Source organism: Streptomyces sp. NPDC020845 (assembly GCF_044334165.1).
Taxonomy (GTDB): Bacteria; Actinomycetota; Actinomycetes; order Streptomycetales; family Streptomycetaceae; genus Streptomyces.
Genome location: NZ_JBIRSJ010000006.1, coordinates 1 through 115343 on the forward strand (window position 1 = coordinate 1; position 115343 = coordinate 115343).

Below are 115343 nucleotides of genomic sequence, written 5' to 3' on the forward strand. Positions count from 1 at the left end.
ATCGCGGTACCGGACACGCGTGACGGTGGCGCTCAGGCATGTCCCGGCCGACCCAACAACCCATAATCGGTTTCACCAATGTATCACCTCTCGCGGGAGTCGAAACAGGAGAGCATCAATTAATAAGGAATCCGTTTCGTTGACGTATCTGCTACGGAGAGTCAGGGGAACCGCGGGGACGGCGGACCGACATGGTCCGGGCACTGCGTGCCGCGGCCGGCAACCTTGGAAGATGTCCCCGGGCAGCGAAGCGTCTGCGGACCGAAATGCGCACCATGATCAAGCCGAGAGGAGCCCCGGCACCATCAGCCTGACGGGCCGTGCCGAAGCGCGCACCTGCTCGGACTCAGGCGCAGGACTTCGCCTTCGTCTCCCACGGCCCGACAGCGACCCGCCGTCACCAATAGGTCATCTGGACGCTCGCTGTCGCGGCAAACGCGCTGACATCGTGCGTGCACATGACAGCATGCCGCCCTCCGAACGGCCCCCCACCGCGACAAACGACGCGAGCGAGCAAGCCGACTCGGTGGCGCCTGCCGCCCTGCCCCCCGAGCGTGCGGAAGACATCCCGGAACCCGATGAAACCACCGTTCTCGGCGGCCGCTACGAACCCCTCTGAACCCCCGGAGAGACAAGCATGCGCAGACACCCCATCCCATGGCCGGGCGGGCAGTCCCGCCACGGCCGCGGGCGCGTCCTGGCCCTACTGGCGGCACCCCTGTTGTCGGTGCCGCTGCTGGTCGGGACGGCTCCTCCCGCCGTGAGCTCGCCGCTGCGCCGCGAGGAAGTCGCCGTCCTGGCCGGGGTGAGCACCGAGTGGTACACGCGGCTGGAGAAGGGCCACATCAGCGGTGTCTCCGAAGATGTCCTCGACGCGGTCGCCCGCACCCTGCGGCTGAACGAGTATGAACGCCTCTACCTGTTCGACCTGGCCAAGGCCGCCCAGCCCAGCGCCGCGGCCCGGCGCCGCCGAAAGGCCGTCGACATCCCGCCCCACGTGCAGTGGCTGCTCGATTCCATGACGCTGTCCGCGGCCTTCATCAACAATGGCCGCCTGGACCTCGTGGCCACCAACGCACTCGCCCGCGCGCTGTTCGCCCCCATGTTCACCAGTCACACCGTGGACGAGCGCGGTCGGCCCAACTTCGCCCGCTACTACTTCCTCGACGCCGCCTCCCACGACTTCGTCGACGACTGGGACGGCGCCGCGGGCGCCAGCACCGCACTACTGCGCGCCGAAGCCGACCGGTACCCCAACGACAAGGCGCTGCGCGAACTCGTCGGTGAGCTGTCCACGGTCAGTGCCGAGTTCCGCACTCGATGGGCCGCCCATGACGTGCGCATCCACCACGGCGGTGTCAAGCGCTTCCATCACCCCGAGGCCGGCTCTCTCGAACTGATTTACCAGCCTATGGACCTGCCGGTGTCCGCCCGCGAGGCACACTCCCTGATCATCTACACAGCCGAACCAGGCACCCCCGACGAAGACCGGCTCAAACTCCTCGCCAGCTGGGGAGCCACCACCGCAGGAGACCAGAGCCCACCCACCACCGGTGCCGCACGCCACAAGCCGAGCGCCGACACCCGCGCTCCCTCCACATGACAGGCCGCCGGCCGGGGGCTACGGGGTGACGGTGGAGACGACGTACACCTTGGGGTGGCGCCGGTTCTCGAAATCGACGGTGATGTCCAACTCCGGCTGGGGTTCCTCCTGCTTGAGCACCATCCCGGCCCAGTCCTCGTCGCCGCCGATCCGCCAGCCGACCTTCTTCGCGTCGTCGGCGTCGATGGTGACCCTGCCGTTCTCCAGCTCCGCGCGGTCGGTGCCGAGCCGGACCAGGAACCGGTCCAGGCCCTGGACGGAGGTGACGAACTGCACGTACAGCGAGCTGGTCTTCCAGGAGTTGGTCTCGTAGAACGCCACGTCGTCGGAGTAGCCCGGGATCCATACGTCGTAGATGCGCCGCTGGACCTTGCTCGGCCAGCCCGCGGTGAGGCCGGTCGCCGAGGCGTTCTCCTGCTTGTCCTCACCGCTGTTGCGGCTCTGGAGGGCGGAGATGACCATATAGCCCGCTGGGATCGTGATCAGCAGAAAGACCACCACCGCCTTGAGCCAGCGGCGCGGGCGGGGCCCGCCGCCGGGCCGCTCCCCGACGTCCCCGCCGCTCCCCCGGCCCGGCGGCGAGGCGCCGTTGGCGGAGACGGCGGAGGTCCCATGAGCGGCGGAGGTGCCGTTGGTGGGGGCGGTGGGCGCGGCGGGGCGCTGCTCGGCGGCGGTCACTGCCGGCCCCCCTGGCCGCGCGACGCCAGCCACGGGGTGGCCCCGGCGCGCTCGTAGCGCTCCACGCGGCGCCGGTTGGCGCGGCGGAAGCGGCGGGCGACCAGCCGGGCCAGGTCGGCGGCGCCGACCATGCCCGCCTCGGGGCCCAGCTGGGCCTTGACGATACGGGCCTCCGGCCGGTAGCCGCGGCCGGTCAGGGTGCGCCGGAACGCGTCCCGGGCCGGGCCGATCAGCAGGTCGTCGGCCGCGCTGACGCCGCCGCCGATGACGAAGCAGGAGGGGTCCAGGGCCGCGGCGAGGTTGGCGATGCCGACGCCGAGCCACTGGCCGATGTCCTGCAGCAGCTCGACGCACATGGCGTCGCCCTCGCGGGCCAGCTCGGTGATCAGCGGCCCGGTGATCTCGTTGATGTTGCCGCCGACCCGGTCGATGATCCCGTACGCGACCGGGGACTCGGCGGCGGCCAGTTCACGCGCCTCCCTGACCAGCGCGTTACCGGAGCTGTACTGCTCCCAGCAGCCGCGGTTGCCGCAGGGGCAGCGGTGGCCGGCGGGCACCACCTGCATATGGCCGAACTCGCCCGCGACCCCGTACTTGCCGCGCTTGACCTGGCCGTCCTCCAGGATCGCGCCGCCGATACCGGTGCCGAGCGTGATCATGACGAGGTGGTCCTCACCGCGCCCCGCGCCGAACCGCCACTCGGCCCACGCGGCGGCGTTGGCGTCGTTGTCGACCATCACCGGGACCGCCAGCCGCCCGGCGAGGCGGTCGCGCAGCGGCTCGTTGCGCCAGGACAGGTGGGGGGCGAACAGGACGCGGTTGCGGTCGGCGTCGACCCAGCCCGCGGCGCCGATGCCGACGGCGTGTACGTCATGCCGGTCGGAGAGGTCGAGCACCAGCTCGGTGATGGTGTCCTCGACGACCTTGGGGCTCTTGGACTTGTCGGGCGTCTCGGTGCGCAGCTTCTCCAGGATGTTGCCGTCGGCGTCGACGACCCCGGCCATCACCTTGGTGCCGCCGATGTCGATGCCGACGGTGGGGACCCGGGGCGCGGTGAGATGCGACCGGCGCTCGCGGGTGCCGACGGTGCGCAGTACGGTCGCCCGGGCCGACCCACGGTGCACCCTTTCGCGGTAGAGACTCATCGGCTCACCCCTTCACCGAGGCCGGTTGCGGCAGGGTCGTCGGTTCCGACCGGGTCGCTCGCTACGAGGCCAGTGTCGCCGAGGCCGGGGCCGACGGCCGCCGGGGCCCGGCCGGGCGGGCCCGCCGGGGCGGCGGCGCAGGCGTGGGGGGTGCGGTCGCTGCGGGTGCGTGCTCGCAAGAGTTCGTCGTCCCTGCGGGGGTCTCGGGAGGCCGGGGCCTCGGCGTACACGGTCGTGGCGGGTGGGGCCCGCCGTGCGATTGTGCCTCACCCGCGCCGGGCGCCGCATGGCGAGCCCCGCCCCGGGGCGGGTGATCGCGCCATGCGACGCCCGGCGTATCCCCGGGTTCGTTCAGACCTCTCCCGCCGCGTCCTTTTCCGTGGGCTCCGTCGGGCGGGCGAGCTCGTGGCTGAGCTGTTCCAGCTCGCTGCCGCCCGCCATCTGGCGGGTGAGCTCGTCGAGCGCGATCTCCGACTTGAGGTGGCTGCCGGCCATCGTGCCGCGCTTGAGGAGGACGAAGCGGTCGCCGACGAGATGGGCGTGGTGCGGATTGTGGGTGATCAGCACCACACCGAGACCCGCGTCACGGGCGGCCGCGACGTACTTGAGCACCACCCCGGACTGCTTGACGCCGAGCGCCGCCGTCGGCTCGTCCAGGACGAGGACCTTGGCGCCGAAGTGGACGGCGCGGGCGATGGCCACACACTGCCGCTCGCCGCCGGAGAGGGTGCCGATGGGCTGGTCGACATCGCGCAGGTCGATGCCCATGCGCAGCAGCGCCGCCCGGGTCGTGGTGCGCATCGTCTCCACGTCGAGCCGCTTGAAGGGGCCGCGGCCCTTCCGGGGCTCGGAGCCGAGGAAGAAGTTGCGCCACACCGGCATCAGCGGCACCACCGCGAGGTCCTGGTAGACCGTGGCGATGCCGCGGTCCAGGGCCTCGCGCGGCGAGCCGAGCCGGGCCTCTTCGCCCTCGATGGTGAGGCTGCCGGCGTCGTGCTGGTGCAGTCCGGCCACGATCTTGATGAGGGTGGACTTGCCCGCGCCGTTGTCGCCGAGGACACAGGTGATCTCCCCGGCGTGCACTTCGAGGGAGACGCCCTGCAGCGCCTTGACGTTGCCGTAGCTCTTGCTGACCTCGCGCAGCTCGATCAGCGGCGTCCGGGTAGCGGTGCCGGCGGCGGTATCTGTCGTGGTCATTTCGCGGCCTCCGCCCGCTTGCGGACCCACCAGTTGAGCATCGTGGCGAGCAGCAGCATCGCGCCGAGGAAGAACTTGAACCAGTCCGCGCTCCACTGCGCGTACACGATGCCCTTGTTCGCCATGCCGAAGATGAACGCGCCGACGGCGGCACCGATCGCCGAGCCGTAGCCGCCGGTCAGCAGACAGCCGCCGATGACGGCCGCGATGATGTACAGGAACTCGTTGCCCACGCCCTCGCCGGACTGGACGACGTCGTAGTTGAACAGCAGATGCTGCCCGGAGATCCAGGCCGCGAAGGCGACCCCCATGTACAGCCCGATCTTGGTGCGGTTCACGGGCACGCCGACCGCGCGGGCCGCCTCCTTGGCGCCGCCCACCGCGAAGATCCAGTTGCCGGCGCGGGTGCGCAGCAGGATCCAGGTGGCGAGCGCGACCAGGCCGAGCCACCACAGGACGGTGACCTGCAGATCGACGTCCCCGATCGTCAGGTGTGAGGCGAAGACCTTGTGGGCCTCGGGGAAGCCCTCCATATCGGCGATGGTCTTGGTGGAGACCGTCTCGCTGATCAGCTTGGTGAAGCCGAGGTTGCAGCCCTGGAGGATCAGGAAGGTGCCCAGCGTGATGATGAAGCTCGGCAGTCCGGTGCGCACCAGCAGAAAGCCGTTGAAGAACCCGATGGCGAGGGTGGCCAGCAGGGACACTCCGATGCCGGCCCAGACGTTCGCCGTCATCTGGTACGAGAACATCGACGAGATCAGCGCGGAGGAGGTGACCATCACCCCGGTCGACAGATCGAACTCGCCGCCGATCATCAGCAGCGCGACCGGCGTCGCCATGATCCCGATGGTGGAGGCGGCGTACAGCACCGTGCTGAAGCTCGACCACTGCAGAAAGCTGTCGGCGACGACCGAGAAGAAGACGAAGACGGCGATGGCGCCGACGATCGCGCCGAGCTCGGGGCGGCCGGCCAGGCGGCGCGGCAGCGAGCGGCGGATCAGACGGTCGTCCTTGGTCAGGGGCGGCGCGTCCGCGCTCATCGGGTCCCCCGCCTGGTGTACTTGGCCAGCTCGGCGGCGTCGTCCTTGGTGATGATCTGGGGGCCGGTGAGGACCGGCTGCCCGCCGCCGAGGACATCGGCGTTGTAGTGGTAGAGCCACAGCAGGTCCACGGCCTCGTAGCCCTGCATATACGGCTGCTGGTCGACGGCGAAGCCGAGGGTGTCGTTCTGGAGCGACTCGGCGACCTTGCCGTTGAGGTCGAAGGTGTCGATCTCCGCCTTGCTGCCCGACTGGTCCGCCGCCTTGGCCGCGGTGGCCGCGAAGGGTGCGCCGAGCGTCACGACGGCGTCGATGCCCTTGTCGGACTGGAGCTTCGCCTCGATCGTGGACTCGACGTCGGGCATGTTGGTGCCCTCGACGTAGACCCGCTCCAGCTTGCCGTCGAAGGTCTTCTCGGCGCCGTCGCAGCGCTGCTCAAGGCCGACGTTGCCCTGCTCGTGCAGCACGCACAGGGCCTTCTCGCGGCCCCGCTTGTTCAGCTCCTCGCCGACCGCCTCGCCCGCGATGGTCTCGTCCTGGCCGATGTGGCTCAGGGCCCCGAACGCCTTGGACTGCGCGGCCCCGGAGTTGACGGTGATGACCGGTATGCCCGCCTTCTCGGCCTTCTTGACCACGGCCTGCATGGCCTCGGGCTTGGCGAGGGTGACGATCAGCCCGTCGACCTTCTGGTCGATGTAGGACTGGACGAGCTGGGCCTGATCCTTGCCCTCCTCGTGGTGCGCGTAGAGGAACTTCACATTGTCCTTGCGGGCGGCCTGCTCAGCCCCGCTCTGGACGATGTCCCAGAAGGTGTCTCCGTCACCGGAGTGGGTGACCATGGCGAAGGTCATCCTGGGGGTGTTCACCGCCGCCCGCCCCGAAGCGTTCGCCGCCTGCTCGGCCCGCTCCTCGGCGCGCTTGCCGCCCGTACTGCTGCATCCCGCCGAGGCGAACCCCAGCACCGCCGCAAGCACGGCAGCGGTCAACGCACGTGCCCCTGTCCCAACCCTGGCCACGAAGACCCAGCCCTTCTCGAAGACGTCCCGTTTCGGGGGCGTCCGGGCATGACCGATCGGCCCGGGCGCCGCCCAAGTATCCGTCACGGTGCACGGCCGGGGTCCAGGGGGTGGACGCCAGGGGTCCGGGGCTTTTTCCGGGGGCTTTTCAGGGGCGGTTCGTCTTCGGGCGGCCTTTCACGCGGGGGAACGAGCGGATTTCAGGGGCGTACGAGCAGCTGGAACTCGAAGGAGTAGCGCGAGGCCCGGTACGTATGCGAGCCGTATTCGACGGCCCGGCCGGTGTCGTCGAAGGCCGTCCGCGCCATGGTCAGCAGCGGTGCGCCCTCCGGCTCGCCCAGCTGCTCGCCCTCTTCGGCGGTCGCGGCGCGGGCGCCGACCGTCTGCCGGGCGCTGTGCAGGGTGATCCCGGCCGCGCGCATCAGGCGGTAGAGACCGGTCTCCTCCAGCTCGGCGCTGTCCAGCTTGAGCAGACCCGCCGGGAGGTGGTTGCGCAGATGGGCCATGGGCTCGCCGTGGGCCAGCCGCAGCCGCTCGATCAGTACCACCTCGGTGCCCTCGGCGACCCCGAGGGCGGCGGCGACCTCGGCGGTCGCGGGCTCGGTGGTGTTGCGCAGTACGCGGGTGGCGGGGCGCTGGCCCGCGGTCTCCAGGTCGTCGTAGAGGCTGCTCAGCTCGAGCGGGCGCTTGACCTGGCTGTGCACCACCTGGGTGCCGACGCCGCGGCGGCGCACCAGCAGCCCCTTGTCGACCAGCGACTGGATGGCCTGGCGGACGGTGGGACGGGACAGGCCCATCCGCCCTGCCAGCTCTATCTCATTGCCGAGCAGGCTGCCGGGGGCCAGCCGCCCCTGCTCGATCGCCGCTTCGAGCTGCTGGGACAGCTGGAAGTACAGCGGGACGGGGCTGCTGCGGTCCACGCTGAACTGCAGCGCCTCCGCTGAGCCAGAGGAACCTTCTTCCTGCATTGCCACGGGGCGAGCGTAGCCGGACGAGCACATGACGGGAAGTCGTGAAGTTCTGTTGTCCGGACAAACTACGCAGAACTTAGCAGAGCCTATCCGGGATTGCTGATAACGCTGTCAACGCCGCCGGCGTTGGTGCCCTCCCCGTTGTTCTCGCCGGCGTGCAGCCAGCACAGCGCCCGGTGCCCGGGGCCCACCTCGGCCTCGGGCGGCCGGCGCGCACAGGCGTCCATGGCCAGCGGGCAGCGCGGCCGGAACCGGCAGCCGTCGCCGACCACGATCTCCCGCCGCTCCGCGTCCCGCCGCGCCCGCGCCGCCAGCCGGGCGATCCGCGCCGCGCGCGCCTCCTCCCGCGTGGCGCCGGAGCCGGTCGCGGCCGAGGCCAGCAGCTGGGTGTAGGGGTGCTTGGGGGCGAGGATCACCTCGTCGCTGGGGCCGCGCTCGACGATCTCGCCCCGGTACATCACCATCACCTCGGAGGAGAAGTGGCGCGCGGTGGCCAGGTCGTGCGTCACATACAGCAGGGCGAGGCCCCGCTCGTCCTTGAGCCGGTCCAGCAGGCCCAGGATCTCCAGCCGGATCGAGACGTCCAGCATCGACACCGGCTCGTCGGCCAGCAGCACCTGGGGGCCGGGCGCGAGCGCCCGGGCGATGGCCACCCGCTGCCGCTGACCGCCGGAGAGCTCATGCGGGCGCTTACGGGCCACATCGGCCGGCGGCGTCAGGTTGACCGACCGCAGCAGTTCCTCCGCCTTCTGACGTACGTCGGCCCCGCGCCGCGCCTTCCCGTTGACCAGCAGCGGCCGGTGCAGATGGTGGCCGATGGTGTGGGCCGGGTTGAGGGAGGCGAACGGGTCCTGGAAGACCATCTGCACGGCCCGCCGGTAGTCCGCGCCACGGGTGCGCCGCGCCCCGTCGAGCGTGATCGCCCCGGCGGTGGGCGTCACCAGCCGGGACAGGGCGCGTACGACGGTCGACTTGCCGCTGCCGCTCTCCCCCACCAGCGCCAGGGTGCGCCCGGCCCGCAGGGCGAAGGAGACCCCGTCGACCGCCCGGAAGGGCCGTCCGCCGGGCTGCGGGAAGTCGACGGTGAGCCCGGTCACCTCCAGTGCGGTCACGGCTGGCTCCCCTCGTGCAGCGGCCCCGCCACGGCGGCGGCGTGGGCCGGATCGTGCAGATGGCAGGCGGCGTAGCCCCCGCCGGGCAGCGGCACCTGGCGCGGGGCGACCGTGCGGCACGGCGCGAACGCCCGCTCGCAGCGGTCCGCGAACGGGCACCCGGCCAGCTCCTCGCGCAGATCGGGCGGCGAGCCGGGGATGCCGCGCAGCGCGCGCCGCTCACCGGTCAGCTCGGGGAAGGAGCGCAGCAGCCCTTGGGTGTACGGATGGCCCGCGCCCTGCGCGATGCGGTCACACGGCCCGTACTCGACGATGCCGCCCGCGTACATCACGGCCAGCCGGTCGCTGATCTCCAGCAGCAGGGACAGGTCGTGGGTGATGAAGACGACGCTGAAGCCCAGCTCCTCGCGCAGCCGCTCCACTTCGTCGAGGATCTCCCGCTGCACGACCACGTCGAGGGCGGTCGTCGGCTCGTCCATGATGACGACCTCGGGTTCCAGGGCGAGCGCCATGGCGATGACGACGCGCTGGCGCATGCCCCCGGACAGCTCATGCGGGTAGGCGCGGATCCGGGCGGGGTCGATGCCGACCATGTCGAGGAGGGCGCGGGCGCGCTCCTGGCGCTCGGGGCCGGGCATACCGGGGCGGTGCGCGCGGAAGATGTCGTCGAACTGGCGGCCGATACGGGTCACCGGGTTGAGGGCGTTCATCGCGCTCTGGAAGACGATGGACAGCTTGTTCCAGCGGAAGGCGCGCAGCGCCTCGCCCTCCAGCGCCGGCAGATCGCTCTCGCCGCCGTCTCGGCCGTGGAAGGTCACGGAGCCGGCGGTGAGCCGGGCGGGCGGCTGAAGACAGCGGGCGACGGCGTACGCGAGGGTGGACTTGCCGCAGCCGGACTCGCCCGCGATGCCGAGCAGTTCGCCACGGCGCAGCTCGAAGCTGACGTCGCGGACGGCCCGGGTCGGGCGGGCGCCGTCGTACGCCTCGTACGCGACGTCGATGTGCTCGGCACGCAGCACGACGTCGTCTCTCGCGGCGCTCTCGTTCATCGCGCTTCCTTCCGCTGCCGCTGCCGCGGGCGGCGGGTGCGCAGCCGCGGGTCGAGGACCTCGTCGAGGCCGAAGCTGACGAGGGACAGGGCGGTGCCGAGGAGGGCGGTGCACAGCCCCGGCGGGACGAACCACCACCAGGCGCCGCCGGCCAGGGCCTCCGCGCCCTGGGCGAAGTAGAGCATCGTGCCCCAGGTGAGATGGGAGAGGTCGGCGAGGCCGAGGAAGGCCAGGCCGGTCTGGGTGAGCACCGCGAAGATCGCCGCGTGGATGAACTGCGAGACGATGATCGCCAGTTCATTGGGGACGATCTCCACGAGCACGATCCGCCATCGCTTCTCCCCGTAGACCCGCGCGGCCAGCACGTAGTCGCGGGTGCGCAGCGAGAGGGTCTGGGCGCGCAGCACCCGGGCGGAGGCCGCCCAGCTGGTCAGGGCGATGGCGAAGATCGTGGCGGAGAGCCCGCCGCCCTTGACGTACGCCGAGACCACGATGACCAGCGGCAGCCCGGGGATGACCAGGAAGACATTGCTGATCAGGGAGATGGTCTCGTCGGCGACGCCGCCGAGGAAGCCGCCGCCGATGCCGACGACGACGGAGACGGCGGTGGCCAGGGCGGCGACCGCGGCGCCGATCAGCAGGGTGCCGCGGGCGGAGACCACGAGCTGGGCGAAGACGTCCTGGCCGGTCTGGGTGGTGCCGAGCCAGTGCGCCCCGGAGGGGCCCTGGCCCAGGTCGACGCTGACCGCGTCGGGGTCGTCGACCAGCCAGGGGCCGATCAGCGCGGTGAGCGCGAAGATCGCGAGGATGCCGAGGCCGAGGGCCAGCCGGCGGGAGCGCAGCGCCAGGCGCAGCAGCGCCAGCCAGAAGTAGGGGCCGGCGACCGGGCGTTCCGGGGCGGTGGTGGCGGTGGGGAGGGTGGCGGTCATCGGGCCTGCCTGGTCCGGGGGTCGACAAAGCCGTACACCAGGTCCACCAGGAAGTTGGCGGCCAGGACGGCGAAGGTGATGACGAGGAAGACCGCCTGCATCAGGGGGTAGTCGGTGTTCTCGACGGCCTGGAGGAGGGTGAAGCCCATCCCGGGATAGGAGAAGACGATCTCCATGACGAGCGAACCGCTGACGATGAAGCCGAGCGAGATGGCGAAGCCGGCGACGGAGGGCAGTACGGCGTTGCGGGCGGCGTAGCCGACCATGACGGTGCGCGGGCGCAGCCCCTTGGCCTCGGCGGCGGTGACGTAGTCCTCGGCGAGGGTGGAGACCATCATGTTGCGCATGCCGAGCATCCAGCCGCCGACCGAGCTGAGCACGATGGTGGCGGCGGGCAGCACCGCGTGTTCGACGGCGGAGGAGAGGAAGTCGCCGTTGAACCCCATGTCCAGCGTCTCGTCGTAGCCGCCGCCCAGTGGCAGCACGCCCCACACCTGGCCGAAGAGGTAGAGGAGCAGCAGCGCGAGCCAGAAGTAGGGGACGGCGGCGAGGAAGGTGGTGGAGGGGACGAGGGAGTCCAGCCAGCTGCCGCGCCGCCAGCCGGCGAGGGTGCCGAGCGTCAGGCCGAGTACGAAGCTGATGAGGGTGGCGGCGCCGACGAGGACGAGCGTCCAGGGCAGGGCGTCCTTGAGGACGTCGGTGACAGGGCTGGGGAAATAGGTGACCGAGAGCCCGAAGTCCAGGTGGACCACGGAGCCCAGATAGTCCCAGTACTGGACCGCGATATTGCCGTGGCCCAGCCCGAGCATGCTGGCCAGGGCCTCCTCCTGGCCGGACTCCACGGGCCCGGACTGCGCCATCCGGGTGAGCATCAGCTGCACCGGGTCACCGGGGATGAGCCGGGGCAGGAAGAAGTTGACGGTGACGGCCATCCAGGCGGCCACGGCGTAGAAGCCGAGTTTCCGCAGTACGTAGCGCACGCTGCCGCGCCCTTACTTACCGGCTTTGCCGTTGACGGGCTTGATACGGGCCGCCACCCAGCCGCCGTCGGGGTCGAGCCAGATGGAGGGGGCCGCGTAGAGATTGTCCTCGGTGGGATATCCGGTGACGCGGTTGCCGTTGAACTCCTGCTCGTTCTGGCCGTAGAAGAGCGGGATGGCCGGCATGTCCTTGACGAATTCCTGCTGGATCTTGTAGTACCAGGGCTTCTGCTTCGCCGGGTCCTTGGTGGACGCGATCTCGTCCAGAGCCTTGTCCATGACCGGGTTGGAATAGCGGCCGAAATTGCCGACGTTGGTGGATTCACCGATCTTCGGCGGAATGGTGCTGTCCACCAGTTGGGCGTAATAGGCGCGCGGGTCGGGGGTGTAGCCGCTGTTGTCGAGCAGCATCTGGAACTGGCCGCGGGCGCGGTTGTTGGACCACTGCGCGTAGGACTCGGCCTTGACGACGAGTTCGATCCCGGCCTTCTTGAGCTGCTGCTTGGCCAGCTGGGCGACGCTGACGTAGTCGGTCCAGCCGGAGACCAGCTCGACCGTCACGGACAGCTTCTTGCCGTCCTTCTCCCACGAGCCGCCCGACTTGGTGTATCCGGAGGCGGTCAGATACTGGTCGACCTTGCCCTGGCCGGTCTCGATCACGGCGTCCTTCAGGGACGGATCGAGGACGGACTCGTAGTTGGGGAGCAGCAGCGCCATGGGGTTGGCGACGGGCGCCTGGCCGTCGTACACGCTCCGGTTCATGAACTCGCGGTCGAGGGCGGCGCTGATCGCCTTCCGGACATTGACGTCGGCCGTCGGGCCCTGCTTGGCGTTGGGCAGGAAGAACGTGGTCGCCAGGGGGATGTTGACGAGTTCGAAATTCTTGTTCTTGGCGAGGTAGTTCTTCTTGATGTCGGGGATGAAACCGCCGCCCCAGTCGATCTGGCCGGAGGTGACCGCGGCGGTGACGGCGCTGTTTCCGGTGAAGGACCGGTACCGCATGGTCTTGAAGTGCGGAAGGCCCTTGAAGTAATAGTCGTCACGGGCGACCAGATCCATGGTCGTGCCCTTGACGGATTTCACCTTCCACGGGCCGGTGCCCACCGGGTTGGTGTTGAGCGTGGTCGCCCGCTCCTTGACCGGGATCTTCGACCAGATGTGCTTGGGCAGCATCTTCATCTTGCCGAGGATGAAGTATTCCTTGGTGTAAGCGGACTTGGAGAACTTGATCAGCGCCGTGTCCTTGCTCTCGGCGTTCGCCGAGGCGATGGGAAGGGCGTACATGTTCTGCGCCTTGCTCTCCTTCGCCATCTGGAAGGTCCAGGCGACGTCCTCGGCCGTGAAGGGCTTACCGTCGTTCCAGGTGGCGTTGGTACGTACCGTGACGCGGAGCGTCTTGCCGCCGTCCGACCAGGTGTACTTGGTGGCCAGCCACGGCTCGATCTCCCCGGCCTTCGCCGCGTTCAGGTGGAACAGCGGCTCGTAGATCATTCCGTTCGTCGCCTGGAGGGGCTGCGGGGCGAACGGATTGAAGTTCCGGATGAAATTGCCCGTGGATCCCGTGGCAACGGTCAGCACCCCGCCCGACCCGCCGTTGTTGTTCTTGCCCCCGCCGCAGGCGGCGAGCGTGACGGTGAGCGTGAGCGCGGCCCCGGCGGCGAGCGCGCGGCGCGGACCGGCCGTTGTCGTCGAGATCATGGGTTCCCCTCGCTGTGCGGGTCGAAGCGGTGCGGGTTCACAGGGCGAATGCCGGACGGCGGTCCGCGCACCTCCGGGGCCGCGAAATTAAGGGCGCCCGGAAGAGGGTGTCAATAGTGCTGACACGACACCGTCACTGAACCGGACCAGTCGAACCCGTCGAACACCCAGGTCCCGGCCCAAAGCCGCCCCGTACAGCCAAAGTTGGATGATCAAGACCGCCGGGCGGCGATGCGTACGAACCTTGTCCGAAGTGTTGACACTAAACCGGTAAAGCCGTTCACTGCTTGCTGCGCGGCACCGCCCGTCCGCACCGGGCCGCATCCCTGACACCCCCTGCCTGAGGGAGAGTTCGCAGATGCAGCGCACGTCCGCACGGCTCACCGTCGGCGACCAACCCGTCATCTGGCTCGGCGCCAACTACTGGTCGCGCACCGGCGGTCCGCTGATGTGGCGCTCGTACGACCCCGAGGTCGTCGACGCCGAGCTGCGCGTACTTCGGGACCACGGGCTGAACATGACCCGGTCGTTCTTCTACTGGCCGGACTTCATGCCCGCCCCTGACCGCCTCGATACGGAGCTGTGCGCGCGCTTCGCCGACTTCCTCGACCGCCACCAGGCGCTCGGCATGACCACCGTCCCCACCTTCCTCGTCGGCCATATGTCCGGCGAGAACTGGGACCCCGCCTGGCGCGGCGACCGCGACCTGTACAGCGATGTATGGCTGGTGTCCCGCCAGGCGTGGTTCGCCCGCGAGACGGTGCGCCGCTTCGCCGCGCACCCCGCGGTGGCCGGCTGGCTGGTCTCCAACGAGATGCCCATCTACGGCCGCCAGCCCGGCGCACGCTCCGGCCAGGTGCCCGCGGAGCGCGAGGCGGTCGCGGCCTGGGCCCAGATCCTCGTCGACGCCGTACGGGCCGGCGGCGGCACCCAGCCCGTCTCGCTCGGCGACGGCGCCTGGGGCCTGGAGAACTCCGGCCACGACAACGGCTTCCGGCTCCAGGACACCGCCGAGCTGTGCGACTTCCTCGGCCCGCACGTCTACCGCATGGAGAACGACCCCGTCCGGCAGCACTACGCCGCCGCCTGGGTGTGCGAGCTGACCGGCACCTTCCAGCGCCCCGTCGTCCTGGAGGAGTTCGGCGTCAGCTCCGACTTCGCCTCCGGCCCCGGCGCCGCCCGCTACTACCGGCAGACCCTGCACAACAGCCTGCTGGCCGGGGCGACCGGCTGGGTCGCCTGGAACAACACCGACTACGACAACCTGAGCGAGCAGCCCCCGTACCGCCATCACGCCTTCGAGATGCACTTCGGCCTCACCGACACCGCCGGTGTCCCCAAGCCGCAACTGCGCGAGCTGCGCGCCTTCTCCGAGGTGCTGAGCGCGGTGGACTTCCCCCGCTGCCGCCGCGCCGACACCGATACGGCCCTGCTGGTCTCCTCCTACCTCGACACCCTCTACCCGTTCACCCGCGCCGAGGACCGCGGCTACGTCCAGCAGACCGGCCGCCAGGCCTGGCTCGCCGCCCGGCTCGCCGACGCCCCGGCGGCGGTGGTGCGCGAAAGCGACGGCGCTCTGCCCACCGACGTACGGCTGTGGCTGGTCCCCTCCACCAAGCAGCTCCTCTCCCCCACCTGGTACGAGCTGGAGCGCCGGGCCCGGGACGGCGCCACGGTCTACGTCTCGTACTCCCCCGGCGCCCACGACGAGCAGCGCGGCCCCTGGTACGCCCATCTGAACGAGCTCTTCGGCGTCCGCCACCAGCTGGAGTACGGCCTGGTCGACCCGATCGAGGACGACGAGGTGACCTTCACCCTCACCCACGCCTTCGGCACCCTCCCCGAGGGCGCCCGGCTCACCTTCCGCGCCGCGGGCACCGACAACAGCCGCGTCTTCCTCCCCGTCGAACCCGACGGCGCGCAGGTCCTCGCGGTCGACGGCCACGGCCGCCCGGCGCTGCTGCTGCGCGAGACCGGCGAGGGGTGCGTGGTCTTCTGCACCTATCCGATCGAGCACATGGCGGCCGTCACCCCCCGCGTCAACCCCGAGGCGACCAGCACGCTGTACGACGCCCTCGCCGCCCACGCCGGCGTCCGCCGCCCGGTCACCGCCTCCGACCCCCGCATCGCCGTGGACCGCCTGGTCCACGAGGACGGCCGGGTCTTCGTCTGGCTGGTCAGCCAGGCGGGCGAGGAGCTGTCGGTCAAGCCGGCGGTGGCCGACGGCAGGCTCACCACGTTGGACGGCTCCCCGGCGGAGACGGTGGTCCTGGAGCCGTACGGGGTGCGGGTGCTGCGGCTGCACAGCTGAAACCGGCGGGGCCGCCTGGCCGCGCAGCCACGGCGAGGGGCGGCGGCGCGGCCCCGCGATGATCGGGACACGCGGTGCTTCGAGCGGCCCCGTCGGCCGGGGCGTCACCGAGGAACATCCCCCGCCACCGCAAGCTGACTCCGAAAGCCGGTCGGCCGACCGGCGACGGCGCCTGCCGCCCCTCCCCCTCCCCGCTGCCGGCCGCATTGCGCGGGCGTAAGACTCGACCGCACGCAGTGCGGCCGAGCTGCCTGAGCCAGAAGTCCTCCGTCAGGGGGAGCCGTCAATTCATCCAGTCTCGCTCGTACTTGGCGTACGTGCCGTCGTGCGTGGCCAGGTGCACCCACTGGTCGACGTACTCCTTGAACTCGCCGTCGCCGCGCGGCAGCGCATACGCCTTCTCCGAGAAGGAGAACGGCTTGTCGGGGTGGACGGCGCACAGCTCGGGGTGGATCTTCGCCTGGTAGCGGGTCTCGCTGGCGTCCGTCATCATCACATCGGCGCGGCCCGCGATGATCTCGTCGAAGATCGTGGTGTTGTCGGGGTGGACAGTGAGCGTGGCCTGCTTGATGTGGGCGCGGGCGAACTGCTCATTCGTACCGCCCGGGTTGACGATCACCCGCACGCCCGGCTGGTCGATGTCCTCCAGCGTCTGGTACTTCTGCTCATCCTCGCACCGCACCACCGGGGTCTTGCCGTCGGTCAGATACGGGTCGCTGAAGTACGCCTTACGGGCCCGGGCCAGGGTCACCGACACCCCGCCCATGGCGACGTCACAGCGCCCGGCCGCCAGATCGTCCACCAGCTTGGCCCAGGTCGTGGCGACGAACGCGGGCTTGGCGTCGAGGCTCTTGGCCAGGTCGCGGGCCATGTCGATGTCGATACCGGTGTAGTCGTCGGTCTTGGGGTCGCGGTAGGTGAAGGGGCGGTAGTCGCCCGTGGTGCATACGCGCAGCACGCCGCGCTCGGGCACCCGGTCCAGCAGGGTGCCGCGCTGGTGCTTGGCCGTGGCGGCGGGCACGGCGGTGGGGCCGGCGGCCAGGGCCGAACCGGCGGCGGTGGCGGCCAGCACGGCGGCCAGGGCGGACAGCGTGACGGAACGTCGCATGGCGACTCCTTCGCACAGGCCGCGGCGAGCGGCATGGGACGGCACGCGCGGGCCGCACCGGCGGTGTGGGAACTCGCGCGTGATCACAGCGCGCTCAGGGTGGCAGAAGAGCCCGCCCGGCGGAACCCGTTGATCAGCTGCTGAAACGCCGCCCCGGCCGCCCCTACATCAGAGGGGCCGACTGATGGAACGTCAGCAGACCCAGCCGGAAGCGGAGTCGGCGGGTTCGACCACCCCGGAATCAGCAGACGTCGGCCGGGGCGACGTCCTGCAGCCGGGCGAGAAGTTCCGCGGCGCGCTTGGCGACCACGTCCCGGTCGCCCTCCGACAGCGCCGAGCCCATCCCGCAGGCGACCGCTCCGGCGGCGATCCACTCCGGCGCTTCGGCGACGGTCACCCCGCCGGTGGGCAGCAGGGCGGCCTGCGGCAGGGCGGCCCGTACGTCCCTGACCCAGCGGGGGCTGTGGGCGGAGGCCGGGAACAGCTTGAGGGCGTCCGCGCCCAGTTCCAGCGCGCGCACCATCTCGGTGGGCGTGGCGACGCCGGGGAAGACCGGCAGGCCGTAGCGGTGGCCGGTGCGGATCACCTCCGGGTCCAGGCTCGGGGAGACCAGGAACCGGGCGCCCGCGTCGACCGCCATCCGGGCGGAGGCGGCGTCCAGCACCGTGCCCGCGCCGATCACCGCCTCGTCACCGACCTCGCGGACCAGGGTGGTGACGGCCTCCAGGGCGAAGGGGGTGGTCAGCGAGAACTCCACGGTGGTGAGGCCGGCGGAGAGCAGGGTGTCCGCCGTCGCGGTCGCGTGGTCGTAGCTGTCGCTGCGGATGATGGCGAAGATCCGCTGTGCGAGCGCGGCCCGGGTGATCTCCCAGCGGTACACGGCAATTCGCCGCCTTTCCTCTCAGAAGGGTCTCCTGGAGATGCCGCCCCGGGGTGCCTCCGGGATATGCGGCCTTTCGCTTTGCGGTTGTCGATGCGGGGGAAGCACTGCGTGGGGGGCGCTGGCTCAGCGGTGGATGGAGTCGGCGACGCCGGTGAACGCGGCGAGGGCCCGCTCACGCCCCGCCGCGCTGGGCAGCCCGTCCGTATCGGTCGCGGTCTGGACGACCAGCGCGGCGACGCAGGCGCCCTCCGCGAGCGCCTGGGGCTCGGGCAGCCCGCGCAGCCGCCCCGACAGGTACCCCGCCGCGAAGGCGTCTCCCGCGCCCACGGGGTCGGCCACCGGCACCGGATAGGGCGGCTGGTCCCAGCGCCCGTCCGCGGTCACGGCGGTCGCCGAGCGGTCGGCGCGCTTGATGACGACGGTATGCGCCCGGCCGTCCAGCAGCTCCGCCGCGGCCTCGTCGGCGGATCTGCCGGTCAGCAGCTCCAGCTCGTCCTCGCCCGCCAGGACCAGCTCGGCCTCGCGCAGCAGCGGCCCGGCCGTCTGGGCCCACTGCGCCGCGCCGCCCAGCTTGCGCCGCACATTCGGATCGAAGGAGACCTCCGCCCCCGCGGCACGGGCCAGCTCGATGATCCGGTCCGTGGCGGCCGCCGCGGTCGGCGACAGCATCGGGGTGATTCCGGAGATATGCACGAGGCGGGCGCCGCTGACGGCCTCGGCCGACATGTGCTCGGGCGCGAGCCGGGAGCCGGCCGAGCCGGAGCGGTAGTACTGCACATCGATGGCACGGTGCGGATGGCTGTCGCGCAGCAGCAGCCCGGTCGGAGCCTGCTCGTCCACCCCGGCGAACGCCACATCCACGCCGTCGGCGCGCAGCTCGCGCAGCACGGCCTGGCCGGCCGGATCCGCGCCCACCCGGCCCAGCCAGCGGGCGCTGTGGCCGAGCCGGGCCAGGCCGGTGGCCACATTGGACTCCGCTCCGGCGACCGAGCGGCGGAAGTGCACGGCCTGCTCCAGGGGAACCCCGGGCTCGGCGAGCAACAACAGCATCGCCTCACCGCATGTGACCACTTCAGGGCCGCTCGCCACCGATGCCTCCCCTTGCTCCCCGCCCGTCCCCTTCTCCCGGAAACGCTACCTGGCGGCACCGACAGCCGCCCCCGCGGGGTTCAGGCCACTTATCGGCCCGTCAAATCCCGTTGTACGCAATGCCGTTGTGGCCTGCGGAAGCGGGCGTACAACACGGCGAAAGCCGGGTGTACAACGCGGCGGCCGCTGCCTGCGAGCAGGCAGCGGCCGCGGTGCGGGGGGTGGCGGTTTTCGGCGGTCAGCAGCTGTAGTCGACCAGGTCGAACGACGCGTAGTGGTCGGCCGTGTAGTAGTCCTCGTCCGTCTGCTTCCCGGTCACGATGCGGCGGGCACCGCGGGTGTCGGAGCCGGGGGTCTTGACGGTGTACTCGTGGTAGTAGCCGCTGGCCTGGGACGGAAGGATGCCCTCCCGGTTCTGGAAGACGGTCCCGTCCTGCGGGTACGGGAAGGGGCCGCCGGACGCGATCAGGTCGAGCGTGTCATGGGCCTGTGACGGCAGGTCGGAGTAGCAGATATCGCCGACGGCCGTGATCTGGAGGACCGACGAGGCGGCCTGGGGCGCGACCGGGGCGGCCGTGGCGGAGGCGACGGCCGGGCCGCCGATGAGAAGGCTCGACGCGAGGGCGCCGAGCACACCGATGCGGGCGATCCGTGGGGGGATTCTCATGCCTCACAGCATGACGCGCGTAGACCCTGACATGTCAATGCCAAATGAAGGGAGTTCCCCAGGAGTTCACAAGACCCGCGCGAAGCGCCGGGAGAAGTAATGAAGACGTAACGCTCACGCCACCTCGGGCCCGGCGGCGCCGCTTCGATGCCCGTTTGCCTGACAGGCAAATTTTTTGCCCATGAGGCGAATGCTGGCTATACCGGAGACATGACCTCGTCCCCCGAGGGGCCCGCCGACGGGCCCCCCGCCGAGCTGCCCTCCGTCGCCCCGCGCCTGCGCGATCTGCGGCGGCGCAGCGGCCTGACGCTCGAAGCCGCCGCCCGGCTGGCCGGGCTCTCACCCGCGCATCTGTCCCGCCTGGAGACCGCCCGGCGCCAGCCGTCCCTCCCCATGCTGCTGGCCTTGGCCCGTACCTACGGCACCACGGTATCCGACCTCCTCGGCGAGGTGTCGCCGGAGCGGGACCCGATCCTGCGGGCCGACCACACGGCGGCCTGGGAGGCGGGCGGCTGGACGTACTGGCGGACCGGCAGCCCCGGCCGGGCCATGCAGGCGCTGCGGGTGCACGTACCGGCGGGGACCGGCCCGCAGGAGGACCTGGTGCGGGTCCATCCGGGCGAGGAGTGGCTGTACGTCACCCAGGGGCGGCTGCGGCTGACGCTCGGCGAGACGGTCCATGTGCTCGGCGTCGGCGACGCGGCCCACTTCGACTCGCTGACCCCGCACCGCATAGCCGCCGCCTCGCCCGGCGGCACGGATCTGCTGTTCGTCCACACGCTGCTGCAGAGCGGTACGGCCGACCTGTGTCTCGGCGACGCCGTTCGCGGAGGGAGACACCAGGCACCATGACGGACTCCGACAACACCCTGGACCACACGACGACCGGTGGCGCGACGACCAGTGGCGACGGCTCGGCACACGGGGCGGCGCCGCGCGGCGAGCCCGTGCGGGAGGAGGACCGGGCGCCGATGGGGCTCACCATCCGCGTCTTCATCTACCTCGTCGGCGTCCACTTCATCGCCGCGTTCCTCTTCCTGCTGTTCTACCTGGCCGGAGCGAAATAGCCCGGCCGTCCACAGGCCGTCCTGTCACCCCGCGGCAGCTGTCACCCCGCGTGGGTGGAGAACAGCCCGCCCGTCGGACCCTGCTTGTCGCCGCCCTGGGCCTTCTTCAGCGCGTTGGCCAAGCCCTCCATGGTCAGCGACTGCAGGATCACCCGGCCATTGCCCTCCAGCGTGGCCAGGGACAGGCCCTCGCCGCCGAACACGGCATTCATCAGGCCCTGGCGGTTGAGCCCGCCGATGCGCTGGACGCCGTACTGGATACCTTCCTCGAAGGCCACGATGCAGCCCGTGTCGACCTCGATCCGGCCGCCGAAGTCGGCGGGGTTGAGGTCGATGAAATTGCCCGCACCGCAGATGATCACCGTGCCGCGCCCGGTGAACTTCTCCAGGACGAACCCCTCGCCGCCGCTGCGGCCCGTCCTGCCGCCCTGGAAGGCGATGCCGAACTCCACGGTCGACTCGGCCGCCACGAAGGCGTCCTTCTCCGCGAACCAGGCACGGCCGCCGTCCAGCTCCAGCGCGCGCATCTCCCCGGGCAGCACGCCCGCGAAGCCGACGGTGCCCTCGCCGCCGGTCGAGGTGAAGTACTGAAAGGCAAGCGACTCCCCCGCCAGGGCCCGCTGGCCCACCTGCATCGCGGTGCCCATGGCCTGGCGCAGCATGCCGCCCATGCCACCGCCGCCACCGCCCCCGCCGCCGTTGCCCCCGGCGGCCTGGCCGCCGCCGCCCGACCCGGGCCCGGACAGCCGGGTCTCCATCGTCACGTTTGCCGTCTTGAACAGGAACTTTCCGGCCTCGCAGTAGACGGTCTGGCCGGGCTGGAGGCTGCAGACCGCCATCTGCATGGCGTTGCCGACGATCTCTTGGCGCAGGGTCACAGCAGGACTCCTCGGTACGGACATGGCGGAAATATCGCAAAGGGACAGGGGAACGCCTGCTCAACGTTCGACCCGAAGCCCTGGGTTCCACCGGAAAAACGCGATAGCGGTCACAGGCTGACCGCACAATAATCCCGATCATGGACACCGGCACCGGCACCGGCACAGGCACAGGCGCAGGCATGGACTGGGCACGGCTGGGGCCGCCCCTTGACGTACGCCCCCTCTTCCCCCGCGACCGCCGCGCCCTGCTCGACCTGCTGACCGCCCTGGACCCGGCCGACTGGCGGCGCCCCACCGTCTGCCCCGGGTGGGATGTGCACGACGTGGTGGCCCACCTCCTCCACGATCACCTCCGTCGGCTGTCCGGCGGCCGCGACGGGCACCCGGGGCCGCCGTTCGGCCCCGGCGAGACGCTGCCGCGGTTCATCACGCGGACCAACGAGGACTTCGTCCGCGCATCCCGGCAGCTCAGCCCGCGCGTGCTGACCGATCTGCTGGCCACGCTCGGCCCGCGGCTCGACGACTTCTGGGCGGGCCTCGACCCCACCGCGCCCGCCGGCCTCGACGTGTCCTGGGCGGCCCCCGGGGCGCCCGCCCCGAACTGGCTGGACACCACCCGCGAGTACACCGAGTTCTGGGTCCACCAGCAGCAGATCCGCGACGCCGTGGACCGGCCGGGCGCCACCGGCCCCGAGCTGCTGCACCCGGTGCTCGACGCCTTTCTGCGCGCCCTCCCGCACACCCTGCGCGCCCATCCGGCCCACGCCGGCGCGGTGGTACGGGTCCTGGTGCCCGGACCGGCCGGCGGGGCGTGGACGGCGGTACGCGAGGACGACCGCTGGGCGCTCCGTACCCCCGCTACCCCGGACGACCACCCCACCACCCCGGCGACCGTGGAGGTCGAACTCGCCCCGGACACGCTGTGGCGACTGGCCACGCGCGGGATCACGCCGCGGGAGGCGCGGCGCCGGGCCACGGTGCGCGGGGACGAGGAGCTGGCGCGGACCGCACTGACGATCCTCGCGATCGTCCGCGAGCCGGATCCGGAACCGGCACAGGCGCAGGAGCCGGAGCCGGAGCCGGAGAACTGACCCCATCCGGCCCGGACACACGAAACCCGGCGCTACCCGCCGATGGTGGAGCACGGCCTGTGATGACCCGCCCCGACCCCGAAGGGAGCACCACCGTGGAATCCACCCCGGCGGCGACGGCCCGCACGATGTGGACCCTGTTCGAGCCGATCCACGCGGTCACGTACTTCGCGCCGGAGGCGCTGGCCGCGTACGAGGACGCGGGCCTCCGCGGCTTCTGGCGCGGCTACTTCGCGGGCCGCGCCGCGCCCCTCGGCCCGGTCGGGCCTGAGCCCGTCGTGGCCGCCTTCTTCAGCTTCGCCCCGCCCATGGTGGCCCGCGCCCTCCCCGCCATCTGGGCCCTGGTCACCCCCGAGCGCGCCCTGGAGCTGCGCCGCGCCGGCGCCGCGGCCTCGCTGGCCCGGCTGCTCGCCGGGCACGAGCGCGAGGTGGAGCGGGCCGCCGAGGCCCTGGCCCAGCGCGCCGCGGACCTGGACGGCGCCGGGCGCGTACTGGCCGCCGCGAACGGCTCGCTCGACTTCCCCGACGCCCCCCTCGAACGCCTCTGGCACGCCACCACCGTGCTCCGCGAACACCGCGGCGACGGCCATGTCGCGGCCCTCGTCGCCGCCGGCCTCGACGGCTGCGAAACGCTCGCACTCCGCGCCGCCGTGGACCTCCCGCGCGCCGAACTCCAGCCCAAGCGCGGCTGGACCGACCGGCAGTGGCAGGCCGCCGAACACCGCCTGCTCGAACGCGGCCTGCTCGCCCCGGATCGCTCCGCGACGGACGCCGGGCACGAGACGCTGCGTACGGCGGAGGCGGCGACGGACCGGGCGGCCGAGCGCCCCTGGCAGGCGCTCGGCCCCGACGAGACGGCGGACTTGGTCGGACTCCTGGCCCCCCTCGCGACCGCCTGCGGCTCCGCCCTCCGCTTCCCCAACCCGATCGGGGTCCCCGAACCGACGGGGTGACCTCGTACCCGGCTCACAGGCTCACGGGCTCACGGGCTCACTGGGTCCCGACGTCATGGGCGGTGCCGGTGGCGACGGCCCGGAGCTTGTCGGGGTTGGCCACGTTGTGGATGGCGGTGACGCGGCCGTCGGAGTCGAAATCGAAGGTGACGGTGGCGATCACGCGGCCCGGCCCGCTGAACACCACGCCCGGCCCGCCGTTGACCTCGACGAGTTCCACCTTCATATCGGCGGGCTCGATGCCCTGGTAGGTGACCGAGCCGATGGCGGCGAACCAGGCGGCCACCGTGGTGGCGCCCACGACCGGACGCATGGCCTGGCGGACCTTGCCGCCGCCGTCGGTCCACAGGGTGACGTCCGGGGACAGCAACTCCATCAGGGCGTTGACGTCACCCCCGGTCGCCGCCGCGAGGAACCGCTCGGTGACCTCGCGCTGCCGTCCCCGGTCCGCGGTGAAGCGCGGCCGCCTGGCCCGTACATGCTCACGAGCGCGATGCGCGGCCTGCCGCACCGCGGCTTCGGAGCGCTCCACCGCTTCCGCGATCTCGGCATGGCTGAAGTCGAAGACCTCCTTCAGCACGAACACCGCGCGCTCCAGCGGGCTCAGCGTCTCCAGCACCACCAGCATGGCCATCGACACCGACTCGGCGTCCGCGACGGTCTCGGCGGTGTCGCCGATGGTGAGGATCGGCTCCGGAAGCCACGGTCCCACATACGTCTCACGCTTGTGCTGGGTGGAACGCAGCCGCGCCAGCGCGACATTCGACACGATCCGCGTCAGATACGCCTTGGGGTCGGCGACCTGCGAACGGTCGGCGGCCGACCACTTGATCCAGGCGTCCTGGACCGCGTCCTCGGCATCCGCCGCGACGCCGAGGATGCGGTAGCCCACGGAGAACAGCAGCTTGCGATGCTGGTTGAACACCTGCTGGTCGGGGCCCACGAAGGGACCCAGCGACGGTTCCAGGGACGGGTCCGGGGACGGGTCCGGGGAGGTGTCCGGGAAAGGGTGGCTCACCGCGCCCCCCGGATCCGGGTGAAGCGGCCACCGTGCGGCCAGAACGCACCCGAAGCGGGCATCTTCTTCATACGGCCATACGTCGGCCAGGGCGAAGCAGTCACCGTCTCCTTATACCTGGCCGCGAAGCGACCGGTCAGATATATCCGCCGGGGGCTGTCGTCGGGGTGCGTGAACTGCACAACAGCGTCGTTACGGCCCAGGCTCACCGGCGTGTGGTAGTAGCCGAAGCGGAACGGCTTGGGCTGCTTGCCCTTCAGCTCACGGTCGATCGACAGCGCGGCGTGCACACCGGTCGGCATGCCCCCTTGGCAGGTGCCGTGCATCACGCCGTAGCCCTGGCGGATCGCCGCCGCGTCACCCACGGCGTACACCTCCGGATGCGACACCGAACGCAGCGCGGTGTCCGTGACGACTCGGCCGCGCTCGTCGACGGTCAGCCCGGCGGCAGCCGCCAGCGGCGACACCCGCGTACCGCTCGTCCACAGCACCACATCGGCGGCGACGCTCTCCCCGCCCGCCAGCTCCACCGCATGGGGCAGCACCTTCGCCACCTCGACCCCGCTGCGCACCTCGACACCCAGGCGCTGAAGCGCGGCCTGCAGATACGCCTTGGCCTTCGGGTTCATGGCCGCACCGGGTTCGCCCCGGCCCAGCAGCACGACGTTCAACTCCGGATGCCGCTCCGCGATCTCCGCGGCCGACTCGACCCCAGTCAGCCCGCTGCCCCCGACCACCACCGTCCCACCGCCGAGCCGCGCCAGCCGGTCGGCCAACACCTCGGCATCCTGCGCGCTGTTCAGCGTGTACGCGTAGTCCTCGACCCCCGGCACCGCCGAGGTGTCCGCCACACCGCCCAGCCCGTACACCAGCGTGTCGTACTCCAGAACCCGGTCATCATCGACCCGCACCCTCTTCGCGTCGGCGGCGATCGCCGTCACCCAGCCTCGTACAAACCCCGCCCGCGTCCCCTCCAGCAACTCCGGGACGCTCAGCTCGGCGAGCGGCTGCCCGGTCGCCGTCATGTGCAGCCGCAGCCGCTCGGTGAACCGCTCCTGCGCGTTCACCACGGTCACCCGCACATCCTCGCGCCCCTTGACCCGAGCCCCGAGCTGAACCGCCGCGGCCATCCCCGCGTACCCCGCCCCCAGAACCACCACACGGTGTGCGCTCATCGTTCCGTCCTCCCTCATTTGCTGATGACGACCACGGGATGCAAGCAGCCCGGCCGAACGTGACATGAGGTCGATGTGACGCGCGCCACCCCTCCGGGGAATCCTGGTACGTGGGAATCCTGGTACTCGACAATCACCTCGAAGGGGCGGAGTGGCGTGAGCGCTGAGGTCGCGGCGATCAACCTGGGGCGGACGCTGGCGACGCGCGCCGTTCGGATGTGGCTCGACCCGCGTACGCGCGAGCAGGAGAGCCGGATGGACATGTCCGCGCTGATCCGGCGGCGGATACCGGGGCTGCGGGCCCAGCGGGGCGTGGAGCGGCAGTTCGAGCAGATCGCGGACGCGGTCGCGGCGCGGCTCGAGCCGATCTGCGGGCATGAGTTCCGCGGCCTGGACGAGGGCGGACGGCAGGCGGCGCTCGATGCCGTGACGGCGGCCTTCGCCCACGCGGACCTGTCCGACACCGCGATCCTCGGGTCCGACGCCAACCCCGCCGAGCTCGCCCGGCGCGTCCGTACCGCCGCTCCCCCGCCGACCGGTCTCGGCGAGGTCGAGACGCGCTTCTACGAGCTGCTGCTGGCCGAGTGCTGCGACTGCTATGTGCAGACCCTGCGCCGTCTGCCGGTCTTCACCGAACGGGGCGTCACCGAGCTGCTGGGGCGGGTCGGCGAGCTCGGCTCGGAGCTGAGCCGAGTGCTGGAGCGGCTGCCCGTCAGATCGTTGTACGCGCCGCAGGGCGCGGATCAGGACGCCGCCTTCCGTCACGAGTATCTGGAGTTCATCAGCCGCACCATGGACGAGGTGGAGCTGTTCAGCTTCACGGCGGGGCAGGCTCCGCGTACCAAGCTGTCCGTCGCCTATATCAGTCTGCGGGTCAGCACGGACGAGGGGCGGTCGGCCCGGCGGACCGGCCATGGGTCCGCCGACCGGTTACGGACCGGCATCGGCGCATGGGACACGGCCGAGCAGGAGTCGTCGGCGACCGTACGGGTCGAGGCGGCGCTGAAACAGTCGCCGCGTGTGCTGTTGCGCGGGGAAGCGGGCTCCGGCAAGACGACGCTGCTCAACTGGCTGGCCGTCACCGCGGCACGGGGCTCCTTCGGCGGCGATCTCGCCGACTGGAACGGCCTGGTCCCCGTCCTCGTCAAGCTCCGCCACTACGCCACACGCGAGCTGCCCCGCCTCGAACAGCTGCTGGACGTCGCCGCCGGGCCACTGACCGGCCATATGCCCGCCGCGTGGGTGGACCGCCAGTTCCAGGCGGGCCGGATCCTGCTCCTGGTCGACGGTCTTGACGAAATCGTCGCGAGCGAACGGCGCAAGGTCCGCGACTGGCTCCGGCTGCTGCTCAGCGCCTACCCGGACACCCGCGCCGTGGTGACGACCCGGCCTACGGCCGCCGGCGGGGACTGGCTGCGGTCGGAGGGCTTCGCCCCGGTGGGTCTTGAACGGATGACCCCCGCGGACCTGCGCGCCTTCGTCCAGCAGTGGCATCAGGCCGTACAACTCCACTCCGGCGACGCCCCATGCGCACCGGAAGAGCTGCCGCACTACGAACGGGCGCTCGTGGCCAGCCTCCAGGACCGCCCCCATCTGCTCGCGCTCGCCGCGAACCCGCTGCTGGCCGCCCTGCTGTGCGCGCTCCACCTGGGGCGGCGCAGCCGGCTGCCGCGAAACCGCATGGAGCTGTACCGGATCGCCCTGGAGCTGCTGGTGCAGCGCCGCGACGCGGAGCGCGGGGTGCCCAGCGCCCTGGACGTACGGCTGAGCCTCACCGACAAGCTGTGCCTGCTGCGCGATCTGGCCTGGCGGCTGTCGGACAACAACCGCAGCGAGATCGCCCGCGAGAAGGCGCTCGACCACGTGGCGGCCAAGCTGAGGTCCATGCGCCATCTGGACATCGAGGGCGGGCACGCCCTGGAGCATCTGGTGACCCGCTCGGGAGTGCTCCGCGCCCCTGCCGACGACCGCATCGACTTCCTGCACCGCAGCTTCCAGGAGTACCTGGCGGCCGAGGAAGCGGCGGAGGAGGACCGCATCGGCAATCTGATCGAGCGGGCCCATCTGGACACCTGGCGGGAGACCATCATCATGGCCGCCGGGCACGCCAACCGCGGCCAGCGGGAGGAGCTGATCACCGGCATCCTCGACCGCGCGGAGGCGGAGCGCCGTCATGCGCGGGGGCTACGGCTGTTGGCGGCGTCCTGTCTGGAGACGATGGAGTCGGTGCCCGTCGGGCTGGACGAACGGCTGGACGTGAATCTCGGCGTGCTGGTGCCGCCACGGCGACGGCGCGACGCTGAGTCGCTGGCGGCCGTGGGGGATCCGGTGCTCGGCAGGCTGCCGAGCACGCTCGACGGGCTCAGCGAGACCGCGGCCAGGGCGGCGGTGCGCACCGCGGCACTCATCGGCGGAGGGGCCGCGCTGGACTTGCTAAATGGCTACGCCGAGGACGCGCGCATCGACGTACATCGGGAACTCGTCCAGGCCTGGCAGTACTTCGACCCCGATGAGTACGCCCGACGCGTGCTGGCCAAGCTTGCGCTGGATGACATCGCCCTGCATCTCTCCCATCCCAGCCAGTGGGGCGCGGCCACGCGACTGCGGTCAGCGCGGAGGATAGGGATCAACTTTCCGTTCGCTTCCGGGCTTGCCGCATTGAAGGAACTTCCCCGGTTTACCTCGCTGTCGATCCCTCGGCTCGTGGACGAGAACGATCTCAGCCCACTGGCCGACCGTCCAGAGCTGACCTATCTTGTGGTCAATGGAAACGGCCCCTTGAGGAACGCCGAAGCGTTGGGCGGGCTCACCCGCCTTCGGCACCTGCATCTCAACTACTGGTCGGCTCTGCCCCCGCTGACCGAGATCCCACTACCGCAGTCGCTGGGCCACCTCGCGCTGGGAAACCTTCCGGCCGATCCTCATCTGGGATTCCTCGACCGTCTGCCGCAACTCGACTACCTTTCGCTGGACGGCACGGGGAGACTGCGAGGAATGATGGACTCGGCCGTGATCGCCAGCGTCAGGCAATTACGTCTGGCTGGATTCGATCTGACCGAGTGGCTTCGCGCCCTGCCCGCCGCCGGTCTCGGTGTGAAGAAGCTGGGCCTTTACGACTGCGCCCTTCCCGCCGACCTCAGCCCCCTGCATGCGATCTCCTCGCTCACCTCGGTGTTCTTCGGCATGTGCCATGGCCCGCACCCCGGCCCGCTGGACCTGTCCTCGCTGGCAGGCCGCCCGGCCCACCCCCGCCTCACCGTCGACGTGGGCCAGGGGCAGGTCGTCACGGGCACTCACCACCTCGGGCCGGGCATACAGCTCCGCTACCTGTGAGCTCGGATCAGTCGAACACGTCGCGCATCTCGTCCTCCACCGCCGGATTGTCCACCCACCAGAGGTCCGCCTTCCCCCGGTCAGAGGCGTTGTCGGTGAACAGAGAGACTTCGTCGACGGCGTACCTCCAGGGGTAGGGATCGCCGTCGTCGCACACCCCGTCCTGGACCATGGGGACGGGGATGGTGACCTGCTGGTGCTTCACCATCCAGGAGTTGCGGAAGAAGTCGAACCGCAAGTGGTAGCAGTCGTCGGACTCGGTGAAGAAGATCGGCGGGACGAGGAAGTGTGCCGTGTCGACGGTGGCCGCGATATCGATGTAGTTCCCCGGGAGGCCGCCCGCGTTCCAGCAGGCGGCGAAGTTCACCGGGGTCAGTGACTCTTTGCCGAGGACGTGGATGGAGTTGCCCCGGATCACGAACTTGTCGGGGTCGAGGAGCACATCCTCGCCGAGCATCACGATGGGCGCCGGCAGGATGTGCGCCTTCGCGAAGGTCTGAGCTTGCGTGTACAGCTCGATGACGTCTTCGCTGCGCGTGGCGTCGAAAGCCGCCCAGCTGTGGAACGGGCAGCACTCGTTGTTGGCTTCTTCCGGTTCGGGGAAGAGGAGGGACTTGTCGATCGGCGGGACGGCGGAATCGCCGCGCTTGTCCTGAAGGAAGCCGGGGATCCAGGCGGCGGCGTCGGCTTCGTCGGCCTCGATCACCTCCGATTGGCACAGGGCGCGGAAGGAGGTGTCGCCGAGTTTGCAGTTGAAGTAGTCGAGCAGGGTGATCGCGGCGCACTCGGCGAGTGAGAGCTTGTCGCTCTTGGCGAACCAGAAGTCATAGCCGTTCGCCACGAAATGCACGCCGCGGAACTGCTTGTGGACGAAGGGCTCCCGGTCGGCGCCGGGGGTGAGGGCGCTCCAGTGCGCGGCGGCGACCTGGTTGTAGTAGGCGTCGGCGTGGCGGGCGAGTTCGGGGGCGAAGACGCTTTCGCCGGTCCAGTAGCAGGCCTTGCCGAACAGCGCGCCGATCTCGGGATCGTGGGTGACCTCGGACTCGGTGAACGTGAAGATGAGTTCGGTGCGCAGGAAGACCTTGCGGCCGTCGTCGTAGGGCGCGCCCTCGTGTTCGTACCGCTGGTCGAAGATGACGCAGGTGAAGGGCTCGATCTCAGCGAGCGCCACTCCGCCGGTGAGGTCGAGGGCGGGCGTGGCCGAGCCTCCGGTGAGGTAGAGCAGGAGGGTGTAGCGGGAGACGTGGTGGCGCTCGGCGTCGTAGTACGGGGTGTCGCGGTGGCGGTGGAAGTTGGCGTCTCCGGGTTCGAAGCGGTTGCACCGGAAGACCGGGTTCACATGCGAGAAGCCGTCGCGCAGCGGCTGTGGCAGCGCCTTGGCCACCGCCTTGGTGAGGGCTTCGGCGAGCTGCGCGGAGTGGAAGATGAAGCGCTCGCCGCCGCGGGAGCCGGAGTTGAGCGGCGGCACGTAGAGGTTGAGCGCGTCAAGGCGCTCGAGGTGGCCACGGGCGGCGGCGGGAAGCCGCAGCGAGAACGAGTACGCGCCCTCCGCGAGTTCCGCGCGCCGCGTGAGATCGAGGTCGAGCGGGGTGTCCGCGAGCAGACGGTCGAGCGGCACGATGTTCTCGAAGGTGCGGAACGACAGTTCGCGCGGGTCGACGAAGACGGCGGCCAGGTACGGGGCCTCCTGGCTGGGCCGGGCGAACAGCTCGCGCACATCGGCGTCGATGCGCTCGGCGTCGACGAAGCGCACCGCCTTGAAACGCACCGTCGGGTGCCAGGAGATCCCGAGCCCGTCGAGCGTCGCGGCGGGCTCGGTGTCGACCGCGTCGACCTCGGCGAGATAGCGGGCGACCTCGTCCGCGGGAGCCCCGCCGGTCGACAGGGCGAAGAAACGGTCGCGGAGCTCGGCGCTCACACACTCCTCCAAAAGCTGCGCAGCACGGACGGAAGCTCGGGGGCGAGCGCCAGCTTCTGCGCACCCGCGTCGGAGACATCGGCGCGGTACAGCAGGAGCCGTGTGAGCGAGCTGATGAAGGGCGCCGCGAGCAGGGCGTCCGCCCCCTCCGCGCCGATCGGGTTGTAGCGGAGGTCGAGCTCGGTGAGGTGTACGAAGCGCCGCAGCGAGCGCACGCCCTCAGCGGTGAGCCCGTTGCTCTGGAGGTGCAGACGACGTAGTTCGCCGAGGCCCGGGGAGGCCGCGAGGGCGGCGAGCCCGGTGTCGCCGACGCCGCAGTATCGCAGGTCGAGCGCCTGGATCCGCCCCGTCCCGGTCGCCGCCGCGAGCGCCTTGGCGCCGGGGTCGCCGATACGGAGGTACGAGAGGTCGAGCGCGACGAGCCGGCTGAGGTCGAGCGACGCGAGAGCCCCGGCCTCGATGGGCGGCGGCGTCAGCTCGTCTTCCTCCTCGTCGTAGTCCCAGTCGTCGCAGTCGTCCTCGTCCGCCTCGGCGGGCGGTGTGATCCGCAGCGCGGTCACGAAACGCTCCCGCAGGGCCTGCTCGATCAGTCCGGGCGCGTCGTCGGACCATTCGACGGCGACCGTCGTGGCGAAGCCGTACCGGCGCGCCACGACGGTCACCCCCAGTGGCAGCGCCGCGTCCCAGCTCTGCTGATGCTCGTCCACGAGCGCGGCGATCTCGCGCTCCAGGGGCTCGCGATCGGCGGGGCGGGCACGCGCGCGGCGCTGTTCCAGTGGGATCAGCGTGCCCCGGGCGTCGCCCTGCTCGACGAGCCGGTCACCGTAGACACGCCACGCGCCGAGATCGTCGGTGTGATCGCGCAGGGTCTGTTCCAGGGCCACGGCTTCCATGTCAGGCACCTTATAGGGGAGGTATGACAACGCCCCCGGCCCCAAGTGCCCGCCGCATCATCCCATCTGAGCCCTGGTCAGCCCCGGTTCAGCTCCGTATGGCGCGTCGCGAGCCGGCTCGCGCCCGCCTCCGTGAGCGTGCCGTGCAGCCGCAGGCGGGCGACGCCGCCGTCCGGGAAGATGTCGATGCGGACGTGGGTGGCGGGTGGGGCCGCGTCGAGCAGAAAACGGTGGATGGTGTCGGGCTGGAGGCGGGTGCGGGGCAGGAGTTCGGTCCAGCCGGGGGCCGTGTGGTCGGCCGGGTCGGCGCCGGAGGTGGCGTCGAGGACGTACAGCGTGGCCCAGCCGGGCGCGTTGCCCTTGTAGCAGCCGGTGTCGATCTCGACGGCCCGGATCCGGGCCTGTTCGGTGAGCCGGTAGCGGACCCAGTCGTGGCCCTGGTCGCGGCGGCGGCGGGTCTCCCAGCCCTCGTCCATTTTGCGGGAGCGGCCGGGCTGGATGGTGTTGGCGGGCGGGGAGTAGAAGCGGTCGGAGGCGTCCTCGGCCGCGCCGCCGTTCTCCAGGGCGGCCAGGTCGAAGGTGCCGAGGGCGGTGAGCCAGCCGGGGTCGGGGGCGACCTCGCCGTGCACGCGCAGCCGGGCGATCCCGCCGTCGGGGTGCTGCTTGAGCCTGAGGTGGGTGAAGCGGCGCGCCACCGCGACCGCGAAGCCGTTGGCCGCGTGGCCGCCCACCGGGGTGCGGGGGACGAGCTCCGTCCACTCCACCTCGTCGGCGAGCAGTTCCTCGGGGGACGGGGAGCCCTCCACCGATGTCGCCTCGACGCTGACCGACTGCGGGTAGTTGCCGCGGAAGTGGGCGGTGTCGACGACGACGCCGTGGATGACGCCGGGCGCGCCGAGGCGGATCAGGGCCCAGTCGTGGTCGTCGGCGGCGGGGTGCGGCTGCTCGGCCGAGGCGCCGCGCCGCCGGCGGGTCTCCCAGCCGTCCATGACCTTGCCCTTGTGGCCGAAGTCCTCGGGGTCGAAGTGCGGGGCCTCGGGCCGCAGCAGGTTCTCGCGTTCGGCGAAGAACTCGTCGTTGGCCGCGATGACGCTTCCGCCGAGCCGCCGGTCGGCCAGGTCCGCGAGATGGGTGAAGGGGAGGTCCGCGGTGCGGTAGTCGGCGTACGGGTCGCCGCCGCCGTACGGGCTCGCGTCGCCGGTGAAGCGGGGGATCGGCGCGGTCATGTGCGGTGCTGCCTTTCCAGGAGTCGGCCATGGGGTGTGGGGGATTTGGTGGGTCCAGTGGGGTCGGTGAGGTCAGTGGTGGGTTCAGTGAGGCTGGCCGGGGTGCCGTGGTCGGCGATCTTCCGGCCGCGCAGCCAGGTGGACCGTACGACGCCGTGCAGAGTCTTCCCGGCGTAGGCGGTCACCTGATTGCGGTGGTGGAGCGCGGCCGGGTCGACGGTGAAGGTCTCCTCGGGCGCGAGGACCGCGAAGTCGGCGTCGCGGCCGGGCTCGATGGCCCCCTTGTGCGCGAGGCCGACCAGTGCGGCGGGGGCGGTGGACATCCAGCGCGCGAGATCCGGGAGCGTACGGCCGCGCCGCCGCGCCTCGGTCCAGACCGCGGGGAGGCCGAGCTGGAGGGAGGCGATGCCGCCCCATGCCTGCCCGAAGTCGCCGACCTTGAGGTCCGCGGTGCACGGCGAGTGGTCGGAGACGACGCAGTCGATGGTGCCGTCGGCCAGGCCCTGCCACAGCGCGTCCTGGTTGGCGGCCTCGCGGATGGGCGGGCAGCACTTGAACTCGGTTGCGCCGTCGGGGACTTCCTCGGCGGTCAGGGTGAGGAAGTGCGGGCAGGTCTCGACCGTGATCTCGATGCCCTCGCTCCGGGCGGAGGTGATCAGGGGGAGCGCTTCGGCGGACGACAGATGGAGGATGTGCACGCGGGCGGCGTGCTTCCGCGCGAGTTCGATCAGTCCCGCGATGGCCCGGTTCTCGGCCTCGCGCGGGCGTGAGGCGAGGAAGTCGGCGTAGCGCGGGCCGCTGGGGCTGGGGGCCCCGTCGATCAGCTGGGGGTCCTCGGCGTGGACGATGAGCAGGCCGCCGAAGCCCGCGATCTCGCCGAGCGCCGCGTCGAGTTCGGCGGGAGCGAGCTGGGGGAACTCGTCCACGCCGGAGTGGAGCAGAAAGCATTTGAAGCCGAGGACTCCGGCGTCGTGCAGGGGCCTGAGGTCTCGTAGGTTGCCGGGGACCGCGCCGCCCCAGAAGGCGATGTCGACATGGGCCGCGGCGCGGGCGACGGCCCGCTTGATCTCCAGCGCGCGGACGGTGGTGGTCGGCGGGATGCTGTTGAGCGGCATGTCGACGAGGGTGGTGACGCCGCCGGCCGCGGCGGCGCGGGTGGCGGACGCGAACCCTTCCCATTCGGTGCGGCCCGGGTCGTTGACATGGACGTGGGTGTCGACGAGACCGGGGAGCAGGACGTCGTCCCCGAAGTCCTCCAGACGGGCCCCGGGCGGGACGGCCGCGTCGTACGGCAGGACGGCCGAGATCGTTCCGTCGGCCGTGGAGACGGCGACCGATGCCGCGCGCATCCCCTCCGGGGTCACCACGCGGGTCGAGCGCAACACCAGGTCCAGGTCCGGATCCGCGTCTGACACCCGCGCCCTCCGTTTCTCAGCAGACTCTTCTTGGCAGACTCTTCGGTTCAGCCTTGGCAGACTCTTCAGATCAGCACGATTTTTCCGCGAAGCGGAAACACTTTTCTGTTCCAGGAGTGTTCACCGAGCCGCCCGCCGGGTCAAGACCCCACCGGCCGCGCCCCCGGCACAAGACGGCCGTACATAGAATGGAAGGCGATTTTCGGAGCGCAGAACCTGGCCGGCCGAGATGGGGTCTCCCCCGCTCGAGCGGAGCCGAGAGCTTGGGGAAGGGTAGGCTGCCCGTTGGCCGGTCGGCCGGGGCGAGACCGTCCGGCAGTAGGGAGCGCGGGAGAAGGAGCGGGTCGAGGGGCAAGCATGGGCGTGCCCCGTGAGGAGAGCGCAGCGGCGCTGCGTGCGACGAGCGGGGTGCGGCCAGGCGCCGCCCATCGGCACGCGACGCCGCGGGCCCTACTGCCGGACGGTCTAAGCCATACGGGGGCCGGTTTCACCTGCCGCGAAAGGAACCGTCGACGTGCCGTCCGCCGAGCCCAAGACCGCCGCTGCCAACTCCGGCGGCGTCCAGTCCCTCGAGCGCGCCTTCGATCTGCTCGAGCGGATGGCCGACGCCGGGGGCGAGGTCGGGCTGAGCGAGCTCTCCGGCAGCAGCGGGCTCCCGCTGCCCACCATCCACCGCCTGATGCGCACCCTGGTCGCCTGCGGCTATGTACGCCAGCAGCCGAACCGCCGCTACGCGCTGGGCCCCCGGCTGATCCGGCTCGGCGAAAGCGCCTCCCGGCTGCTGGGCACCTGGGCCCGGCCCTATCTGGCGCGGCTGGTGGAGGCGACCGGCGAGACCGCGAACATGGCGCTGCTGGACGGCGACGAGGTGGTGTACGTCGCGCAGGTGCCCTCGCACCACTCGATGCGGATGTTCACCGAGGTCGGGCGGCGGGTGCTGCCGCATACGACCGGCGTCGGCAAGGCGCTGCTCGCGGACACGCCCGCCGACGAGGTGCGCGCGCTGCTGGCCCGGACCGGTATGCCGGCCGCCACCCAGAAGACGATCACCTCGCCGGACGCCTTCCTGGAGGCGCTGCGGCAGGTGCGTGAGCTGGGCTACGCGGTGGATGACAACGAGCAGGAGATGGGCGTGCGCTGCCTCGCCGTGTCCGTGCCCGACTCGCCCACGGCGGCCGCCATCTCGATCTCGGGCCCGGCCGGGCGGGTGACGGACGAGGCCACACGGGACATCGTGCCGATCCTCAAGGAGGTCGCGGCCGAGCTGTCCACCGCGCTCGCCAGCACGGGCTCCGCCTGACGGCGGCGGTACTGGCGCGCCGCCGGTGCCGTGTCGAGCCGTACCGGCGGCGCTTCCCGTCTCAGCCCCTCCCGGGGGTCCCGCCCCGGCCCCTCAGCCCCTCCCCCCTGCCTGCGGCACATCGCCGAACAGGTCGATCGCCGCACGCACCCCCCTCAGCGCCGGCGCCAGTGCGCTCACCGAACCGAGCGCGCCCGCGATGAGCAGCAGGGCGCGGCGCAGCCGGGGCACCTCGGGCACTCCCTCGCACGCCATGGCGTCCAGCGCGGCAAGCTCGTCATCCGCTATGGCCCGGTCCGGCAAGTCGGCCGGGTGGGCGGCGAGTTCGCGCCGCAGCCGGGCGACGGCCCGGCGCAGCTCCGCCGCTCTGGGATCCTCCTCGGTGCCGGCCACTCGCCTGTCTTCCACGACCGCGGCGCCCTCCACTGACCAGGCGCCGGGCATCCCCCGGCGTCTCATGTGATCGTCGGACATGACTGTCCTGCTCGCCCTCGCACCCCTCTGCACGAAGCCTGCCCCCTTCTCCCCATGACCCCTGGACGCGTCGATCGGACGCGAGAGGCCGCGGATCAGTTAACGCCACTCTGTGCGCGACACGCCATACGGAGAGCGAAAATCAGACCGGGTGCGATAGGGGGAGACATAGGGGGATCAAGAAGGGATGAGCGGTAGGCAATGCCAACAGGTCACACATCACACAACAAAGCGCAGGTCGCCGGGTTGCTGCTGGCCGGCGGCGGCGGCAGGCGGCTGGGCGGGCGACCGAAGGCGCTGCTGCCCCACCGGGGCAGACCGCTGGTCGAGCACGCGGTGCGGGCGCTGCGGGAGGGCGGCTGCGAACCGGTGCATATCGTGCTGGGCGCGGCTGCCGAGGCCGTACGGGCGAAGGCCGAACTCCCGGGATGCACGCTGATCGACAACCCGGACTGGGCCGAGGGCATGGGCTCCTCGCTGCGGGCCGGGCTCGCCTCACTGGCCGATACGAGGGCGGGGGCGGGGGCGGCGCTGGTGATGCTCGTGGACCAGCCGGGGATCGGGGCCGCGGCGGTGGCCCGGGTGGCGGCGGCGTACGACGGACCGTCGTGCCTGGCCTCGGCGGTGTACGGCGAACGGCGGGGCCATCCCGTGCTGTTCGGCGCCGAGCGCTGGGCGGAGGTCGCGGCGAGTGCGGTGGGCGATCGCGGGGCACGGGCCTATCTGAAGGAGCATCAGTCGGAGGTCACGCTCGTCGACTGCTCCGATATCGCCCGGCCCGATGACATCGACACCCCGGAGGACCTGAAACGGCTGGAGTGAGTCCAACAGAACGTTGAAGTTCCGCCATGAGGAAATTAGTATCCACTAAGCAGAAGTCGCAGAAGCCCAAATGTCTCGCCCTGTGTCGCCCGAGGAGTGACCGCCCATGTCCGCACCAGCACCGTCCCCGCTGGCCATCGTCGACGCCGAGCCGCTGGAACGGCAGGGAGAGGTGCTGACCGACTCGGCCCTGGCCTTCCTGGCCGAGCTCCACCACCGTTTCACCCCGCGCCGCGACGAACTGCTCGCCCGCCGTGCCGAACGCCGCGCCGAGATCGCCCGAACCGGCACCCTTGACTTCCTCCCGCAGACCGCCCACATCCGCGAGGACGCCGACTGGCGCGTCGCCCCCGCCCCGGCGGCGCTCGACGACCGCCGGGTGGAGATCACCGGCCCCACCGACCGCAAGATGACCATCAACGCGCTCAATTCGGGCGCCAAGGTCTGGCTCGCCGACTTCGAGGACGCCTCCGCGCCGACCTGGGAGAACGTCGTCCACGGCCAGCTCAACCTGATCGACGCCTACCAGCGCCGCATCGACTTCACCACCCCCGAGGGCAAGGCGTACGCGCTGCGCCCCGCCGAAGAGCTCGCCACCGTCGTCGCCCGGCCGCGCGGCTGGCACCTGGACGAGCGCCATCTGCGGGCCGGCGACCGCGCCGTGCCCGGCGCCCTCGTCGACTTCGGGCTCTACTTCTTCCACAACGCTCAGCGCCTGCTCGACCAGGGCAAGGGCCCGTACTTCTACCTCCCCAAGACCGAGTCGCACCTCGAGGCCCGCCTCTGGAACGACATCTTCGTCTTCGCCCAGGACCACCTCGGCATCCCCCAGGGCACCATCCGCGCCACCGTGCTCATCGAGACCATCACCGCCGCGTACGAGATGGACGAGATCCTCTACGAGCTGCGCGACCACGCCTCCGGGCTGAACGCGGGGCGCTGGGACTACCTCTTCTCCATCGTCAAGAACTTCCGTGACGCCGGGCCCGACTTCGTACTCCCCGACCGCAACGCCGTCACCATGACCGCCCCCTTCATGCGCGCCTACACCGAGCTGCTGGTCCGCACCTGCCACAAGCGCGGCGCCCACGCGATCGGCGGCATGGCGGCCTTCATCCCCTCCCGCCGCGACCCCGAGGTCAACGCCGTCGCGTATCAGAAGGTCAGGGCCGACAAGGACCGCGAGGCGAACGACGGCTTCGACGGCTCCTGGGTCGCCCACCCCGACCTGGTCCCGATCGCCCGCGCCTCGTTCGACGCGGTGCTCGGCGACAAGCCCAACCAGAAGGACCGGCTGCGCGAGGACGTCCAGGTCACCGCCGCCGAGCTGATCGACATCGCCTCCCTGGACGCCAAGCCCACCTCGGCGGGGCTGCGCAACGCGGTCCAGGTCGGCATCCGCTATATCGAGGCCTGGCTGCGCGGCCTGGGCGCGGTCGCCATCTTCAACCTCATGGAGGACGCCGCCACCGCCGAGATCTCCCGCTCCCAGATCTGGCAGTGGATCAACGCGGGCGTCGTCTTCGAGAACGGCGAGAAGGCGACGGCCGGTCTCGTCCGCACCATCGCGGCTGAGGAGCTGACGGCGATCCGCGAGGAGATCGGGGCGGAGGCGTTCGCCGCGGGCAACTGGCAGCAGGCCCACGATCTGCTGCTCAAGGTCGCGCTGGACGAGGACTACGCGGAGTTCCTGACGCTGCCGGCGTACGAGCTGCTGCGCTGAGCCGGGCCCGCGGCCCGCACCCGGCGGAGCCGCACAGGGGCTCTGTGTCCCGCCCCTCGGGGCTGGGCGCAGAGCCCCTCGGCGTCACGCATCGCAGTGCACAGCCGGGAGCCTGCCGTCGTCGCCGGCGATGATCACCTCCGCGTCGCCGTCGCCGCCGTCGACGTACGCGGCCGTGCAGACCAGCTGGCGCACGGCCGTCTTGTTGAGGCCGCGCACCGCGATCGAAACCCTGACGAACACCTGGTCCGGGGCCGACTTCACCTCCACGAACCCCGTCGACCGGGGCAGCTCCGTATGGAGCCCGGCCGCGCGTGCGTCCGCGCTCGGGCCGGCCAGCAGCATGGTGAGGACCTTGTCGCCGGGCACCACGTACTCCCCCTCCTCGCTCAGGAAGAACCCCATGGACACCGGGGTCAGACGGCCTCCCGAGGAGACGAAGAAGAGAAGCACCCGCTGCTCGGCGTCGGGGAGGACGGTGACGGTGGCCGGGCCGCCGGCCTCGACGACATCGCTCTGCCGCACCCCGCAGCCGGTGAGCAGCGCGGCCGCCACCGTGGCCGAGCCCAGGCGCCGCAGGCTGCCCAGACGCTTCACGCCGTCGCCTCCCCGCTCGTCCCACTCATCCGGGGGATCTCCACGGTGAAGACGGCGCCTCCCTGCGGACCGTTCGCCGCCCGGATCGTGCCGCCGTGCAGCCGTACGTTCTCCAGGGTGATGGCGAGGCCGAGGCCGCTGCCCTCAGACCGGGTGCGGGCGGAGTCCGCCTTGTAGAAGCGGTCGAAGATATGCGGCAGCGCGTCAGGGCGAATGCCGGGGCCGCTGTCGGCGACCTCGGTGACGAGGCGCGTCCCCCTTCCGCCCGTCTCCGCCCCCGCACCCGTACCCGTACCCGATTCCGGCCCCGATTCCGGCCCCGTCTCCGTACCCGTGCCCGTCTCCGTCCGCAGGCGTACGACGACCGGCGCGGCGCCGTGCCGCAGCGCGTTGCCGACGAGGTTGGCGACGACGACATCGAAACGGCGGGGGTCGAGCCGGGCCCGGATGCCGTCTGGCAGGTCGGTGACGATCTCGTCGGGGTCGGTCCAGTGGCGGCTGGTCAGGGTCTTGCGGATGGTCTGCGCGACGTCGACCTCGTCGGTGTTCAGCTCGGCGGCCCCGGCGTCGAAGCGGGAGATCTCCATCAGGTCCTCGACGAGGACCGCGAGTTTGCCGGTCTCCGCGCTGATCAGCCGGACGGCGGCCGCGGTGTCGGGGGCGAGGCGGGCGGCGTCCTCGTCCAGGACCTCGGTGACCGCGAGCATCCCGGCGAGCGGGGTGCGCAGCTCATGCGAGACATCGGAGGCGAAGCGGCGGGCGCGCGCCTCGGCGTCCTGGAGTTCGCCCACGGATCGCTCGAGGGCGACGGCGGACTCGTTGAAGGTGCGGGCGAGGTCGGCGAGTTCATCGCTGCCCTTGACCTGGATGCGGGTGTCGAGGCGGCCCCGGCCCATGCTCTGCGATGCCTTCCGCAGATCGCGCACCGGGCGCAGCACACTGCGCGCGGCCAGCAGCGCGGGAACGAGCGCCACCGCGAGCCCCGGCAGGGCCCCGTCGCGGGCCGCGGTGACCATGGCCCGGACGTTGGCCTCCTCGTCGGTCAGCGGCATCACGGCGTACAGCACCAGACCGGTGGGTCGTACGGTCTTCCCGGCCCGGAAGACCGTCGGTACGGCGACGGTCAGCCAGGGGTCGCCATGCTTCTCGACCCGCTGGAAGCTGCCGCTGCGCGGGCTGGCGAGCGCGGCGCGGCGCAGCTGCGGGGTGATGACGGTGGAGACGGGGCTGGTGCCGGAGGAGACCCGGACCGATCCGTACTCGGCGAAGACCACCCAGGGGTGCGGCTTGCCCTGCCGGGCGAGTTGGCGCAGCTGCTCCTGCAGGGACTTGGACTCGACGGGGAGCGGGATGCCCATGTCGCTGACCCGGTCCCGGAAGGAGGAGACGGCGGTGTCCTGGGCCTGTTCGAGGATCGCGGTGCGCGCCTTGCGGTAGGTGAGGGTCGCGGTGGTGCCCGCGCTGACCGCGGCGACCAGCAGGAAGGCGAGCACGAGCCGGGTGCGCAGCCCGATGCGGGCTCTCCAGCGGGTCACCGGGGGCTCACAGCGGTCCGAAGCGGTAGCCGAAGCCCCGCAGGGTCTGTATGTAGCGCGGGCTGCCGGCCACGTCCTCGATCTTGTGGCGCAGCCGTCGTACGCAGGCGTCGACCAGGCGGGCGTCGCCGTGGTAGCTGTGCTCCCAGACCTGTTCGAGCAGCTGCTGACGGCTGAAGACCTGCTCGGGCGCGGCGGTCAGATACAGCAGGAGCTTCAGCTCGGAGGGCGCGAGCGCGAGGCGTTCCCCGGCCTTGGACACGGCCAGCCCGGCGCGGTCGATGGCGAGGTCGCCGTGGAACTCGACGGCAGGGCGGCCCCCGGGCTCCTCGATCCGACGCAGTACGGCCCGGATGCGGGCCTCGATGACCTCGGTACGGGCGGGTTTGACGATGTAGTCGTCGGCCCCGGCCTCCAACCCGACCACGACGTCGAAGTCGTCGCCGCGCGCGGTGAGCATGATGATCGGCAGCTGGCTGGACTCGCGGACCCGGCGGCACACCTGGACTCCGTTGATACCGGGCAGCATCAGGTCCAGGAGCAGCAGATCCGGCCCGAACTCGCGGATGGCGGTGAGCCCGGTCTCCCCGGTGGCGGCGGTGCGCACATCGTGTCCGCGGCGGCGCAGGCCGAGTTCGATCCCTTCGCGGACGGAGGGGTCGTCTTCGATGAGAAGGACGCGTGGCATGTGCGGAGTATTCCATTTCGGCAGGTGAGGGGGCGGCGGCTCAGATCCGGCGGCTCAGATCCGGCGACCGATCAGGTCCGGCGGCTCAGGTCCGGCGGCTCAGTTTGCGGGGTACGGCCTTGAGCGCGGCGTCCAGTTCGGCCAGCCGCAGCGGGCGGGCCAGGGTCGCGAAGACCAGCAGGATGGCCACCACACCCACCGTCGTGGCGGCGAGGGGGCCCAGCGGGGCCGTGCGGGTGGCCGCGAACTGACCGAGCGCGGTGGCCGGGACGGCCGCCAGCAACAGCCGGGCCAGGGCGGCCACGGACGGCGAGCGCCACAGCCCGCCGCGCCGCGCCCCCACCCTCTCCTGCCCGGCCGCCAGGGGCACGGGCCGGAGCCTGCGGTTCAGTACGTACGCGGTGGCCGCCCAGCCCCCGAACAGCGCCACCGAGTACGCCCCGGCCATGCCGGTCACCGCCCAGCGCGCGGGCAGCAGCAGATACGCGGCCGCGGACAGCCCCGCGTTGAGCCCGGAGATCACCAGGTTCAGGAAGAAGGGTGTGCGGGTGTCGGAGAGCGCGTAGAAGGCGCGCGAGAGGACGTACTGCCCGGAGAAGGCCACCAGCCCCGGGGCGAACGCCATCAGCGCCCCCGCCATCACCGCGATATCGTCCGCGCCGGTCCTGCCGTACTGGAAGACCACCGCCATCACCGGCTCGGCGAGCGCCAACAGCACACAGGCGGCGGGTACGACGGCGGCGGCGCTGCTGCGCAGGGCGTACGAGACGTCCCGCCGCACGGCCGCGGTGTCACCGTCGGCCGCCGCCCCGCTCATCCGCGGCATCAGCGCGGTGACCAGCGAGACGGTCACGATCCCGTGCGGCACGGCCCACAGCAGATACGCGTTGTTGTACGCGCTGAACCCGGCGCCGTCGGTCCCCGCGGCCGCCGCGCGCTCCCCGGCCATCGTGGCCAGCCAGGTCACCACCCAGTACGCGAGCTGGTTGGTGAACACCAGCAGCACCAGCCACCCCGCCGAACGCAGCGGCCGGGACAGCCCACTGCCCCGCCAGTCGAACCGCGGCCGCCAACGGAAACGCGCCGCACGCAGCGACGGCAGCAGCGCCAGCGCCTGGACGGCGATGCCCGCGGTCGTGCCCCAGCCGAGCAGCGCGGTCTCGCCGGGGGTGAGTGTGCCCCCGGTGCCGGCCGTCGCCAGATACAGGCCGAAGACGGCGATGACGATGACGTTGTTGAGGACGGGGGTCCACATCATCGCGCCGAACCGGCCCCGGGCGTTGAGCACTTGGCCCAGCAGGGTGAAGAGGCCGAGGAAGAAGATCTGCGGCAGGCAGTAACGGGCGAAGGCGACCGTCATCGTGGCCTGCCCGCCCGTGTAGTCGGTGTACGCCGCGACAATGGCGGGCGCGGCGAACACCGCCCCGGCGGTGATCAGCAACAGGGCCGCGGTACAGACGGTCAGCAGCCGATCGGTATACGCGGCCCCGCCGTCCGCATGCTCCTTGGCGGCCTTGACCAGCTCGGGCACGAACACGGCGTTGAGCGCACCGCCGAGGAGCAGCGTGTAGACGATGTTGGGTACGGAATTGCCGACCGCGTACCCATCGGCCGCCAGCCCGACACCGAGCGCGGCGGCGACGACAGCGGAGCGCACGAATCCGGTGGCGCGAGAGACCAGGGACCCCGCCGCCATGACGGCCCCGCTGCGCAGCACGGAGGCGGGGCGATGGCCGACGGACGCCGCCGCCCGGCCCCCGCCGGCGGGCGGCGTCGCGTCGGGGGCCGGCGTCGCGTCGGAGGCCGGGAGCGCGCCAGCCGCTGAAGGCACGCCCGCCTCCGAGGGCGCACCGACCGCCGGGAGCGCGTCAGCCGCCGGTGCCAGGCCCACCACCGAGGCCACGTCGGCCGTCGGGGCCGCGTCGGCCGCTGAGGGCGCGCCAACCGCCGAGGCCGCCCGGCCCACCGGACCCACCGGACCCGCCGGGTTCGCCGCGTTCGCGGGGGCGCTCATCGGCGGCCCAGGTAGAGCTGGAAGGCGCGGTAGAGCGCGTGGTTGGCGGTGCCGCTCAATGGTGTCTCCCACTCCCCCAGCGTCTCGACGACCTGGCCTCCGGTGCCCAGCTTCCAGCGCATCAGCCCGAACGGCCGTTCGTCGGGGTCGAGTGTGGAGGGTACCCCGCGCATGTCGTAGACCTCCGCGCCCTGGGCGTGAGCGTCCAGCATCATCTGCCACTGCAGGGCGTTGGAGGGGCGTACCTCGCGTCGGTGGTCGGCGGAGGAGCCGGTCTGGTACCAGACCCGTTGACCGACCGTGATCATGGTGTGGGCGGCCAGGATCTCGCCCTCGTACCGGGCGAGGTAGAGCCTCATCCGGCCCGGCGCCTCGGCGTTGAGGGCCGCGTACTGGCGCTCGTAGTACGTCAGGGAGCGGCCGAGGCGGAAGCCGTCTCGCTCCTCGGTGATCCGCAGCAGCCGGTAGAACTCGGGGAGTTCGGCGGGGCCGCCCAGTTCCACCCGTACGCCCGACTTGTGGGCGCGGCGGATGTTGCGCCGCCACTCCTGGTTGAGCCCGCTCCACAGGTCCTCGCGGGTGCGGCCGGCCAGCGGGACCCGGAAGACATAGCGGGGCTGCGCGTCCCCGGCCCCGTCTCCGTCGTCGCCACATCGGCGCCAGCCGCGGGTGCGCAGCCGCTCGGTCACGACGGTGCCCAGCGGGTCGACCTGGCAGGTGAGGACGTCGGACAGGTGGCGCCCGGGGCCGGTTGCCGCCTTGAGCGCGGCGGCGGTCCAGCTGCGGTAGGCGGGCGTGGGGCCGATGCGCACGGCGAATGCGCCGGAGGCGCGCAGATGGCGCAGCAGCGGGTCGAGCCAGCCGTCGATGTCCGGGTCGGTCCAGTCGGCGACGGGCCCCTCGGGCAGATAGGCGAAGTACTTCCGGGTGCCGGGCAGTTGGCGCAGCAGCACCAGCGCGACCCCGCTCAACTCCCCCGCCCCCGCCTCCTCCCTCGCCCTGGGGCCGGGCTCCGGGCCCCAGCCGAGGAGTTGGGCCTGCCAGCCGTCCTTCACCGCGGCCCAGGACGGGCACTGCAGAAAGCCGGGGCCCAGGGCGGAGCCGGTGCGGGATGCCAGGAAGGCGCGGTACGCCTCGGGGCTGATGGGCCCCAACCGGGCTTGCCGCGGACGAGGGCTCACCGTCACGAGCAGCGCTGACACTGCGCCTCCTCGGGTGCCGTTGATGGGAACGCAAGGAAGATTCACAGCCGCCCATGACCGCGCCGCTCGGCGAATGTGACCGGACGATGACCGTTCCTCTGCAGCTGCTGTCACATGGGCGCGAAGGCCGATTCCCGGGCTTTTCGCGGCTTAGAGTCCCGAGCGTCCCGTCATCTCCCCTGCTTTCACGGAGGTTTCCGTTGCGCCAGATACGTGTGCGCCCCGCCGCCGCGGCCACGGCCGCCGCCGCCCTGCTGACCGCCGCGCTGACCGGCTGCTCCTCCGGCGGGTCGGCCCCGGCGAAGGCGGACGCGAAGGTCGGCGGCGGGGGCTCGGGTGGCGGCAAGGCGGTGACGGTCACCGTCACACCCCGGAAGGCGGGCGAGCCGGTCAAGGTCGCCGCGAGCGGCGGGACCCTCGCCTCGGTGACCGTCACCGACGGCCGCGGTGGCAGGCTCGGCGGCGCGGTGTCGGACGACCGCCGGACCTGGACCTCGGACCGCAACGCCGCGCCCGGCACCACCTACACCGTCAAGGCGGCCACCCGCGCCGAGGGCGGGACCGCGGGAAACGCGAAGTCCACCTTCACCACCGCCGCGGCCGACCAGGTCAACAAGGTGGACTGGCGGCCGGGCGGCGACACCACGGTCGGCGTGGCGCAGCCGATCTCCCTGGTCTTCGACCGCCCGGTGGCGAACAAGGCCGCGGTGGAGAAGCAGCTCAAGGTCACCACCTCCAACCACACCGAGGGCTCCTGGGGCTGGTTGCGGGACTGGTCGGGCAAGGACCGGGTGGACTGGCGGCCCAAGGAGTACTGGCGGCCCGGCACCCGGGTCACCCTGGACGCCCGGCTGAACGGCACCGACTCGGGCACGGGCGGCGGCTGGTTCGTACGCGACTACAAGCTCGGCTTCACCGTCGGCGCCCGGCAGGTGGTCAAGGTCGACCTCGACAGCAAGCGGCTCACCCTGGAGCGCGACGGCAAGGCGGTACGGACCTTCCCGGTCTCCGGCGGCACCCCCGGCGCCGACACCGGCTCCTGGCGGGGCACGGAGGTGCTGATGGCCAAGGAGGGCACCATCCGGATGAACTCCGAGACCGTCGGCCTCGGCAACGCCTACGACGAGATGGTCGACTACTCGATGCGGCTGACCTGGTCGGGTACGTACGCGCACGCCGCGCCCTGGAACGCCGCCTACTTCGGCAAGGCCAACAGGAGCCACGGCTGCATCGGCATGAGCGACGCCGACGCCGCATGGCTCTACGGCCAGGCGCGGATCGGCGACCCGTTCGAGGTCAAGGGCGCGGAGACCAAGGGGCAGGTGGCGCTGAACAACGGCTTCGGCGACTGGAACGTCGGCTGGGAGGAGTGGCGGGCCAAGAGCGCCCTGCGCTGACCCGGCCCCGGGCCGACCGGCCCGCGCACCCTCGCGCCGACCGGGCCCGGCATGCGCGCCCTCGGTTCCAGGAGAGCTCGATCGCAGGAAGGGTCAGCCGTCAGCCGCGATACGGGCGAGCCGGCGCGCCTCGTCGCCGGCGCGGCGCGCGATGTCGTCCTCGTCGGCGGTGAGCAGCCGCCCCGACTCCACCACCGGGCGGCCGTCCACGAGCGACAGGGTCACCGGCGCCGGTGGGCCGAGGACCAGCGCCGCGACCGGGTCGGCGATCGTGGAGTGGCCGAGGCCGTCGAGCTTCCACAGCACCAGGTCGGCCAGTTTCCCCGGCTCCAGGGAGCCGATCTGCTCGTGGCGGCCGAGCACCCGCGCCCCGCCGTAGGTGCCGAGGCGCAGCGCCTGACGGGCGTTCAGCGCCGTCTCGCGGTGTGTGCCCAGGCGGTTGATCAGCAGGGCGTTGCGCAGTTCGGTGTGCAGTTCGCCGGACTCGTTGGAGGCGGTGCCGTCCACGCCGAGGCCGACCGGTACGCCGGCGGCCAGCAGGTCGGGGACGCGGGCGATGCCGGCGGCCAGGCGGGCGTTGGACGAGGGGCAGTGCGCCACGCCCGTGCCGGTGCGGGCGAAGGTCGCGATGTCGGCGTCGTTCATATGGACGCAGTGCGCCATCCACACGTCCTCGCCCAGCCAGCCGGTCGACTCGAAGTAGTCGGTCGGGCCCATCCCGAACAGCTCGTGGCAGAACTTCTCCTCCTCCACCGTCTCCGAGCCGTGGGTGTGCAGCCGTACGCCCTTGCGGCGGGCCAGGACCGCGGCCTCGCGGAGCAGTTCGGTGGAGACCGAGAAGGGCGAGCAGGGCGCGACCGCGATCCGCAGCATGGAGTCGTACGACGGGTCGTGGTGGGCGTCGATCGCCTCCTCGGTGGCGCGCAGCGCGTCCTCGATGGTCTCGACGGCGAAGTCGGGCGGCAGCCCGCCGTCCGATTCGCCGCGGTCCATGGAGCCGCGCGCGGCCGTGAACCGCACGCCCAGCTCCCTGGCCGCGCGCAGCTCGGCGCCCAGCAGGTCGCCCGCGCCGCGCGGGAAGACGTAGTGGTGGTCCATGGCGCAGGTGACGCCGCCGCGGACCATCATGGCCAGCGAGGCGCGCGCCGACTCGTACACCATGGGCTCGTCGATCCGCGCCCAGATCGGGTAGAGGGCGACCAGCCAGTTGAAGAGGTTCTGGTCCTGGGCCAGGCCGCGGGTGATCCACTGGTAGAAGTGGTGGTGGGTGTTGACCAGACCGGGGGTCGCCAGATGGCCGGTGCCGTCGACCTTGCGGACCACCCCGTCGAGGCCGGCGGGCGCTGGGCCCGGTCCCACCGACTCCAGGCGGTTGCCCGCGATGACGATGTGGCCGCTGGTGTACTCGGTGTCGTGGGCGTCCACGGTCGCGATGGCGCAGTTCTCGATGACGATGCGCTTCGCTGCCGCGGTGCGGTTCGGTTCTGCGGTGCGGTTCGGTTCTGCGGTCCGGTTCATGTCTGTCGTGGCGCCCTTCAGTCGGTGGCGATCCGGGGCTGGACGCCGTCCCGCAGGATCGTGGCCTCGATGAGGCCGTACGGCCGGTCGGCGGCGAAATACACCTCGTTGTCGTTCTTCAGGCCGAAGGGTTCCAGGTCGACCAGGAAGTGGTGCTTGTTGGGCAGTGAGAGCCGTATTTCGTCGACCGCGGGCCGGTTTTCGATCACGCGGGCGCCCATCTGGTACAGCGTCTGCTGGAGCGAGAGCGAGTACGTCTCGGCGAAGGCGGCCAGCAGGTCGTCTCTGGCCCCGGCGTATCCCCGCTCCCAGTCCGGCTCAGGCGCGCCACCATCGTCGTCATCGGCACACCAGCCGTAGCGCCACCGGGCGTGCACATCGGTGGCGAGGATACGGTCGCGCACCTCCGGCAGCGTGGTGTATTTGTCCTTGACGAAGCCCCAGAACTCCGAGTCCGTGGAGTTCAGCACGGTCAGCCCCGTCAGCCCGGAGATCACCTCCCACCGCTCTCCGTCGAAGGTGACCTGGGCGGTGCGGGTCTCCCGTCCCGTACGGACGAAGGAGTGGCGGGCCGCCCCCGCGGTCTCGATCCGCTCCCAGCCGTACTCCTCGATCCGGATCCGCGCGGTGTGGATGGCGTCCTGGCCGGTGACGAAGTGGCGGGCGAGCAGGATGCCGAACTGCTCGGGCGAGGCGATGCCGTGTTCCTTGGCGAAGGCGTACACGGTGTTCTTGGTGGTGTCCGTCGGCAGGACGTTGGCGTTGCTGCCGGAGAGGTGGACGTCGTCCATGTCGCCGGAGAGCGCCACCGACACGTTCAGGTCCTTGATGTGGTGGACGGCTCCGTCCCGCACGATCCGGACGACGCGGGTTTCCGCCTTGCCGTACTGGTTCTGGCCGAGCGTGGGCATCGGGTGCTAGCTCCCTCGGTATACGGAGTAGCCGAACGGGTTGAGCAGCAGGGGCACGTGGTAGTGCTCCCCGGGCTCAACGGCGAAGACCACCGCCACCTCCGGGAAGAACGCTCCGTTCCGCTGCCCCTCGGCTGATGGGTGTCCCGCGCGCACGAGATACGGCTCGACCTCGAACCGCAGCCGTACGTGCGCGGTGCCCTCGGGGAGGGCGGGCAGGTCCTTGCAGCGGCCGTCGGCGTCCGTGCTGGAGCCGGCGTGGGCCGCCCAGGGCGCGTCGCCCGCGGGGCGGACGGACAGCTCGACGGCCACTCCGGCGGCCGGGCGGCCGAGGGCGGTGTCCAGGATGTGCGTGGACACGGAGGTGTGCGGGGTGTGCGGGGTGTGCGAAGTGTGCGACATGTGCGGCGGGTGCGGCGGGTGCGGCGGGTGCGAGGTGGTGTGCGTACCGGGTGTCTTGGCTGTCACCGCTCCCCTCCCTCCTCGTCCCTGGTCATGAGCCGGGCCAGCCGGTTGCGATTGATCTTGCCCAGCTCGGTACGGACGATCTCGCGTTCGGTGTCGGCGTCGTTGCCGATCCGCTCGTTGAGAGCAGCCAGCATCTCCTCGCCGCCGCGCCCGGTGGCGCAGATGAGGAAGACATGCCCATGGCGCTCCTGGTAGGCGCGGTTCAGCTCCAGCAGCCGCGCGCGCTCGGCCTCCCCCACCCCGCTCTGCTCGCGCGCCGAGGTGGCGTCGCCGGGCTTCGGCCGCCCTATGGGCGGGTGCCCGGCCATCGCCTCGGCGAGGTCGGCGTCGGTCAGCCCCGCCATGGCCTGCTCGGCGGCGGTCAGCAGCGCGTCGACGCTGCCGTACGGCCGCCCGGCGGCCACCGCCGCCGCCCACGCCCGGCTGGCGCACACCTCGTGCAGCAGCGCGGCGACGCCCGGCCTGTCCGCTGCGTTGAACCGGGCGAGTCCCGGCGGAGCGCTGGTAGTCACACTCGCAAGCTAGGAGCCGCCCCCGTAAGACGTCAACAGTTTGTTGAAAATTCGGGTGCCGGCGCGCAGGCGCACAGTGGCACCTCGGGCCGCGCTGCCCGTCATGCGATCGTCGGCGGCACACTGGAGACGACGGGGCGACCGCCGGGCGGCCTCCGGCGGCCGAGGGGCCGCGACCTCCAGGCAGCCTTCCGGCCGGTCGGCCGGTCGGTCGGTGGTGGATCAGTACGGCGGGAGCGGAGATGGCCGAGGCTTTCGGTGCGGCCGCGCGGGACGGAACTGCGAGCGTGGCCTGCCAGATGGACGAGACCGGGTTGCGCCGCCTGCTCGACGGTCTCACCGCGGTCCGGGACGGCGATTTTCGCACCCGGATCCCCGAAGACGGCGACGGGTTGCTCGGTGAGATCGCCACCGTCTTCAACGGCATGCTGGACCAGCTGTCACGGTTCACCTCCGAGGTGACCCGGGTGGCCCGCGAGGTCGGCAGCGAGGGCCGCCTCGGCGGACAGGCCCGGGTGCCGGACGTGTCGGGGTCGTGGAAGGACCTCACCGAGTCGGTGAACGCGATGGCGGGGAACCTCACCACGCAGGTGCGGAACATCGCGCAGGTGGCCACCGCCGTGGCCTGCGGCGATCTCTCCCAGAAGATCACCGTGGACGCTCGCGGGGAGATCCTGGAGCTCAAGGAGACCATCAACACGATGGTCGACCAGCTTTCGGCGTTCGCCGACGAGGTGACCCGGGTGGCCCGCGAGGTGGGCACCGAGGGCAACCTCGGCGGCCAGGCCACCGTCCGCGGGGTCTCCGGCACCTGGAAGGACCTCACCGACAACGTCAATGTCATGGCGTCCAATCTCACCGGCCAGGTGCGGAACATCGCGCAGGTGGCCACCGCGGTCGCTCGGGGCGACCTCTCCCAGCGGATCGTCGTCGAGGCCAAGGGGGAGGTCGGCGCCCTCGCCGGGGTCATCAACACCATGGTCGACACGCTCTCCGCGTTCGCCGACGAGGTGACCAGGGTGGCCTCCGAGGTGGGCACCGACGGCATCCTCGGCGGCCAGGCCCGGGTGCCGCATGTGGCGGGCACCTGGAAGGACCTCACGGACAGCGTCAACTCCATGGCGAACAACCTGACCGGCCAGGTCCGCAATATCGCCCAGGTCACCACCGCCGTCGCGGGCGGCGACCTGCACCGCAAGATAGACGTGGACGCCCGCGGGGAGATCCTGGAGCTCAAGACCACCATCAACACCATGGTCGACCAGCTGTCCTCCTTCGCCGCGGAGGTGACCCGGGTGGCCCGCGAGGTCGGCAGCCAGGGCCGCCTCGGCGGGCAGGCCGAAGTGGAGGGCGTCTCGGGCACCTGGAAGCGGCTCACGGAGAACGTCAACGAGCTGGCCGGCAACCTCACCCGGCAGGTCCGCGCGATCGCCGAGGTCACCAGTGCGGTGGCCGAGGGCGACCTCACCCGCTCCATCACCGTGGACGCCTCCGGAGAGGTCGCCGAGCTCAAGGACAACATCAACGCCATGGTGAAGTCGCTGCGCCAGACCACCCGGGCCAACCAGGAGCAGGACTGGCTCAAGACCAACCTGGCCCGGATCTCCGGCCTGATACAGGGCCGCCGCGATCTCGCCGACGTCGCCAGGCTGATCATGGACGAGCTGGTACCGCTGGTCTCCGCCCAGTACGGCGCCTTCTTCCTCGCCGAGGACACTCACGAAGGCGTGCGGCTGTGCCTCATCGACTCCTACGGCCGTCCCGAGGGCTCCCGCCGCCCCACGCGGTTCCGGCTCGGCGAGTCGCTGGTGGGTCAGGCCGCCCGCAGCCGGCGCACCATCGCGGTGGACGACGTCCCAGCCGATTACGTCATCTCCTCCGGGCTCGGCGGCGCGGCCCCCGCCAGCCTGGTCGTGCTGCCCGTCATGGCGGAGGAGCAGGTGCTCGGCGTCATCGAGCTGGCCTCCACCGGCCGCTTCACCCCGGTGCAGCGGGACTTCCTGGACCAGCTGATGGAGACCGTCGGCGGCAACGTCAACGCCATCATCGCAGGCGCCCGCACCGACGAGCTCCTGGGCGAGTCCCAGCGCCTCGCGGGCGAGCTTCAGGCACGTTCGGAGGAACTCCAGGTCCGCCAAGAGGAACTGCAGCACTCCAACGCCGAACTGCAGGAGAAGGCCGCGCTGCTGGCCAGCCAGAACCGGGACATCGAGACGAAGAACCAGGAGATCGAGCAGGCACGGCAGGAGCTCGAGGCCCGGGCCCGGGAGCTCGCCCGTGCTTCTCGGTACAAGTCGGAGTTCCTGACCAACATGAGCCACGAGCTGCGGACCCCGCTCAACAGCCTGCTCATCCTCGCCCAGCTGTTGGCCCAGAACCCCAGCCGCAACCTCACCCCGAAGCAGGTGGAGTACGCGGAAGTCATCCACTCCGCCGGCTCCGACCTGCTCCAGCTGATCAACGACATCCTCGACCTGTCCAAGGTCGAGGCGGGGAAGATGGACATCAGCCCCGAGCGTTTCCGGCTGCGCCGGCTGCTGGACTCCCTGGAGGCCGCCTTCCGCCCCCTGACCTCCCAGAAGGGGCTGGAGTTCCAGGTCGTCACGGCGCCCGAAGTCCCGTCCGAACTGGTCACCGACGAGTCCCGGCTGCGCCAGGTGCTCCGGAACCTGCTCTCCAACGCGGTGAAGTTCACCGAGGCAGGCCATGTCGAACTGCGGATCGAGCGCGTCGAGGAGTCCGCCGCCGACCTGCCCGACTCCGTCCGCCGCTCCGGCCGCCCCGCCCTGGCCTTCCGGGTCAGCGACACCGGCATCGGCATCTCGGAACAGCACCTGGAGGGCATCTTCGGCGCCTTCCAGCAGGCCGATGGCACCACCAGCCGCAAGTACGGTGGAACCGGCCTTGGCCTGTCCATCTGCCGCGAGATCGCCTACCTGCTCGGCGGCTCCATCCACGCCCGGAGCACCCAGGGCGAGGGCAGCTGCTTCACCTTGTACCTGCCGACCGTGCACCCCACCGTCCAGGACACCGCGGCACCGCACCCGCCGGACACTGCCACCGCGGCCCCCGCAGCGGCGGTGCCCGGCGCGGCGCCCCGCCACCACCGCGGCACCGCACCCGACGGCCCGGGACGCCCCGGCGAAGCCGACCACGCCGCGGACCGCCACAGCGTGCCACCCGCAGGGCGCCGCGTGCTGGTCGTCGAGGCCAGGCCGCGGGGGCTGCTGTCCCTGCTGGCCGAGAGCGCTGTCGCCGACCTGCCCGGGGTCCCCTCGCCCGTCCGGGTGGACACTGCCACCGATCCCGAGGAGGCGGCGGCCGCACTGGCCGGCCGGACACACCACTGCGCGGTGGTGGACTGCGGTCTGCCCCGCGAGGGCGCGGGCGAACTGCTGCGTCTCCTCGACGCCGACGCCGACCCGGCCCTGCGCCACGTCCCCGTCCTGGTCCACTGCGGCCACCAGGCGCCCTCGGCCGAGGAGGAGCACCGGCTCCGGGCCCGGGCCGGCGCCCAGCCCCTCGAAGTGCTCACAAGCCTGGACGAGCTGCGGACACGCATCGTGCTGCACCTGACCGCCGAGCACCCCGGCGAGGCCCTGCCGCTGGTCCACGCCCCGAAGACCAGGCCAGGGCCCGCACCCCCGGAGGCCGACCCGCTGGCCGGCCACACCGTACTGATCGTCGACGACGATGCCCGGAACGTCTTCGCCGTCACCGGCATCCTGGAACTGCACGGCATGCGCGTCGTGCACGCCGAGAACGGCCGTCAAGGCGTGGAGGCGCTGGCCGACGAGGACATCGACCTGGTCCTGATGGACGTGATGATGCCGCAGATGGACGGCTACGCCGCCACCGCGGCAATCCGTGTCATGCCCGGGCGTCGCCGTGTGCCGATCATCGCGGTCACTGCCAAGGCCATGTCCGGTGACCGGGAGAAGTGCCTGGCCGCCGGGGCGGACGACTACGTGCCCAAGCCCGTCGACGCACAGCAGCTGGTCCACTGCATGCGCCGCTGGCTCGACCTGTGATGTGCTTGGGGTGGGCACCGGGCGAGCAGAGCAACCGCCCGCCGGATCCCCGGGCCGAGGAGCAACCCCATGGTGGAGCAGCAGCACGAGCCCACGCGGCAGCGGCCCCCTTCCGAACCCGCTGCTTCCGAACCCGCCGCTTCCGAACCCGCCGTGCGTCCCGCACCACACGGTGACGCCGGAACGGCCGGGCTGGCGGCCACGGTCGACCGGCTGAGCACCGAGATTCGCGCCCTGTGGGAGGACCGCGAGGCCCGGGTTCTGGTGGAACTCGCCGAGGGCGTCCTCGTGGAACGGCTGAACTGCGCTCCGGCCGAAGCCGCGCAGCAGCTGCGGACGCTCGCCTCCGACGCCCGGATGCCCCTGCCCGAGCTGGCCGCCGACATCATCAACCAGGCCTCCTCGGACGCCACCGCAGCCGCGGTCGCGGAAGCCCGTGCCGCGCAGGCCGCCACGTCCGGCACCGGCCGTACGGCAGAGGGAACCGCAGGGGAAGCCGCGGGCCCGCGGCGCGAAGGGCCCGCCCTGCGGCTGCGTACGGCGGAGGCCGCCGCCATCCTGGCCGGTGACGACACCCAGGCGCTCGCCCGCGGCCTCCTCGACCGGGCCCTGAGACCATTGGGCGCCACCGCCGCCGCCGTGTGGTCGGCCGCCCCCGACGGTTCCCTCACACTGGCGGGAGAGGCGGGGTTCGGCCCCGCCGAGGCCGCCCGCTGGCGCTATGTCCCGCCCGGGCTCGGCACCCCGGCCCAGCAGGCCATCACCGAGGACCGAACGTTGTGGATCAACGAGTCCGGCGACCCTCCGCCGCCCACCATCGGCGGCGGCAGCGGCGGCACACGGGCCGTCGTGCCCGCTCAAGCCGGCGGTCAGCGGGTGGGCGTCCTGGAGGTCCACTGGCCAGGCCCCCACCCCGCGCCCGCCCTCCAACGACAGCTGGACGCCCTGGCCCAGCTGTGCGCCCTGTCGCTCTCCGACCACGGCCTGGAGTCGGGCAGCCCGCCCGGCGGGGCCGCCGCCTGGCTCGTCGGACTGCTCGACGGCCTACTGGACTCCGCCGCCCTGCTGCGCCCGCTGCGGGACCGCGACGGCCGGATCACCGACTTCATGATCGAGCACACCAACACGCGCTTCACCGACCCGGCCGGCCGTCCCCGTGGCTCGCTGACCGGGCTCCCGCTGCTGGAGGCGTATCCGCTGTTCGCCGCGGAGGGCGGCCTGTTCGAGCGGATCAAGCGGGTGCACAGCACTGGGGCTCCGTATCGCAGCCGGAGCACGGTGCTCAGGTTCCCGGGCAGCGCGGCGCCACCGGCCGTGGTAGCTGCCGTGGGGCTGGCCCGCTTCGGCGATGTGGTGCTGCTCAGCTGGCGGCTCCCGGAGGGCGACGCCCGACTGGCCGACCTGCTGGGACACGCCCAGCGGCTCAGCCGGATCGGCGCCTTCGAGGAGAACCTGACCACCGGTGAGATCTCCTGGACCGAGCAGCTGTCCGCCCTGTACGGGCTGGAGCCCGGCGCGGCCCCGGTGCCGCTGCACCAGCTCTCCGGACATGCGCACCCCGACGACACCGGCGCCGTGCGGCGCTTCCTGCGCAGCGTGCTGCATCAGCGGAAGGAGAGCGCGATCACCTTCCGGCTTCGGCGCGCCGACGGGGTGGTCCGCCATCTGCGGGTGGTCGCCGAACCCCTCTGCGACGCCTCCGGGCTGCTGGTCGCAGTACGCGGCGCCTACCAGGACATCTCTCCCCACCGCTGGACCGAGGTCGCGCTGGCCGCCACCCGGGACCGGCTTGCCGGTGCCGAGCAGCAGGCCGCGGAGCGTCATCGGCTGACCCGACAGCTGCAGCGGGCGATCATGCCCCCGACGGAACACCCGGTGTACCGGGCGGGGCTGCGGGTCGCCGTGCGCTACCGCCCGGCGGAGGAGGACCAGCGGGTCGGCGGAGACTGGTACGACGCCGTCGAGTTGCCCGACGGCCGGGTGCTGCTCACGGTCGGTGACATCGCCGGCCACGGCATCGCTGCCGCGACGGGCATGGTCGTCCTGCGCAACGCCCTGCGCGGCCTGGCCGTCACCGGTGCCGGGCCGGGCCGGCTGCTCTCCTGGCTCAACACCGTCGCCTGCTGCCTCTCCGAGCAGGTCACCGCGACAGTCGTCTGCGGCCTGTTCGATCCCGCCGCCCGGACCCTGCGCTGGGCCAACGCGGGACATGTGCCCCCGATCCTCGTCAGCCGCGGGAAGGCCGAAGCGCTCACGCCGCCGGACGGTGTGCTGCTGGGCGCTGTCGCTGCCGCCTCGTACGAGGAGACCCAGCACGAGCTGCGTCGGCACGACATCCTGCTGGTGTACACCGACGGCCTGATCGAGCGCCGCGACAGCGGCATCGACCAAGCCCTTGGACAGCTCCTCGCCGCCGCCGGCCGCCCGGTGGACGACCTCGAGGACTATCTGGACGACCTGCTGTCCTGCGACATCGCCAACACCGACGACGACACCTGCCTGATCGCGGTTCAACCGACCTGATCGTCCCGGTGCGCCGGGTCAGTCATCCTGCCGCGGCCGCTCACCGCCCCCACGCGCTTTGGCCCGCTGCTCATCGGCGTAATTGAGGTAGTTGTAGACGGTGAAGCGGCTGACGCCGAGCGCGCTCGCGACCGTCTCCACGCCGTGGCGCATGGAGAAGGCGCCGCGCTGTTCGAGGAGACGGACGACCGACTGCTTGGTCTTGCGGTCGAGATCGGCGAGCGGGACGCCGTGGCGGCGGCGGAGCTCGGCGAGGATGTGGTCGAGCGAGTCGGAGAGGTGCGGCAGCCGTACGGCCACGACCTCCCGGCCCTCCCAGGAGAGGATCACATCGTCACCCTCGGCGCTGTCCGGGGCGATCAACTCGCCGCCGATGGCATCCACCAGCGGCCTGACCGCCGTGACGAAGGGGTCGTCGGCGGGACGGGTCACCTGCCGCCCTCCCCCGCCTCGCCCGTGGCCGCGGCCGACTCCGGGAGGACGTTGACCTGGAGCGAGATGCGGGTCGCCCCCGCCTCCAGGGACTCGCGCAGCAGTTCGTGGACGGCGGCCAGGACGTGCTCCGCACCGCCCTCCGCGGTGTTGCCGAAAGGGCCGACGTCGACGGAGTCCAACGGGGCGCCCTGGACGATGTCGCGGGCCACCACGGCGTGCGGCGGCACCTCGTCGAGGTCGAACGGCTCGGTGGTGAACTCAACCCTCAGTCTCACGCCGCCAACCTACTGCTCCCGCACAGGAGACGTCACGAGCGTCCCACGGCGGTCGGCCCGCCGGACGCAGAACCCCCAAGAACCCCCAAGTCGCCGCCCCCGACCCCGCGCTTCATGGAGCATGGGCACAGACCCTCTCTCCCGGAACTCGGACCTCGGAGCAACAGATGACAGAGAGCGTGCCGGTGCGCTGCCCCTCGTGCCGCCGCGAGCAGTCGTTCACTCCGCCCACCTACCCGTGCTCGTGCGGGGCGCCGCTCACCCTCCCCGTGGTGCGCGACGGCGCCCCGCAGAAGATCGAGCACCGCACCTGGGAGGACACCTGGGTGGCGGCCAACTGCGCCATGTGCGGCCGGCAGGGCCACTGGCCCCAGCCGGAGTTCGGCTGCGCGTGCGGGGCGCTGGTCCGCGTCCCCGTGGCGCCGGCGCCCGACCCCGCGGAGCGCGCCCCGGCCACCGCCCGCCCCGGCGACCCGGCGACGGGGGCCGCCGGACCACCGGGCCGGCCCGTGCTGCGGCCCGCGTTCCGGCCGGTGACGATCCGTACGGCGCGGGACGCGGTGACGGCCGCCGCGCAGTATCTGAAATGGCTCGGCTTCGGCGGTGTGCGGCGGCCGGAGGGCCAGGATGCCTCCGGGGTGGATCTGCGCGGTCCTGGTGTGGTCGCCCAGGTGGACCCGACCACCCGGCCCACCGCGCTGCGCGATATCGAATGCCTGTGGCTGAACGGGCTCAACGAATCCGCCGCCGGCGTCTTCTTCTCGCTCGCGGGCTACGCGCGGGATGCGCGGGCGCGCGCCGACGCGCTGCAGCTGCCGCTTTTCATCATGGATCTGACCGGGACCCCACAGCCCATCAACGACCCGGCGGACACGCTGATCCGGGTGGGGCCGCCCAAGCGGTGAGCCCCTGTTTTGTGTTGGACCGCTCTGTGTTGGGGCCTTGTTCATTATGACCCGGCGGAGGGCCCTCGGGCCTCCCCTTCGGGGATGATCTTCGGCTCTCCGAAGCGCCCTACGGTGGTGGTCGGCCCCGGTCGGTGGTCGATCCCCTTTCCGCGCCTTCCGCGCCTTTCCGCGACGCTACGGAGCGATATCCCATGCCCTCATCCGCCCCTGCCTCCCCCGATTCCCCCGGTTCCCCCGCCTCCCCCACCGAGCTCACCGTCGAGCGCGACGGCGTGCCGCTGGCCGTACGCGACCACGGCGGCGCCGGCACCCCGCTGCTGCTGCTCCACGGGGCCTCCCGTACCCTCGCCGACTGGTCGGTCGCGGCGGCCGACCTCGCCACGGACCACCGCGTCGTCTCGATGGACCTGCGCGCCCACGGCCGCTCCGGCCCCGGCTCCACACCCTGGACGTTCCCCGCCGTGCTCGACGACATCAAGGCCGTCCTCGATGCCTGCGGCATCGCGGAGGCCATACCGGTCGGCCACTCCCTCGGCGGCATGGCCGCCGCGCTGTACGCGGACGCCCATCCGCACACCCCCGCCGCGGTCAACCTCGACGGCGTCGGCCACGGCCGCCCCGAGCAGTACGTGGGCCTCGACCGGGACACCGTGGTCCAGGGCCTCGACCGCGCCCAGCAGTTCTCCGCCGCCGCGATGGGCCGGACCTTTCCGCCGGAGGAGCTGGAGACCACCGTGCTCGCCCAGCGGGCGGCGATGGCCCAGGCGCTGGGGATCGCGCCCGAAGTGCTCGACGAGGGCATCCGGCGCGCGCTCGGCGAGACCCCGGAGGGGCAGCTGTTTATGCGGCCGGAGCGGGAGCGGGGCCTGGAAATGCTCGGCCAGATGAACGCGCTCGACCTCTTCCCGGTCTACCGCCGCCTCACCCGCCCGGTGTTGATCGTCCGCGCGGGGCGACTGGTGGCGCAGGGCGGCCCGCTGGCGTGGTTCGACGAGCTGATGGCCGCGTACGTCAAGGGCCTCGACCGCGACCTGGGCGAGCTCGCCGCCGCACACCCCCACGTCAGCCTCGAAACCCTCGATGCGTCGCATGCGATGCTCCTGGAACGCCCGAACGCGGTCGCCGGGCTGATCCGCTCCTTCACCGCCGGTCTGCGCTCGCGCTCATGACGGACCGGCGGTGTCAGCCCTCGGTGAGGGTGGCCTCGATGCTGCCGGCCCGCGGCCACCGCGGGTCCTGCCCGGTCAGCCGGGCGTACGTCCGCTGCCAGGCCGCGTCCGGGTCGGCGCTGCCGTCGAGGTGGACCGCGACGAGCTCGGCGATCCGCTCGGTGGCGGCCCGGGCCTGGTGCGGGGCGTCGGGGCGGCGGAGGGCGCTGCCGAGGTAGCCGAGGATACGGTCGGCGGGGGCCGCGACGGAGACCAGGTCGCGGTCCGTCAGCAGGCCGTCGGCCAGCAGCCGGTCGGCGCGCAGGGTGATCGCCCTCCAGTCGGAGGCCCTGAGCCCGTGCCGGGCCATACCGCGGGCGATCTCGGGGTCCCGGACGGGACGGCGGCGGTAGCTGCCGCGCCGGTCGCCCAGGATCGCGTCGGCGTGGCGGGCGGCGACGGCGGAGGGGGTCGTGGCGCGGCCGACCACCACCGACCAGAACTCGAACGGCTCGCGGGCGTGCTCGGCCTCCAGATACGCCCAGTCGATGTCCGGGAAGAGGGCGAGCAGCCGCTCGGTGTCGCTGAAGCCCGCTTTGACCCGGGCCCCGCGCAGCCGGCTCGCCAGCTTCTTCGTCGTCAGCTCGCGCTCCGCCCGCTTTTCGAGCGCGGCAAGGGGGTCGGCGGAGGCGAGGGCCTGCCGGCACATCTTGGTGACGGCCGGGCCCACCCTCCCGGTGGCCAGCAGCGCGGACAGCCGGTGCGGACCGCCGCGCCGCAGCATGTTCAGACAGCCGACAAGCTGCTCGGGGGTCTTGAACCGCCCGCGGTCGTGCGCGAACGCGGCCTCGATCAGCTCCGGTTCGGCCGCGTGCAACAGATCGGGGTAGGCGTTGCCCGGGATCGTGGCCTCGTACGGGGCCAGCGGCACCGAACCGTCCAGCACCCGCCGGGCCACCTCCGGGCCGGTGTACAGGTGCGGAGCGAGCAGGGCGAGGTGGATCTCAGGGTCGCCGAGGGCGAGCAGCGCGCGCTGGGTGGGCCGGTCCACGTCGACCCACTCAGCCAGCATCATCAGCGCCTCACGGTCACCGCGCCGCACCAGATGCTCGACGACCGCCTCGGGCGCGGCCTGCCGCTGGGCGATCACGTAGAGCGCGAGCAGCCAGCCCGTGTGGTCGGGCAGCAGCGGCATCAGGGCGTCCAGGATCTTGGCGTCGGGCGCGCGCCGCAGCACCTCCCCGGCCGGCCAGGTCCACTCGCCCCGCAGCAGCTTCTCCCGGGCGCGGCCGGTCACCTTGGCGTACGGGACGATCCGCCGGGGGTCGGGAGCGGTGGCGGCGGCGCGCGCCAGCAGATCGGGCCAGGTGGCGTCGCGGTCCGCGCCGGGGAGGGTGCGCACCTCCTCCACGGCGGTCATCAGCCGCAGCCAGCCGTCCGTGTCGGTGCCGAGCGCACCGGCCAGGAAGGAGCCCAAGGTCCGCTCCAGCCCGTGCATGGCCGGGGATTCGGCGCGGAACTCCACCGGCATGGTGTACCGCGCGGGAATGACGGAGAGCAGGTCCGGGCCGCTGACCGTGCCCGCGAACCAGGCCGTGTCCAGCTCGTCGCGGATCGAGTCCTTGAGCCCCAGCCGGTCGCTCCAGGCGCGGTCCTCGCGGAGCCTGCCCAGCACCCGGTGGGTGTCGGGCTCCGGCACCAGCCGCAGCGGGTCGGCGATCCCGCGGCCGTCCCACGCTTCCCAGGCGTCGCGCACCCAGGCCGGGAACCGAGCGCCCGGCCAGAAGGTGACATGCGTGGCGGCCAGGCGGCGCAGTACGCCTTCGTCCGTGGGCAGCGGTGGGGCGCCCCGCGAAAGCCCGCGCAGTGTGTCGATCCCGGCCAGTGCCGAACGCCGCCCTGTCATCAGTGCCCCCGTGGTGCCTCGCCATACCGCTTGCCGTACCGATGACAGTCCATCACGCGGCACTGACAGAGCCGCCGCCCGGGCCGGGCGGAGAGGGAGCAGGGAGCAGGGAGCAGGGAGCAGGGGTGCGGTTTCAATGCCGTGCGGCAGCGGGTGAGGCTGCCGCCGGACATGCTTCTGGCGCCGGGTGTGCGCCTGATGCGTCAGCGCAGGGGGGTGGCCTGGGCCTTCGCGTCCGCCTGTTCCGTCCGGGAGTTCCGCAGCCGGACCGCGTCGGCGATGCCCGCCTGGCGCAGCTCGACCTTGCGGACCTTACCGCTGACGGTCATCGGGAAGGCGTCCATGACCCGCAGATAGCGGGGCGCCTTGTAGTGGGCGAGCCGGCCCCGGCAGAAGCGGGCCAGCTCGTCGCGGGTGAGCGATTTGGCGCCCTCCCGCAGGATGACGCAGGCCAGGATCTCCTCGCCGTACTTCTCGTCCGGTACGCCGACGACCTGCACATCGGCGATCTTGGGATGGGTGTACAGGAACTCCTCGATCTCCCGGGGGTACACCTTCTCCCCACCCCGGATGATCATGTCCTTGATCCGGCCGACGATCCGGACATAGCCGTCCTCGCCCATGATCGCGAGGTCGCCGGTGTGCATCCAACGGCCCCCGTCGATCACCTCGGCGGTCCGCTCCGGCTCCTCCCAGTAGCCGAGCATCACCGAATAGCCGCGGGTGCACAGCTCACCGCGGGTGCCGCGGGGCACCGTCACCCCGGTCAGCGGGTCCACGACCTTGATCTCGAGGTGCGGCAGCACCCGGCCGACCGTACCGGTGCGATGGCGCAGATCGTCGTCGCGCCGGGTCTGGGTGGACACCGGCGAGGTCTCGGTCATGCCGTAGAAGATCGACACCTCGGCCATATGCATCTCGTCCACCACGCGCCGCAGCACCTCCGCCGGACAGGTGGATCCGGCGATGATCCCGGTGCGCAGGGAGGAGAGGTCGTACGAGTCGAAGTCGGGCAGCCCCAGTTCGGCGATGAACATCGTCGGGACGCCGTACAGCGAGGTGCACCGCTCCTGTTCGACGGCCCGGAGCGTGGCGGCCGGGTCGAAGGTGGGGGCGGGGATGACGATGCAGGCGCCGTGGCTGGTGGCGCCCAGGTTGCCGGTCACCATGCCGAAGCAGTGGGAGAAGGGGACCGGCAGACAGACGCGGTCCTGCTGGGTGTAGCCGAGCGTTTCCCCGACGGAGTAGCCGTTGTTGAGGATGTTGTGGTGCGAGAGCGTGGCGCCCTTGGGGAAGCCGGTCGTACCGGAGGTGTACTGGATATTGACCGGGTCGTCGCAGGTCAGCCGGGCCTCGCGCTCGATCAGCCGCTCCCGTGACACATCGGCGCCGGCGCGTACAAGACCGTCCCAGGTGCGGTCGCCGATGTAGATGACATCGCGCAGGGCGGAACACTCGGAGCGCACCTGTTCGACCATGCGGCGGTAGTTGCTGGTCTTGTGCTCGGTCGAGGAGATCAGTACGGAGATACCGGCCTGCCGAAGCACGAACGTCAGCTCATGGACGCGGGAGGCGGGGTTGATATTGACCATGATCGCGCCGATGCGGGCGGTGGCGTACTGCACCAGCACCCACTCGGCGCAGTTGACGGCCCAGATCCCGACCCGGTCGCCCTTGCCGACGCCCTTGGCCATCAGCCCGAGCGCGACCTCCTCGACGGACCGGCCGAACTCGGCGTAGGTCCAGCGGCGGCCGGTGGGGATGTCGACGAGCGCTTCCCGGTCGGCGAACCGCTCTATGGCGCAGGCCAGGTTGGCGCCGATGGTGTCGCCGAGCAGCGGGACCTCGCCCGCCCCGCTCGCGTACGACAGCGCGGCGGTGGTCGCGGATGAGTCCGGTGGGCCTGATGAGTCCGGTGGACCTGATGGGTCGGCCGGGCGGTCGGTCATGAGTGCTCCTCGTGATCGCGTGGTGAGTGCGGGTCGGTCATGAGGTGGTCTCCTCATGAAACTCGACACCATCGCCGCGCAGCGTGCGCTCGCGTAGCTCTATACGGCGGATTTTGCCGGACACGGTCTTGGGAAGTTCTGCGAATTCCAGTCGACGGACACGCTTGTACGGCGCAAGAACCGCCCTGGAGTGAGCAAACAGGACCTTCGCGGTCTCGGGCCCCGGCTCCCACCCCTCGGCCAGCACGACATACGCCTTCGGCACCGCCAGCCGCAGCGGATCGGGCGCCGGGACCACGGCGGCCTCGGCCACCGCCTCGTGCTCCAGAAGGGCGCTCTCCAGCTCGAACGGCGAGATCTTGTAGTCGGATGCCTTGAAGACGTCGTCCGCCCGGCCGATATAGGTGATGTAGCCATCGGCGTCGCGCGATCCGATGTCCCCGGTGCGGTAGTAGCCGCCCGCCGTCGCCTCGGCGGTCCGCTCCTCGTCACCCTCGTAACCGGTCATCAGGCCGACGGGCCGGCCGGAGGGACCCGACAGATCGAGACAGATCTCGCCCTCGTCCCCCGGCTGCCCGGTGACCGGGTCGAGCAGGGTGACCGCGAAGCCGGGGCTGGGGCGGCCCATCGAGCCGACCTTGAGCGGCTGGCCCGGGGTGTTGGCCACCTGCACGGAAGTCTCGGTCTGGCCGAAGCCGTCCCTGATGGTCACCCCCCAGGCGCGCCGGACATGCTCGATGACCTCCGGGTTGAGCGGTTCCCCGGCCGCGGCGACCTCGCGGGGCGGGGTGCGCAGCTGGGTCAGATCGGCCTGGATGAGCATCCGCCATACGGTCGGCGGGGCACAGAAGGTGGTCACCTCGCAGCGGTCCATCTCGGCCATGAGGCGGGTGGGGTCGAAGCGCGTGTAGTTGTGCACGAACACGGTCGCCTCGGCGTTCCACGGGGCGAACAGGTTGGACCAGGCGTGCTTGGCCCAGCCCGGGGAGGAGATGTTGAGGTGGACGTCGCCGGGCCGGAGCCCGATCCAGTACATCGTCGACAGATGACCGATGGGGTACGAGATGTGGGTGTGCTGGACCAGCTTGGGGCGGGCGGTGGTGCCCGAGGTGAAGTAGAGCATGAGGGGGTCGGTGGCCAGGGTCGGACCGTCCGGCACGAAGGGTTCGCCCCCGCCGGTCTCCGTGCCCGTACCCGTACCCGTGCCCGTACCCGTGCCCGCGTCCGCGTAGGCCAGCCAGCCGTCGGGCGCGCCGCCGACCGCGATGCGGGTGTAGTCGCCGTGCACCTCGGCGAACTTGGCGGTGTCCTCGGCCCGCACGATCACATGCGCCGCGCGGCCGCGCTCCACCCGGTCGACCAGGTCGAGCGGGCCCAGCAGCGGGGTGGCGGGGATGACCACGGCCCGCAGCTTCATGGCCGCCAGCGCGGTCTCCCACAGCTCGGTCTGGTTGCCGAGCATGACCACGATGCGGTCACCGGCCCGCACGCCCTGGGCGCGCAGCCAGTTCGCGACCCGGTCGGAGCGGCGGCGCATGTCCTGGAAGCTGATCCGCGTCTCCAGGCCGTCTTCCTCGACGATATGCAGCGCGGTACGGTCGTTGCCCTGGGCGATCTGGTCGAACCAGTCGAGCGCCCAGTTGAACTCGGCCGGGCGCGGCCATCTGAAACCCTCGTACGCCGTCGCGTAGTCGTCTCCGTGGGCCAGGAGGAAATCCCGTGCCGCCCGGAAACTCTGAGTCGGGCCGTTTGCTGTCACATCTCCTCCTGATTGCCATGGCGCTCGCTAGCATCGTGCGACGGGTGATCTGAGTCTCACCACCCCCGGACGGGGGTGGTGGTATTTCGGGGAGGTGGCCGTGGCGGAATCGGACCGGACGGTGGATGTGCGGACGGCCCTGCTACGGATGCGGCGGCGCGGCGGGCTGCCCGTGGCCTTCGGCGGGCTGTTCTCGAGCGCGCGGCAGTTCCGTATCTCCGAACTCACCGGCACCACGACCAACTCCCTGCGCGGGCTCGCCGTCACCCCCGGCAACGGTCTTGGCGGCAAGGTCCTCACCATGTCCCGGCCGATCTCGGTGGCCGACTACCCGGTCTCCCGGGCCATCAGCCATGAGTACGACGCGGCGGTCGGCGCCGAGGGCCTGCGCTCGATGCTGGCGGTCCCGGTCGTGGTCCGCGGCCGGGTGCGCGGGGTGCTGTACGGCGCGCTGCGCCAGCCCCTGGCGCTCGGCGACCGGGCGCTGAACGCGGCGATGGAGGCGGCGCGCGAACTGGAGCACTCGCTGGCGGTGCAGGACGAGGCACAGCGGCTGATCACCGTCACACAACAGCAGCCCGAGGCGGATCCGGCGCTGTGGGAAGAGGTACGGGAGGCACACGGCGATCTGCGGGCGCTGGCCCAGCAGGTCACCGACCCGCAGCTGCGGGAGCGGATCCTCAGCGCCTGCGGACGGCTGGCCAAAGCCTCCTCGGGCGGCACGGCGGACACGGCGGCGCGGCCGGGGGTGGAGCTGTCGCCGCGCGAGGTGGATGTGCTGGCGTGCGTGGCGTCGGGCGCGACGAACTCGGCGGCGGCGGACCGGCTGGGGCTGCGGCCGGAGACCGTGAAGAGCTACCTGCGCTCGTCGATGCGGAAGTTGGGGGCGCATACGAGGCTCCACGCGGTGGTGGAGGCCCGGCGCGCCGGGCTACTGCCGTAGAGGCCCCTCTCCCCTGCCCGCCCCGGTCCGGTCCGGGTCATTTGGGAGGTATATCCTTCCCTGAGACCCTGAGGTCAGCGCCCCGTGCCCGCGCGCCCAGGCTTGAGGAGGTGAGGTCCGCGATGCACAGCGAAGAGCACCCTCCCCGGTCCCCGCGCTCACCGCGGAAACCCTCCTGGCTGCGTGCCGCACAGGGCTCCGGCTCGGCGCGGGACACACCGCCGAACCCGCCGAACACAGAGCCGCACTCCGGAGGCCCGGGTGCCCAGGCCGCGGCGGAGGACGACCGCAGCGTGGTCGACGCCGCGGTGTACCGGAACGGACGCCGGGTCGGCACGCCCAGCTCCCTGGCCGCCACGTACCGGCGGCTGCGCGAGGAGCCCGGGGGCATGGCGTGGATCGGGCTGCTGCGGCCCACCGAGGCGGAGCTGCTGTCGCTCGCGGACGAGTTCGACCTGCACAAGCTGGCCATCGAGGACGCGCTGGAGGCCCATCAGCGGCCGAAACTGGAGCGCTACGGCGACACGCTGTTCGTGGTGCTGCGCGCGGCCCGCTACCTCGACGCGCCCGAGGAGGTCGACTTCGGCGAGCTGCATGTCTTCGTCGGCCCCGACTTCGTGATCACCGTACGCCACGGCGCCGCCCCCGATCTGTCGGCGGTGCGCCGCCGCATGGAGGCCGCGCCCGAGCTGCTGGCGCTCGGTCCTGAGGCCGTGCTGTACGCCATCCTGGACTCGGTCGTGGACGGCTACGCCCCGGTGGTCGCGGGCGTGCAGAACGACATCGACGAGATCGAGACCGAGGTCTTCCGCGGCCACCCCGAGGTCTCCCGCCGGATCTATGAACTCTCCCGTGAGATGGTCGAGTTCCAGCGCGCGACCCGTCCGCTGGTGGGGATGTTGCACGGCCTGATGGCCGGGTTCGACAAGTACGGCACGGACGAGGAGCTGCGGCGCTATCTGCGGGACGTCGCCGACCACGTCACCCACACCAGCGAGCGCGTGGACGGCTTCCGCTCGGCCCTCAGCGACATCCTCGCGGTCAACGCCACCTTGGTCACCCAGCAGCAGAACGCGGAGATGCGGGCGTTGGCCGAGGCGGGCTTCGAGCAGAACGAGGAGGTCAAGAAGATCTCCGCCTGGGCGGCCATCCTCTTCGCCCCCACCCTCGTCGGCACCATCTACGGCATGAACTTCCGCGAGATGCCGGAGCTGCACTGGGCCTTCGGATACCCCTTCGCGATCCTGCTGATGGCGGTGGTCTGTCTGAGCCTGTACGTGGTGTTCAAGCGGCGCGGCTGGCTCTGAGCCATGCGCGGTGCGCCGGCACCGGTCAGGGCATCGATCAGACCGTCACCGGCTCGAACCGCACATCCCGCTCCCCCGCCGCCGGGTCGGTCACCGCCAGCAGCCGCGCGCCCTCGGCCTCCAGGGTCTCCCGGTCGGCGGCGCCGAGCCGGACGAACGGGGTCACCCGCAGCACCGCCACACCGCGGGCGCGCTCGACCTTCCAGATCCCGGCGACGAAGCCGTCCACCAGGATCGTGCCGCGCACGATGCCATTGACGCCCATCACCGGCCGCCGGTACTCATCGGCGAGGATGCGGGCGCGGTCGGCATGCGAGAGCAGCAGGTTGTCGAAGTCCGCTACGAAGCGGGCGGGGACGGGCAGGCCGGGGTCCGGGAGCGACGCGTCCGCCTGGTCGTACAGCTCGCGCCCGCTCTCGTCCCGGTACCTCCGCAGGCCGGGCCCCAGCCGCTCGACCACCTCACGCAGCCCGGTCAACCCGCACCACTTCTGGATGTCCGCGACGGTCGCGGGCCCGAAGGCCGCGAGATAGCGCAGCACCACGGCGTCCAGGGAGGGTTCGGCCTCCATCGGCCGTCCCAGCCAGTCCTCGACGGTCGCGTACCGGGGCCCCCCGCTCTTCCCCCACAGCCCGCGCGGCGGCACCTGCACCAGCGGCGCCCACACCCGCACCGCGTCGACCAGCGCGCCCGGGTCCGCGTCCGGCCACCGGGGGCCGAGTTCGGCGCGCAGCTCGGCCGGGCTCAGGGCACCCCGCGTGAGCAGCTTCCGCCCGGCCGCCACCAGCTCCTCCCGCGCCACACCGGTCAGCCCGGGCGCAAAGGGCGTGCCACGGAACTGCTTGTCGAGCATGGGTTGGATGAGCGGCCGCAGCCGCAGCGCGTCGGCCGCGGAGACGAGGTGCACGGTGCCGCGCATCAGCACCATCCGCACCACCTCCCGCTCCTGCGTCAGCCGCGCCAGCTCCTCGAACGCGAAGCCGTCCAGGCGCGTCCACAGGCCGATGTACGGGGCGCCGGGCGCCTGGGACTGCATGCCCACAAGCCGCTCGATCACCTCGAGAGCGGTGAGGGACCCTGATCGGTCCAGCAGCAGTTGGCGCTCCAGCAGCGCCCTGTTGAGCGCTCGGGGGCCGAGCACGTCGTTCGTCATGCGCTCCACGCTACGGGTCCTTGCGGTCAGCTTCTGTCCTGGTCTCCGCCTCTTCCCAAGTCCCACGCGCGGCCGGTGAGTTGCTTGGAGGATACGAGCGCGTTCGCGATACTTGCCCGGGTGAAACCACATTCCACGCACAGCCCACGTCAACGCACGGCCGCCCTCGGCGCCATAGCCGCCGCCGGCGCGCTGGCCTTCGCGATGACGTCCTCTGTACCGGCGAACGCCGCGCCCCGGCACACCGGATCGCTCGACTACGTGGCCCTGGGAGACTCCTACGCCGCGGCGCCCGGCGTCCCCGAGCAGATCGACACCGCGTGCGCCCGCTCCAACGCCAACTACCCACATCTCGTGGCCGAGCGGAACACGGCACGGCTGACGGACGTCACATGCTCGGGGGCGACCACTGCGGACCTGGCCCTCGCCACGGACACGGCGCCCGCCCAATACGACGCCCTCAAGCGCGACACCGACCTGGTGACCGTGAGCATCGGCGGCAACGACATCGGCTTCTCCGCCGTACTGGGACGCTGCGCCACGCTGGGCGCTGGGAACCCGTCCGGAAGCCCGTGCCGCGACGCTCTCACCCAGGGCGGCAGCGACCAGGTGGAGCAGAGCATCGCCGCCACGGCGCCGAAGATCTCCCAGGTGATCGCCGAAGTTCACCGTCGGGCCCCGCGCGCCAAGGTGGTCATGGTCGGCTATCCGTCGCTCTTCCCGGACAGCGGAGTCGGCTGCACCAGCCCCAGCGTCCCCTTCGCGGCCGGCGACTTCGGCTATCTGCGGGACAAGACGAAGTCGCTCAACGCCATGATCGCTCACCAGGCAGAGCTCGGCAGGGCCGGGTACGTCGACACGTACAAGCCCACCATCGGCCACGACATGTGCCAACCGGTCGGTGAGCGCTGGATCGAGACCCTCGCTCCTGAGACTCCGGCGGCGCCGGCCCACCCGAACGCACAGGGTGAGCAGGCCATGGCGGCAGCCGTGAACCGCGCGCTGGCCCAGTGCGGTGTCGTTCGCCGGGTCTGATGCTTCAGGTGGGGCCGCGGCGGCATGCCGGGGCCCCACCGCAGCGTGAGAGTTCGAGCGAGCCGATCACAAGTGGTCGCTTGGCACACTATTTTGATCACGAGCAACCACAACTAGCAGTTTCCCAAGCTGACTTGTGGTTCGATGCCGTCCGGCACGCACAGGCGAGCGACGGCGACGGGAGTTTGCGCATGGACCGGCGAGGGTTCCTCAGGGGCGCGGCCGCGGTGTCCGCCGCGGGACTGGTCTCAGCCATGGGCGGTACGGCCACGGCGACCGCCGCACCGAGGCCGCTGGCGCCCCAGGACTGGCTGTCCGGTATCGCCGACGCCACCCCCGTCCAGCGGCTGACGCTGCCCGGCACCCATGACTCCGGCGCCCGCTACGGCGGACCCTGGACGGAGTGCCAGAACACCACCATCGGCGACCAGCTCAACAGCGGCATACGCTTCCTCGACATCCGCTGCCGCGCCTTCGAAGGCGCCTTCCCCATCCACCACGGGGCCTTCTACCAGCACCTCAACTTCGACGACGTCCTCACCGCCTGCCGCTCCTTTCTGACCGCGCACCCGTCGGAGACCGTACTGATGCGGGTCAAGCAGGAGTACTCCGAGGAGAGCGCGGCCGAGTTCCGCCGTATCTTCGACACCTACCTCGACGGGAAGGGCTGGCGGTCGCTGTTCCGCCTGGACGCCACGCTGCCGACGCTGGGCCAGGCCCGCGGCAAGGTCGTCCTGCTCGCCGACTCCGACAACATGCCGGGGGTGCGGTACGCCGACGCGGGGCTCTTCGACATCCAGGACGACTACATGGCGGAGCCGTTCGGCAAGTACCCGAAGATCCAGGCCCAGTTCCGCAAGGCCGCGGCCCAGCCAGGCAAGCTCTTCTTCAACTATGTCTCCACCGCCGCCCTGCTCCCGCCACGCTCCAACGCTGACCGGCTGAACCCGCAGGTCAAGAGCTTCCTGGAGAGCTCCGAGGCCACCGGCTGGACCGGCCTCGGAGTGGTGCCGATGGACTTTCCGAACACCGTCTCCGGCCTCGTCGACACCCTCATCCGGCACAACCCGGCGGCGTAGATATTGACCCATGTTTACGGCGCGGAAATGCACCACATCTCGGGTCGTTTCCGCTCCTAGGGTCGGGGCATGACCACGTTCCAGGTGCCTCAGCGCATGAACTTCACCACCGTCGCCCCCAAGGTCTTCAAGGCCGTTCTCGCCCTCGACGCCGCCGCCCGTGAAGGGCTCGACCCCGTCCTGCTGGAACTGGTGCAGATCCGCGCCTCGCAGATCAACCGCTGCGCGTACTGCATCGATTACCACACCACCGACGCCCGTAAGGCCGGGGAGTCGGAGGAGCGGATCTACCAGCTCTCCGCCTGGGAGGAGTCGAGCCTGTTCACCGAGAAGGAGCGGGCCGCCCTGGCGCTGACCGAGGCCGTCACCCGGCTGCCGGAGGGCGTGTCGGACGCGGTGTACGAGGAGGCCGCTCTGCACTTCGACGAGAAGGAGCTCGCCCACCTCATCGCGCTGATCTTCACGGTCAACACGTGGAACCGGATGAACGTCACCACGCGCAAGACGCCCGGCACCCAGTAGCCGACAGTTCCCATGGGCGGTGGCCGCCGCAGGGACCACCTGCTGCGGCCACCGCCCATGGCATGCCACGGACCGTTTTCCTCATGAAGGGCTGATCCAGCCGTGACCACTGTCGACACCCCGGTGCCCCAGTGCCCGCCGCGGTGGGCCGTTCACCCGTCAAGGGCTGGCTCGCCGTCCTGGCGGTGACGCTGGGCATCTTCTCCCTGATGACCTCCGAACTGCTGCCCGTGGGCCTGCTCACTCCGGTCGGCTCCGCGCTGCACGTCTCCGAGGGCACCGCGGGACTGATGGTGACCGTTCCCGGCCTGGTCGCCTGCGGCATAGCGCTGCGGCTCGTACCGGAGAAGCACGTCCCCCGGGCCACCGCCGTCATCTTCGGCGGTGTGGAGACCGCGTCCGTCCTGGGGGTCCCACCGGGACGTTCATCGGCGACCTCAGCGACTGGCGCACCGCGTTCGCCGCCGTGGACGTCCTCGGGCTGACCTCCCTGGTCTGCATGGTCTTCCTGATGCCGAAGGTGCCGGCGGAGCGGACCATCGCGTTCGCGGACCTGCCGAAGGTCTTCAAGGGCAATGGCGGCGCTTCATCGCCGGCGCGCTCATCGCCAAGCGGCTTCGGCAGACCGTGGTCGGCATCTGTGTGGTGCTGGGCCCTGGCCATGCCGCTCCTCGCGCTCGGCGCGCTCTTCGGCGGACTGGCAGTCGACACCATCGCCACCACGAGCGTGCTGTGGATCGGCGCCGCCCGCGCCCTCCTGGCGCTGCCCGTGGTCGGGTTGCGTAAGCGACCTGTCAGCCGACCCCCGCCTCGTGGGCGATCAGCCCCGCCTGGGTGCGGTTCACACAGCCCAGCTTGTCCAGCAGCCGGGACACATAACCCTTGATCGTGGCCTCCGAGAGATACAGCCGCGCCCCTATCTGCGCGTTCGACAGCCCCTCGCCGAGCCCGGCCAGCACCTCGACCTCCCGCTCGGTCAGCGACTCCACCAGCCGCCGCGCGCGGTCGCGCGCCGAGTGGCCGTCGGAGGAGGCCGCGACCAGCCGGCGGGCGGCGGCCGGGGAGAGCACGGTGTGGCCCTCGGCGGCCACCCGCACCAGGCCGATCAGGTCCTCCGGCGGCGTGGTCTTGACCAGGAAGCCCGTCGCACCGGCCCGCAGCGCGCGCAGGACGTACTGGTCGGCGTCGAAGGTCGTGAGGACCACGATGACCGGCGGATCGGCGAGCTCCCTGATGCGCTCGATCGCGGTGAGCCCGTCCACGCCCGGCATGCGCAGATCCATGAGCACCACGTCCGGCCGGTGGCGCTCGACCGCCTCGGCGCCGGCCGCGCCGTCGTGTGCCTCGGCCACGACCTCGATGTCCTCGGCCGAACCGAGGATCGTGCGCAGGAACACGCACACCATCGGCTCGTCGTCCACGACCACTACCCGGACCACCGGTCTCACCCCACCGTCTCCTCCGTCGGCACATCCGCCGTCGGCACATACGAGGGCAGCGTGGCCTCGACGCCGAAGCCGCCGTCCGGCTCGGGCTCGGCGCGCAGCGTACCGCCCACGCTACGAAAGTCGCATGCGAGTGAGACGTTGTGCCCGCTGTCGGGCCGGGCGCTTGGGCGCGGCGTCTCGCTCGTGGGGATCACCGGGCGGCCGGGCCCGGCGGACGTCCACGTTCAGCGAGGGCGCGGTCCGCCACTGCCGACGGCACCCCCGGCCGGAGTGACCGTACCGGGGGTGTCGGCAGCCGCCTGACGATCCGTCACAGGGAGGGCTGGGCGTTGCGGACCAGTTCGAGGGCCTGCTCGGGGAACCACTCGCCCGCCTCCGGGTCCACCATCCCACGCTCCGGGTCATGGGGCCCCTCCGTACCGCGCAGGCACTGGCCGTCCGACTCGCCGGGGGTCTTCACCCACAGCGCGGCGTCCTGCAGCGGATCGCCGGTCTTGGTGGTGGGACGCATGCCCAGGCCGCGGCCGGGAGGGTTGCACCAGGACTGGGGGTCGGCGTGGCTGCCGGCCCGGGGCAGCCAGGGGCCGCGGCCGTTGCGGCTGGTGTCGGTGACGAAGTGCTTCATCTCGTCGGGCTCGTTGAGCACATTGATCTCCAGCCACCGCTCGGCGCGCAGCCGCGGCCACCGCTGGTCGGGGCACTCCGCCGGGTTGCCGCCGTCGGCCACATAGGCCAGGCAGGAGGAGATGAGCCGGCCGTACCAGGCGTTGTCCTCGTCGGTCTGGTAGTGGGAGACGTTGAGGGCGAAGCCGGTGGCGTTGTCGACACCGGCGTGGAGCAGCCGGCTCACGATGCTGCTGACGGGGTGCCAGTCCGTGTGTCCGCCGTCCAGGTAGACCTTGGTGCCGGGCAGCGGTTCCAGTTTGTCGACCGCGTAGTTGAGTTCGGCGTAGCGGGCGGCGTTACGGGCCCTCGCCTCGGTGGGGGTGAGGGCGGGTGCCTTCCGGGCGGTGCCCAAGGGGGTGTCCATGGGCGTGTTCGTGAGTGTGTTCGCGGGTTTGCTGACGGGTTCGGGTTCGTCGGTGGCGTTGCCGATGGGTTTCTCGGCGGCGTTCTCGGCGGGGATGTCCGTGGGTCTCTCGGTGGGCGTGTCCGCGGGCGCGTCGGGCTCGGCGTGCACCTCGTCCGGCGTGTCGGCGTACTCCTCCTCGGGCAGGTCCTTGACCGGGTCGATGTCGGCGGGGGCCGCGGCCCGATTGGCGCCCCGCCTCGCGATCTGCTCCTGGGCCTGCGCATCGGCCTGCGCCTCGGCGCGGGCGAGCTCGCCGCCGAGCACCCCGGCCCCGGCGCCGAACAGACGGCTGTCGAAGGCATCGCCCTCGGACGCGTCCTCGGCGTTCTGAGCGCCGTCCGGCCCGCCCTCGGACTCGTCGGCGAAGTCCTCGCCGCGCCCGGCGCTCACGCCGCGGCCGCAGTCGGAGGGCAACAGGGCGAGTGAGTCGGGCTCCAAGATGATCATTGCCCGCCGGTGGCCGATGCCCCGGGCGACGGCGTCGATCCACTTCCGGTACTCGGCGGTGCCCTGCGCGCCACCCGCCGAGTAACTGCCGCAGTCACGGCCGGGCGTGTTGTAGAGCGCGAGGACGGGCACATGGCCCCGCCGCACCGCGCGCCGGGTGGTCTCGCGGACCAGTTGCTCGACCTCTTCCGGGCTGTCGTCCCCGAACCAGACCGCGTGCGGCGTGCGGACCATCTCGAGCAACGCGGCGGCCGCGCTGCGGTCGCCGTGCCTGACCAGCCGGGTCATCTGATGGAAGGGGCCCGTTCCGGCCGGCGGGGTGTACAGCCGGTGCAGGGCCCTGGCCGGGGTGGGCTCCCCCGGCGCCACCGCGTATCCGGCGGCCGCGGTGGACAGGGGCAGCGCGATCGCGGCCAGGATGGCCATCGGCTTGGTGGGGATCGTCCGTCTTCTACGCACGTACGCACTCCTCGAGCGGCGTTTTCGGGTTCGATTTCTGAGGCTCAATCAGAAACCGGGGCCTCGCAACGCGTACGTCCGCCGGGTGGCCGAACCGCTCCCCCACCCAAGGGTGGCGCTCCGTCAGACGACCGAGCCGATCCATCCCATGCCCACCGACGTCGAAAGGTCGTGGTGGATGGGGATATGGGCACCCGTCAGGGGCACTCCGCTGCCGCCCCGTCGGGCCGCGACGATTTCGCTCGCGATGGACAAGGCGGTCTCCTCGGGCGTCCGGGCGCCGAGGTCGAGGCCGATCGGGGAGCGCAGCCGCGCCAGCGCCGACTCGCCAAGACCGGCCTCGCGCAGCCGCCGCAGCCGGTCCTCGTGGGTGCGGCGCGAGCCCATCGCGCCGACGTACCCGACGGGCAGCCGCAGCGCCCGCTCCAGCAGCGGGATGTCGAACTTGGCGTCGTGGGTGAGCACACACAGCACCGTACGGGCGTCGACCTCGGTGGCGTCCAGATAGCGGTGCGGCCACTCGACGACCACCTCGTCCGCGTCCGGGAAGCGGCGGGCGGTCGCGAAGACGGGCCGGGCGTCGCACACCGTCACGTGGTAGCCGAGGAACTTCCCGATCCGCGCCAGCGCGCCCGCGAAGTCGATCGCGCCGAAGACGATCATCCGGGGCGGGGGCACGGCGGACTCGACGAGGAGGGTGACCGGCTCGCCGCAGCGGCCGCCGTCCGCGCCGACCTCCACGGTGGCGGTGCGCCCGGCCTCCAGCAGCGCGCGGGCCTCGTCCACCGCCGTACGGTCCAGGGCCGCCGTACGGTCCAGGGCCGCCGTACGGTCCAGGGCCGGGCCCAGGCTGCCCTCGTACGAGCCGTCGGGGCGCACCAGCAGCGCGCGGCCCAGCAGTTCCGGCGGCCCGTCGGCGATCCGTACGAGCGCCGCCGGACGGCCATCGACATCGCCGGACAACGCGGCGGCCGACAGCGCGGCCGCGAGGACCGGGCGCAGCCGGGTGTCGTCGGCGGGCACCGGGGTGACCAGGATGTCGATGGTCCCGCCGCAGGTCAGGCCCACGGCGAAGGCGTCCTCGTCGGAGTAGCCGAAGCTCTCCCGTACGGCCTGGCCGGTGCTCAGCGCGTCCTGGCACAGGTCGTAGACCGCGCCCTCCACGCATCCGCCGGACACGCTGCCGATCGCCGTCCCCGCGGCGTCCACGGCAAGCGCCGCGCCCGGCTGCCGGGGGGCGCTGCCGACGGCGGTCACGACGGTGGCGACGGCGAAGTCCCGTCCCTCCTCGCACCAGCGGTGCAGCTCGGCGGCGATGTCCAGCATGGCGCTCAGCTCCTGGGTCCGTCGGGTCCGTTGTCGAAGGGGGACACGTCCGGCGGCGTGCCGCGACCACGCCACATTCACCCATAACCGTCACGTATCCGTCAGATGTTCCGGGCGGACGGGGACGCGGCCAAGACGCAGCCCGGTCGCCGCCCGGATGGCGGCGACGACGGCCGGGGTGGCGGACAGGGTGGGGGCCTCGCCGACCCCGCGCAGCCCGTACGGGGCATGGTCGTCGGCCAGTTCCAGCACCTCCACCGGGATGCTCGGCGTGTCGAGGATGGTGGGGATCAGATAGTCGGTGAAGGACGGATTGCGGACCCGCGCGCCGTCCGAGACCACGATCTCCTCCATGACCGCGAGCCCGAGCCCCTGCGTCGTACCTCCCTGGATCTGACCGACCACGGACAGCGGGTTGAGCGCCTTGCCGACGTCCTGGGCGGCGGCGAGTTCGACGACCTTGACCAGGCCGAGTTCGGTGTCGACGTCGACGACGGCGCGGTGGGCGCAGAAGGAGTACTGGACGTGGCCGAAGCCCTGCCCGGTCTCCGGGTGGAAGGGCTGGGTCGGGCGGTGCCGGAACTCCTCCTCGATGTCGATCGCGTCCCCGCCCAGGATCTCGGCGAGGTCGCCGATGACCTCGCCCGCCTCGGTGACCACCTTGCCGCCCGCCAGCAGCAGCCCCGCGTCCGCCCAGCCGGGGTGGTCGGCGCCGAACCGCTCGCGGCCACGCCGGAACACCTCCTCGCGCACCGCCTCGCAGGTGTGCTTGATCGCGCCGCCGGTCATATACGTCTGCCGGGAGGCGGAGGTGGAGCCCGCCGAGCCGACCTGGGTGTCGGCCGGGTGCAGCACGACCTGCGCCACACCGAGCTCGGTGCGGGCGATCTGGGTGTGCACGGTCACCCCGCCCTGGCCGACCTCGGCCATGGCGGTGTGCACCAGGGCGACCGGCTCCCCGCCCAGCACCTCGAGCCGCACCCGGGCGGTGGAGTAGTCGTCGAAGCCCTCGGAGAAGCCGACGTTCTTGATGCCGACCGCGTAGCCGACGCCGCGCACCACGCCCTCGCCATGGCTGGTGTTGGACAGCCCGCCCGGCAGTTCCCGTACGTCGGAGAAGCCGCCGGCGCGCGGCATCGGCCGGGCCTTGACCCGGCGCAGCAGCTCGGCGACCGGGGCCGGGGAGTCGACGCGCTGGCCGGTGGGCATGACCGCGCCCTGCTCCATGGCGTTGCGCTGCCGGAACTCCACCGGGTCCAGGCCCAGCTCCGCCGCCACCGCGTCCATCTGCGCCTCGTACGCGAAGCAGGCCTGCACCGCGCCGAAGCCGCGCATCGCACCGCAGGGCGGGTTGTTGGAGTACAGGGCCAGCGCCTCGATGTCGACGTTGTCCACGGCGTACGGGCCGATGGACAGCGAGGCGGCGTTGCCGACGACGGCCGGGGAGGAGGAGGCGTACGCGCCGCCGTCGAGGACGATGCGGCACTGGACGTAGAGCAGCCTGCCGTCGCGGGTCGCGCCGTGCTCGTAGGTGAGCTTGGCGGGGTGACGGTGGACATGGCCGAAGAACGACTCGTACCGGTTGTAGACGATCTTGACGGGCCGGCCGGTGCGCAGCGCCAGCAGACATGCGTGCGCCTGCATGGACAGGTCCTCGCGGGCGCCGAAGGCCCCGCCTACGCCGGACAGGGTCAGCCTGACCTTGTCGGCGGGCAGCCCCAGGACCGGGGCGAGCTGATCGCGGTCGACGTGCAGCCACTGGGTGGCGATGTACAGGTCGACGCCACCGTCCTCGGCGGGCACGGCCAGACCGGACTCCGGGCCGAGGAACGCCTGGTCCTGCATGCCGACCTCGTAGTCCCGGCGCACCACCACATCGGCACGGGCCCGGGCGGCGGCGACGTCGCCGCGCCTGATGGGCTGTCGGTGGACGATGTTGGGGTGCGGGGCGTGTGCGGCGTGGCGGTCCGTACGGCCCGGGTGGAGCACGGGCGCGCCGGGCGCGGTGGCGGTGGCCTCGTCGGTGACCAGCGGCAGCTCGGCGTACTCGACCTTGATCCGGGCGGCGGCGCGGCGCGCGGTCTCGGGGTGGTCGGCGGCGACGATCGCGACGGCCTCGCCGTGGTAGCGGACCCGGTCGGCGGCGAGCACGGGCTGATCGCGGATCTCCAGACCGTAGTGGGTCTCGGCGGGGAGGTCGGCGTACGTCATGACGGTGTGCACACCAGGCATGGCCAGCGCCTCGCCGACGTCGATGGAGCGGATCTCGGCGTGGGCGTACGGGCTGCGGAGGGTGAAGCCCCACAGCATGTCCTCGTGCCACAGATCGGAGGAGTACGCGAACTCGCCGGTCGCCTTGAGCGTGCCGTCGGGGCGCGGCGTGGACTCGCCGATGGTGCCCGGGGTGGCGGCGTCCTGGCGCGGCTCGGTGGGGGCGAGGGTGGGGGTGGGCGTGCGGCCGGGGGCCATGGGCTACCTCGCCTCCGTGGTGCGCGCGGCCGCCAGGCGGACCGCGTCGAGGATCTTCTCGTAGCCGGTACAGCGGCACAGATTGCCGGACAGCGCCTCGCGGATGTCGGCGTCGGAGGGGTCGGGGGTGCGCTCCAGCAGTTCATCGGCGGCGATCAGCAGACCGGGGGTGCAGAAGCCGCACTGGATGGCGCCGGCGTCGATGAACGCCTGCTGGACGGGGGCGAGCGGGGGCGGCGGTGGGGGCGTGGACGCCTCCGTCTCGTCACCCGTCGCCTCGTCACCCGTGGCCTCGTCACCCGTGGCCCGTCGGCTCCTGGCGTCGGCGTACCGCGCAAGGCCCTCGACCGTGACGATCTCGCGGCCCTCGGCCTGACCGGCCGCCACCAGACAGGCGCACACCGGCACACCGTCGAGCCGGACCGTACAGGATCCGCATTCGCCCTGCTCACAGGCGTTCTTGGAGCCAGGGAGGCCCAGCCGCTCACGCAGTACGTACAGCAGCGACTCGCCCTCCCACACATCGTCGGCCTGCTGTGGCCGTCCGTTGACCGTGAACGTCACGCGCACCGTGCGCCTCCCTCACTCCTGTCGCTCCCGTCGCCGCCCGCGCGGAACGCCTCCCAGGTCCAGCCGAGCGTGCGGCGGGCCATGACGGACACCGCGTGGCGGCGGTACGCCGCGCTGCCGCGCACATCGTCGATCGGGTCGCAGGCGGCGGCGCACAGTTCGGCGAAGTGGCGGGCGATCGACGGGGTGATGGTCCGGCCGCCGTCCCAGAAGCCGCCCTCGGCGAGTGCGGCGTTCAGAAAGTCCTCGGCCGCCCGGGCCCGTACCGGGGTGGGCGCGGCCGATCCGATTCCCGTCCGCACCGTGCGGGTGTCCGGGTGCAGCGCGATCGCGAAGGCGCAGACGGCGATGACCATGGCGTTGCGGGTGCCGACCTTGGAGAACTGCTGCGGCCCGGCGGCCTTGCGGATGTGGATGGCCCTGATCAGCTCGTCGTCCGCCAGCGCGTTGCGCTTCACCCCGGTGTAGAACTCCTCGACCGGGATGCGGCGGCTGCCGCGCACCGAGGCGACCTCCACCTCGGCCCCGGCGGCGAGCAGCGCGGGATGTGCGTCACCGGCGGGCGAGGCAGCGCCGAGGTTGCCGCCGACGCTGCCGCGGTTGCGGATCTGCGGCGAGCCGACGGTGTGCGCGGCGATCGCCAGCCCCGGCAGCTCGGCCGCCAGCCGCTCGATGATCCGCGTGTACGGTACGGAGGCGCCCAGCCGTACGGTCTCCGCGCCGGTCTGCCACTCGTACAGCTCGGCGATCCGGGTGAGGTCGAGCAGCTGGTCGGGGCGGCGGCGGTCGAAGTTGATCTCGACCATGACGTCGGTCCCGCCCGCGATGGGCACGGCCGCGGGATGCTCCGCCTTCGCGGCGAGCGCTTCCTCCCAACTGGCAGGGCGCAGAAATTCCATGGGTGTCCCTTCTCTCCGGGGTCCTCCCCCCGGAACTCTGCACATGGCTTACCGCCAGTAGACCGAGGTATGGGCCACCTGGTGCAGTCACCAAAGCCATGAAGCAGTTGGCTGGCCAGCGGCGTGGTCTTGTAGATTCGAACGAAAGACGGGGAGTGGAAACCTCAGCGATATTCACCGGAAACGGCGAGGCTTCCACCGGCACCACACAAGGATCGGCTGGCGACGACATGCGGCTGCGCGCACTGCTGGAGACCGACGCCCTGGGCCTGCGGCTGCTCGGTGGCGAGGATGAGCTGGACCGCACCGTGCGCGGCGTGATGACCACCGATCTGCGCGATCCGAGCCGCTATCTCTCCGGCGGCGAGCTGGTCCTGACCGGTCTCGCGTGGCGGCGGGAGCCGGCGGACTCCGAGCGGTTCGTACGGATCCTGGTGGCGGCCCAGGTCGCGGGGCTCGCGGCGGGCGAGGCGGAGCTCGGCTCCGTGCCCGAGGATCTGGTGCTGGCCTGCGCGCGGCACCGGCTGCCGCTGTTCTCGGTGGTGGAGGACGTGTCGTTCGCCTCGATCACCGAGTATGTGGTGCGCCGGGTCTCCGGCGAGCGGGCCGGCGATCTGGCGGCCGTCGTCGACCGGCACCGGCGGCTGATGAGCTCGGGGCCCGCGGGCGGCGGCCCGGAAGTCGTGCTGGATCTGCTCGGCTCCGACCTCGACCTGCCCGCCTGGGTGCTCTCCCCCACCGGCCGCCGGATCGCGGTGCCGAGCGTCGCCGGGGGCGCCGGCTCCGCGGGCGCCGGCTCCGGCGGCGCGCCCGAGTTGCCGGCCGCGGTGCGGGCGCGGCTCGCCGGGGAGCATCTGGCCGCCCAGCGCTCCGGCCGCCGCGGCCCGCACCGGGTGACCGCCGCCGACGGTGCCACGTACTCCCTGTTCCCCATCCGCGGCGGCGGCCGTACGCCGTCGGACGCCGGGGACGTACGCGAGACCGTGCTCTTCGACTGGCTGCTGGTGGTCGGGGCGGACGCGGGCGACTGGCCGGAGGAGCGGCTGGATCTGCTGCACGGCGTCACCCAGCTGATCGCGGTGGAGCGGGACCGCAGGGACGCCGACCGCACCGTACGGCGCCGGCTGGCGCAGGAGGTGCTGGAGCTGGTCCAGTCGGGCGCGCCGCCCGCCGAGGTCGCCGCGCGGCTGCGGGTCGCCGCCCCCGTACTGCTGCCGGGGCTGGGCACGGCGCCGCACTGGCAGGTGGTGGTGGCCCGGGTGGAGTGGGAGGGCGACGGGGCGACGGGCGGTTCGGTGGCCCAGTCGCTGCTGGAAGAGGTGCTGGTCGACCCGGAGGCCACCGGGCCCGAGCCCTCGGACCGGATCGCGGTGGCGTACACCGGCGACGAGGCGGTCGCGCTGGTCCCGCTGCCCGCGCTGCCCGAGGCCCCGGCGGCTGATGGCGAGGGCGGCGGGGCGTACGACTTCGAGGCGGGGCTGCAGGCCGACGCGCTGCTGACCGCCGTCCGTGAACCGCTCTCCCGCGGGCTCGACGGCGACGGGCGGCTGACCCTCGGCGTCAGCGCCGTCGTCCACTCCGCGGACGGGCTGCGCGGCGCCCTGGAGGAGGCGCGGCACGCCCGGCGGGTCGCCGCCGCCAGGCCCGGCCGGGTGTGCGCGGCGGGCCACCAGGAGCTCGCCTCGCATGTCCTGCTGCTCCCCTTCGTGCCCGACGACGTCCGCCGCGCCTTCACCGCCCGGCTGCTGGACCCGCTGTACGACTACGACCGCCGCCACCGCGCCGAGCTGATCCCCACGCTGGAGGCGTTCTTGGACTGCGACGGCTCCTGGACGCGCTGTGCGACCCGGCTGCATCTGCACGTCAACACGCTGCGGTACCGGGTGGGGCGGATCGAGCAGCTGACGGGGCGCGATCTGGCGCGTCTCGAGGACAAGTTGGACTTCTTCCTTGCGCTGCGGATGAGCTGACCGACCGGGCGCCGGTCCGTCTGTGTCCCCGCGTGCCTGTCGTTCGCCCGTTTGGCTGTTCGCCTGTTGGTCAAGGGATGTTCAGTTTCCTCGGTTTCCCAGGCTGTTTGTGAATTCATTCACACCGACCTCTTGGCCGCGCCCACGCATTCATGCTGAGATTCGGATCACAGCTTCCTGCTCGATGGCGCGCTTGGGAGGGCAATGTGGCGGACACCGCCATGTCACCACCTGGATCATCGGATTCCGATTCTGATCTCAGCCCGGGTCTTGTGGACGACCCCCTGGACACGGCGGTGTGGCGGCTACGCTCGCGCGGCTGTTGGCACGACGCCGCCGCCCTGCTCCAGCCACGCGCGGCGGGCGACGCCTCGGCCGCACTCAAGCGCACCGCCGTACTCATCGAGCGCTGCATGTACACCTCCGAGGGGTGGGACGCGGCCGAGGACTCCCTGAGGGCGGCCGAGGCGCTGGCGCTCACCGATGACGAGCGGGGCGCCACGGCGTGCGAACGCGGCTATCTCGCGTACGCGGCCACACTGCTGGGGGTGCGCGACCGGGCCGACGAGGCGCGGACCGCGCTCGGGCGCGCCGCCGCGCTGCTCGGCCCCGGCTCGCGGACCCGCCCGCTGCTGGACTTCCGCCGCGGTCTGATCGCCCAGCATCTGGCGCAGAACCCGACCGGCGCCCAGGCCGCCTTCCAGCGCGCACACGCCGGGGCCGCGAACCATGGCGACGAGCTGCTGCGCTCGTTCACCTGGCGCCATCTGGCCGCGATGGCGGAGCAGGAGGGCGATCTGGCCGAGGCGCGGCGCGGCTTCACCGAGTCGCTGCGCATCCGGGAGGAGCTGGGCTATCTGATCGGCATCGCCCCGGCCCTCGCGGCGCTGGCCGAGGTGGAGGAGGAGCCGGAGGCGACCCGGCTGCGCACGGAGGCGATCCGCCTGGTGCGGCTGCTGGGCGGGGTGCCGGTGTGGCTCGCGGAGCAGTTAGAGCGGGCGCCCTCCGCGACGGCGTAGGGTCTGTCGTCAAAGGGGGCGTCCGGCCGCGAGCGGCGTCTGGTGCAGGGGCACCTCCCAGCGGTAGCTGGGGGCGCCGTGCCAGGCGTCGGGAGCAGGGCGCCCCCTTTGACGACAGGCCCTGACGCGGAAGCATCCCCGCTGGCCCGTCCGGTGTACGACGCCGGGCGGGCTTTCGGGCGCTCCGGGCGCTCCGGGGCGGGATCCGAGGCGGGGATCGCAGACGGGCCGCTTACGCTCCGCCGTTGAATTACGCTCCGCCGTTGAAGTGGTCGCGCACCAGGGACTCGACGGCGTCGAGATCCCGCGCTGCCAGGGCGTCGAGCAGGGCCATATGCTCGGCCGCGTCGGCGACGAGGTCGGCGGTACGCACGATCTGACCGCCGGGAAGCGGCCACTGCGCCCGCCGGTGCAGTTCGTCGGCCACGACGACCAACTGTTGATTTCCGGCCAGGCTGAGGACCGCCTGGTGGAAGGTGCGGTCGGATTCCAGATACGCCGCGCGGTTCCCCTTCGCCGCCGCCACCGCCGTGGCCTCGGCGAACGGCCGCAGCCCCGCCCACCGCTCGGGTGCGATCGCCTCGGCCAGGCTGAGCATCACGGGGACCTCCAGCAGGGCCCGGACCTCGGCCAGCTCGGCCAGCTCTCGCGCGCTGCGCCGGGCCACCCGGAATCCCCGGTTCGGCACCACCTCGACGGCGCCTTCGCCGGCGAGCTGCTGCATGGCCTCGCGTACGGGCGTGGCCGACACGCCGAAGCGCTCGGCGAGGGCCGGTGCGGAGTAGACCTCGCCGGGGGCGAGCTCGCCGCCGACCAGCGCATCCCTCAGGGCGTCCAGGATCTGCCCGCGCACCGAGTGGCGCTGGGGCGGCTTCCGTGAGGCGGGCCCGCCGGGGCCGGGGATTCCGGGGCCGGGGATGCCGGGACCCGGGTGCGGCTCCGCCGCCGTTTCGGCACTGGCCTGCTCCACCTCGGCTCCTCCTGACGTCCGCCTGAAACGATATGCGGAGGCCGCGCGAGGTCAAACCCCTCGGACGCCGTATTTAAGGCAACCCTAACGGAACGGCGCACACGGGATCACACCGAGCGTCCTGACGCAAGCTCAGCAGTCTGTTTACGCTCGATCGAGTTCCATGAATAGAATGCAAGCCGCTTGCACAGCGCGAGCGTTCGAACCGTATCGCACCTATCCGCGTGTCCCCCCGCCGATTTGGCGCCCTCTTGTCCAGAAACCGCTCGGGACAAGCCGGGTTTCCGCCAAGATGTCGCGCGAGTAGGCCGGGTACTACGGCCAGAACTTCACGGAAGCGAGGCAAGGGACACCGGATGAGACTGACCGACATATCGAGCTGGGGCCTCCCGGCCGTCGTGATACTCGTCGGCGTCGTGGGAGCGGTGACAGTGCTCGCGCGGGGCCGCAACGCCAAGGACGACAAGTCCACCGACTCCTGGGAGCGCAGCGAGGAGCGGCGGCGGCGCAAGGAGGCCATCTATGGGATGGCCTCTTATGTTCTGCTGTTCTGCTGCGCCGGGGTCGCGGCGGCACTCTCCTTCCAGGGCCTGGTGGGCTTCGGACGGGAGAACCTCGCCCTGACGAACGGCTGGGAGTACCTGGTGCCGTTCGGGCTCGACGGCGCCGCGATGTTCTGCTCGGTGCTCGCGGTGCGCGAGGCCAGCCACGGTGACGCCGCGCTCGGCTCCCGACTGCTGGTGTGGCTGTTCGCCGGCGCCGCGGCCTGGTTCAACTGGGTGCACGCTCCCCGTGGCATGGGCCACGCCGGTGCGCCGCAGTTCTTCGCCGGTATGTCGCTGTCGGCGGCGGTCCTCTTCGACCGCGCGCTCAAGCAGACCCGCCGGGCGGCGCTGCGCGAGCAGGGCCTGGTGCCGCGGCCGCTGCCGCAGATCCGCATCGTGCGCTGGCTGCGCGCGCCCCGCGAGACCTTCGCCGCCTGGTCGCTGATGCTGCTCGAGGGCGTCCGCACCCTGGACGAGGCCGTCGAAGAGGTGCGCGAGGACCGCAAGGAGAAGGAGCACAGCCGGCACCGCAGGCGGGAGCAGGAGAAGCTGGACCGGGCCAGGATCCGGGCGCTGAACCGGCAGCACCGCGCGTGGGGGCGGCGCGGCGGCCGCCAGGTGGAGGTGACGGGGTCCTCCCCGCAGCCGGCGCTCACATCGGAGCCTGCCATATCGGAGAAATCGCTGGAAAACTCTTCCTCGCTGGAAAAGGGGCAGCTGCCCGCGCCCGCGTCCCGGCCCGCCCTGCGGTCCGCGAGTGACAGTGACGGCGCCATCACCGGACTGGACGACCGCGAGGCCGACCGCCCGCGCACCATCGACCTCACCGCCGAGGACGACACGCTGACCATGCCGCGACTCGACTCCCTCGAGGAGAAGCTGGCACAGATCGAGCGAGCCTTCGGCTGAGCTGACTGCTGGGTGGGCGGGACGGGGAGCCGGGCTCCTCTTCTCCCGCCCGCCCGCCCAGATCTCCCGCCCCCGCGTCATCCGCACGGCGTGTCTCATCCACGCCCCGCGTCCGGTCCGAACCGCGCGTCGAGCTCGAACCAGACCGCCTTCCCCACACCGTGGGCCCGGAACCCCCACGCATCCGCGAGCGTATGCACCAGCAGCAGTCCGCGCCCGGATGTGCCCTCCTCGGCCGCATGCGTACGCAGCGTCGGATGCCGGGCGACGAAGTCCCGCACCTCCACCCGTAATCGGCCGCCGACCAGCGCGTCGGGCCCGTCGCCGAGCGTGGCCATGATGTGCGCCCCACGGTCGGTGTGCACCAGCGCGTTGGTGACCAGCTCGCTGATGAGCAGTTCGGCCAGGTCCCTCCTGCTCGGCTCGCCCCAGTGCCGCAGCAGTTCCCGCAGGGCCGCGCGGACCTCCGCCACCCGGGACAGCTCGCCGCCGTGCAATCGCCTGCTGAGGGCCGGGCCCCGCGCGCTCTCGATGGCCACCGCCCCCGCTTCCGGCCGCCCGGCCGTCCCGCCCCGCCGTGAAGGCTGACGCTTCATCCTCCCCCGCCCCGGCCGCACACGGCGCGGCCAGTGTCGAACTGTCGTCGAACACGCTCACGGAATGCATTCCCGCGTGTGGGTGCCCACACACCGCGGGAAATGATCGGGGAGTTGATCCGCCGAGCGCCGACGCCTAGGAGAGCCGCGTATGCACGACGACCGATCGCTGGTGGAAGGGCGCCTTGACCGGGCGCTGCACCAGTTCATCAGGCCCGCCCAGTACACGGCGCGCGCCCCGCTGACGCTGACCGCGTGGCGCACCCCCGGCGAGCCGGTGCCGGTGGGCGACGCGCTCAAGGGGACGTACGAGCCCTTCGAGACCGGCACCGAGTGGGGCTCGCCGTGGTCGACCTGGTGGTTCCGACTGGAGGGCGAGGTGCCCTCCGAGTGGGCGGGGCGGCGGGTCGAGGCCGTCATCGACCCGGGCTTCACCGGGGACGGTCCCGGTTTCCAGGCCGAGGGGCTGGTGTACGACGCGGAGGGTGTGCCGATCAAGGGCATCCATCCGCGCAACCGCCATATCCCCGTCGCCGCCCCGGCGGCCGGTGGCGAGCCGGTGCGGCTGCTGCTGGAGGCGGCGGCCAACCCGGCCGTACTGCGGGACGGCTTCGAGCCGACGCGGCTGGGCGATGTGCTGACCGCCGGTGACCGGCCGCTGTACCGCTTCGCCTCGGCCGACCTCGCCGTGCTGAACGAGGAGGTCTGGCATCTGGTGCTGGACATCGAGGTGCTGTCGGAGCTGATGCGCGAGCTCCCCGCGGACCGGCCGCGGCGCCACGAAATACTGCGTGCGCTGGAGAACATGCTGGACGCGCTGGACCTCCATGATGTGCCGGGCACCGCCGCGGCCGGGCGCGCCGCGCTGACCGAGGTGCTCGCCAGCCCGGCCAACGCCAGCGCACACCGCGTGTCGGCGACCGGACACGCCCATATCGACTCGGCGTGGCTGTGGCCGCTGCGCGAGACGGTGCGCAAGGCGTCCCGTACCTTCGCCAATGTCACCGCGCTCGCGGGCGAGTACCCCGAGCTGGTCTTCGCCTGTTCGCAGGCGCAGCAGTACGCGTGGGTGAAGGAGCATCAGCCGCATATCTGGGAGCGGATCAAGAAGGCGGTGGCGGACGGCAACTGGGCCCCCGTCGGCTCGATGTGGGTCGAGTCGGACGCCAATATGCCCGGCGGCGAGGCGCTGGCCCGGCAGATCGTGCACGGCAAGCGGTTCTTCCTGGAGGAGTTGGGGGTGGACACCGAGGAGATCTGGCTGCCGGACTCCTTCGGCTACACGGCCGCCTTCCCGCAGTTGGCGAAGCTCGCGGGGGTGCGGTGGTTCCTCACCCAGAAGCTGTCCTGGAACCAGTCGAACAAGATGCCCCACCACACCTTCTGGTGGGAGGGCATCGACGGCACCCGGGTGTTCACCCACTTCCCCCCGGTGGACACCTACAACGCCCAGTTCCATGCTCGCGAACTCGCCCACGCCGAGAAGAACTTCGCCGACAAGGGTCTTGCCACCCGCTCCCTCGTCCCCTTCGGCTGGGGCGACGGCGGGGGCGGCCCCACCCGCGAGATGCTGGAGAAGGCGCGCCGGCTGAAGTCGCTCGAGGGCTCGCCGCGGGTCGACATCGAGCGGCCGTCGGCGTTCTTCGCGGAGGCGGAGCGGGAGTACGCGGCCAAGGCGCCGGTGTGGTCGGGCGAGCTGTATCTGGAGCTGCACCGGGCGACGTACACCACCCAGGCCAAGACCAAGCAGGGCAACCGGCGCAGCGAGCATCTGCTGCGGGAGGCGGAGCTGTGGGCGACGGCCGCCGCGCTGCGCGCCCCCGGGTACGCCTATCCGTACGACGATCTCGACCGGATCTGGAAGACGGTGCTGCTGCACCAGTTCCATGACATCCTGCCGGGCTCCTCGATCGCCTGGGTGCACCGCGAGGCGCGCGACACCTATGAGCGGGTCCGCACCGATCTTGAGCAGATCGTCGCGGCGGCGGTCGGCGCGCTCGCCGGCGCGCCGGACGGGCCGGTGGTGCTGAACGCGTCCCCGTACGAGCGCGCCGAGGTCGTCACGCTCGACGCGCCGACGGCGGCGGCCCTTCCGGAGGGTGCACCGGTCCAGCCGCTGGAGGACGGGCGCGCCGCGGTCGCGGTGCGGCTGCCCGCGCTGGGCGCGGCGCCCGTGCACTCCGACACGCCGGCGGCGGCCGTGGCCGAGGCGCCGGTCAGCGCGCTGAGCGACGGGCGCACGATCGTGCTGGACAACGATGTACTGCGGGTCGTCATCGACGGCGACGGGCTGCTCACCTCCGTACGGGACCTGGCCGCCGACCGGGAGCTGATCGCGCCCGGCGCCCGCGGCAACCTCCTCCAACTGCACCCCGACCATCCGAACCAGTGGGACGCCTGGGACATCGACCGGCACTACCGCCGGGTCCACACCGACCTCACCGACGCCGAGTCCGTCGAACTGGTCGAGTCCGGGCCGCTGCGCGCCGCGGTCCGGGTGGTGCGCGCCTTCGGCGCGTCGGGGGCCTCCCGCGTCACCCAGGAGATCCGGCTCAGCCGGGGCAGCCGCCGGCTGGACATCGCCACCGAGGTGGACTGGCAGGAGTCGGAGAAGGTCCTCAAGGCCGCGTTCCCGCTGGACATCCACGCCAAGGTGTCCACCTCGGAGATCCAGTTCGGGCATGTGGACCGCGCCACGCACACCAACACCAGCTGGGACGCGGCCCGGTTCGAGATCTGCGCCCACCGCTGGCTGCGGGTCGCCGAGCCCGGCTATGGCGCGGCGCTGCTCAACGACTCGACGTACGGCCACGATGTGACCCGTACGGAGCACCCGGTCGAGGCCGCGGACGGCGGCGAGGGCGGCGGCGAGGGCGGGCCGGTGCTGGGCACGACGGTGCGGCTGACCCTGCTGCGCGCCCCGCACAGCCCCGACCCGGAGACCGACCTCGGCGCCCACCGCTTCAGCTATGCGCTGCTGCCCGGCGCCGAGGTGGGCGACGCGGTCGCCGAGGGCCTGGCGCTCAACCTGCCGCCGCGCGCCCTGCCTTCGGGCCCGGTGCTCCCGTCCCTGGTCGGCGTCGACAACCCCGCGATCACCGTCGAGTCCGTCAAACTGGCGGAGGACCGCGGCGGCGATGTGGTGGTGCGGCTGTACGAGTCGCGCGGCGGGCGCGCGTCCGCCACGCTGACCACCGGCTTCCCGGTGGTCAGCGCCCAGGTGACGGACCTGCTTGAGCGGCCGCTGCACGAGGCGGCCACCGGCGAGGGCGGGCTGGCCCTGAGCCTGCGCCCGCACGAGATCCTCACCCTGAGGCTCACGCCCGCGTAGGCCGAGTGCGGGCGGCGGGGTCAGGGCCGGGGCAGGTTCCGCAGATTCGCGCGGGCCAGTTGCACCATCCGGCCCACCCCGCCGTCCAGCACGATCTTGCTCGCGGACAGCGCGAAGCCGGTCACCATCTCCGCCCGGATCTTCGGCGGGATGGACAGCGCATTGGGGTCGGTGACCACATCCACCAGCGCGGGCCCCTTGTAGCGGAAGGCGGCCCGCAGCGCCGCCCGCAGATGCTTGGGCTTCTCCACCCGCTCGCCGTACGCCCCGGCGGCGCGGGCGATCTCCGCGAAGTCGGGGTTCACATTGGTGGTGCCGTACGTAGGCAGGCCCGAGACCATCATCTCCAGCTCGACCATGCCGAGCGCGGAGTTGTTGAAGAGCACCACCTTCACCGGCAGGTCGTACTGGACGAGGGTGAGGAAGTCGCCCATCAGCATGGCGAAACCGCCGTCGCCCGACATCGAGACGACCTGGCGGCGGCGGTCGAGGAACTGGGCGCCGATCGCCTGCGGCACCGCGTTGGCCATCGAGCCATGGGTGAACGAGCCGATCACCCGGCGCCGGCCGTTGGGCGTCAGATAGCGGGCCGCCCACACATTGCACATACCGGTGTCGACGGTGAACACCGCGTCCGGGGCCGCCTCCTCGTCCAGCACCGCCGCCACATACTCCGGGTGGATCGGAATGTGCCTGTCCACCCGGCGGGTGTACGCCTTGACCACGCCTTCCAACGCGTCCGCGTGCTTCTTCAGCATCCGGTCCAGAAATCTGCGGTCGTCCTTGACGCGTACCTTCGGCGTCAGACAGGTCAGCGTCTCGCGCACATCGCCCCACACCGCCAGGTCGAGCTTGGAGCGGCGGCCCAGATGCTCGGGGCGGACGTCGATCTGCACGATCTTCACATCGTCGGGCAGAAAGGCGTTGTACGGGAAGTCGGTGCCCAGCAGGATCAGCAGATCGCATTCGTGGGTGGCCTCGTACGCCGCGCCGTAGCCCAGCAGTCCGCTCATGCCCACGTCGTACGGATTGTCGTACTGGATCCACTCCTTGCCCCGCAGCGCATGCCCCACCGGGGCCTTCACCCGCTCGGCGAAGGCCATCACCTCGGCGTGCGCCCCGGCGGTGCCGCTGCCGCAGAACAGCGTCACCCGGTCGGCCGCGTCCACCATCCGGGCGAGCGCGTCGATCTCCGCATCGCCGGGGCGCACCGAGGGGAGGCTGGTGACCAGGGCGTGCTCCTCGGCCCGCTCGGGCGCCGGGAGCGCCGCGACATCCCCGGGCAGCGCCACCACGCTGACGCCGCTGCGGCCGATCGCGTGCTGGATCGCGGTCTGCGGCACCCGCGGCATCTGCCGCGGGTTGGAGATCAGCTCGCAGTAGTGGCTGCACTCGTTGAACAGCCGGTCGGGGTGGGTCTCCTGGAAGTAGCCGCTGCCGATCTCGCTGCTGGGGATGTGCGAGGCCAGGGCGAGCACCGGGGCCATCGAGCGGTGCGCGTCGTACAGGCCGTTGATCAGATGCAGATTGCCGGGGCCGCAGGACCCGGCGCAGGCCGCGAGGCGGCCAGTGAGCTGCGCCTCGGCCCCGGCGGCGAAAGCCGCCGACTCCTCGTGGCGGACCTGGATCCAGTCGATGGCCGCGTTGCGGCGGACCGCGTCCACGACCGGGTTGAGGCTGTCCCCCACGACCCCGTACAGCCGCTGCACCCCGGCGCGCGCCAGGAGATCCACAAACTGCTCGGCCACGGTCTGCTTGCCCATCGCGCGCCCTTCCGTCCGGGTCATGGCTGCGTATGCCGGTAACCCGGCGGATAGCTCCATCAACCCATGGACCGCGCGCTCACGCCTCCCAGACGGCGGCCGCCGTACGGTCGTCGGCGTATCCGGCGTATCCGTTCACCCGCGTCCGGGTGTCCGCGAGGAACGCGGCGAGCCCCGGCGGCTCGCCCTGCGCCCAGCGTTCCGCCAGGTGACCGGCGAGCTCGGGCCGGCCGCGCAGCGGGCCGGCGAGCCCGCCGCCACACATCAGCAGCACATCGCCCGACCGGGCTACGGAGGCCCGGAACCGGAACGGGCCGGCGGCGGGGACCGGGGCCGGGCCCGGGGCGGGGCCGGTGCCCGGTGTGGCGATCCCGAAGCTCATCGTCGCGGGCGCCTCGGCGGCTTGTGGCGTGGGCCGCTTCGTACCGCCGAAGCCCACCACGGGGCCGCCCACGGTGTCCTGTTCCGGCCCGGGCGGCTCCAGGTCCTGCCAGGCGCCGGCACGCAGCCGGAAGACGCCGCCGTCGCCCGCGCCGAAGAACACCCGGGTACGGCAGGCGGGGTCGGCGGGCAGCAGCAGACAGCGCAGCGCGGCGGTGTACTCGGCCGGGTCCACGCCCAGCTCGGCCGCACGGGCCCGCAGCCGGCCCAGGCCGCGGTCGGTGAGCCGCTGCAGCCCGGACTTGAGCGCACTGCGGTTTCCGGTGCGCAGGTCGTTTATTAATCGCGCATGGCTGCGGCCGACCGCACCGCCGATCCACTCACACAGCTCACGCGCCGCCCGCTGCGCCCCCTCGGCACCCCCCACGCCACTCACGCCACTCGCGCCACTCGCGAGCGCCACCATCACCAACGCCCCGGGCCCCGCCCCGAACCGCGCCGTCAACAACGCGTCGCGCCGAGGCTCCCCGCTCCGGCGAGCCGACTCGCCGCGAGAGGAGACCGCCCGCAGCGTGGCGGCCCCGCAGCGGGCGCCGTCCAACACGGTGTCGGGCACGAGGTCCGCCAACTCGTACGGCTCGGCGAGCGGCAGCTCAACCGGCTCGTCGCCGTACGCGGCGGGTTGTGGTTGGGGTGGTTGGGTCTGGGGTGACTGCGGCTGGGGTGCCCGCGCGCGGGGCGGCTGGAGCGGCTGCGGCTCCTGGGGTGGCTGCTGCCCAGTCGGCTGCGCCTCGGGCGGGCGCGCCTGGGGTGGCTGCGCGCCGGGCGGCTGCGGCCGCTGCGGCTCGGGCCGTAGTTCCTGGCGTAGCTGCTCCCCGGACGGCTGCACCTCGGGCAGCCATGCCTGAGGTGGCTGCGGCTCGGACGGCTGCACCCGGGGCGGCTGCGCCTCGGGCGGCCATGCCTGAGGTGGGCGCGCCTCGGTCGACCGTGCCTGGGGTGGCTGCGGCCGCTGTGTCTCGGGCGGCTGCTCCCCGGACGGCTGCGGCTCGGGCGGGCGCGCCTGGGGTGGCTGCGCGCCGGGCGGCTGCGGCCGCTGCGGCTCGGGCGGCTGCTCCCCGGACGGCTGCGCCTCGGTCGACCGTGCCTGAGTCGGGCGCGCCTCGGTCGGCCACGCCTGAGGCGGGGGCGCCTGGGATGACTGCTCCGCCGCGCCAGGGCCAACAGCGTGTCCGGCGTCGGGTCCCGCTCCGGGGCCAACACGGGGGCCCACGCCGGGTTCCGCGCCAGGTCCCGCGCTGAAGCCCGCAGCGGGGCCCGTGCCGGGCCCCGCGCCAAGTCCCGTACTGGGGCCCATGCCGGGTTCCGCGTCTGCTCCCCCGCCCGGGCCGGGCCCGGGTTCCTTGCGGCCGGAGAACCACCCGAAGGCCTCACCCGGCCGGGCGGGCCTGCCCGGCCCGGTCGGTGCCCCCGACCCGTCCGGCGCCCCTGACCCGCCCGATGCCCCAGGCCCACCTGGCACGCCGGGTCCGTCCGATACCCCCGATCCGTCCGGCGCCCCCGACCCGTCCGGGGCCGCCGGCCCGCCCAAGGCTCCCGCCTCGGCCGACACCCCCGCCTCCCCCGGCGGCCGAGGCCCCCAGGGGGCTCCGGCCGCCGGTGCGGAGCCGGGCGGGGCGCCGGTCGGCGGCTGGGGGCCGCCGACCGTGCGGGAGGCGGAGTCGAATCGGTCGTCGACGGAGTCCGCCGCGGGGGCGGGGCCCACGTCGCCGGTGTCACGGCGGTACAACTCGCCCCACCAGTCGTCCTCGTGACGGCGCCTGTCCCCCTGCTCGCTCATGCCGTTCATTGTTTCCCCGGCGAGCCCGGCGCGGAACACCGCCTGTGCCGACGGGCGCTAGCCGCGGTAGGTCTCCAGCAGCCGCAGCCACACCTCGCTGATCGTCGGGAACGAGGGAACCGCGTGCCACAGCCGTTCCACGGGGACCTCGCCCGCGACCGCCACCGTGGCCGAGTGCAGCAGTTCGCCCACCCCCGGGCCGGCGAAGGTCACGCCGATCAGATGGCCCCGGTCGAGGTCGACGATCATGCGGGCCTGGCCGCGGTAGCCCTCGGCGTACAGCGCGGAGCCGGTGACCCGGCCGAGGTCGTAGTCGACGACGCGGACGCGGCGGCCCTGGGCCTCCGCCTCTGCCGCGCTGAGGCCGACCGCGGCGACCTCGGGGTCGGTGAACACCACCTGCGGCACCGCCGCGGTGTCGGCGGTGGCCGCGTGGGCGCCCCACGGGTCCGTCTCCAGGAGCGGTACGCCCTGGGCCCGTGCGCCGATCGCGGCGCCCGCGATACGCGCCTGGTACTTGCCCTGGTGGGTCAGCAGCGCGCGGTGGTTGACGTCGCCGACGGCGTACAGCCAGCCGCCCTCCACGTCCGACACCCGGCAACTGTCGTCGACCCGCAGCCAGCTGCCCGGTTCGAGGCCGACCGTCTCCAGGCCGATGTCATCGGTGCGCGGGGTGCGTCCGGTGGCGAACAGCACCTCGTCCGCCTCCAACTGCTCCCCGTCCGACAGGGTCAGCGTGACCGGTCCGGCGCCGGAGCCGTAGCCGGCCGGGCCGCCCGACTGGGCCCGCCGTACGCCGGTCACGGAGGTGCCGGTGCGCACCTGCGCCCCGGCCTCGGCCAGCGACTTGGCGACGAGCTCGCCGACGAACGGCTCCATGCGGGCCAGCAGGCCGGAGCCGCGGACCAGCATGGTCACCTCCGAGCCGAGCGCCTGCCAGGCGGTGGCCATCTCGGTGGCGACCACGCCGCCGCCCACCACGGCCAGCCGCCGGGGGACGGCGGACGCGCTGGTCGCCTCGCGGCTGGTCCAGGGGCGTACGTCGGTCAGGCCGGGCAGGTCGGGGAGCGCGGCGCTGCTGCCGGTGCATACGGCGACCGCGTGCCGGGCGGTGAGGAAGCGTTCCTGCCCGTCCGCGTCCGTGACCGCGACCCGCTTCTCGCCCACCAGCCGGCCGTGCCCGCGTACGAGGTCGATGCCCGCCGAGTCCAGCCAGGCGACCTGCCCGTCGTCCTTCCAGCGGGCGACGTAGTCGTCGCGGCGCGCGAAGACGGCCGGGGCGTCCAGCGGCCCGCTCGCCGCGTGGCGCAGCCCGGGCAGGCGCTGCGCGTCGGCGCGCGCGATCATCGGGCGCAGCAGCGCCTTGCTGGGGACGCAGGCCCAGTACGAGCAGTCGCCGCCGACCAGTTCGCTCTCCACGATCACCGCGGAGAGCCCTTCGGCGCGGACCCGGTCCGCGACGTTCTCTCCTACGGGACCCGCGCCCAGGACGATGACGTCGTACTCCTCCGTGGCGGCCATCATTTGCAACTCGCTCTCTGCCCGGCTCCGGCGTGTGGCCGGGCTTTCGGTTCCTTCGGGCATCATCGCCCGAAGGAACCGATGTGGACCACACGAGTCACGGCGCCGGAGCAGCGTCACGGCTCGTCACGAGCGGAGTCACGGCTCGTCACGAGCTGCGTCGTGAGCAGGGTCACGGCTTGCGCAGGGGGCCCCGCTTGCGCTCCATCATGTGCCGGCCGAGCGCCTGCCGCTGTTTGAAGGTCCGCCGCAGTTCGGCCCGCAGCCGGTCGTCGGTGCGGGCGGCGAGGCGTTCGTTCTCGCGCAGCAGCTTGCGGTAGCTGTCGAGGCGGCGTTCCGGCAGTGTGCCGTCCTCGATCGCGGCGAGCACCGCGCAGCCCGGCTCCGCCTGGTGGGCGCAGTCGTGGAAGCGGCACTCCTCGGCCAGCGCCTCGATCTCGGAGAACGCCTGTGCGACGCCTTCTTCGGCGTCCCACAGCCCGACCCCGCGTACGCCGGGTGTGTCGATGAGGACCCCGCCCCACGGCAGCCGCAGCAGATCGCGGGTGGTCGTGGTGTGCCGGCCCTTGCCGTCGGCGTCCCGGACCTCGTGCACCTGTTGCGCGGTCTCGCCCAGCAGCGCGTTGGCGAGCGTCGACTTGCCCGCGCCGGACTGCCCGAGCAGCACCGAGGTGCCCGAAGAGAGTACGGCGCCGAGCACGTCCAGGCCCTCGCCGGTCGCGGAGCTGACGGCCAGCACCTGGACGCCGGGCGCGGCGGTCTCGACATCCGCCAGGAGGTGGCCCAGCGTCTCGGGGTCGGGCACCAGGTCCGCCTTGGTCAGGACGACCAGCGGCTGGGCGCCGCTCTCCCAGGCCAGGGCCAGGAACCGCTCCAGGCGGCCCAGGTCCAACTCGACGGCGAGGGAGACGGCCACGACGGCGTGGTCGACGTTGGCGGCCAGTACCTGGCCCTCGGAACGCTTCGACGACGTCGAACGCACAAAGGCGGTACGGCGGGGCAGGAGCGTGCGGACATACCGCGGATCGCCGCCTTCGGGATCGACAGCGACCCAGTCCCCGGTGCACACGACCTTCATCGGGTCGCGGGGAACGACGAACTCGGTGTCGGCACGGACGACACCGGCAGGCGTGACGACGTCGCATTGGCCACGGTCGACACGTACCACACGACCCGGCAGGAGGCCCTGCTCGGCGTGCGGAGCGAACTCGGCGTCCCAGCCGTCGTCCCAGCCATACGGGGCGAGGGGATGCGAGGAGGACGAAGACGAGCCCAAGAGGGAAGAGAAAGACAAGGGGGGACCCTTCGCAGGGGCGGCCCCGGCCTCGCACCGTCAACCAGGTGCGCAAGGAAGAGAATCGGTCAGCCGGAGGCCACGGAGGTGGACTTGATGAACTCCTGGATGCGGGCAGCGCCCATCTCGACGACAGCCATCGGTCACACCTCCCAAACAAGCCAAGTCACCCACGGCAACACTGAGCTACCGCTCGAACACAACCGACCCTAGAGGCTCACGAGCCCCGGCGCCACCGAATTTCGGCGCACCCATGGCGCAACGCGTTCACGTCCTCACGCCGACCCCGGCGTCCTGAGCCCACGCCACCAGGCCATCGAGGTCGGCCGACAGGGTCGGCCCGGGCCGCCACGGGTTCGGGCCCCGGCTCCGGGTCCGGCCGGGGCACAGCGGCTTTCGGGCGGCAGCTCGGTCACTCCAGTCACGCCACGGTCCGGAACTCATGGACAACCTCGATCACGCCGACGACGCCCAGGGATGTTCACCCGCGGCTACGGGGCTTGACCCAAGGCCCAGCTCGAACTGGCCCGCAGGGTTGGATTCTGTGGTGGGTCAGCGAGTGCCCAGCAGGCCGGCGAGCAGTTGGAGTCGCTCGGCGTCGGGACTGCCTTCGGCGGCGGTGCAGACGATGAGCACGGGGCCGGAAGCCCCTGGCATCGGGTAGGCGTCCCAGTCCAGGTTCAGTTCCCCGACCAGGGGGTGGTTGACGCGCATCTGGCCGCGGGTGGGTTCCTCCACGTCGTGACGGGCCCACAGGGCCGCGAACTCGTCGCTGCGGACCGCCAGTTCACCCACCAGCTCGACGGCACGCGGATGGCCTGGATAGGCGGCGACCTGCGTCCGTAGCATCCCGGTCAGCTCTGCGACGGTGGCTGCTCGCTCCGGGCAAGTCTGGTCGGCCTCGGGGTGCAGGAACAGGGACAGCAGGTTTCGCCCCGTCTGGGGCTGCTGGGTGAACTCGCCCAGCAGGGCACCGGCGAGCGGGCTCTAGGCCAGTACGTCCAGGAAACGGCCGACCACCAGGGCGGGCAGGGTCATGGTGCGCAGCAGCCGTAGCGTGGTGGGCGGTACCTCCTCCGGAGCGTGGTGGCCTGGGCTGCGGGTGGGCGTGCGCGCGGCGGCGGCGAGGCTGTGCAGATGCCGGGACTCCTCGGCGGAGAAGTTGAGGGCGCGCGCGAGGGCGTCCAGGACCTGGTCGGAGGGTCGTACGTCGCGTCCCTGCTCCATGCGCTGGTAGTAGTCCGCGCTCACCCCTGCCAGCAGGGCCAGCTCTTCACGCCGCAGCCCGGCCACGCGCCGCCGCGGGCCGGGTTCCAGGCCGACGTCCTGTGGCCGCAGCCGAGTTCGGCGGGTTCGCAGGAAATCGGCGAGTTCGCGGCGGGGGTCGTCGCTCATGGCGAGGGGGGCGTCGGTCACGGCGCCAGTATGCCGCGGGCGCGGCTTGTGAAGGTGGGTCTGCCAGTCCCAGGAAAAGGCGAACGACCGTGATGCCGCGTGCAGGGTCCAGCATCGGATCCACCACAACCGGTCACGGAAGGACAGCGACATGAAGGCCGTTCAGATCACGAGTTACGGTGCACCGGACGTCCTGCGGGTCAACGACGTCGACCGCCCCGCTCCCGGTCCGGGCGAGGTACTGGTGTCGGTCGAGGCGTCCAGCGTGAACGGACACGACGTGATCGTCCGCGCGGGGGAGTTGAAGATGGTGTCGGGACGCCGGTTCCCGATCGGTGTGGGGCTGGACTTCGCGGGCGTCGTCGCCGCGACCGGCGCCGACGTCGCGGGTTACCGGGCCGGGGACCGGGTGTGGGGCATGGTGCATCCCCGGCATCGGCACACGACCGGTGGGGCGGCCGAGCACGTCGTTGTGTCCACGGACCGTATCGCGCACGCCCCGGCGGGCCTCTCGCCAGTCGACGCGGCCTCCCTGGTCGTCGCGGGCGCAACGGCGCTCATCGCGCTGCGCGACAGCGTGCACCTCGCGGGCGGGGAACGGGTCCTGGTCCGGGGTGCGGCCGGCGGAGTCGGCACAGCCGCCGTGCAACTGGCACACGCGCTGGGCGGCCATGTGACCGCACTGGCCCGCGACCGCCACGTCCAACTGCTCACCGGCCTCGGTGCCGCCGAGGTCCTCGACTACGGCTCCACCACCTCGGGCCAGATCGGACCGTTCGACGTCATCGTGGACACCGTAGGCTCGGAACTGAACTGCTACCGAAGCCGGTTGGCCAAGGGCGGCCGAATGGTCACCGTCGGGCTGTCGGCCGGCGCCCTGGCCGCGATCGCCGCGTCGAGCGTGTACGGTGCCCGCCGCATCCGCACCTTCAGCGCCAATCCCGACACCGCCGTGCTCCGCGATCTGGCCGGCCATGTCACTTCGGGTGCGCTCCGCCCGGTGGTCGACAGCGTGTACCCGCTGGAAGACATCGCCGCAGCGCACGAGGCGTTCGAACGCGGCGGCGTCGTGGGCAAACACGTGGTCGCGGTGTCGGCGTAGCTCCGTCGTTCTTGTGAGCATGCGGTTTGACGGGCGATCGGGCAGTTCGTGACGCTGACCGTCGGACTCCGTCTGATCGCGTGCGGGCCGAGGCGAACTGTCGGCCTCGACCGTGCAGTCGAAGGTGAGCCTGCTTGCACTGGAGACCGGGGGTTTCACCCTGGCCGTGTCGCTGACGCGCACCTGCCGGGCCAGGAGCCTTCCGCCGCCGACCAGTTGATCCTGGTGGGCGCCGTTGAGTTACGGCGGGGTGCTGCACGGCGGAGCCCAGGCGCGCGCGGAGCCGCCCGACAACGACCCCGAGATCATGCTGATCCACACCGACGTCCTGCACGAGCCGGCCCGAGCACACCTGGCCGGCAGCCGGAAGGGGCGGTGGCCGGCCGGCTCTCTCATCGCGCGGGTGCTCGTGGAACTGCACAGCCGTGACGGACCCAGCCGGTCCGCCTTCGACGGTTGTCGGTGTGACGCAGACTCCAGGTGTTTCCCCAGACTTTCGTGTCCCGAACAGGCCCGTAGGGACCTGCCCCTCGACCAGGCGATCCGATGAAACGTCGATGGCATAGGCTGCACTCCCACGACGCGGGTCTGAACATGTGTTTCATGCCCGTACTCCCGTGTGTCAGGGATACTCTCGGCGGCTTGGGTAGGGTCGCCAGGAGGTGAGCCACCGCATTGGATCCACGTCACAGCCATGCCACCTGGTACGGCCTGCTGGGCCCGGTCGAGGTGCTGCGCGGCGATACCGCACTGGACTTGGGACCCCGGCAGCGCAGGGTGTTGCTCACCCGCCTGCTGATCGAGGACGGTCGGCCGGTCTCCACGGGGGAGCTCTGCCGGGACCTGTGGCAGGGCTCCCAGCCGGCCGGGGCAGTCGCCTCCGTACGCGCGCACGTCAGCAGGCTGCGCTCGGTGCTCGACCCCGTACGGCACGGCCGGTCCAGGCTGCTGGTCAACGGGCCCGGGGGCTACGCCCTGAGGGTGCCCCGCGAGGCACGGGACACCACCCGCTTCGAGGAATCCGTGGCCCAGGCCCGGGAGTTCATGAGGCGCGGTCAACTGCAGGCCGCCCGCGAGGAGTTGCGCGGCGCGCTCGGTCTGTGGCGCGGCGAGGCCTTCGGCGACGCCGCCGACCATGCCTTCGCGATACGCGAGAAGGCCCGGCTCAACGCCGCCCGCCAGGACGCCGAGGAGCTGTGGGCCACCATCCTCATCAAACAGGGCGACCTGGAGCGCGCGATCGGCGCCGCCGAGAGCCTCACCCTCAACGCCCCGCTCCGCGAGGCGTCATGGGCGCTGCTGATGCGCGCGCTGTACGGGGCGGGAAGGTCGGTCGAGGCGGTGCGGCAGTACGAGCGGTTCCGCACGATGCTGGCCACGGAACTCGGCCTCCACCCCGGCCCCGGGATACGCGATCTGCACACCGCCATCCTGCGGCATGACACCGAGGTTCTCGGCGATCCCCGCCCGTCCCGCTCCGCGGTGGTCCTGTCCGACGGACCGGATCCCACCACCGTGCCCTTGGTGGGCCGGGGCGAGGAGACCGGGCGGCTCACCGCGCTGCTGCGCGCCGCGGCCGCGGGCCGCACCCAGTGGGCCGTGGTCTCCGGAGAGCCGGGGTCCGGCAAGAGCCGGCTGCTGGACGAGGTGGCCTCCCGGGCCGCGGCCGCGGACTTCACCGTCGCACGGGCCAGTGGCGGCCAGGCGCTCAGCGAAAGCCACGGCATCTCCCTGGTCTGCCCCGCGACCCAACTGCTCGACGCGCTGCGCCCGGAGGGGGCCGACACCCGCCCGGACGGCACCGGGGACACGGAGCGGCTCGCCGCGCTCGTACGGGAACTGCATCGCGGACCCACCCTGTGCGTCATCGACGACCTCGACTGGGCCTCGCCGGACTTCCACACCCTGCTGCGCCAACTCGCCGCCCTTGTGCGGGAGGCACCCGTGGCCGTGGTCTGCGCTCTGCGGAAGGCCGACGATCCCGCGGCCAGCGGGCTGCTCGCCGATCTGGCCCGCTACGGCGCCACCCGGCTGCAGCTGGATCCGCTGTCCATCGCCGATGTGGCCGAGTTGCTCACCGCCCGCGGCGAGAGCGCCTCGCCGCAGGAGGCGGCGGCGCTGCACCGGCGGAGCGAGGGCAATCCCTTCACCCTCGGCGAGCTGTTGAAGCTGCCGCCGGACCGGCGCGTGGGGCCCGCGGCGCGGGTCCCGGCCGCGGTGAGCAGCGTCGTCCACGCACGGCTGGCCGAGCTGACCGCGCCGGCCAGGACGATGCTCACCTACGCCGCCGCCGACGGGACGCAGTTGGACATCGGGTTGCTCGCCGAGGTGCAGGACATGCCACGGGAGCGGCTGCTGCCGCTCATCGACGCCGCCGTCACCGCCCGCGTTCTGGTCTGGGACGCGGACCCCGACGAGCACGGTTCGGGGCGCTACCGCTTCCCCGAGCTGCCGCGCGAGATCGTACTGGGCACCCTCACCCCGTCCTCCAGACAGCTGCTGCACGCGTCCCTCGCCCGCGCTCTGGCCAACCGTCCGGGCGCCGATCCGGAACGGATCGCCGGGCAGCTGCGCGCGGCGGGCCCGATGGCGCCGGAGGCGTTCGGCCCCGTAGGTCATCCCGCACCCGAGCAAGGGCTCTGACGACCTGTCCCCCACCCCGTCAACACCCCCACCGCCGTTGGACTCGAGGTCCTTCGGCCAGGAGGAGAAGTCCATGACCGATCAGCACCGGGCCGGTGGCGCCGAGACGCCGAACGGCCGGTCGGCCGCGGGATTCGCATCGCGCGCGCCGGAATCGACCCCGGCGCGCGGTTCCTCGCCCGCCTCCGACGAGGGGGCCTCCACCTCGCCCGACGCGGCGAGCATCGAGGAACACCTCACCGGCAAGAAGACATCCGCCACCAGCTCCAGTGCGTCGACGCCCGCCCGGGCGACGACGGGCAAGGACGACGGAGAGGAGTCCACAAGCGGTTCCGCGGCCGGTGAGAAGCCGGCCACCGGTAAGCAGACGGCCACCCGCGGCGGCCCGGCCACCGGGCCCACCGCGGAGCCGGAGTCCGAAGCGCCGGACACCGCCGCGCCCGAAACCGCCGGCACCAGCGGGAAGCCGAAGGCATCGAAGGCGCGCGGCGGACACGACGAGGCAGCCGCCCCCGCTGGGGAGTCGGCGACCGGTACCCCGTCCGAGAGCGGTACCCGTGCCGGGACGTCCGGCCGCGGCAGGAGCGCGATCGCCACCGTGTCCGGCGACGGACGGTCCGGCGGGGCCGCGACGGCGACGGCCGCCGCCGCGGGCTCCGGCGGGGACTCCCCCGACACGGACGCCGGCTTCCCCGGCCGTCCCAAGAAGCCCCTGCTCGCCGGTGCCGCCATGGCGGGGGCCATCCTCATCGCCGTGCCGCTGCTCATCATGGCGACCGGCAAGGACGATGACGACAGCAAGGAGGTGGCCTCGTCCAGCTCCGCCGACACCGTTCTGGACGACGACGGGTCGAAGTCGGGGGCCTTCGTGGCTGAGTCGCCGTCCCCCAAGAAGTCGAAGGCGAAGAAGGACAAGAAGTCGAAGTCCTCCCCCTCCGCCTCTCCGGCGAAGGAGAAGGAGAAGGCCGCGGCCCCGCCGCCGCCGCCGCCCAACCCCTCGGCGTCCGCGAAGGCCAAGGAGAAGGCACGCCCGGCCGTGGGCAAGAAGCCGGCCGGCAATCTGCCGGCCGTCCTGACGCGGGTGCTGATCAAGAACAACACGAACGGCACCTGCGTCGACATCCCCGGCAACACCAGCGGCTCTCCCGACGGCCCGGCCGCCCAGTCGTGGTGCAACAGCAGTGCGGACGACAATCAGCTGTGGAACGTGGAGAAGAAGTACAACAGCGCCGGTCCCGGCGGAGCACCCCTGTTCCAGATCCGCAATGTCATGGACAGCATGTGCCTGGACCTGCCCGGTTACGGGGCCGCCGGGAACGCCCAGAAGGTCACCGAGTTCCCGTGCAACGGCACGACCGACGACAACCAGCTGTGGTGGCTGGACAAGCAGGCGGACGGCCGCTTCTGGATCCGCAACTTCGCCAGCAACAACCAGTGCCTCGACTCGTACAAGATGGATGAGTCGCTCGACCTGATCATCTGGCCGTGCGCACCGGAGAATCTCAACAACCACGAGTGGTACTTCACCCGCCACTGAGCCGTCCGGCTCGTCCACGTGTGGCCCCGGCGGTCTCCGCCGGGGCCACACGTGTCAGACCTCGCCCGCCTCTCCGGGCTCGGCCGGCTTCCGTTCCGTCCCGGTCCCCGGCTCCGTCTCCGGCTCCGGGCCGTCGTCCGCTGTTGCCGTCCGCTGATCGCCCGTCGGGAAATCGGGCCAGTCCTCGAGCGCCGCGATGTCCGGCAGATCCGTGATGGCTTCCGGCCGATCGTCGGCCCTGCCCTGCTCAGGCCACTCGTCCCCGCCCTCCGCCTCGTGCCGTTCCAGGTCGGCCTTGCTCTCCCGCAGCGCGCTCACCGTGACGAGTTGCCCCACCGGGGCGGAGGAGCTGAGGAACAGCACCTCTTTCCCCTCCGGCAGCCTCTCCAGCAGATCGGGCACCAACATCACCTCATGCGGGGGCAGTTTGTCCTCCTCCAGCTCCGGTGATGCCGAGAAGACGGGCACGGCCTCTGTACCGTCCGGTGCGTCGGTCACCGCCAGGGCGCCGTTCTCGTCGAGGCACACGGCCACCTCGGCGTCGGCGAGCATCAGGGCGAACAGCTCCTCCGAGGCGTATCCGGTGGCGACCAGCTGCACGGCGGCGTCCACGGGGCTGACCGGCGGGGCCCAGCCGTACGCGTCGGGTGAGGGACGGTACTCGGTGTTCTTCTCCCACTCGACGATCTCGCCGCTCTCGTTGCTGCGCCAGCGCCCGAGGCTCGCCCAGGAGGGCGGGGCCTCGCCCTCCTCACCGTTCCAGTGCCGGTCGATGATGGACAGCCAGTGGTTGGGGGCCACCTTGGCGGCCCTGACGTAGTCCTCGGGCGGCTCCCGGAAGCCCTCCTGGCCCTTGAGTACCGCGCCAGGACCGCCCTGGGTCCCGGATGCGCCCGAGTCCGCGCCGGCGGGACCGCCCGCGGGGTCCGCCTCCGCGGTGTTCTCGCGCTCGTCGTCTGGTGTTCCGGAAGAACTCGTCATGGGAGGAAACTCCGTCGATGTGCGGGGTGTGCGTTACATGCGGTGGGCGGAATTCCGCGGATCAGCTGGTGGAGTCCAGGCCGAGGGCCGTTTCTCCGGCGGCCTTCCCGTCGGCGGTCTGGTCCTCGGCAGGGGCCGTGGCGGGCGTGGCGGGCGCATGTGAGCCGCCGACTGTCGAGGGGCGCACGGGGGCCGGGGGCTCGGGCTCCTCCCCCTCCCAGGCCCCGTTCTCCGCCCGCGCCGTCTCCTCGACCGCCTGCCGCAGTGCGTCGGTTTCCACGGTCATGCTCACCGGTCCCGAGGGGTTGAGGTAGAGCACATGTCCTTCCGGTATCCGGTCCGCGACCTCGATCACCGGCATCAGCTCGTATCCGAAGCGACCGGCCGCGTGCAGATACGTGGGGGAGGTGAAGACGGGGACCACCGACGCACCGTCGGGCGAGGTGGCCGACAACGGGCCGCCACCGGGCCCGAGCAGCACCGCCACCTCCGCGCCGACCAGCAACCGCGGTACGGCCTCACCCGGGCCGTAACCGGTGGCCGCGAGCTGGACCGCCTCGTCCACCGCGTCGGTCGGCGCGGGCCAGCCGAGCGCCTGCGGCGAGGGGCGGTACTCCTCGTTGGCGCGCCACTCCTCGATCTCCCCGTCCAGGCCGGACCTCCACTGGCCCACCACCGCCCAGTTCGGCGGCTCGCCCTCCCCCGACCACGCGGGGTCGACCATGCCCAGCCAGTGGTCGGGTGCGAGCCGGGCTGCCTCCTTGATCTCCTCGGGGACCGGCGGCGCGGCGTCGGCGGCGGCCCCGGCCTCGGCGGTGGAGGTCCCGGCGGCGGTGTTGTCGTTCATGAGCTCCTCATGGGGATGTTAGGCGCGGGCATTCAGGATCTGACGGAGCTTCTCGTCCAGAGAGCCGGTCGGCTCCAGACCCCGGGCGCGGAACCAGTCGTCGATCAGGCGCTCCAGCAGTTCGGGGGTGGGGGAGCCGCCGTCGGCGTCGAGTACGGCGTCGGGCCCCAGCGCCACCAGGAGGTCCTGGACGTCCTCCAGGGTGTCACGGTGGGCCGCGAGCCACGCCGCCACCTCCGGGTCGGCCTGCTCGTCCGAGGCACCGTCCGGCCCGATGCCGGTCGGCCAGGCCGTGGCCTCCAGGGCGTGCTCGTCCGGGAACTTGCCGTCCGTGGCCACGTATGTGCGCAGCTCCGCCTCGGTCAGCGGGGCGATGCGCCAGTAGCGGCCCCAGTTGTCGATGTAGTCGAGGTCCGGCGACTCCGGGGTGCCGTCCTCCCGCAGCTGGTCGAGGACAAGCTGCGACCCCCGCATGATCTCGTGCAGGGAGTGGTGGCCGACCGGCAGCATCTCGGCCATCAGCGTGAGCCGTAGCAGCCCCAGGTCGATGTCCAGACCCCATCGGTCCCGCATCGCCACGGCCTGCCGCATCTGCCGGTAGGCCGTGCCGGATATGCTCGCCCGCGCCAAGCCGCCCTTCTCCTCGGCGGTGCTCTGAGGAGGGCTGCCCATGGCGATGTCCCAGCGGCTCATGCCGGGGATCCACGCAATGCCCTCGTCCGGCATCATCGCGCGCTCGGCGTCGCTGAGCGGGGGCCGGACCTCATCCCGACGCACCGGTGCCCGAAGCGTCCGCTCCATCTCGGCCAGCCGGGCGCGTTGTTCGGACGGCAGGACGTCCGACCGCTCCTGCAGTTCCTTGAATGCCGTCATCGCCGCCGAGGGCAGCCGGTGGACGTATTCGTCTCCGATCTGCGACGCGGAGGGCAGGGGGGTGCCGAGCAGGTCGGAGGTCGTCTCCTGGGCGACATACAGCATGCCCAGCCGTTCCCGCAGGTTGCCGGACTCGACCACCGCCTCGAGCCGGTCCCGGTCGGTGCCCACCACGCCGTCGATCGTGGGGTCGTCCGAGCCGAGTTCGCGCCAGCGGCCTGCCGCCACGGCCCGGTCCCACAGCTCGCGGACCATCACGCCGAGCTGCGCGTTGGCCGCCTCGTGGTCGCCGAGGTACAGGCCGAGCCTCCGCTCGAAGCGCTCGGCCTCCTCGAGGTAACGGATGCGGGCCCGGATCCAGTCCGGTGCCCGCCGCGAGCCGTCCCGGGCCTGGGTCGAGGTCATGTCCCGCAACCGATGGCGCACGGAGTCGGGCGCGGCGGACACGGCCTGCGCCACCCGGCGCAGCCGCGCCGTGTCCTGGTCCGGGTCCTGGTCCTGGTCCTGGTCCTGGTCCTGGTCGGCGGTGTTCCCCACGTCGCCCGGCCCGTCCGGAAGTCCGGCGAGGTAGCGGTCGCCGTCGCGGACGAGAAGGGCGGGCGGTGCGTCCGCGGCGGTGTCGTCGTCCGAGGTGCCGCCGTGGAACGTCACCTGCCCGTCCGGGCCCACCATGGCCAGCTCGACGCCGAGCGCGCGGGTGGCCATCGCCGGAACCACGTCCGCCAGCGCTCCCGGGCCGTTCTCACCTCCGTACGAGGGGTCCCGCAGCAGCAGCCGGAAACGCTTGGCCGGGCTCAGGTCGACGCCCGATGCCGGAAGCTGATCGCCGAGGAGGACCCCCTCCGTGCGCTGGGGGGTCTTGATCTCCGCACCGATCTCGTCCAGCAGTTTCAGCGGGATCATCCGGCCCGCGTCCAGCGGAAGCGGCGTCTCCTGCGACAGGTCGTCGTCGGTGACGTTCCGCTCCAGCCACTCGCGGAAGTCGTCGGACGTGTCGATTCCCGCGTCCTGAAGCGCGTCGGGTGCCGCGTACCGGAGGGCGAACAGGAGGGTGTCGGCCAGCCGGTCGCCCTCCCCGGGCGACTCGTGCAGCGCGAAGACGGTGCCGTCGAGTTCGGCGGCGTACGGCCCGGTGCGCCGGTAGGCGCCGCGCGGCGCCGGCTCGCGGGTGCCGAGGGCGGTGTCCTCCCCGGCTGTCTCCGCCTCGTCCGTGTCCTCGTCGTCGCCAAGCTCCACGATCCGCGGCGACGGTTCGTCGTCGGCGTTGCGGTAGGCCGTGGGCGGGTAGGGGGGCATCTCCCGCAGGGTGTAGTCGGCGTATTCCCGCCCGGTCTCGGGGTCGGTGGCGATGCCGCGCGCCTCGATGTGCACGGCGGAGCCCGGTGCGTAGAGCACCTCGTCCTCGTCGATCCACGGGGAGAAGGGGGTGACCAGCCGGCCCGTCGAGTGGGGGACGTGCGCCAGCATCGGGTGCCGGTCCTCCACGTTCTCCTCGTCGTCCCGCATGTACTCCATGGCCGTGAACTGGTATTCGGTGGTGCTGCGGAATCGCGGGATGAACATGGTGTCCGCCGTGATGAGCGGCGAATCGTCCGGGGTGTCCGCCAGGCGGCCCGAGGCCCAGCCGCCCCACCACACCGGTCCGTTCAGGGGCGGCAGTATCTCCAGCGCCTCCACCGCCATGTCGATGTGCGCGGCCAGATCGGCGTACAGCCGGTCGGCGACCTGGTTCACCCGGCGCCGCACCTCCGCGACGGCCGGCCCGTCCGCGTCCGGCCCCAGGTCGACCAGGTCATCGATCGCCTCGCTCAAGTCGAGGTCGTCCTTCAGCAGCTGCGGCAGGTCCGAATCCTCACCGAAGCCGATCTCCCGTGCGTACTTCCACACCAGCCTCCTGATCATCCAGCGGCCGACCGCCTCACCGAAGCGGCTTCCCGCGACATAGGTCTTGAACAGCGTGTGATCGTCGCCGGTGTAGAGGTACAGCGCGGTCAGGTGCCCGGGGGCCAGGGCCCGGACGGCCTCCCGGCCCGCCTCGCCGAACCGCTCCAGCCACCCCTCGGCGACCTCGACCCGGTTGTCCTCGGTGTCCATCCGCCGCCCGGCCATCGCGGCGTCCAGCGCCTTACGGATGTCCTCGGGCACAGAGACGCCGTACGCGGAAACGAAGCGCGCCCGGCTGTTGTACATCTGGTGGTGCGGCAGCGGTACCCCGAGGGAGAAGGCACGCTGGGCCCACCGGTGGAGACGTACTCCGTCCCGGCCGACCACGGTGCGCTCCGCTTCGTCGCCCATGCCGAGCCGGTGCGAGGCGCGCAACACCTCGTGCAGGGAGTGACTGTCGCTCAGGATGGACCAGGCCACCAGCCCGTTACGGAAGGCGAGCAGCTCTGTTCCGCTCGCTCCGATCGCCCGGTAGGCCTGGAGCAGCCACAGAGCCGGGCCCGCCGTCCCTCCGACGTACCGGAACCCGCGCGGGTCGTGTGCCGTACGGTACGCGCCCTGCCGGGGGCCCCGGGGCCGCGGCGCCCGCGGCGACTGGAGCCACCCGGGCAGGGTGTGGAGCAGGGAGGTGGGCCCTTCGACGGCGTACGCCGCGTTGGCGAACACGGACATCAGGCTGACCAGGGGCGGCCGGCTGTCCAGGAACCGGCGTACCGCGTCGGGCCCCCGGAGCCAGGGCTCGGCCCCCGGCCCGTGGAGGAACGCCCGGTCCGCGGCGGCCGGGCCGTGCCGCTGTGCCAGGAACTGGTGCAGCCGGACGACGGCCGTCGCGACGGCTTGAACGGTCCCGAGGTGGGTGGCCAACCCCTCGGCGAGGGTGTACTCGAACCGCGCGCTGAGGTTGCGCCATTCGCGCTGCCCGTAGTACGACGCGAACCGCACCGTTTCGGGCAGCCCGGCGACCCGCCATCCGGGCACGGACCAGGGATTGCGCCCGCCCGCGGGCGGGCCGGGTTCCGTGCCGGCGGACGGTGGGGGCTCCGGGAGGCCGGGGAGCGAGCCGGCTCCGGCACGGCCTCGCGGGGGGATGCGCAGCCATGTCGTCGGGCTGCCGTCAGCGGACTCCAGGAGGTGGATGTCGGCCGTGGCGCCGCCGTCCTCGTCCTGGCCGGGGGTGACCGCCATCCCGCCGGTGTTGAGGTACACGTCCAGGCCGGTGGCGTCCGCGATGCCCCGCGCCCGGTCGACGGCCCGCGCCAGGGTGTCGGCGCCGGGTACGGCGCCGGGGTCACACGCGAGCACCGTGACGCTGGTGAAGCCGGCCGCGGCCAGGTCCCCGCCGAGGAGCCGCCCCACCATCTCGTCGTCGGCGCCGACGGGCATGTCGTCCTGACGGACGAGGGCGTAGCCGCCGTCCTTGCCATGGGATGTCCAGAAGAACGTGCCGGTACGGCCCGTGGCGGGCAGCGGGCGGCGCCGGGCGACCCGTTCGCCGCCGGGGCCACGGCTCCACTCCGTGTAGTGAGTGGCCTCGGGCAGATGGCCGTAGGGACGCTCGCGCAGCGCCCAGTCGCGCCGTGAGAACGACGCCTTGCCGACCGTCCGCCCGTCCGCCCGGATCTCCTGGACCACGATCCCGTCCAGGGACCGGGCGGTCTGGTGCCCCTCCCAGGGCGCGTTCCAGAAGTCGGGCTCCGGGTAGGCCGGGGCCAGGGCTTCGGAGGGCGTCGGCGGGGCGGCGAGCGCCCGGCTGGTGGCGGCGGTCTCGGCGAGCAGGACGTGTTCGTAGCGGCGGCCCGTCTCCGGATCCGTACGGATCGAGCGGCGGAGCACCGTGAAGTCGGCCGGGTCGGGATAGACCACCGGCTCGTCCTCCGGGTCCGCGGCGAAGACCGAGACATCGCGGCCCGAGGAGCGTTCCACCTCGAAGACCACCGGGTGCCCGCCCGCCGGCGGATCGCCGCCGGACCACAGTTTGTCCAGCGCGGTGTCCTCCGTGCGCCGCGCCACGTGGAACGGGGAGGTGGAGACCCCGTCCAGCGACCCGGGCAGTTCGGTGCCGTCGGGGCCGGAGGGGAGGTCGCCGGGCAGCCAGGCCGTCCACCACGCAGGGGCGTTCACCGGAGGCAGCCGGTCGAGCGCCTCGGAGCCGAAGGCGGTGTGCTGGGGCACGTCCGCCTGGATACGGGCGGCCAGTTCGCCGATCCGCTGCCTTATGGCGGGGACCAGCGCGGCCAGCCGCTCGGAGCGGTCGGGAGCGGACTCGGGAATCGCCTTGGCCTGTGCGGCGAGGCCGCGGAAGCCGGGGTCGTTCATCAGCACGACGGGGAAGGCGAGGCGGCCGCTGCGGAGTTCGTCGGTGGCGACGGACTGGGCCGACGCCACCGGGTTGGGCCTGCCCAGAAGTGCGGCGTCCGGACCGCCCAGGAGGTGGAGGGCGGTGATGTGGGCGCGGTCCAGGCCGTCGAGGGGCGAACCGCCGTGGCGCCGCTGCCAGTCGAGCAGCGCCTCCTCGCGTCCCAGCAGCCCTTCGGGGTCGAACTCCCCGGAGAGCAGCCGCTCACCGCGTCGTACGGCGTGGATGAGACCGTCGGGCGCCGTGCCGGCTCCGGTGGCCTCCGCGGGAAGCCGGCCGACTCCGGTGCCGTACAGGCGCCGGTGCGGCAACCGCAGGTTGTCGGCGAGCTCTTCGGCGCCGGGGCGGGAACGAGGGGTCAGGGCATCGTCGGCCCATTGGTGGAGGTGGGCCGCGTCACCGAGGGCCGCGGCACGCTCGGTGGTGTCCCCGAGGCCGAGAGTGTGGGAGGCGAGAAGGACCTCGATCAGGGAGTGGCGGCCCATGGACAGCTGCCAGCCGATGACGGCCTCCCGGAAGGCCATGACATCTTCCCGTCGCACGCCGGACAGCCGCGAGTACCGCGACAGCGCGTCGCGGGCGACGTCGGCGGGGCCATGGCCCACGGGGAAGCCCCGGTCGCGGTGGAACTCCCGGTACCAGTTGCCCTCGCGGTCCAGCGGCGCCGGGGCCTTGAACCAGACGGCGAGCCCCGTACCCCTCGCGTAGGCGTCCATCAGCTCCGGCAGCCCGGCGCCGCCGTCGGGGTCCAGCAGCCGCCGCAGGGCGGCGTCGAGGTCCACGCCTGCGTCTTCGTCGGAGGTGGGGAAGAACATCGACGCGGCCTCCGCCTCGCCGAACCGGCCGATGACAAACCGGTGGGCGGCCCGCACCGCCGCGCGGGCGGCGGCGATGACCCGCGGATCCCCGGCCAGGGCGCGGCCCAGCGCCCGCTCCCAGTCGCGGGCGGCCTCCGCCCAGAGCGGGTCGGCGTACACCGCGGCGAAACGGTCGGCGTGCCGAGACGGATCGCGCGGCGCCTCGTCCTCGGTGCCGTCCTCGGCGCGCGGGGTGCGGATCAGCCACCGGGGGGCGGGCTGCCCCGGATCGTGTTCGAGTTCCAGTCCGTGGCGCGGGTTCGCGCGCTCGCCCCGGTCGTAGGTGTCGCTGGGAGCCGTGGAGCCGACGACATCGTGCCCCGAGCGGTCGGCCATCCGCTGGGCCAGCGGCCCGGCCCCGGCGGGCGAGCCGAAGACGACGAGCGCGGCGTTCTCCCCGGCGGCGGAGTCGCGCAGCAGCTCTCGCAGGAAGTTGCCGACCTGTCCGGCGGTGGCGAGCTTGGATCCGTAGCGGGAGCCCACCTGGACCAGCCGCCCGTCGCTGGGCGCGGCGAAGAACAGGGAGCCTCGGCTCCAGGGCACGGGGAAGCGGTCGTCCTCCCACTCCTCGGCCTCGGTGTCGTAGTACTTGAAGTAGGTGAGGACGGGCAGGTTGGCGATCGCGTGGTGACGCTCCGACCACTCCTGCGCCGTGTAGCTGGTGACGCCGGACCAGGTGCCGTCGGGAGCGATGACGGGACGGGTGAGGATCTCCCGGTCCCACGGCTCGGGCGCGGGCAGGGACGACGCCGGCACCTCACGAAGGATCACGTGCACGTGGCTACGGCCCAGCGAGGCGTCGTAGCGGACCTCGCGGGACACCTCCTCGAACCGGGTCTCCTCCGGGAACATCGCCTGTCGCGCCTCAGGCGTCCGGCTGAACGGCGCGATGTCCCGCGCGGAGGACCGGCGCACCTCGTACAGGACCGGGTGGCTCTCCCCCTGCGGCGGGCGGCCCGACACCATGCGCAGCCCGACGCTCCGCGAGGCCGAGGCGAAGTGGAAGGGGGGCTTGGTGAGGGCGACTCCCGCCATGCCCGTCCCCTGGGCCTCCTCCAGGGTCCCGGGTTCCCAGGCGGACCAGTACACCGGCGCGTCCACCGTCGGCAGCAGGTGCAGGGCTTCGCGCGCCATGCGCCGCAGCACGGCCAGCTCCCCGCGCATCCCGGCCGCCAGCTCGACGGCGCGCGCCGCGGCCCGCTGACCGATCCGGGCCAGTGCGGCAGCCCGGTTCGGGACCAGCGGCGGCACACTCCTGGCCTGCCGCACCAGGGCCCGCAAGCGCGGGTCGCGCAGCAGCGTCAGCGGGAACGCCTGCTCCGGAGCACCGTGGGCGACGCGCTGATGGACCATCGTGCCCACGGCCTGGCGCAGCCGGTCCAGTGACTCGGGGCCCGCGGTGAACCGTGGGTCGGTCAGCGCGCCGTCGGGGCCGCTGATCAGATAGAGCGCGGGGACGTGCGCCGCGGTGACATTGCGCAGCAGCGCCTGGCTCTCATGCCGCAGCAGCCAGGCGCGCAGCGCCTGGCGCCGCTCCCGGGCCGCCTCGCCCGTGGGCCACGGCAGCGTCCGCAGGTCCTCAGGCCTCCAGGTGCTCCCCTCCAGACCGGCGAGCTCGGTGATGGCGGCGGGCTCGGCCGCGTTGCCGGTGATCCAGGGCGCGAGCCAGGCGGTGCGCTGCTGGTACATCCGCTGGTGGGGCAGGCGCAGCCGCTCGCGCAGGGTGCTGTCGTCGGCGAGCTCCTGGCGCAGTTCGGGCTCGGAGTCGAGGCGCTTCCGGGGTGCGAAGACGGCGTCGGCCCAGGCGTACAGCCGGGCCGCCTCGACGTCCCCCGGCGCGGGCTCGGCCTCGTCGCGCACCCCGGCCGACTGGGCGGCCTCCAGCATCTCGGCCAGCGAGTGCTCGCCGTACATCAGACGGGCCGCCAGCAGGGCGTTGCGCAGCCCCAGCAGCAGGGCGGGGTCGGTGCCCGGCAGGTTCCGGAACGCGTGGAGCAGCCATTGCGTCCCTTCCGCGTAGCCGTCGCCGACTCCGTGGCCCAGCCGGTCGTGCCGGTCCTTGTACCAGTGGTCCGAGCGCTTGTGCGGGTGCGCGTCCTTGACCATGGTGAGCTGGTTTTGGACGTTCAGCTCGGGGCGGGTCCTCCACAGCCGGTTGAGCGAGTAACTCCCTTCGTCCGAGGGCGCGTACCCGGCGTCGACGAGCGCGAGCACGAGCGTGCGCACGTTCGTCGCCGCGTCCTCGTCGAGCAGGAGGTCGATCTGCGCCTGCGCGTCGTCCGCCTCGGACATCTCCGGGAAGAAGGCGGACGCCGCCGCGCGGGCGCCGAGGTGGTGCGACAGATAGGTGTAAAGGATGCGGACAGCCGCGCGCGCCGCGTCCAGCACGGCGGGGTCGTGGGCAAGCACCTCGCCCAGGGCCTTTTCGTACTCCCCACTCAGCTTCCACCAGCGCGGATCCGCGTAGAAGGAGCGGAGGATCTGCTCGTCGCCGTCGACCGGGTCGGCCGCGGGCCTCGGCGGCGCCGACCAGTGGCCGCTGCTCTCCTTGACCACGGAGTACGCGTACTTCTGGCGCTCCGACCTATTGACGCGTGTGCGAATGGTCCGGTTTTGGGTGAGGAAGAAGGTACCGGGCGGATAGAGGGCCTCCGACTCGGCGGCGTAGGCGGAGAACATGGCGATCTCTTTGCCCGTGGAGTCGGAAACCTCGAACACCGCACGGTGGGTGTTCGACGGCGTGAGCCTCTTGGACAGTGCGAAGTCCATGGCTTCGCTTTCATCCATGGAGGTGCTGCGGAAGAACGGCACCGAGATGAACGGTCCTTGGTACAAGGGAGAGTTGGTCGCCGGTCGGGCCAGTGACCCGGGCACGCCCCGGTCGCCCCACCAGACGGTACGCCGCACCGGGGGGAGCAGTTCCAGGGCTTCGACGGCCATCTCGATGTGCACCTTCAGCTGGCCGTGGAGCCCATCGGTGATCGCGTCGAGCCTACGGCGCAGCCGCGACACCTCGGGGCTGGGTTCCAGATCGGACAGGTCCAGCAACCCCTGCATCACCTCCCCGAAACCCGGCTGGGTCCGCAGTGTCAAGGGAACAAAGTTCTCCCATTCCCCCGCGTTATAGACACCGCGCCTGACCAGCGTCCAGGCGACGGAGCGCAGCAGCCACCGGCTCGCGTGCCGTCCGAACCGCTCACCGTTCAGGAGCGCTTTCATGAGCCGGTAGTCGGACATGCTGTAGATGTACAGGGCGGTGATATGGCTCGGGGCCATCCTCCGCAGCGCGGCCCGGCCCTCCTCGCCGTACCGTGCCAGCCACTCTCGTGCCACGTTCATGCGTTCCTCGTCGGGGAACGTCGAAGGGCCGGGGGAGAGAAGGGCGTCGACCATCGCCAGCAGGTCATCCGGGACGGCGAGTGTACCGATCGCCTCGCGGGGATAGCGCACGCCTTCGCTGTACAGCGCCACGTGGGGTGCGCGCAGACGATTGATGAGAGCGATGCCCTGGGGGTTCTGCGGGATGAGCTGCCAGGGGACGAGGTGGTCCCTGACCCAACCGTGCGTACGGGCGGCGTCCCGGGCCGTCGCGAGGCGCTCCTCCGCCCCGCCCATACCGATCAGGTGCGAGGATCGCAGGACCTCGTGGAGGGACTGTAGACCCGCCGGGACCGTCCAGGCGATCAGCGCCGCGCGGAAGGTGCTCAGCTCGGCAGGGGTGGCTCCGAGCTCATGGGCGCCCTGAAGCAGCCACAGCGCGGGCCCGTTCACACCTCCCACCTGTCGGAAGCCTCGGGCGTCGTGCCGCTGCCAACTCGCCTGGTCCGCGGGGTTCAGCGTCGGCACGGGCTGTCCGGCGTAACGAATCCTGCCGGGCAGGGCGCGGCTGATGGTCGCGGGGCTGCCGGCGTTGGCGAAGACCGCGTTGGCGTACGCCGACATCAGCTGGGACAGGGTGGCCGTGGCGCCCGGTCCCAGGAGCTGGGCGAGGGGGCCGCCCGGTGCCGCCCACATCGGGTCGTGCGGCGGGAAGAGCGCCTGGGTGGCCGCCGCCTCCCCGTACCGCTGGGCGAGGAACTGGTACGCGCGGCCGAGTATCTGGCGCACCGTGGTGACCATATCCGGGTGCGTGGCCAGGAGCTGGGCCAGCGCGAACTCGAAGTCGAGGCTTTTCTGGCGCCAGTTGGCGTTCCCGTAGTACCCGGTGAAACGAGGAGTGTCAGGCGCGCCGGTGACCCGCCAGGACGGGATCTGCATGAGCGAGTCGAGGTCGCCGTCGAACTCGTTGCCGGACTCGGATGCCTCGTCGGACTCGGATGCCTCGCCGGAGTGGGAATCGAGGTCCATGTCGCTGTCGGCGTTGATCAGTCCGGAGGCCGGGTAGTCGGCCGCGATCGGACGTCCGGTGTCCGAGGCCGGTGCGTCGGTGGCCGGCCGACCGGCCGGATACGCCGTCACCCACCCCGTGGCCCGCCCCTCGGCATCCTCCAGCGCGTGGATCAGCGCCGTACCACCATCGCGCCCGCCGGTCACCGCGGCACGGCCCACCTCCAGATGAACCGGCAGGCCCACCGCGTCCGCCAACCGCTGCGCCCGCGCCCTGGCCTCCTCCACGCTCCCGGGCACATCGCCGGGACCACACGCCAGCATCGTCACGCTACGGAAGCCACGGCCCCGCACACTCTCCAGCAACCGCCCCGCGTACGACCCGTCATCCCGCCGGACGCCGCCACCCTCCTCGGCGAGGGCCAGCCCCTCGGCCCCACCATGCGACGCGAAGAAGAACGTCCCCCCGGCAGCCCCGCCACCCGGCAACGCCCGGTGCGTCGCCACCGGACGCCCCTCCGCGTCACGCTCCCACGACACAAAACCCGTCGCGCCGTCCAACCGCGCGTACGCATCCCGGCGTACCGCCCAGTCCGCGTCATCGAACGACGCCACACCGATGACCCGGCCGTCCGCCCCACGAATCTCCCGCAGCACAGGCGTGCCGGCGTCCGTGTCACCGTCCGCGTCGGAGTCCATGTCGGAGTCCATGTCGGAGTCCATGTCGATGTCGGACATCTCGGCGTCGGAGGAACCGAGGTCGAAGAGGTCGTCCGCGACGGCACCGCCTTCGCTCGACACCTCGGGAAGGGGGTGGACCCGTGAGGCCGCGGAGCGGCCGTCCGGCAGCGGAGTGGCCTCCTCGACCGTCTGGCTCTCGTACGAGCGGCCCGTCCTGTCCCTGTCGACCCGCCGTCGACTGATGATGTCGAACCTCATGCCCGGCGGATACAGCGCCTCGTGCTCCATCGGATACGCGAAGAAGGGGGCGCCTTCCCGAGCCGTGGAGTTCCTGACCTCGACCATCTTGCGGTGCGAATGCTCGGGAACCGACCTGTTGTCCAGTGCGAAGT

The 115343-nt window shown here is 72.0% G+C and carries 81 protein-coding genes and 1 pseudogene (1 of these 82 running past the window's edge); 28 read left to right on the plus strand and 54 right to left on the minus strand.

What is annotated here, in order from left to right; all coding sequences use genetic code 11:
- The first annotated feature begins 637 nt into the window (after nt 1–637).
- The gene (locus tag ACH4U7_RS16060; protein ID WP_398528533.1) at nt 638–1603 is read left to right on the plus strand and encodes a helix-turn-helix transcriptional regulator; all 966 of its coding nucleotides are present in this window, start codon (nt 638–640) and stop codon (nt 1601–1603) included.
- An 18-nt stretch (nt 1604–1621) separates the two neighbouring features.
- On the opposite strand, the gene ACH4U7_RS16065 is transcribed toward ACH4U7_RS16060, so the two are convergent.
- The 11 genes from ACH4U7_RS16065 to ACH4U7_RS16115 form a co-directional block, all read right to left on the minus strand.
- Nucleotides 1622–2281: a hypothetical protein gene (locus ACH4U7_RS16065; RefSeq protein ID WP_398528534.1), complete on the minus strand. Its 660-nt coding sequence runs from the start codon at nt 2279–2281 to the stop codon at nt 1622–1624.
- Complete coding sequence (locus tag ACH4U7_RS16070) at nt 2278–3426, minus strand: ROK family glucokinase (RefSeq protein WP_385624223.1); 1149 nt, start codon at nt 3424–3426, stop codon at nt 2278–2280. Before ACH4U7_RS16070 ends, ACH4U7_RS16065 begins: the two co-directional genes overlap by 4 nt.
- Nucleotides 3427–3777: 351 nt before the next feature.
- Nucleotides 3778–4623 carry an ATP-binding cassette domain-containing protein gene (locus tag ACH4U7_RS16075; protein WP_398528535.1) on the minus strand — a complete coding sequence of 282 codons (846 nt, stop codon included), beginning with the start codon at nt 4621–4623 and terminating at the stop codon, nt 3778–3780.
- Nucleotides 4620–5663 (minus strand): ABC transporter permease, encoded by a 1044-nt coding sequence (locus ACH4U7_RS16080; RefSeq protein WP_089508899.1) that lies wholly within the window; start codon nt 5661–5663, stop codon nt 4620–4622. Before ACH4U7_RS16080 ends, ACH4U7_RS16075 begins: the two co-directional genes overlap by 4 nt.
- Entirely contained in the window at nt 5660–6679 is a 1020-nt protein-coding gene (locus tag ACH4U7_RS16085) for a sugar ABC transporter substrate-binding protein (RefSeq protein ID WP_398528934.1), read from the minus strand. The genes ACH4U7_RS16080 and ACH4U7_RS16085 overlap by 4 nt, the downstream gene beginning before the upstream one ends.
- 200 nt (nt 6680–6879) lie before the next feature.
- Nucleotides 6880–7647, minus strand: coding sequence for a GntR family transcriptional regulator (locus ACH4U7_RS16090; protein ID WP_398528935.1), 768 nt, complete (start codon nt 7645–7647; stop codon nt 6880–6882).
- Between the two features lie 89 nt (nt 7648–7736).
- Entirely contained in the window at nt 7737–8762 is a 1026-nt protein-coding gene (locus ACH4U7_RS16095; RefSeq protein ID WP_398528536.1) for an ABC transporter ATP-binding protein, read from the minus strand.
- The gene (locus ACH4U7_RS16100) at nt 8759–9811 is read right to left on the minus strand and encodes an ABC transporter ATP-binding protein (RefSeq protein ID WP_398528537.1); all 1053 of its coding nucleotides are present in this window, start codon (nt 9809–9811) and stop codon (nt 8759–8761) included. Before ACH4U7_RS16100 ends, ACH4U7_RS16095 begins: the two co-directional genes overlap by 4 nt.
- Nucleotides 9808–10740: an ABC transporter permease gene (locus ACH4U7_RS16105; RefSeq protein WP_398528538.1), complete on the minus strand. Its 933-nt coding sequence runs from the start codon at nt 10738–10740 to the stop codon at nt 9808–9810. Before ACH4U7_RS16105 ends, ACH4U7_RS16100 begins: the two co-directional genes overlap by 4 nt.
- Nucleotides 10737–11720: an ABC transporter permease gene (locus ACH4U7_RS16110; RefSeq protein WP_398528539.1), complete on the minus strand. Its 984-nt coding sequence runs from the start codon at nt 11718–11720 to the stop codon at nt 10737–10739. Before ACH4U7_RS16110 ends, ACH4U7_RS16105 begins: the two co-directional genes overlap by 4 nt.
- A 12-nt stretch (nt 11721–11732) precedes the next feature.
- Complete coding sequence (locus ACH4U7_RS16115) at nt 11733–13418, minus strand: ABC transporter substrate-binding protein (protein WP_398528540.1); 1686 nt, start codon at nt 13416–13418, stop codon at nt 11733–11735.
- A gap of 358 nt (nt 13419–13776) precedes the next feature.
- On the opposite strand from ACH4U7_RS16115, the gene ACH4U7_RS16120 reads away from it, so the two are divergent.
- Nucleotides 13777–15729, plus strand: a complete 1953-nt coding sequence (locus tag ACH4U7_RS16120) for a cellulase family glycosylhydrolase (protein ID WP_398528541.1) — start codon at nt 13777–13779, stop codon at nt 15727–15729.
- Nucleotides 15730–16012: 283 nt separating this feature from the next.
- Here the strand turns inward: ACH4U7_RS16120 and ACH4U7_RS16125 are convergent, their stop codons facing one another.
- The 4 genes from ACH4U7_RS16125 to ACH4U7_RS16140 form a co-directional block, all read right to left on the minus strand.
- Entirely contained in the window at nt 16013–16837 is an 825-nt protein-coding gene (locus ACH4U7_RS16125; protein ID WP_398528542.1) for a transporter substrate-binding domain-containing protein, read from the minus strand.
- A gap of 241 nt (nt 16838–17078) precedes the next feature.
- Nucleotides 17079–17717: a bifunctional 4-hydroxy-2-oxoglutarate aldolase/2-dehydro-3-deoxy-phosphogluconate aldolase gene (locus tag ACH4U7_RS16130; protein WP_398528543.1), complete on the minus strand. Its 639-nt coding sequence runs from the start codon at nt 17715–17717 to the stop codon at nt 17079–17081.
- Between the two features lie 126 nt (nt 17718–17843).
- The gene (locus ACH4U7_RS16135; protein ID WP_398528544.1) at nt 17844–18809 is read right to left on the minus strand and encodes a sugar kinase; all 966 of its coding nucleotides are present in this window, start codon (nt 18807–18809) and stop codon (nt 17844–17846) included.
- Nucleotides 18810–19047: 238 nt separating this feature from the next.
- Nucleotides 19048–19476 (minus strand): ribonuclease domain-containing protein, encoded by a 429-nt coding sequence (locus ACH4U7_RS16140; protein WP_398528545.1) that lies wholly within the window; start codon nt 19474–19476, stop codon nt 19048–19050.
- A gap of 210 nt (nt 19477–19686) precedes the next feature.
- On the opposite strand from ACH4U7_RS16140, the gene ACH4U7_RS16145 reads away from it, so the two are divergent.
- Nucleotides 19687–20328 (plus strand): helix-turn-helix domain-containing protein, encoded by a 642-nt coding sequence (locus tag ACH4U7_RS16145; protein ID WP_385624192.1) that lies wholly within the window; start codon nt 19687–19689, stop codon nt 20326–20328.
- Nucleotides 20325–20543 (plus strand): DUF6126 family protein, encoded by a 219-nt coding sequence (locus tag ACH4U7_RS16150; protein ID WP_398528546.1) that lies wholly within the window; start codon nt 20325–20327, stop codon nt 20541–20543. The genes ACH4U7_RS16145 and ACH4U7_RS16150 overlap by 4 nt, the downstream gene beginning before the upstream one ends.
- 41 nt (nt 20544–20584) lie before the next feature.
- On the opposite strand, the gene ACH4U7_RS16155 is transcribed toward ACH4U7_RS16150, so the two are convergent.
- Nucleotides 20585–21421 (minus strand): AIM24 family protein, encoded by an 837-nt coding sequence (locus ACH4U7_RS16155; RefSeq protein WP_398528547.1) that lies wholly within the window; start codon nt 21419–21421, stop codon nt 20585–20587.
- Between the two features lie 140 nt (nt 21422–21561).
- On the opposite strand from ACH4U7_RS16155, the gene ACH4U7_RS16160 reads away from it, so the two are divergent.
- On the plus strand, nt 21562–22515 hold the full coding sequence (locus ACH4U7_RS16160) for a maleylpyruvate isomerase family mycothiol-dependent enzyme (protein ID WP_398528548.1): 954 nt from the start codon (nt 21562–21564) through the stop codon (nt 22513–22515).
- A gap of 62 nt (nt 22516–22577) precedes the next feature.
- Entirely contained in the window at nt 22578–23468 is an 891-nt protein-coding gene (locus tag ACH4U7_RS16165) for a hypothetical protein (RefSeq protein ID WP_398528549.1), read from the plus strand.
- A 37-nt stretch (nt 23469–23505) separates the two neighbouring features.
- Here ACH4U7_RS16165 and ACH4U7_RS16170 read toward each other — a convergent pair whose 3' ends face one another.
- A complete protein-coding gene (locus ACH4U7_RS16170; RefSeq protein ID WP_398528936.1) occupies nt 23506–24423 on the minus strand; it encodes an RNA polymerase sigma-70 factor in 918 nt (305 codons plus the stop codon).
- Between the two features lie 59 nt (nt 24424–24482).
- The gene (locus ACH4U7_RS16175) at nt 24483–25661 is read right to left on the minus strand and encodes an NAD(P)/FAD-dependent oxidoreductase (RefSeq protein WP_398528550.1); all 1179 of its coding nucleotides are present in this window, start codon (nt 25659–25661) and stop codon (nt 24483–24485) included.
- A 156-nt stretch (nt 25662–25817) separates the two neighbouring features.
- On the opposite strand from ACH4U7_RS16175, the gene ACH4U7_RS16180 reads away from it, so the two are divergent.
- Nucleotides 25818–28994: an NACHT domain-containing protein gene (locus ACH4U7_RS16180; protein ID WP_398528551.1), complete on the plus strand. Its 3177-nt coding sequence runs from the start codon at nt 25818–25820 to the stop codon at nt 28992–28994.
- Nucleotides 28995–29001: 7 nt separating this feature from the next.
- Here the strand turns inward: ACH4U7_RS16180 and ACH4U7_RS16185 are convergent, their stop codons facing one another.
- From ACH4U7_RS16185 to allB, 4 genes are all read right to left on the minus strand, one after another.
- Complete coding sequence (locus tag ACH4U7_RS16185; protein WP_398528552.1) at nt 29002–30912, minus strand: hypothetical protein; 1911 nt, start codon at nt 30910–30912, stop codon at nt 29002–29004.
- The gene (locus ACH4U7_RS16190) at nt 30909–31805 is read right to left on the minus strand and encodes a hypothetical protein (RefSeq protein ID WP_398528553.1); all 897 of its coding nucleotides are present in this window, start codon (nt 31803–31805) and stop codon (nt 30909–30911) included. The genes ACH4U7_RS16185 and ACH4U7_RS16190 overlap by 4 nt, the downstream gene beginning before the upstream one ends.
- A 77-nt stretch (nt 31806–31882) precedes the next feature.
- Entirely contained in the window at nt 31883–33031 is a 1149-nt protein-coding gene (gene alc / locus ACH4U7_RS16195; protein WP_398528554.1) for an allantoicase, read from the minus strand.
- A complete protein-coding gene (gene allB / locus ACH4U7_RS16200) occupies nt 33028–34380 on the minus strand; it encodes an allantoinase AllB (protein WP_398528937.1) in 1353 nt (450 codons plus the stop codon). Before allB ends, alc begins: the two co-directional genes overlap by 4 nt.
- 580 nt (nt 34381–34960) lie before the next feature.
- Between allB and ACH4U7_RS16205 the strand changes: the two genes are divergently transcribed.
- Nucleotides 34961–35746: an IclR family transcriptional regulator gene (locus ACH4U7_RS16205; protein ID WP_398528555.1), complete on the plus strand. Its 786-nt coding sequence runs from the start codon at nt 34961–34963 to the stop codon at nt 35744–35746.
- Nucleotides 35747–35839: 93 nt separating this feature from the next.
- Here ACH4U7_RS16205 and ACH4U7_RS16210 read toward each other — a convergent pair whose 3' ends face one another.
- Nucleotides 35840–36190: a DUF5955 family protein gene (locus ACH4U7_RS16210; protein ID WP_398528938.1), complete on the minus strand. Its 351-nt coding sequence runs from the start codon at nt 36188–36190 to the stop codon at nt 35840–35842.
- A 231-nt stretch (nt 36191–36421) separates the two neighbouring features.
- On the opposite strand from ACH4U7_RS16210, the gene ACH4U7_RS16215 reads away from it, so the two are divergent.
- Together ACH4U7_RS16215 and aceB are read left to right on the plus strand one after the other, a co-directional pair.
- Complete coding sequence (locus ACH4U7_RS16215) at nt 36422–37042, plus strand: NTP transferase domain-containing protein (protein WP_398528556.1); 621 nt, start codon at nt 36422–36424, stop codon at nt 37040–37042.
- 106 nt (nt 37043–37148) lie between these two features.
- Nucleotides 37149–38765: a malate synthase A gene (gene aceB, locus ACH4U7_RS16220; RefSeq protein ID WP_398528557.1), complete on the plus strand. Its 1617-nt coding sequence runs from the start codon at nt 37149–37151 to the stop codon at nt 38763–38765.
- Nucleotides 38766–38849: 84 nt separating this feature from the next.
- On the opposite strand, the gene ACH4U7_RS16225 is transcribed toward aceB, so the two are convergent.
- The 5 genes from ACH4U7_RS16225 to ACH4U7_RS16245 form a co-directional block, all read right to left on the minus strand.
- Complete coding sequence (locus ACH4U7_RS16225; protein WP_398528558.1) at nt 38850–39362, minus strand: hypothetical protein; 513 nt, start codon at nt 39360–39362, stop codon at nt 38850–38852.
- The gene (locus ACH4U7_RS16230; RefSeq protein ID WP_398528559.1) at nt 39359–40897 is read right to left on the minus strand and encodes an ATP-binding protein; all 1539 of its coding nucleotides are present in this window, start codon (nt 40895–40897) and stop codon (nt 39359–39361) included. The genes ACH4U7_RS16225 and ACH4U7_RS16230 overlap by 4 nt, the downstream gene beginning before the upstream one ends.
- 7 nt (nt 40898–40904) lie before the next feature.
- Nucleotides 40905–41585, minus strand: coding sequence for a response regulator (locus ACH4U7_RS16235; RefSeq protein WP_398528560.1), 681 nt, complete (start codon nt 41583–41585; stop codon nt 40905–40907).
- 85 nt (nt 41586–41670) lie between these two features.
- Entirely contained in the window at nt 41671–43281 is a 1611-nt protein-coding gene (gene murJ / locus ACH4U7_RS16240; protein WP_398528939.1) for a murein biosynthesis integral membrane protein MurJ, read from the minus strand.
- A gap of 314 nt (nt 43282–43595) precedes the next feature.
- Entirely contained in the window at nt 43596–44801 is a 1206-nt protein-coding gene (locus ACH4U7_RS16245) for a lipid II:glycine glycyltransferase FemX (protein WP_398528561.1), read from the minus strand.
- Between the two features lie 200 nt (nt 44802–45001).
- On the opposite strand from ACH4U7_RS16245, the gene ACH4U7_RS16250 reads away from it, so the two are divergent.
- Entirely contained in the window at nt 45002–46198 is a 1197-nt protein-coding gene (locus ACH4U7_RS16250; protein WP_398528562.1) for an Ig-like domain-containing protein, read from the plus strand.
- A gap of 93 nt (nt 46199–46291) precedes the next feature.
- Here ACH4U7_RS16250 and ACH4U7_RS16255 read toward each other — a convergent pair whose 3' ends face one another.
- The 4 genes from ACH4U7_RS16255 to uraD form a co-directional block, all read right to left on the minus strand.
- Nucleotides 46292–47716: an 8-oxoguanine deaminase gene (locus ACH4U7_RS16255; protein WP_398528563.1), complete on the minus strand. Its 1425-nt coding sequence runs from the start codon at nt 47714–47716 to the stop codon at nt 46292–46294.
- A 17-nt stretch (nt 47717–47733) separates the two neighbouring features.
- Nucleotides 47734–48627, minus strand: a complete 894-nt coding sequence (gene pucL / locus ACH4U7_RS16260; protein ID WP_398528564.1) for a factor-independent urate hydroxylase — start codon at nt 48625–48627, stop codon at nt 47734–47736.
- Between the two features lie 6 nt (nt 48628–48633).
- Nucleotides 48634–49029 (minus strand): hydroxyisourate hydrolase, encoded by a 396-nt coding sequence (uraH, locus tag ACH4U7_RS16265; protein WP_398528940.1) that lies wholly within the window; start codon nt 49027–49029, stop codon nt 48634–48636.
- Between the two features lie 62 nt (nt 49030–49091).
- Nucleotides 49092–49607 carry a 2-oxo-4-hydroxy-4-carboxy-5-ureidoimidazoline decarboxylase gene (gene uraD, locus ACH4U7_RS16270; protein WP_398528565.1) on the minus strand — a complete coding sequence of 172 codons (516 nt, stop codon included), beginning with the start codon at nt 49605–49607 and terminating at the stop codon, nt 49092–49094.
- A 242-nt stretch (nt 49608–49849) separates the two neighbouring features.
- Here uraD and ACH4U7_RS16275 point away from each other — a divergent pair, with 242 nt between their 5' ends.
- Both ACH4U7_RS16275 and ACH4U7_RS16280 read left to right on the plus strand, forming a co-directional pair.
- Complete coding sequence (locus ACH4U7_RS16275; RefSeq protein ID WP_398528566.1) at nt 49850–53638, plus strand: HAMP domain-containing protein; 3789 nt, start codon at nt 49850–49852, stop codon at nt 53636–53638.
- 69 nt (nt 53639–53707) lie between these two features.
- Nucleotides 53708–56161 (plus strand): SpoIIE family protein phosphatase, encoded by a 2454-nt coding sequence (locus ACH4U7_RS16280; RefSeq protein ID WP_398528567.1) that lies wholly within the window; start codon nt 53708–53710, stop codon nt 56159–56161.
- Nucleotides 56162–56179: 18 nt separating this feature from the next.
- Here ACH4U7_RS16280 and ACH4U7_RS16285 read toward each other — a convergent pair whose 3' ends face one another.
- Entirely contained in the window at nt 56180–56593 is a 414-nt protein-coding gene (locus tag ACH4U7_RS16285; protein ID WP_398528568.1) for a helix-turn-helix domain-containing protein, read from the minus strand.
- Nucleotides 56590–56871 (minus strand): hypothetical protein, encoded by a 282-nt coding sequence (locus ACH4U7_RS16290; protein WP_398528569.1) that lies wholly within the window; start codon nt 56869–56871, stop codon nt 56590–56592. Before ACH4U7_RS16290 ends, ACH4U7_RS16285 begins: the two co-directional genes overlap by 4 nt.
- Before the next feature lie 167 nt (nt 56872–57038).
- On the opposite strand from ACH4U7_RS16290, the gene ACH4U7_RS16295 reads away from it, so the two are divergent.
- Both ACH4U7_RS16295 and ACH4U7_RS16300 read left to right on the plus strand, forming a co-directional pair.
- Nucleotides 57039–57776, plus strand: a complete 738-nt coding sequence (locus ACH4U7_RS16295) for a hypothetical protein (RefSeq protein ID WP_398528570.1) — start codon at nt 57039–57041, stop codon at nt 57774–57776.
- Nucleotides 57777–57970: 194 nt separating this feature from the next.
- On the plus strand, nt 57971–58948 hold the full coding sequence (locus tag ACH4U7_RS16300; RefSeq protein WP_398528571.1) for an alpha/beta fold hydrolase: 978 nt from the start codon (nt 57971–57973) through the stop codon (nt 58946–58948).
- Between the two features lie 13 nt (nt 58949–58961).
- On the opposite strand, the gene ACH4U7_RS16305 is transcribed toward ACH4U7_RS16300, so the two are convergent.
- The 3 genes from ACH4U7_RS16305 to ACH4U7_RS16315 all read right to left on the minus strand — a co-directional run bounded on the left by ACH4U7_RS16305 (nt 58962) and on the right by ACH4U7_RS16315 (nt 64541).
- A complete protein-coding gene (locus ACH4U7_RS16305) occupies nt 58962–60833 on the minus strand; it encodes a hypothetical protein (protein WP_398528572.1) in 1872 nt (623 codons plus the stop codon).
- A gap of 203 nt (nt 60834–61036) precedes the next feature.
- Complete coding sequence (locus tag ACH4U7_RS16310; protein ID WP_398528573.1) at nt 61037–62782, minus strand: AMP-binding protein; 1746 nt, start codon at nt 62780–62782, stop codon at nt 61037–61039.
- Between the two features lie 37 nt (nt 62783–62819).
- Entirely contained in the window at nt 62820–64541 is a 1722-nt protein-coding gene (locus tag ACH4U7_RS16315; RefSeq protein ID WP_398528574.1) for an AMP-binding protein, read from the minus strand.
- Nucleotides 64542–64641: 100 nt separating this feature from the next.
- On the opposite strand from ACH4U7_RS16315, the gene ACH4U7_RS16320 reads away from it, so the two are divergent.
- Together ACH4U7_RS16320 and ACH4U7_RS16325 are read left to right on the plus strand one after the other, a co-directional pair.
- A complete protein-coding gene (locus ACH4U7_RS16320; protein WP_398528575.1) occupies nt 64642–65484 on the plus strand; it encodes a response regulator transcription factor in 843 nt (280 codons plus the stop codon).
- Between the two features lie 122 nt (nt 65485–65606).
- Nucleotides 65607–66791 (plus strand): magnesium and cobalt transport protein CorA, encoded by a 1185-nt coding sequence (locus ACH4U7_RS16325; protein WP_398528576.1) that lies wholly within the window; start codon nt 65607–65609, stop codon nt 66789–66791.
- Between the two features lie 37 nt (nt 66792–66828).
- On the opposite strand, the gene ACH4U7_RS16330 is transcribed toward ACH4U7_RS16325, so the two are convergent.
- Nucleotides 66829–67944 carry a winged helix DNA-binding domain-containing protein gene (locus tag ACH4U7_RS16330; protein ID WP_398528577.1) on the minus strand — a complete coding sequence of 372 codons (1116 nt, stop codon included), beginning with the start codon at nt 67942–67944 and terminating at the stop codon, nt 66829–66831.
- 120 nt (nt 67945–68064) lie between these two features.
- On the opposite strand from ACH4U7_RS16330, the gene ACH4U7_RS16335 reads away from it, so the two are divergent.
- The 4 genes from ACH4U7_RS16335 to ACH4U7_RS16350 all read left to right on the plus strand — a co-directional run bounded on the left by ACH4U7_RS16335 (nt 68065) and on the right by ACH4U7_RS16350 (nt 71065).
- On the plus strand, nt 68065–68979 hold the full coding sequence (locus tag ACH4U7_RS16335; protein WP_398528578.1) for an SGNH/GDSL hydrolase family protein: 915 nt from the start codon (nt 68065–68067) through the stop codon (nt 68977–68979).
- Between the two features lie 191 nt (nt 68980–69170).
- Complete coding sequence (locus tag ACH4U7_RS16340) at nt 69171–70058, plus strand: phosphatidylinositol-specific phospholipase C domain-containing protein (RefSeq protein ID WP_398528579.1); 888 nt, start codon at nt 69171–69173, stop codon at nt 70056–70058.
- A 96-nt stretch (nt 70059–70154) separates the two neighbouring features.
- Complete coding sequence (locus ACH4U7_RS16345; RefSeq protein WP_398528941.1) at nt 70155–70580, plus strand: carboxymuconolactone decarboxylase family protein; 426 nt, start codon at nt 70155–70157, stop codon at nt 70578–70580.
- A gap of 131 nt (nt 70581–70711) precedes the next feature.
- On the plus strand, nt 70712–71065 hold the full coding sequence (locus tag ACH4U7_RS16350; protein WP_398528580.1) for a hypothetical protein: 354 nt from the start codon (nt 70712–70714) through the stop codon (nt 71063–71065).
- A gap of 309 nt (nt 71066–71374) precedes the next feature.
- Here the strand turns inward: ACH4U7_RS16350 and ACH4U7_RS16355 are convergent, their stop codons facing one another.
- The 6 genes from ACH4U7_RS16355 to ACH4U7_RS16380 form a co-directional block, all read right to left on the minus strand.
- Entirely contained in the window at nt 71375–72019 is a 645-nt protein-coding gene (locus ACH4U7_RS16355; RefSeq protein WP_398528942.1) for a response regulator, read from the minus strand.
- A 319-nt stretch (nt 72020–72338) separates the two neighbouring features.
- The gene (locus ACH4U7_RS16360) at nt 72339–74006 is read right to left on the minus strand and encodes a glycoside hydrolase family 6 protein (protein ID WP_398528581.1); all 1668 of its coding nucleotides are present in this window, start codon (nt 74004–74006) and stop codon (nt 72339–72341) included.
- A gap of 123 nt (nt 74007–74129) precedes the next feature.
- A complete protein-coding gene (locus ACH4U7_RS16365; RefSeq protein WP_398528582.1) occupies nt 74130–75332 on the minus strand; it encodes an XdhC family protein in 1203 nt (400 codons plus the stop codon).
- Nucleotides 75333–75422: 90 nt separating this feature from the next.
- Nucleotides 75423–77801 carry a xanthine dehydrogenase subunit D gene (gene pucD / locus ACH4U7_RS16370; RefSeq protein ID WP_398528583.1) on the minus strand — a complete coding sequence of 793 codons (2379 nt, stop codon included), beginning with the start codon at nt 77799–77801 and terminating at the stop codon, nt 75423–75425.
- 3 nt (nt 77802–77804) lie between these two features.
- Entirely contained in the window at nt 77805–78371 is a 567-nt protein-coding gene (locus ACH4U7_RS16375) for a (2Fe-2S)-binding protein (RefSeq protein ID WP_398528584.1), read from the minus strand.
- Nucleotides 78362–79270, minus strand: a complete 909-nt coding sequence (locus ACH4U7_RS16380) for an FAD binding domain-containing protein (RefSeq protein ID WP_398528585.1) — start codon at nt 79268–79270, stop codon at nt 78362–78364. Before ACH4U7_RS16380 ends, ACH4U7_RS16375 begins: the two co-directional genes overlap by 10 nt.
- Before the next feature lie 230 nt (nt 79271–79500).
- Between ACH4U7_RS16380 and ACH4U7_RS16385 the strand changes: the two genes are divergently transcribed.
- Together ACH4U7_RS16385 and ACH4U7_RS16390 are read left to right on the plus strand one after the other, a co-directional pair.
- On the plus strand, nt 79501–81240 hold the full coding sequence (locus ACH4U7_RS16385) for a PucR family transcriptional regulator (protein ID WP_398528586.1): 1740 nt from the start codon (nt 79501–79503) through the stop codon (nt 81238–81240).
- Between the two features lie 221 nt (nt 81241–81461).
- Entirely contained in the window at nt 81462–82259 is a 798-nt protein-coding gene (locus ACH4U7_RS16390; RefSeq protein ID WP_398528943.1) for a hypothetical protein, read from the plus strand.
- Nucleotides 82260–82509: 250 nt separating this feature from the next.
- Here the strand turns inward: ACH4U7_RS16390 and ACH4U7_RS16395 are convergent, their stop codons facing one another.
- Entirely contained in the window at nt 82510–83229 is a 720-nt protein-coding gene (locus ACH4U7_RS16395) for a GntR family transcriptional regulator (RefSeq protein WP_398528587.1), read from the minus strand.
- A gap of 356 nt (nt 83230–83585) precedes the next feature.
- Between ACH4U7_RS16395 and ACH4U7_RS16400 the strand changes: the two genes are divergently transcribed.
- Nucleotides 83586–84683 carry a DUF2637 domain-containing protein gene (locus ACH4U7_RS16400; RefSeq protein WP_398528588.1) on the plus strand — a complete coding sequence of 366 codons (1098 nt, stop codon included), beginning with the start codon at nt 83586–83588 and terminating at the stop codon, nt 84681–84683.
- 95 nt (nt 84684–84778) lie between these two features.
- On the opposite strand, the gene ACH4U7_RS16405 is transcribed toward ACH4U7_RS16400, so the two are convergent.
- Nucleotides 84779–85222, minus strand: a complete 444-nt coding sequence (locus ACH4U7_RS16405) for an ATP-binding protein (RefSeq protein WP_398528589.1) — start codon at nt 85220–85222, stop codon at nt 84779–84781.
- Nucleotides 85223–85430: 208 nt separating this feature from the next.
- Here ACH4U7_RS16405 and ACH4U7_RS16410 point away from each other — a divergent pair, with 208 nt between their 5' ends.
- Nucleotides 85431–88610, plus strand: coding sequence for an alpha-mannosidase (locus tag ACH4U7_RS16410; RefSeq protein ID WP_398528590.1), 3180 nt, complete (start codon nt 85431–85433; stop codon nt 88608–88610).
- A 20-nt stretch (nt 88611–88630) separates the two neighbouring features.
- Here ACH4U7_RS16410 and ACH4U7_RS16415 read toward each other — a convergent pair whose 3' ends face one another.
- The 5 genes and pseudogenes from ACH4U7_RS16415 to ACH4U7_RS16435 all read right to left on the minus strand — a co-directional run bounded on the left by ACH4U7_RS16415 (nt 88631) and on the right by ACH4U7_RS16435 (nt 96804).
- Complete coding sequence (locus ACH4U7_RS16415; protein WP_398528944.1) at nt 88631–90373, minus strand: pyruvate dehydrogenase; 1743 nt, start codon at nt 90371–90373, stop codon at nt 88631–88633.
- Nucleotides 90374–90452: 79 nt separating this feature from the next.
- Entirely contained in the window at nt 90453–91688 is a 1236-nt protein-coding gene (locus ACH4U7_RS16420; RefSeq protein WP_398528591.1) for a protein phosphatase 2C domain-containing protein, read from the minus strand.
- Nucleotides 91689–92651: 963 nt separating this feature from the next.
- A complete protein-coding gene (locus tag ACH4U7_RS16425; protein ID WP_398528945.1) occupies nt 92652–94115 on the minus strand; it encodes a dihydrolipoyl dehydrogenase family protein in 1464 nt (487 codons plus the stop codon).
- Between the two features lie 172 nt (nt 94116–94287).
- Nucleotides 94288–95409, minus strand: coding sequence for a ribosome small subunit-dependent GTPase A (rsgA, locus tag ACH4U7_RS16430; RefSeq protein WP_398528592.1), 1122 nt, complete (start codon nt 95407–95409; stop codon nt 94288–94290).
- A 552-nt stretch (nt 95410–95961) separates the two neighbouring features.
- Nucleotides 95962–96804, minus strand: a pseudogene (locus ACH4U7_RS16435) (helix-turn-helix transcriptional regulator).
- A gap of 151 nt (nt 96805–96955) precedes the next feature.
- Between ACH4U7_RS16435 and ACH4U7_RS16440 the strand changes: the two are divergent.
- The 3 genes from ACH4U7_RS16440 (at nt 96956) to ACH4U7_RS16450 (ending at nt 102086) form a co-directional block, all read left to right on the plus strand.
- On the plus strand, nt 96956–97906 hold the full coding sequence (locus tag ACH4U7_RS16440) for an NADP-dependent oxidoreductase (RefSeq protein ID WP_398528593.1): 951 nt from the start codon (nt 96956–96958) through the stop codon (nt 97904–97906).
- A gap of 675 nt (nt 97907–98581) precedes the next feature.
- Complete coding sequence (locus tag ACH4U7_RS16445; RefSeq protein WP_398528594.1) at nt 98582–100549, plus strand: BTAD domain-containing putative transcriptional regulator; 1968 nt, start codon at nt 98582–98584, stop codon at nt 100547–100549.
- A 73-nt stretch (nt 100550–100622) separates the two neighbouring features.
- A complete protein-coding gene (locus tag ACH4U7_RS16450; RefSeq protein WP_398528595.1) occupies nt 100623–102086 on the plus strand; it encodes an RICIN domain-containing protein in 1464 nt (487 codons plus the stop codon).
- 54 nt (nt 102087–102140) lie between these two features.
- Here ACH4U7_RS16450 and ACH4U7_RS16455 read toward each other — a convergent pair whose 3' ends face one another.
- From ACH4U7_RS16455 to ACH4U7_RS16465, 3 genes are all read right to left on the minus strand, one after another.
- Complete coding sequence (locus tag ACH4U7_RS16455) at nt 102141–103067, minus strand: type VII secretion system-associated protein (RefSeq protein WP_398528596.1); 927 nt, start codon at nt 103065–103067, stop codon at nt 102141–102143.
- A 61-nt stretch (nt 103068–103128) separates the two neighbouring features.
- Nucleotides 103129–103914, minus strand: coding sequence for a type VII secretion system-associated protein (locus ACH4U7_RS16460; RefSeq protein ID WP_398528597.1), 786 nt, complete (start codon nt 103912–103914; stop codon nt 103129–103131).
- Nucleotides 103915–103932: 18 nt separating this feature from the next.
- A protein-coding gene (locus tag ACH4U7_RS16465; RefSeq protein ID WP_398528598.1) for a lonely Cys domain-containing protein crosses the window boundary here: on the minus strand, nt 103933–115343 show its end. It continues 31288 nt past the right edge of the window; 11411 of the gene's 42699 nt are visible here — the last part of the coding sequence; the start codon falls outside the window, past its right edge — the gene reads right to left on this strand; it ends in the stop codon at nt 103933–103935.

Coding starts and splice junctions, on each gene's coding strand:
- ACH4U7_RS16440 (WP_398528593.1), top strand. CDS start 96,956: ATGAAGGCCGTTCAGATCACGAGTTACGGTGCACCGGACGTCCTGCGG.
- ACH4U7_RS16120 (WP_398528541.1), top strand. CDS start 13,777: ATGCAGCGCACGTCCGCACGGCTCACCGTCGGCGACCAACCCGTCATC.
- ACH4U7_RS16295 (WP_398528570.1), top strand. CDS start 57,039: ATGACAGAGAGCGTGCCGGTGCGCTGCCCCTCGTGCCGCCGCGAGCAG.
- ACH4U7_RS16425 (WP_398528945.1), bottom strand. CDS start 94,115: ATGGCCGCCACGGAGGAGTACGACGTCATCGTCCTGGGCGCGGGTCCC.
- ACH4U7_RS16365 (WP_398528582.1), bottom strand. CDS start 75,332: ATGCTGGACATCGCCGCCGAGCTGCACCGCTGGTGCGAGGAGGGACGG.
- ACH4U7_RS16115 (WP_398528540.1), bottom strand. CDS start 13,418: ATGATCTCGACGACAACGGCCGGTCCGCGCCGCGCGCTCGCCGCCGGG.
- ACH4U7_RS16090 (WP_398528935.1), bottom strand. CDS start 7,647: ATGCAGGAAGAAGGTTCCTCTGGCTCAGCGGAGGCGCTGCAGTTCAGC.
- ACH4U7_RS16305 (WP_398528572.1), bottom strand. CDS start 60,833: ATGACAGGGCGGCGTTCGGCACTGGCCGGGATCGACACACTGCGCGGG.
- ACH4U7_RS16125 (WP_398528542.1), bottom strand. CDS start 16,837: ATGCGACGTTCCGTCACGCTGTCCGCCCTGGCCGCCGTGCTGGCCGCC.
- ACH4U7_RS16345 (WP_398528941.1), top strand. CDS start 70,155: ATGAACTTCACCACCGTCGCCCCCAAGGTCTTCAAGGCCGTTCTCGCC.
- ACH4U7_RS16070 (WP_385624223.1), bottom strand. CDS start 3,426: ATGAGTCTCTACCGCGAAAGGGTGCACCGTGGGTCGGCCCGGGCGACC.
- ACH4U7_RS16380 (WP_398528585.1), bottom strand. CDS start 79,270: ATGGAATTTCTGCGCCCTGCCAGTTGGGAGGAAGCGCTCGCCGCGAAG.
- ACH4U7_RS16160 (WP_398528548.1), top strand. CDS start 21,562: ATGGACACCGGCACCGGCACCGGCACAGGCACAGGCGCAGGCATGGAC.
- ACH4U7_RS16410 (WP_398528590.1), top strand. CDS start 85,431: ATGCACGACGACCGATCGCTGGTGGAAGGGCGCCTTGACCGGGCGCTG.
- ACH4U7_RS16415 (WP_398528944.1), bottom strand. CDS start 90,373: ATGGGCAAGCAGACCGTGGCCGAGCAGTTTGTGGATCTCCTGGCGCGC.
- ACH4U7_RS16280 (WP_398528567.1), top strand. CDS start 53,708: ATGGTGGAGCAGCAGCACGAGCCCACGCGGCAGCGGCCCCCTTCCGAA.
- ACH4U7_RS16275 (WP_398528566.1), top strand. CDS start 49,850: ATGGCCGAGGCTTTCGGTGCGGCCGCGCGGGACGGAACTGCGAGCGTG.
- ACH4U7_RS16255 (WP_398528563.1), bottom strand. CDS start 47,716: ATGAACCGGACCGCAGAACCGAACCGCACCGCAGAACCGAACCGCACC.
- ACH4U7_RS16455 (WP_398528596.1), bottom strand. CDS start 103,067: ATGACGAGTTCTTCCGGAACACCAGACGACGAGCGCGAGAACACCGCG.
- ACH4U7_RS16330 (WP_398528577.1), bottom strand. CDS start 67,944: ATGACGAACGACGTGCTCGGCCCCCGAGCGCTCAACAGGGCGCTGCTG.
- ACH4U7_RS16450 (WP_398528595.1), top strand. CDS start 100,623: ATGACCGATCAGCACCGGGCCGGTGGCGCCGAGACGCCGAACGGCCGG.
- ACH4U7_RS16105 (WP_398528538.1), bottom strand. CDS start 10,740: ATGACCGCCACCCTCCCCACCGCCACCACCGCCCCGGAACGCCCGGTC.
- ACH4U7_RS16460 (WP_398528597.1), bottom strand. CDS start 103,914: ATGAACGACAACACCGCCGCCGGGACCTCCACCGCCGAGGCCGGGGCC.
- ACH4U7_RS16145 (WP_385624192.1), top strand. CDS start 19,687: ATGACCTCGTCCCCCGAGGGGCCCGCCGACGGGCCCCCCGCCGAGCTG.
- ACH4U7_RS16190 (WP_398528553.1), bottom strand. CDS start 31,805: ATGGAAGCCGTGGCCCTGGAACAGACCCTGCGCGATCACACCGACGAT.
- ACH4U7_RS16215 (WP_398528556.1), top strand. CDS start 36,422: ATGCCAACAGGTCACACATCACACAACAAAGCGCAGGTCGCCGGGTTG.
- murJ (WP_398528939.1), bottom strand. CDS start 43,281: ATGGCGGCGGGGTCCCTGGTCTCTCGCGCCACCGGATTCGTGCGCTCC.
- ACH4U7_RS16340 (WP_398528579.1), top strand. CDS start 69,171: ATGGACCGGCGAGGGTTCCTCAGGGGCGCGGCCGCGGTGTCCGCCGCG.
- ACH4U7_RS16150 (WP_398528546.1), top strand. CDS start 20,325: ATGACGGACTCCGACAACACCCTGGACCACACGACGACCGGTGGCGCG.
- ACH4U7_RS16385 (WP_398528586.1), top strand. CDS start 79,501: ATGCGGCTGCGCGCACTGCTGGAGACCGACGCCCTGGGCCTGCGGCTG.
- ACH4U7_RS16300 (WP_398528571.1), top strand. CDS start 57,971: ATGCCCTCATCCGCCCCTGCCTCCCCCGATTCCCCCGGTTCCCCCGCC.
- ACH4U7_RS16235 (WP_398528560.1), bottom strand. CDS start 41,585: ATGCCACGCGTCCTTCTCATCGAAGACGACCCCTCCGTCCGCGAAGGG.
- ACH4U7_RS16165 (WP_398528549.1), top strand. CDS start 22,578: ATGACCCGCCCCGACCCCGAAGGGAGCACCACCGTGGAATCCACCCCG.
- ACH4U7_RS16060 (WP_398528533.1), top strand. CDS start 638: ATGCGCAGACACCCCATCCCATGGCCGGGCGGGCAGTCCCGCCACGGC.
- aceB (WP_398528557.1), top strand. CDS start 37,149: ATGTCCGCACCAGCACCGTCCCCGCTGGCCATCGTCGACGCCGAGCCG.
- pucL (WP_398528564.1), bottom strand. CDS start 48,627: ATGCCCACGCTCGGCCAGAACCAGTACGGCAAGGCGGAAACCCGCGTC.
- ACH4U7_RS16100 (WP_398528537.1), bottom strand. CDS start 9,811: ATGAACGAGAGCGCCGCGAGAGACGACGTCGTGCTGCGTGCCGAGCAC.
- ACH4U7_RS16400 (WP_398528588.1), top strand. CDS start 83,586: ATGAGACTGACCGACATATCGAGCTGGGGCCTCCCGGCCGTCGTGATA.
- uraH (WP_398528940.1), bottom strand. CDS start 49,029: ATGTCGCACACTTCGCACACCCCGCACACCCCGCACACCTCCGTGTCC.
- ACH4U7_RS16310 (WP_398528573.1), bottom strand. CDS start 62,782: ATGACCGACCGCCCGGCCGACCCATCAGGTCCACCGGACTCATCAGGC.
- ACH4U7_RS16210 (WP_398528938.1), bottom strand. CDS start 36,190: ATGCCCGGCGCCTGGTCAGTGGAGGGCGCCGCGGTCGTGGAAGACAGG.
- ACH4U7_RS16390 (WP_398528943.1), top strand. CDS start 81,462: ATGTCACCACCTGGATCATCGGATTCCGATTCTGATCTCAGCCCGGGT.
- pucD (WP_398528583.1), bottom strand. CDS start 77,801: ATGGCCCCCGGCCGCACGCCCACCCCCACCCTCGCCCCCACCGAGCCG.
- ACH4U7_RS16175 (WP_398528550.1), bottom strand. CDS start 25,661: ATGAGCGCACACCGTGTGGTGGTTCTGGGGGCGGGGTACGCGGGGATG.
- ACH4U7_RS16075 (WP_398528535.1), bottom strand. CDS start 4,623: ATGACCACGACAGATACCGCCGCCGGCACCGCTACCCGGACGCCGCTG.
- ACH4U7_RS16080 (WP_089508899.1), bottom strand. CDS start 5,663: ATGAGCGCGGACGCGCCGCCCCTGACCAAGGACGACCGTCTGATCCGC.
- ACH4U7_RS16140 (WP_398528545.1), bottom strand. CDS start 19,476: ATGAGAATCCCCCCACGGATCGCCCGCATCGGTGTGCTCGGCGCCCTC.
- alc (WP_398528554.1), bottom strand. CDS start 33,031: ATGACCGCGCCGATCCCCCGCTTCACCGGCGACGCGAGCCCGTACGGC.
- ACH4U7_RS16325 (WP_398528576.1), top strand. CDS start 65,607: ATGCACAGCGAAGAGCACCCTCCCCGGTCCCCGCGCTCACCGCGGAAA.
- allB (WP_398528937.1), bottom strand. CDS start 34,380: ATGCGCGCGGCATCGGTCGCCGTCTCCACGGCCGACGGAACGATCTCG.